At 42.9% G+C, this 115,343-nt stretch carries 101 protein-coding genes (2 of these 101 cut by a window edge); 52 read left to right on the top strand and 49 right to left on the bottom strand.

Going from position 1 to position 115,343, the window contains the following annotated elements; all coding sequences use genetic code 11:
- Positions 1-1,010, bottom strand: partial view of a single-stranded-DNA-specific exonuclease RecJ gene (recJ, locus tag J2W55_RS10915; protein ID WP_310095536.1) — the 5' portion only. It extends 694 nt beyond the left edge of the window; only the first 1,010 of its 1,704 coding nucleotides appear in the window; the start codon lies at positions 1,008-1,010; its stop codon lies beyond the left edge, outside the window.
- 145 nt (positions 1,011-1,155) lie between these two features.
- On the opposite strand from recJ, the gene J2W55_RS10910 reads away from it, so the two are divergent.
- Complete coding sequence (locus J2W55_RS10910; protein WP_310095535.1) at positions 1,156-1,926, top strand: MBL fold metallo-hydrolase; 771 nt, start codon at positions 1,156-1,158, stop codon at positions 1,924-1,926.
- Here the strand turns inward: J2W55_RS10910 and J2W55_RS10905 are convergent.
- Both J2W55_RS10905 and gcvP read right to left on the bottom strand, forming a co-directional pair.
- On the bottom strand, positions 1,920-2,339 hold the full coding sequence (locus J2W55_RS10905; RefSeq protein WP_310095533.1) for a response regulator: 420 nt from the start codon (positions 2,337-2,339) through the stop codon (positions 1,920-1,922). The genes J2W55_RS10910 and J2W55_RS10905 overlap by 7 nt on opposite strands.
- A 440-nt stretch (positions 2,340-2,779) precedes the next feature.
- Complete coding sequence (gcvP, locus tag J2W55_RS10900) at positions 2,780-5,671, bottom strand: aminomethyl-transferring glycine dehydrogenase (protein WP_310095531.1); 2,892 nt, start codon at positions 5,669-5,671, stop codon at positions 2,780-2,782.
- 128 nt (positions 5,672-5,799) lie between these two features.
- Here gcvP and J2W55_RS10895 point away from each other — a divergent pair, with 128 nt between their 5' ends.
- Together J2W55_RS10895 and J2W55_RS10890 are read left to right on the top strand one after the other, a co-directional pair.
- Positions 5,800-9,204 carry a T9SS type B sorting domain-containing protein gene (locus tag J2W55_RS10895; protein WP_310095529.1) on the top strand — a complete coding sequence of 1,135 codons (3,405 nt, stop codon included), beginning with the start codon at positions 5,800-5,802 and terminating at the stop codon, positions 9,202-9,204.
- Between the two features lie 42 nt (positions 9,205-9,246).
- On the top strand, positions 9,247-9,630 hold the full coding sequence (locus tag J2W55_RS10890; protein WP_310095527.1) for a VOC family protein: 384 nt from the start codon (positions 9,247-9,249) through the stop codon (positions 9,628-9,630).
- A gap of 44 nt (positions 9,631-9,674) precedes the next feature.
- Here the strand turns inward: J2W55_RS10890 and J2W55_RS10885 are convergent, their stop codons facing one another.
- Entirely contained in the window at positions 9,675-10,097 is a 423-nt protein-coding gene (locus J2W55_RS10885; RefSeq protein WP_310095525.1) for a VOC family protein, read from the bottom strand.
- A gap of 125 nt (positions 10,098-10,222) precedes the next feature.
- Here J2W55_RS10885 and bshA point away from each other — a divergent pair, with 125 nt between their 5' ends.
- Positions 10,223-11,386 carry an N-acetyl-alpha-D-glucosaminyl L-malate synthase BshA gene (bshA, locus tag J2W55_RS10880; RefSeq protein WP_310095523.1) on the top strand — a complete coding sequence of 388 codons (1,164 nt, stop codon included), beginning with the start codon at positions 10,223-10,225 and terminating at the stop codon, positions 11,384-11,386.
- A 188-nt stretch (positions 11,387-11,574) separates the two neighbouring features.
- Positions 11,575-11,769, top strand: coding sequence for a hypothetical protein (locus tag J2W55_RS10875; RefSeq protein WP_310095521.1), 195 nt, complete (start codon positions 11,575-11,577; stop codon positions 11,767-11,769).
- A 115-nt stretch (positions 11,770-11,884) separates the two neighbouring features.
- Here J2W55_RS10875 and J2W55_RS10870 read toward each other — a convergent pair whose 3' ends face one another.
- Positions 11,885-14,524, bottom strand: coding sequence for an OstA-like protein (locus J2W55_RS10870; protein WP_310095519.1), 2,640 nt, complete (start codon positions 14,522-14,524; stop codon positions 11,885-11,887).
- Positions 14,525-14,575: 51 nt separating this feature from the next.
- On the opposite strand from J2W55_RS10870, the gene tilS reads away from it, so the two are divergent.
- The 5 genes from tilS (at position 14,576) to J2W55_RS10845 (ending at position 18,890) form a co-directional block, all read left to right on the top strand.
- Complete coding sequence (tilS, locus tag J2W55_RS10865; protein WP_310095517.1) at positions 14,576-15,913, top strand: tRNA lysidine(34) synthetase TilS; 1,338 nt, start codon at positions 14,576-14,578, stop codon at positions 15,911-15,913.
- Positions 15,910-16,392: a hypothetical protein gene (locus tag J2W55_RS10860; RefSeq protein ID WP_310095514.1), complete on the top strand. Its 483-nt coding sequence runs from the start codon at positions 15,910-15,912 to the stop codon at positions 16,390-16,392. Before tilS ends, J2W55_RS10860 begins: the two co-directional genes overlap by 4 nt.
- 153 nt (positions 16,393-16,545) lie before the next feature.
- Entirely contained in the window at positions 16,546-17,508 is a 963-nt protein-coding gene (locus J2W55_RS10855) for a hypothetical protein (protein ID WP_310095513.1), read from the top strand.
- Between the two features lie 56 nt (positions 17,509-17,564).
- A complete protein-coding gene (locus J2W55_RS10850; protein WP_310095510.1) occupies positions 17,565-17,891 on the top strand; it encodes a nucleotide pyrophosphohydrolase in 327 nt (108 codons plus the stop codon).
- A gap of 120 nt (positions 17,892-18,011) precedes the next feature.
- Positions 18,012-18,890: a DUF4349 domain-containing protein gene (locus J2W55_RS10845; protein ID WP_310095507.1), complete on the top strand. Its 879-nt coding sequence runs from the start codon at positions 18,012-18,014 to the stop codon at positions 18,888-18,890.
- A 102-nt stretch (positions 18,891-18,992) separates the two neighbouring features.
- Here J2W55_RS10845 and J2W55_RS10840 read toward each other — a convergent pair whose 3' ends face one another.
- The 18 genes from J2W55_RS10840 to J2W55_RS10755 all read right to left on the bottom strand — a co-directional run bounded on the left by J2W55_RS10840 (position 18,993) and on the right by J2W55_RS10755 (position 38,482).
- On the bottom strand, positions 18,993-19,745 hold the full coding sequence (locus J2W55_RS10840; RefSeq protein WP_310095505.1) for a 2-phosphosulfolactate phosphatase: 753 nt from the start codon (positions 19,743-19,745) through the stop codon (positions 18,993-18,995).
- 43 nt (positions 19,746-19,788) lie between these two features.
- A complete protein-coding gene (gcvT, locus tag J2W55_RS10835; RefSeq protein WP_310095502.1) occupies positions 19,789-20,871 on the bottom strand; it encodes a glycine cleavage system aminomethyltransferase GcvT in 1,083 nt (360 codons plus the stop codon).
- A 74-nt stretch (positions 20,872-20,945) separates the two neighbouring features.
- On the bottom strand, positions 20,946-22,145 hold the full coding sequence (locus J2W55_RS10830) for a glycosyltransferase family 4 protein (RefSeq protein WP_310095500.1): 1,200 nt from the start codon (positions 22,143-22,145) through the stop codon (positions 20,946-20,948).
- A gap of 56 nt (positions 22,146-22,201) precedes the next feature.
- Positions 22,202-22,798: a ribonuclease HII gene (gene rnhB, locus J2W55_RS10825; protein ID WP_310095497.1), complete on the bottom strand. Its 597-nt coding sequence runs from the start codon at positions 22,796-22,798 to the stop codon at positions 22,202-22,204.
- Between the two features lie 75 nt (positions 22,799-22,873).
- Complete coding sequence (locus tag J2W55_RS10820; protein WP_310095496.1) at positions 22,874-24,112, bottom strand: PP2C family protein-serine/threonine phosphatase; 1,239 nt, start codon at positions 24,110-24,112, stop codon at positions 22,874-22,876.
- Positions 24,113-24,150: 38 nt separating this feature from the next.
- Positions 24,151-25,350, bottom strand: coding sequence for an ABC transporter permease (locus tag J2W55_RS10815; protein ID WP_310095494.1), 1,200 nt, complete (start codon positions 25,348-25,350; stop codon positions 24,151-24,153).
- Positions 25,351-25,431: 81 nt separating this feature from the next.
- Entirely contained in the window at positions 25,432-26,565 is a 1,134-nt protein-coding gene (locus J2W55_RS10810; protein WP_310095491.1) for a glycosyltransferase family 2 protein, read from the bottom strand.
- Positions 26,549-27,523, bottom strand: coding sequence for a lysylphosphatidylglycerol synthase domain-containing protein (locus J2W55_RS10805; protein WP_310095489.1), 975 nt, complete (start codon positions 27,521-27,523; stop codon positions 26,549-26,551). Before J2W55_RS10805 ends, J2W55_RS10810 begins: the two co-directional genes overlap by 17 nt.
- Positions 27,524-27,605: 82 nt before the next feature.
- The gene (locus tag J2W55_RS10800) at positions 27,606-28,451 is read right to left on the bottom strand and encodes a dienelactone hydrolase family protein (protein WP_310095487.1); all 846 of its coding nucleotides are present in this window, start codon (positions 28,449-28,451) and stop codon (positions 27,606-27,608) included.
- 78 nt (positions 28,452-28,529) lie between these two features.
- On the bottom strand, positions 28,530-30,680 hold the full coding sequence (locus J2W55_RS10795) for a xanthine dehydrogenase family protein molybdopterin-binding subunit (protein WP_310095485.1): 2,151 nt from the start codon (positions 30,678-30,680) through the stop codon (positions 28,530-28,532).
- 6 nt (positions 30,681-30,686) lie between these two features.
- The gene (locus J2W55_RS10790) at positions 30,687-31,667 is read right to left on the bottom strand and encodes an FAD binding domain-containing protein (RefSeq protein ID WP_310095484.1); all 981 of its coding nucleotides are present in this window, start codon (positions 31,665-31,667) and stop codon (positions 30,687-30,689) included.
- Positions 31,664-32,308 carry a (2Fe-2S)-binding protein gene (locus J2W55_RS10785; RefSeq protein WP_310095482.1) on the bottom strand — a complete coding sequence of 215 codons (645 nt, stop codon included), beginning with the start codon at positions 32,306-32,308 and terminating at the stop codon, positions 31,664-31,666. The genes J2W55_RS10790 and J2W55_RS10785 overlap by 4 nt, the downstream gene beginning before the upstream one ends.
- Positions 32,309-32,626: 318 nt before the next feature.
- Positions 32,627-33,001 (bottom strand): RNA-binding regulator, encoded by a 375-nt coding sequence (rbp, locus tag J2W55_RS10780; RefSeq protein WP_310095477.1) that lies wholly within the window; start codon positions 32,999-33,001, stop codon positions 32,627-32,629.
- A 211-nt stretch (positions 33,002-33,212) separates the two neighbouring features.
- Positions 33,213-33,665: a 3-oxoacyl-ACP synthase gene (locus J2W55_RS10775; RefSeq protein WP_310095473.1), complete on the bottom strand. Its 453-nt coding sequence runs from the start codon at positions 33,663-33,665 to the stop codon at positions 33,213-33,215.
- A 427-nt stretch (positions 33,666-34,092) separates the two neighbouring features.
- Positions 34,093-34,719 (bottom strand): gluconate 2-dehydrogenase subunit 3 family protein, encoded by a 627-nt coding sequence (locus J2W55_RS10770; protein ID WP_310095471.1) that lies wholly within the window; start codon positions 34,717-34,719, stop codon positions 34,093-34,095.
- A gap of 25 nt (positions 34,720-34,744) precedes the next feature.
- A complete protein-coding gene (locus J2W55_RS10765) occupies positions 34,745-36,478 on the bottom strand; it encodes a GMC oxidoreductase (RefSeq protein ID WP_310095469.1) in 1,734 nt (577 codons plus the stop codon).
- Positions 36,479-36,603: 125 nt separating this feature from the next.
- A complete protein-coding gene (locus tag J2W55_RS10760; RefSeq protein ID WP_310095468.1) occupies positions 36,604-37,275 on the bottom strand; it encodes a 3-keto-disaccharide hydrolase in 672 nt (223 codons plus the stop codon).
- A gap of 160 nt (positions 37,276-37,435) precedes the next feature.
- A complete protein-coding gene (locus J2W55_RS10755) occupies positions 37,436-38,482 on the bottom strand; it encodes a hypothetical protein (RefSeq protein ID WP_310095465.1) in 1,047 nt (348 codons plus the stop codon).
- A 263-nt stretch (positions 38,483-38,745) separates the two neighbouring features.
- On the opposite strand from J2W55_RS10755, the gene J2W55_RS10750 reads away from it, so the two are divergent.
- The 4 genes from J2W55_RS10750 to J2W55_RS10735 all read left to right on the top strand — a co-directional run bounded on the left by J2W55_RS10750 (position 38,746) and on the right by J2W55_RS10735 (position 42,333).
- Positions 38,746-39,822, top strand: coding sequence for a serine hydrolase domain-containing protein (locus J2W55_RS10750; protein ID WP_310095463.1), 1,077 nt, complete (start codon positions 38,746-38,748; stop codon positions 39,820-39,822).
- Positions 39,823-39,930: 108 nt separating this feature from the next.
- Positions 39,931-40,359, top strand: a complete 429-nt coding sequence (locus tag J2W55_RS10745; protein ID WP_310095459.1) for a CBS domain-containing protein — start codon at positions 39,931-39,933, stop codon at positions 40,357-40,359.
- A 253-nt stretch (positions 40,360-40,612) separates the two neighbouring features.
- Positions 40,613-40,825, top strand: coding sequence for a hypothetical protein (locus tag J2W55_RS10740; RefSeq protein ID WP_310095456.1), 213 nt, complete (start codon positions 40,613-40,615; stop codon positions 40,823-40,825).
- A gap of 104 nt (positions 40,826-40,929) precedes the next feature.
- Positions 40,930-42,333, top strand: coding sequence for a tetratricopeptide repeat protein (locus tag J2W55_RS10735; protein WP_310095452.1), 1,404 nt, complete (start codon positions 40,930-40,932; stop codon positions 42,331-42,333).
- Positions 42,334-42,351: 18 nt separating this feature from the next.
- Here the strand turns inward: J2W55_RS10735 and J2W55_RS10730 are convergent, their stop codons facing one another.
- Positions 42,352-42,855, bottom strand: a complete 504-nt coding sequence (locus J2W55_RS10730) for a DinB family protein (RefSeq protein WP_310095449.1) — start codon at positions 42,853-42,855, stop codon at positions 42,352-42,354.
- A 186-nt stretch (positions 42,856-43,041) separates the two neighbouring features.
- On the opposite strand from J2W55_RS10730, the gene J2W55_RS10725 reads away from it, so the two are divergent.
- Positions 43,042-44,604 (top strand): M20/M25/M40 family metallo-hydrolase, encoded by a 1,563-nt coding sequence (locus J2W55_RS10725; RefSeq protein WP_310095446.1) that lies wholly within the window; start codon positions 43,042-43,044, stop codon positions 44,602-44,604.
- Between the two features lie 72 nt (positions 44,605-44,676).
- On the opposite strand, the gene J2W55_RS10720 is transcribed toward J2W55_RS10725, so the two are convergent.
- Entirely contained in the window at positions 44,677-45,666 is a 990-nt protein-coding gene (locus tag J2W55_RS10720) for a hypothetical protein (protein WP_310095443.1), read from the bottom strand.
- Between the two features lie 115 nt (positions 45,667-45,781).
- Between J2W55_RS10720 and J2W55_RS10715 the strand changes: the two genes are divergently transcribed.
- From J2W55_RS10715 to J2W55_RS10660, 12 genes are all read left to right on the top strand, one after another.
- The gene (locus J2W55_RS10715; RefSeq protein ID WP_310095440.1) at positions 45,782-46,186 is read left to right on the top strand and encodes a hypothetical protein; all 405 of its coding nucleotides are present in this window, start codon (positions 45,782-45,784) and stop codon (positions 46,184-46,186) included.
- 109 nt (positions 46,187-46,295) lie between these two features.
- On the top strand, positions 46,296-46,775 hold the full coding sequence (locus J2W55_RS10710) for a hypothetical protein (RefSeq protein WP_310095438.1): 480 nt from the start codon (positions 46,296-46,298) through the stop codon (positions 46,773-46,775).
- 275 nt (positions 46,776-47,050) lie between these two features.
- Complete coding sequence (locus J2W55_RS10705; RefSeq protein WP_310095435.1) at positions 47,051-47,626, top strand: TerD family protein; 576 nt, start codon at positions 47,051-47,053, stop codon at positions 47,624-47,626.
- A gap of 112 nt (positions 47,627-47,738) precedes the next feature.
- Positions 47,739-48,404: a TerD family protein gene (locus J2W55_RS10700; RefSeq protein WP_310095432.1), complete on the top strand. Its 666-nt coding sequence runs from the start codon at positions 47,739-47,741 to the stop codon at positions 48,402-48,404.
- Between the two features lie 198 nt (positions 48,405-48,602).
- Positions 48,603-49,295 (top strand): HAD family hydrolase, encoded by a 693-nt coding sequence (locus J2W55_RS10695; RefSeq protein WP_310095429.1) that lies wholly within the window; start codon positions 48,603-48,605, stop codon positions 49,293-49,295.
- Entirely contained in the window at positions 49,295-50,140 is an 846-nt protein-coding gene (locus J2W55_RS10690; RefSeq protein ID WP_310095426.1) for a phosphoribosyltransferase family protein, read from the top strand. Before J2W55_RS10695 ends, J2W55_RS10690 begins: the two co-directional genes overlap by 1 nt.
- Complete coding sequence (locus J2W55_RS10685) at positions 50,130-50,684, top strand: TerD family protein (protein WP_310095424.1); 555 nt, start codon at positions 50,130-50,132, stop codon at positions 50,682-50,684. The genes J2W55_RS10690 and J2W55_RS10685 overlap by 11 nt, the downstream gene beginning before the upstream one ends.
- Positions 50,685-50,690: 6 nt before the next feature.
- Complete coding sequence (locus tag J2W55_RS10680) at positions 50,691-51,305, top strand: TerD family protein (RefSeq protein WP_310095422.1); 615 nt, start codon at positions 50,691-50,693, stop codon at positions 51,303-51,305.
- Between the two features lie 102 nt (positions 51,306-51,407).
- Entirely contained in the window at positions 51,408-52,550 is a 1,143-nt protein-coding gene (locus J2W55_RS10675; RefSeq protein WP_310095420.1) for a toxic anion resistance protein, read from the top strand.
- 202 nt (positions 52,551-52,752) lie between these two features.
- Positions 52,753-53,673 (top strand): hypothetical protein, encoded by a 921-nt coding sequence (locus J2W55_RS10670; RefSeq protein ID WP_310095418.1) that lies wholly within the window; start codon positions 52,753-52,755, stop codon positions 53,671-53,673.
- A gap of 33 nt (positions 53,674-53,706) precedes the next feature.
- A complete protein-coding gene (locus J2W55_RS10665) occupies positions 53,707-54,528 on the top strand; it encodes a MeeY/MeeF family manganese export membrane protein (RefSeq protein WP_310095417.1) in 822 nt (273 codons plus the stop codon).
- A 44-nt stretch (positions 54,529-54,572) separates the two neighbouring features.
- Positions 54,573-55,046, top strand: coding sequence for a phosphatidylglycerophosphatase A family protein (locus J2W55_RS10660; RefSeq protein ID WP_310095414.1), 474 nt, complete (start codon positions 54,573-54,575; stop codon positions 55,044-55,046).
- Positions 55,047-55,245: 199 nt separating this feature from the next.
- Here the strand turns inward: J2W55_RS10660 and J2W55_RS10655 are convergent, their stop codons facing one another.
- From J2W55_RS10655 to J2W55_RS10640, 4 genes are all read right to left on the bottom strand, one after another.
- Positions 55,246-56,001, bottom strand: coding sequence for a 3-keto-disaccharide hydrolase (locus tag J2W55_RS10655; RefSeq protein WP_310095411.1), 756 nt, complete (start codon positions 55,999-56,001; stop codon positions 55,246-55,248).
- A gap of 9 nt (positions 56,002-56,010) precedes the next feature.
- Positions 56,011-57,732: a GMC oxidoreductase gene (locus tag J2W55_RS10650; protein ID WP_310095408.1), complete on the bottom strand. Its 1,722-nt coding sequence runs from the start codon at positions 57,730-57,732 to the stop codon at positions 56,011-56,013.
- 75 nt (positions 57,733-57,807) lie between these two features.
- Entirely contained in the window at positions 57,808-58,548 is a 741-nt protein-coding gene (locus J2W55_RS10645) for a 6-phosphogluconolactonase (protein WP_310095404.1), read from the bottom strand.
- Between the two features lie 6 nt (positions 58,549-58,554).
- Entirely contained in the window at positions 58,555-59,640 is a 1,086-nt protein-coding gene (locus J2W55_RS10640) for a Gfo/Idh/MocA family protein (protein ID WP_310095401.1), read from the bottom strand.
- A 360-nt stretch (positions 59,641-60,000) separates the two neighbouring features.
- Between J2W55_RS10640 and J2W55_RS10635 the strand changes: the two genes are divergently transcribed.
- Together J2W55_RS10635 and J2W55_RS10630 are read left to right on the top strand one after the other, a co-directional pair.
- Entirely contained in the window at positions 60,001-62,385 is a 2,385-nt protein-coding gene (locus J2W55_RS10635; protein ID WP_310095399.1) for a glycoside hydrolase family 3 C-terminal domain-containing protein, read from the top strand.
- 113 nt (positions 62,386-62,498) lie between these two features.
- The gene (locus J2W55_RS10630; RefSeq protein ID WP_310095397.1) at positions 62,499-64,829 is read left to right on the top strand and encodes a glycoside hydrolase family 3 protein; all 2,331 of its coding nucleotides are present in this window, start codon (positions 62,499-62,501) and stop codon (positions 64,827-64,829) included.
- Between the two features lie 228 nt (positions 64,830-65,057).
- Here J2W55_RS10630 and J2W55_RS10625 read toward each other — a convergent pair whose 3' ends face one another.
- Both J2W55_RS10625 and J2W55_RS10620 read right to left on the bottom strand, forming a co-directional pair.
- A complete protein-coding gene (locus J2W55_RS10625) occupies positions 65,058-65,360 on the bottom strand; it encodes a winged helix-turn-helix domain-containing protein (protein ID WP_310095396.1) in 303 nt (100 codons plus the stop codon).
- Positions 65,357-65,974, bottom strand: a complete 618-nt coding sequence (locus J2W55_RS10620) for a hypothetical protein (RefSeq protein ID WP_310095394.1) — start codon at positions 65,972-65,974, stop codon at positions 65,357-65,359. The genes J2W55_RS10625 and J2W55_RS10620 overlap by 4 nt, the downstream gene beginning before the upstream one ends.
- A gap of 438 nt (positions 65,975-66,412) precedes the next feature.
- Between J2W55_RS10620 and J2W55_RS10615 the strand changes: the two genes are divergently transcribed.
- Complete coding sequence (locus tag J2W55_RS10615) at positions 66,413-67,237, top strand: DCC1-like thiol-disulfide oxidoreductase family protein (protein ID WP_310095392.1); 825 nt, start codon at positions 66,413-66,415, stop codon at positions 67,235-67,237.
- Entirely contained in the window at positions 67,237-68,166 is a 930-nt protein-coding gene (locus tag J2W55_RS10610) for a TIGR01777 family oxidoreductase (protein WP_310095390.1), read from the top strand. Before J2W55_RS10615 ends, J2W55_RS10610 begins: the two co-directional genes overlap by 1 nt.
- Before the next feature lie 384 nt (positions 68,167-68,550).
- Here the strand turns inward: J2W55_RS10610 and J2W55_RS10605 are convergent, their stop codons facing one another.
- Together J2W55_RS10605 and J2W55_RS10600 are read right to left on the bottom strand one after the other, a co-directional pair.
- Complete coding sequence (locus tag J2W55_RS10605) at positions 68,551-69,792, bottom strand: DUF3999 family protein (RefSeq protein ID WP_310095388.1); 1,242 nt, start codon at positions 69,790-69,792, stop codon at positions 68,551-68,553.
- Positions 69,764-72,157 carry a DUF2339 domain-containing protein gene (locus tag J2W55_RS10600; RefSeq protein ID WP_310095385.1) on the bottom strand — a complete coding sequence of 798 codons (2,394 nt, stop codon included), beginning with the start codon at positions 72,155-72,157 and terminating at the stop codon, positions 69,764-69,766. Before J2W55_RS10600 ends, J2W55_RS10605 begins: the two co-directional genes overlap by 29 nt.
- 228 nt (positions 72,158-72,385) lie before the next feature.
- On the opposite strand from J2W55_RS10600, the gene J2W55_RS10595 reads away from it, so the two are divergent.
- From J2W55_RS10595 to pgl, 9 genes are all read left to right on the top strand, one after another.
- Entirely contained in the window at positions 72,386-74,770 is a 2,385-nt protein-coding gene (locus J2W55_RS10595; protein ID WP_310095382.1) for an alpha-L-rhamnosidase-related protein, read from the top strand.
- A gap of 343 nt (positions 74,771-75,113) precedes the next feature.
- Complete coding sequence (locus J2W55_RS10590) at positions 75,114-75,872, top strand: ROK family protein (RefSeq protein WP_310095379.1); 759 nt, start codon at positions 75,114-75,116, stop codon at positions 75,870-75,872.
- Between the two features lie 47 nt (positions 75,873-75,919).
- Positions 75,920-77,923: a transketolase gene (gene tkt / locus J2W55_RS10585; RefSeq protein WP_310095376.1), complete on the top strand. Its 2,004-nt coding sequence runs from the start codon at positions 75,920-75,922 to the stop codon at positions 77,921-77,923.
- Between the two features lie 101 nt (positions 77,924-78,024).
- Positions 78,025-78,732: a ribose 5-phosphate isomerase A gene (gene rpiA, locus J2W55_RS10580; RefSeq protein WP_310095374.1), complete on the top strand. Its 708-nt coding sequence runs from the start codon at positions 78,025-78,027 to the stop codon at positions 78,730-78,732.
- 177 nt (positions 78,733-78,909) lie between these two features.
- Positions 78,910-80,007 (top strand): transaldolase, encoded by a 1,098-nt coding sequence (tal, locus tag J2W55_RS10575; protein ID WP_310095371.1) that lies wholly within the window; start codon positions 78,910-78,912, stop codon positions 80,005-80,007.
- Between the two features lie 9 nt (positions 80,008-80,016).
- A complete protein-coding gene (locus tag J2W55_RS10570; RefSeq protein WP_310095369.1) occupies positions 80,017-80,643 on the top strand; it encodes an HAD family hydrolase in 627 nt (208 codons plus the stop codon).
- Positions 80,644-80,780: 137 nt separating this feature from the next.
- Positions 80,781-82,208, top strand: a complete 1,428-nt coding sequence (gene gnd / locus J2W55_RS10565; protein WP_310095366.1) for an NADP-dependent phosphogluconate dehydrogenase — start codon at positions 80,781-80,783, stop codon at positions 82,206-82,208.
- A 145-nt stretch (positions 82,209-82,353) separates the two neighbouring features.
- Complete coding sequence (gene zwf / locus J2W55_RS10560) at positions 82,354-83,871, top strand: glucose-6-phosphate dehydrogenase (protein ID WP_310095363.1); 1,518 nt, start codon at positions 82,354-82,356, stop codon at positions 83,869-83,871.
- A 77-nt stretch (positions 83,872-83,948) separates the two neighbouring features.
- On the top strand, positions 83,949-84,680 hold the full coding sequence (pgl, locus tag J2W55_RS10555) for a 6-phosphogluconolactonase (protein WP_310095361.1): 732 nt from the start codon (positions 83,949-83,951) through the stop codon (positions 84,678-84,680).
- Positions 84,681-85,051: 371 nt separating this feature from the next.
- Here pgl and J2W55_RS10550 read toward each other — a convergent pair whose 3' ends face one another.
- The 3 genes from J2W55_RS10550 to J2W55_RS10540 form a co-directional block, all read right to left on the bottom strand.
- Positions 85,052-85,954 carry a LysR substrate-binding domain-containing protein gene (locus J2W55_RS10550; RefSeq protein WP_310095359.1) on the bottom strand — a complete coding sequence of 301 codons (903 nt, stop codon included), beginning with the start codon at positions 85,952-85,954 and terminating at the stop codon, positions 85,052-85,054.
- A gap of 9 nt (positions 85,955-85,963) precedes the next feature.
- Positions 85,964-86,749 (bottom strand): hypothetical protein, encoded by a 786-nt coding sequence (locus J2W55_RS10545; protein ID WP_310095356.1) that lies wholly within the window; start codon positions 86,747-86,749, stop codon positions 85,964-85,966.
- Between the two features lie 158 nt (positions 86,750-86,907).
- A complete protein-coding gene (locus J2W55_RS10540) occupies positions 86,908-87,915 on the bottom strand; it encodes an aspartate-semialdehyde dehydrogenase (RefSeq protein WP_310095352.1) in 1,008 nt (335 codons plus the stop codon).
- A 624-nt stretch (positions 87,916-88,539) separates the two neighbouring features.
- Between J2W55_RS10540 and J2W55_RS10535 the strand changes: the two genes are divergently transcribed.
- Together J2W55_RS10535 and J2W55_RS10530 are read left to right on the top strand one after the other, a co-directional pair.
- Entirely contained in the window at positions 88,540-89,763 is a 1,224-nt protein-coding gene (locus tag J2W55_RS10535) for a DEAD/DEAH box helicase (RefSeq protein ID WP_310095349.1), read from the top strand.
- Position 89,764: 1 nt separating this feature from the next.
- Complete coding sequence (locus J2W55_RS10530; protein WP_310095347.1) at positions 89,765-90,766, top strand: glycoside hydrolase family 43 protein; 1,002 nt, start codon at positions 89,765-89,767, stop codon at positions 90,764-90,766.
- Positions 90,767-90,891: 125 nt separating this feature from the next.
- Here the strand turns inward: J2W55_RS10530 and cysM are convergent, their stop codons facing one another.
- Both cysM and epsC read right to left on the bottom strand, forming a co-directional pair.
- The gene (gene cysM / locus J2W55_RS10525; protein WP_310095345.1) at positions 90,892-91,764 is read right to left on the bottom strand and encodes a cysteine synthase CysM; all 873 of its coding nucleotides are present in this window, start codon (positions 91,762-91,764) and stop codon (positions 90,892-90,894) included.
- A 27-nt stretch (positions 91,765-91,791) separates the two neighbouring features.
- Complete coding sequence (gene epsC, locus J2W55_RS10520; protein ID WP_310095343.1) at positions 91,792-92,622, bottom strand: serine O-acetyltransferase EpsC; 831 nt, start codon at positions 92,620-92,622, stop codon at positions 91,792-91,794.
- Between the two features lie 169 nt (positions 92,623-92,791).
- Here epsC and J2W55_RS10515 point away from each other — a divergent pair, with 169 nt between their 5' ends.
- From J2W55_RS10515 to J2W55_RS10500, 4 genes are all read left to right on the top strand, one after another.
- On the top strand, positions 92,792-93,586 hold the full coding sequence (locus tag J2W55_RS10515; RefSeq protein WP_310095341.1) for an NIPSNAP family protein: 795 nt from the start codon (positions 92,792-92,794) through the stop codon (positions 93,584-93,586).
- A gap of 85 nt (positions 93,587-93,671) precedes the next feature.
- The gene (locus tag J2W55_RS10510) at positions 93,672-94,556 is read left to right on the top strand and encodes a sugar phosphate isomerase/epimerase family protein (protein WP_310095338.1); all 885 of its coding nucleotides are present in this window, start codon (positions 93,672-93,674) and stop codon (positions 94,554-94,556) included.
- 106 nt (positions 94,557-94,662) lie between these two features.
- Positions 94,663-94,830, top strand: a complete 168-nt coding sequence (locus J2W55_RS10505) for a hypothetical protein (RefSeq protein WP_310095337.1) — start codon at positions 94,663-94,665, stop codon at positions 94,828-94,830.
- A 62-nt stretch (positions 94,831-94,892) separates the two neighbouring features.
- Complete coding sequence (locus tag J2W55_RS10500; protein ID WP_310095335.1) at positions 94,893-96,011, top strand: alpha/beta hydrolase fold domain-containing protein; 1,119 nt, start codon at positions 94,893-94,895, stop codon at positions 96,009-96,011.
- A gap of 2 nt (positions 96,012-96,013) precedes the next feature.
- Here the strand turns inward: J2W55_RS10500 and J2W55_RS10495 are convergent, their stop codons facing one another.
- The 4 genes from J2W55_RS10495 to J2W55_RS10480 form a co-directional block, all read right to left on the bottom strand.
- The gene (locus tag J2W55_RS10495) at positions 96,014-97,372 is read right to left on the bottom strand and encodes a S41 family peptidase (protein ID WP_310095332.1); all 1,359 of its coding nucleotides are present in this window, start codon (positions 97,370-97,372) and stop codon (positions 96,014-96,016) included.
- Positions 97,373-97,599: 227 nt separating this feature from the next.
- The gene (locus J2W55_RS10490) at positions 97,600-98,394 is read right to left on the bottom strand and encodes a molybdopterin-dependent oxidoreductase (RefSeq protein ID WP_310095330.1); all 795 of its coding nucleotides are present in this window, start codon (positions 98,392-98,394) and stop codon (positions 97,600-97,602) included.
- Positions 98,375-99,082 carry a cytochrome b/b6 domain-containing protein gene (locus tag J2W55_RS10485; protein ID WP_310095329.1) on the bottom strand — a complete coding sequence of 236 codons (708 nt, stop codon included), beginning with the start codon at positions 99,080-99,082 and terminating at the stop codon, positions 98,375-98,377. The genes J2W55_RS10490 and J2W55_RS10485 overlap by 20 nt, the downstream gene beginning before the upstream one ends.
- Before the next feature lie 12 nt (positions 99,083-99,094).
- Positions 99,095-99,895, bottom strand: coding sequence for a DUF1223 domain-containing protein (locus tag J2W55_RS10480; RefSeq protein ID WP_310095326.1), 801 nt, complete (start codon positions 99,893-99,895; stop codon positions 99,095-99,097).
- 241 nt (positions 99,896-100,136) lie between these two features.
- On the opposite strand from J2W55_RS10480, the gene J2W55_RS10475 reads away from it, so the two are divergent.
- The 4 genes from J2W55_RS10475 to J2W55_RS10460 all read left to right on the top strand — a co-directional run bounded on the left by J2W55_RS10475 (position 100,137) and on the right by J2W55_RS10460 (position 101,935).
- A complete protein-coding gene (locus J2W55_RS10475) occupies positions 100,137-100,706 on the top strand; it encodes a sigma-70 family RNA polymerase sigma factor (RefSeq protein WP_310095323.1) in 570 nt (189 codons plus the stop codon).
- Between the two features lie 11 nt (positions 100,707-100,717).
- Positions 100,718-100,996 (top strand): hypothetical protein, encoded by a 279-nt coding sequence (locus J2W55_RS10470; protein ID WP_310095320.1) that lies wholly within the window; start codon positions 100,718-100,720, stop codon positions 100,994-100,996.
- 80 nt (positions 100,997-101,076) lie between these two features.
- A complete protein-coding gene (locus J2W55_RS10465; RefSeq protein WP_310095318.1) occupies positions 101,077-101,289 on the top strand; it encodes a hypothetical protein in 213 nt (70 codons plus the stop codon).
- Positions 101,290-101,356: 67 nt separating this feature from the next.
- Complete coding sequence (locus J2W55_RS10460) at positions 101,357-101,935, top strand: peroxiredoxin-like family protein (RefSeq protein ID WP_310095316.1); 579 nt, start codon at positions 101,357-101,359, stop codon at positions 101,933-101,935.
- A 71-nt stretch (positions 101,936-102,006) separates the two neighbouring features.
- Here J2W55_RS10460 and J2W55_RS10455 read toward each other — a convergent pair whose 3' ends face one another.
- The 5 genes from J2W55_RS10455 to J2W55_RS10435 form a co-directional block, all read right to left on the bottom strand.
- On the bottom strand, positions 102,007-102,624 hold the full coding sequence (locus tag J2W55_RS10455; RefSeq protein ID WP_310095314.1) for an ATP-binding cassette domain-containing protein: 618 nt from the start codon (positions 102,622-102,624) through the stop codon (positions 102,007-102,009).
- Positions 102,621-103,292: a molybdate ABC transporter permease subunit gene (gene modB, locus J2W55_RS10450; protein ID WP_310095311.1), complete on the bottom strand. Its 672-nt coding sequence runs from the start codon at positions 103,290-103,292 to the stop codon at positions 102,621-102,623. The genes J2W55_RS10455 and modB overlap by 4 nt, the downstream gene beginning before the upstream one ends.
- Positions 103,293-103,314: 22 nt before the next feature.
- The gene (gene modA, locus J2W55_RS10445; RefSeq protein WP_310095308.1) at positions 103,315-104,067 is read right to left on the bottom strand and encodes a molybdate ABC transporter substrate-binding protein; all 753 of its coding nucleotides are present in this window, start codon (positions 104,065-104,067) and stop codon (positions 103,315-103,317) included.
- Positions 104,068-104,409: 342 nt separating this feature from the next.
- A complete protein-coding gene (locus J2W55_RS10440) occupies positions 104,410-105,930 on the bottom strand; it encodes a serine hydrolase (RefSeq protein ID WP_310095306.1) in 1,521 nt (506 codons plus the stop codon).
- 105 nt (positions 105,931-106,035) lie between these two features.
- On the bottom strand, positions 106,036-108,147 hold the full coding sequence (locus J2W55_RS10435; protein ID WP_310095304.1) for a glycoside hydrolase family 97 protein: 2,112 nt from the start codon (positions 108,145-108,147) through the stop codon (positions 106,036-106,038).
- 347 nt (positions 108,148-108,494) lie between these two features.
- Between J2W55_RS10435 and J2W55_RS10430 the strand changes: the two genes are divergently transcribed.
- The gene (locus J2W55_RS10430; RefSeq protein ID WP_310095302.1) at positions 108,495-110,198 is read left to right on the top strand and encodes a GH39 family glycosyl hydrolase; all 1,704 of its coding nucleotides are present in this window, start codon (positions 108,495-108,497) and stop codon (positions 110,196-110,198) included.
- A gap of 110 nt (positions 110,199-110,308) precedes the next feature.
- Here the strand turns inward: J2W55_RS10430 and J2W55_RS10425 are convergent, their stop codons facing one another.
- Complete coding sequence (locus J2W55_RS10425) at positions 110,309-112,606, bottom strand: GH92 family glycosyl hydrolase (protein WP_310095300.1); 2,298 nt, start codon at positions 112,604-112,606, stop codon at positions 110,309-110,311.
- Between the two features lie 595 nt (positions 112,607-113,201).
- On the opposite strand from J2W55_RS10425, the gene J2W55_RS10420 reads away from it, so the two are divergent.
- Positions 113,202-114,293 carry a hypothetical protein gene (locus tag J2W55_RS10420; RefSeq protein WP_310095296.1) on the top strand — a complete coding sequence of 364 codons (1,092 nt, stop codon included), beginning with the start codon at positions 113,202-113,204 and terminating at the stop codon, positions 114,291-114,293.
- 63 nt (positions 114,294-114,356) lie between these two features.
- On the opposite strand, the gene J2W55_RS10415 is transcribed toward J2W55_RS10420, so the two are convergent.
- Positions 114,357-115,343, bottom strand: partial view of an FAD-dependent monooxygenase gene (locus J2W55_RS10415; protein WP_310095293.1) — the 3' portion only. The gene runs 576 nt beyond the window's last position; the window shows 987 of its 1,563 coding nt (coding positions 577-1,563); its start codon lies beyond the right edge, outside the window; the stop codon is at positions 114,357-114,359.

Raw genomic sequence — 115,343 nt, 5'->3', positions numbered from 1 at the left:
CTTAAAGCCTCGCCGGTAATATCCAGGTCATGGCCCTTGCGCTCTGTATTGCGGGTATTGATCATCAGGCCTTTTTCTTTGGCAATATGCTCATCGCATGCAATGAGCAATTCAACTGCATGTTTGGCGTCATCAATACGGCCGGCCGCATTAATGCGTGGCCCCAGCAAAAATACCACGTCAGATATAGTGTAAGGGCCTGATCGCCCGGCTACCTCCATCAAAGTTTTCACACCGATGCAAGGACTCTCGTTTATTTTTTGCAAACCGAAGTAGGCCAATACCCGGTTTTCGCCGGTTATATGTACAATATCGCATGATATGCTGATGGCTACCAGGTCAAGAAAACGGGCAACGGCCTCAAAAGGGATCTCATATTTTTCTGAATAAGCCTGTATCAGCTTAAAGCCAATGCCACAACCCGAAAGTTCTTTATAGGGATACTCGCAATCATTACGCTTTGGGTCAAGCACAGCTACAGCGGCAGGCAGCTCAGCACCTGGCAAGTGGTGGTCGCAAATGATAAAATCAACTCCCCTGGTATTGGCGTATTCAATTTTATCAACCGATTTAATGCCGCAGTCAAGCGCTATAATTAGGGTAAAGTCATTTTCGGCCGCATAATCAATGCCCTGGGTTGATATACCATAGCCTTCTTTATAACGGTCGGGTATGTAATATTCCAGTTTTTGATAACGTTCGCTAAAAAAACCATATACAGTAGCTACGGCAGTTGTACCATCTACATCATAGTCGCCATATATCAGTATTTTTTCGCCGGCTGCCATTGCATCTTCAATGCGTTCAATAGCTTTCTCCATGTCCTTCATCAAGAAGGGATCATGCAGGTGCCGTTGGTCGGGCCTAAAAAAGTAACGTGCTTCCTCAAAGGTGCGTATCCCCCTGTGAACCAGCAGTGTACTTAAAACAGTATCAATATTAAGGTCGGCAGCTAATTTTCTGACCACGTCATCGTCAGCATTATCCTTTACCGCCCAACGTTTATTCATATCTTTGTAGCTTAAAAACAGTAAATATAGTTATAGTTAGTATCAAGTAGCGAGTATCAAGTATCAAGATTTTTGAAGACTTTATAAAAAAGACGATCGTCTTGCCGCCTGATACCCGCTACTTGATACTAAAATTTAATATTCTATGGAAATTTTCGCGTTAGGTGAGGGCTCATATTCGGTTGATGCAACCAAGAAATTTATTCCCTTTGACCCTCAAACCGATAGTGTAAAAGACCGTCCGGGTTCGTTATTCATTCATGTTAACCCTTTCCTGATTAAAACAGATAATGACTTGATTGTACTGGACACAGGACTTGGTTTTAAAGACACGCGCGATGAATTGCTGTTACATCAAAACATACGCAATGCCGGTTTTGACCCCGATGAGGTATCCCTGGTATTGATGTCGCACCTGCATTATGATCATTCAGGTGGCCTGGTAGTGGAGCGCAACGGGAAACTGGAGCCCAGTTTTCCGCAGGCAAGGCATGTGATACAACGCCAGGAATGGGAAACCGGGCTTGCGGGCCGGTCATCATCATATCACAAAGAGATATTTGAGGCGCTACGCAGTGCCGACATAACCTTTGTTGAAGGCAGCGGCCAACTGCAGCGGGGTATCAGTTATGAACTCTCGGGAGGCCATTGTCCTTATCACCAGGTATTCCGGATAGATATGGAAGGGGAAAAAGTGTTTTTTGGAGGCGATGAACTGCCTGAACCGGAACAACTGATCAGAAAATTTATAGCTAAATATGATATGGACGGGCGTAAGGCAATGCAGTTACGTGAAGAATATGGAAAACAGGCAGCATCAGAAGGATGGCTTTGCCTGTTTTATCACTCAAAATCATTTGCAATAGGTAAGGTTTTACGTGACGGCGATCATTTTAAGGTTGAACCGGCTCAATAATGGCTTTCGACCTCAAAAAGTTCTTTTATTTTTTCGACATTAAGCGGCTTTGATATAAAATCTTTCACCAGCGGGTATGATTTGGCCCTGTTAATATCATTACTGAATACAGATGACGAAATGATATATATTTTGCTTTTACCCGACGGATCAATATTAAGGCGCTTAAACTCATCCAAAAACTCCCACCCGTTCATGATAGGCATATTGATGTCAAGCAGAATATAATCAGGCATCTTACTTGGATCTTTCTGCTGTATATCAGCCAATTGGTCGATGGCAAATTTTCCGTTTAAACAGGCCATAATCTCCGTATTGAGCAAAGCCTTCTTGATTAGCTTAATCGAAATGAAGTTATTGATCTCATCATCGTCAATCAATAATACACTAACAGGCTTGATATTAATTGTCATAACGCATTTTCAAATAGATATACTTGTTAAAATAGATTATACTTATACGCTTTAAGAAATTAAAAAGTTATGTTCCTATAAACTGCGGATATAAGTATCATTTCGATTGCGTGGATTAATAACTAAAAAGTAAATTATTTATTTTAGTACTTGTTATCTTTTAGATAAATAATAACAATAAAGCATACCAAACCTTACTCTTTCGTAAAAACATTACTTAATAGTTCAAAACGACTAAAGGCACAAAACAAATATTATTGACAATAATATAATTGTCGGCAATATTGTATACCTGTTTCCCCAATCCAAACGCTGGGGATTTTTTAAAAAAAACAATGAATAAATGATCGGCAAATGACCAAATGAATCAAAATGATCAAAGGCATACGGATTTCAGTTGGCTTACAATTGCCTATCTGAAATCCGCATGTCTTGAATCTTTACTCTATTACACTTTCCTCAAAAGCGTAATCTTCCAGCGGTGGGCATGAGCAGATCAATGTCCGGTCGCCGTAAGTGTCATTAACGCGCCCTACTGATGGCCAAAATTTATAAGCTGACACATAAGGAAGCGGGAACGCCGCTTTTTGGCGGGTATATGGGTGCTCCCAATCGTTGCCTGTAATTACGGCCACAGTATGCGGGGCATTTTTTAAAGGATTATCTGTTTTGTCTGATATACCGTCAGCCACGTCTGCAATTTCATGTCGTATGGCTATCATGGCGTCACAAAAACGGTCAAGCTCGTGCTTAGGTTCTGATTCGGTTGGCTCCACCATAACGGTACCCGCAACCGGGAATGATACGGTTGGCGCATGAAAGCCGTAGTCCATCAGGCGTTTGGCAATGTCGGTAACTTCAATACCAAAGGCTTTAAAGGAGCGGCAATCCAATATCATCTCGTGCGCGCAACGGCCATTAGCACCGGCGTAAAGTACCGGAAAATGATCCTGCAGACGCGCCTTAATATAATTTGCATTCAATATGGCATAACGGGTTGCATCGGTTAAGCCATCGGCACCCATCATAGCTATATAAGCATGTGATATGATCAGGATTGAAGCTGAGCCCCATGGCGCCGCCGATACCGCATGGATTGATTTGCCCCTGTCAATGTCAACAACAGCATGGCCGGGTAAGTAAGGAACAAGGTGTTTGGCTACACCAATAGGCCCCATGCCCGGACCGCCGCCGCCATGCGGAATACAAAAGGTTTTATGTAAATTAAGGTGACAAACGTCGGCACCAATATTGGCCGGACTGGTTAGGCCCACCTGCGCGTTCATATTAGCGCCGTCCATATATACCTGGCCGCCATTCTGGTGTATAATTTCGCATATCTCGATGATCGATTCCTCAAATACCCCGTGGGTAGATGGATAAGTAACCATGAGGCATGAAAGTTCATCTTTATATTGCTCGGCTTTGGCTTTCATATCGGCAACATCAATGTTGCCATTATCATCACATTTCACCACTACTATCTTCATACCGGCCATAGCTGCTGAAGCGGGGTTGGTACCATGCGCTGATGACGGGATCAACACGATATTACGGTGATGGTCGCCCCTGTCATTATGATAGGCGCGGATAACCATTAAACCGGCATATTCGCCCTGAGCGCCTGCGTTTGGCTGTAAACTCATGGCCGCAAACCCGGTTATCTCGCTAAGCCAGTTATTAAGCTCGTCAAAAAGCTGCATGTAACCGCCAACCTGATCGGCAGGGGCAAAAGGGTGTATCTTACTGAACTCGGCCCAGGTAACAGGTACCATTTCGGTAGTAGCGTTCAGTTTCATGGTACATGACCCCAAAGCGATCATGGAATGGCAAAGCGAAAGGTCTTTGGTCTCTAACGATTTGATATAACGCAGCATTTCATGTTCTGAATGGTGCGAGTTGAACAGACCATGTGTTAAATAAGCCGATGTACGTTGCAGCTGGGCTGGTATAACGGTTTGCAAATTTGACTTTAACTCATCAAAATTCACATCGTTGACGGTTTTGCCTTTTACTTTAGCAAAAAATTTAACCAGCGTTTTAATATCTTCAGGCGAGGTGGTTTCGTCAACAGCAATGGTAATTACTGAACCGTCATAGTTTAGGTTCATTTCATTGTTTAACGCTTCTGAATGGATAGGACCGGCCAATGCGCGAACATCAAACTTTAGCGTATCAAAAAACGACTCGTTCAGTTGTTCGTAACCTAATTCATTAAGAGAATTAGCTAATAAAACCGCTAAACCATGTATCCTCTCGGCAATTGATTTTATTCCCTGCGGACCATGATATACGGCGTACATGCCTGCCATAATGGCCAGCAACGCCTGCGCTGTACAAATATTTGAAGTCGCTTTATCACGGCGGATATGCTGTTCGCGGGTTTGCAGGGCCATACGCAGGGCGTAATTACCTGCGCTATCAACGGTAACACCAATAATGCGGCCCGGGATAGAGCGCTTATATTCGTCTTTGGTGGCAAAGAAAGCGGCATGCGGCCCGCCAAAGCCCATAGGCACACCAAAACGCTGGGTAGAACCAACCACAATGTCGGCACCCCACTCACCCGGAGGCGTTAGCAGCACCAGGCTCATAATATCGGCAACAACAGTTAATTTAATGCCTTTTTCATGTGCTTTGGCCGCATAATCAGTATAATTATATACGGCGCCGTTACCGGCGGGGTACTGTACTATAGCACCAAACATGTTGTCGGTCAATTCGGCCGTGCGATGGTCGCCTATTTGCAATTCAATACCGTACGGTTCTGAACGCGTTTTTAAAATATCAATAGTTTGCGAGAACAACTCTTCAGATACGAAGAAAACATTAGCGTTTTGATTTTTACGCAAACTGTATTGCATGAACATCGCTTCGGCAGCTGCCGTGCCTTCGTCCAGTAACGAAGCATTGGCAATTTCCATACCGGTTAAATCAATTACCATGGTTTGGAAGTTGAGCAGCGCCTGTAAACGGCCCTGTGCAATTTCGGCCTGATACGGGGTATATTGTGTATACCAGCCGGGATTTTCCAGGATATTACGTTGTATCACTCCCGGAACGATCACATCATAGTAACCCTTGCCAATAAATGATTTGAAAACCTTATTTTTTGAAGCGGTTTGCTTTAAAGTGTTCAGATAATCAAATTCGCTTTTTGCGGCTGGAAGGTTGAGCGGGTTTTTTAGCCTGATCCTGTCAGGTACCGTTTGGGTTATTAATTCATCAAGTGAATTTACACCAATGGTTTTTAACATTTTGGCCGTATCGGCTTCATTTGGAGCAATATGTCTCGACTGAAACTTCTCCTGGTAGTCTGCGTTCAACTTCATGAATCAAGTGTCCCTCTAAATTTAGCGCAAAGGTACACTTTTGCTACATGAGTAACAATTACCTAATATGATATTGACAAAGTGTTTACAGATAAAAAATGTATTTTGGCAATGGAATTACCTGAACCATGTTTCGCAAGCTTATACTTATCTTTTTTTTGTTCCTTTTTTGCGGCTCACGAGCCTTTGCCGATACGTTTGTAGTAACCAGTAATGCAGACTCGGGCCCTGGCACTTTGCGGGAGGCTTTAACCTTAGCGGCGGCTAATGGTAGCGCGGTGAAGGATTATATCAATTTTAATTTGCCGGATTTAAGTGTGGCAGGAAGGACGATAATTATATCAAGTCAGCTTCCAAATGTGTCATCAAATTTAGTGATTGACGGAAGCACTCAACCGGGCACCAAGTTTGGGATGAGCGATGCCAAAATTTGTATAAAAGCAAACCGCGTCGCATTTATTCAACTGATTAACCCTAATGTTTCAGCCTTGTATATCTCTCAAAAGAACAATGTAGAGGTGTATGGGCTGGAAACATCAGAGTTTTATTATTTAAACTACGCTGGTTCTGGAATATCGGCCGGCATTAGCATAATTGATTCGCAGAATATTCGAATCGGAGCTCCCGGAAAAGGCAATTGGATACATGATTGTGATCATTTTATTTTCGGCCCCTCTTCCGATTCACCTTCAAATTCTAATAACGCTGACATCCGCATTCAATCTAATTACTTTGGCTTCGAACCCGTTCCATTATCATATGTTCCACAAGGTATAAGTTTAAACGCAAAAAATGTGACTTTTGGGGGGACTACCTTGATTGAAGGTAATCACATAGCAACTGCAACACAACTTTCGGGCTCAAATTTTAAAATATCGAATAATTATATTGGGATTGATGGTAATGGCGATAATAGTAAATATTATCTGCCTGTAATTGAATTTTCAGAAGCTGATAATGTCGAAGTAAGCTACAATACGTCCCAAATATTAAGAATTTCGTTAAATCATGTAACTAACTTTAAAATTCTTGCAAATAAGGACATAGCTTTTACCTACCCCCAATCAGCAGGATATTCAATTAATATGGTAAACTGTTCCGACGGCATAATCGGCTCTGAAGATGAAACCTTGGAAAACGTTTTTTTCACTAACACAGGATCATACAACATGGATTTTTATGGTTCAACAATTGCAAATGAATCATCAAACAATATTCAAATATTAAAAAACAAAATTATTTGCAGCGGAAGAGTTTATTCAGTTTATTTTGAATCTAACAATATTGTTATACCTAAAATACAAGTTTTGGTAAACAATAGCGCTGAGTATTCGGGCACAGCATCGCCTAATTCAAACATCTACATTTACTATGATGATTCAGATTGTCCGGTATGTAGTCCTTTAAAGTTTTTTACAAAAATCACAGCCGATATTAACGGCCAGTGGAAAATAACAGGAAATTTCAATAACAAGAGATTCGTTTCAAATGCCCTTCTTTTAAAAAACTCATCTGAATTTACACAACCATCTTTTTCATATTTTGATGATTACTTTAACATCACTCAACCCACATGTAGCTTAAATAATGGATCTATTGAGATCATTAATACAAAATACAAGCATATCCTTAGGTTTGAGTGGTATAATTCGAATAATGAAAAGATTGGCGAAGGCCCACTACTTAAAAATGCAGGCCCGGGCAGATATTATGCTATCGGATTTAACGGAGAATGTTTTGCAAAAACTGTTGATGTTTTTTTATATAATATTCAACCATCAATCGTTGATACATACGTAAACCACAAAAATCCTTCCTGCGGTATTGGAGGTTCAATAACAGGATTAATAGCCATTACCGGATCACAAAATACCGCCACCTATGCATGGAGGAATCAAAACAATACCCTTATGGGAAATAAAGTGGATATTTCTGGATTACCCGCGGGCAAGTACATATTAACAATGACAGACGATGTTATTCATTGTTCAACTACCTATGGCCCAGTTATCCTTACCAACACCTCTGGCTCCAACATTGATGAATCAACAAAAGCAATTCAATCAACTCCATGTGGCCAGTTAATCGGCTCTATTACTAATATAACAGTTACCGGAACCAATCTTAAATACAGCTGGAAAAATGAGCAGGGCCAGGAAGTTGCCACCACCAAAGACCTTATAGGTAAGCCTGCAGGCAAATACACTTTGCAGGTCACCGATGACACTCCATGTGGCCCCGTTTACAGTAGTCAAATTGAAATCCCTGAAACCAACGGCATCACCCTTAATATACCATCAAACCCTAAAACAGATGCCAGCTGTAATAAAGCAAACGGCTCCATTACCGGCATTATCGCTCCTGGTGCTACCAAATTTGAATGGCGTGATGCTAACAACAATTTAGTGGGCAATAATCCTGACCTTAAAAATGTACCTGCCGGCGCTTATCGGCTCACCGCCTCCAATGATTTTGGATGCAGTAAAACCAGCCAGGTTTATCAGATCCTGGAATTGCCGGGCACCACCTATTCAACTTATACAATTACACGCAAAAACACCTGTTTTGGTGAAACAAACGGTTCTATTTCGGTTACTGCTGATGCCAAGGTAAAATCATTAAGATGGGTCAACGGCCTGAATCAAACTATTTCCGGCAATCAGCAGATTAGCGACCTGGCAGCGGGTACTTATAAACTTTATTTTACCGATCAAAATGATTGCGAAAGTTTATACAACAGCTATACCATTAATGAAATCCCCCAACTACAAATTATACCCAATACCGAACAAAAAACCGACGATGAATGTGATCTTAAAACCGGCAGTATTAAAAACATACAGATCACCGGAGGGTTACAGCCGTATGTTTACGAATGGTATAATGCCAATAATGAGCAGGTATCAACAGGTGTTTCGCCCACTGGTTTAAGCGCTGGCAACTATAAATTGATAGTAAATGATGCCAGTGGTTGCGCAGAAGCAATTGCCAGCTATAGCATAACAGCTCATAGCGGTATCATTGCTGCACCTTCTGCTAATGATGTGCAATTATGCACTTCCGGCAATGCCTTACTTACGGTTAATAGCGCTGTTGCTGGCTATACTTACCGTTTGTACGAATCGGTTAATAGTATTACGCCGCTCGCCCAACAAGCTAACGGGCGGTTTACAATAAACGCTAAAACCAGCACGGCTTTTTATATAAGCCAGGTATCAGGCGGCTGCGAAAGCAGCCGGACGAAAGTACAGGTAACTATCAGTCTTTCGGCTATTCACATTGCCAATGCTTTTACGCCTAATGGGGATGGTATTAATGACTACTGGAAAATTGAAGGCATTGAAAACTATCCCAACGCGCAGATACAGATATTTAACCGCTACGGACAAAAATTATTTGAATCAAAAGGATATCCAGTGCCTTTTAACGGTACCTCTAAGGGCAACTTGCTGGCAAATGGTGCTTATTATTACATCATCAACCTTAATAAAAATTGCAGCCTGCTCTCAGGTTATTTATCCATTATCAGGTAAAGTAACCTTGCGCAAGTATTACTAATTTTGAATAAAAAAGCCATGGAAAAAGCAAGTAACATTCCCGAAAATTATCAGCGCATTATGCCCTACCTGATCATTAATGATGGAGAAAAATTTATAAAGTTTATGCAAAATGTATTTGATGCCAGGGAGCAGTACAAACAAATGCGCGATGAGAAAACGATTATGCATGCCGAAATAAACATTAAAGGCAGCACCATCATGTTTGCCGATTGTACAGACACTTATCATCAGCAAAACTCTGGTATGTTCATTTATGTAGATAGCTGCGACGAAACCTATAAAAAAGCTATTGACAATGGTGCCCAAAGTATTATGCCACCGGCCGACCAGTCTTATGGGCGCAGCGCGGGAGTTAAAGATCCGTTTGGCAACACCTGGTGGATAACCAACCCGATATAATACCTCATGAAATAGCACCGCTGCAGGTCAACAAAAGGATACTTTTAAAGTATCTGGTTAAATTCAAGCCGTTCGCCATCTGGGCCAGTAATGTTAAAGTATTTACAGCCGTTTTTCCAGAATTGCAGAAAAACAGGCGCTTCTTCTATTACATTAAACCCTGCCTGTTTAATTATTTTAAACGTTTCGTCAATATCGCTTACATCAAAAGCAACATGGTCAATATGACCGTTACTTCGGTTCCTGATTTCGGTTAGCCCGGCTTCAGGCAATTGATATAGCTCCATGATCATGTTGCCACGCTGCATCATGACACAAGTACCCGTTGATCCGCCATCTTTAAACGGCGCCTCCATTACATTGCTAAAACCCAGTCTGCTGTAAAATTCTTTCGACACCCCGACATCTGTTACCGGTATGCCAATATGCTGTATGCTATTGATTACTAAATTAATAGGCGTTGCCATAGGTATGTATCTATTAGTATAAATGATTTAACTAAGTTAGGTAACTTAGTTAAATCATTTTACACAACCTTAACACATTTGCCATAAATTGCTGTTAAACTTGCATCGAAAAATCAATTACATTAATGAAAATCGGAATTGTTTGTTATCCTACCTTTGGTGGAAGCGGAGTTGTAGCCACAGAACTTGGTAAAGCTCTTGCCGACCGTGGTCACCAGGTTCACTTTGTTACTTATAATCAGCCTGCCCGGTTAGATCTGTTTTCTGAAAACTTGTTTTACCATGAGGTATCAGTATCAAACTACCCGCTTTTTGATTTTCCGCCCTATGAACTGGCCCTGGCCAGCAGGCTGGTTGATGTTGTGCGTTTTGAAAAACTGGATGTATTGCATGTTCATTATGCTATTCCCCACGCATCGGCAGCTTTTATGGCCAAGCAAATATTGATGACCTATGGTATTTACATTCCTGTGGTTACTACCCTGCATGGTACCGATATTACCCTGGTAGGTAAAGACCGCACCTTTAACCCCGTAGTTACCTTTTCCATCAATCAGTCTGACGGGGTTACCGCGGTGTCTGAAAACCTAAGGCATGATACTTATGAGTTTTTCGAGATTGAGAATGATATTAAGGTGATACCGAATTTTATTGATCTTAACCGTTTCAGCCTTAAAGCAAAAGACCATTTTAAAAAAGCTATAGCCCCATCGGGCGAAAAAATATTGATACATACCTCTAATTTCCGTAAGGTAAAACGTACCGAGGATGTGATCAAGATATTTGCCAAAGTGGTAAAAAAAATCCCTTCAAAATTGCTGATGGTGGGCGATGGGCCCGAACGCTCCGCTTGCGAACAATTATGCCGCGACCTGAAGGTTACAGACAATGTTCGTTTTTTGGGCAAGCAGGATGCTATTGAAGAGATACTTTCAGTAGCCGACCTGTTTTTGATGCCATCACAATCAGAAAGTTTTGGTTTAGCCGCTTTGGAGGCCATGGCTTGTAAAGTACCGGTGATCAGTACCAACGCTGGCGGCCTTCCCGAATTAAATGTGGATGGGCTTACCGGTTTCCTGAAAGATGTTGGCGATGTTGATGGAATGGGCGAAAAAGCCATTTATATACTAAAGGATGAGGCCAGGCTTGCCACCTTTAAGGAGAATGCACTTGCCCGTGCTAAAGAATTTGACCTGTCGGCCATTTTGCCTTTGTATGAAAACTATTACCTGGAAGTAATTGATAAATGCAAAGATAAATGTAAGGAGGTGTGTAAAAAACCGCTTTAAACAAAAGCTCTTTCATAAACAATTATGTATAAATAAGTTACTCATTGCATAGCTTGTGCAATAACTAAGTTCAATATCCCTGCTGATGTAATATAGCCGATACAAATGAAAATTTATTTTCTAAAGGTTAAAATTTATCGCAAATGTTAATTAACTTAGAATTCTATTTCACCTTTAAAAAATAACTTATGGCAAAGCACACAACCCTAAAGCGTGGTCAAATACTTAAGTACATTGGTAAAAGATGGAAAAATTTGAACATTAGTAATAACCCCTTCGTGAAATTTTTAGGTTATGATGGTAGTGGCTTTGCAGATGTTTGGGTGGAATATCAAGGGCGTTTATTATTTATCTCCATTAAAGAAGTGGAACTCGCTATTTAAAGCCTCCGTTTTTTAAATCCCGTTTGGTCAGGTTTTGTTACTAAACTTGCACAGAATTGCTATGGCTTATAAAAAAGGTTGCCTTTTTATACCATAATAACATGTGCACGCTTATTTAACTCCCCGGTTTTTTAGCCGGGCTTTTCACAGTATCCTTAACCGCTTTGGGCTGAGGCATCGGTCCTCCTGCCTTGCTGACGGTGTCTTTAGCAGTGTTTGTTGGGTGCAATGTGCCTGTGCGTGTTTTATTCAAACTATCTTTAGTAGTATTAATTCCAGGCGCTTTAATAACTCCTGCTTTGCCAATGGTATCTTTTGTGGCTTTAACTGGCCGCCCCAATTTGGTTGAATCAGTTTTGGTTTGGGTTGAATCCTGATCGAGTTTCAACGGCCTGCCTAAACTATCTGTTTTAGCCTTATTTACGGTATCGGCTTTAGTTTTAGGCGGGTGTTTTAGAGCCGGTGGTTTTTTATGCCGTGATGGAATGATCGACTCTTTAGAAACCGGCCTGTCTTTTGGCTTCCATATAAACCCTTTTAATAGTTTATCGTCTTCGGTAGTTTTATGGATGGGTATGTACCTGTTTTCAGGCTTGGTCAAAAACAGCACGTCATTTACCTCGTTGTTTTTGAATGAAGCACGGATACGACTACTGAGCGATCGCTGCATGCCATTTACCTTTCCGCTATCGCGCTTAAAGAAAATGCTTTCGGCATTCACGGCAATATACATCTTATCGAGCTTGTCATTTTTAAAGAACCCGCGCATTTTTCGGCCCGAAGCCTGGTTAAAATGCAGGGAGTCCCCCTTTTCAATATTCACAATAAAGGCCGATGGGAACAATTCCATGTTATCCAGCTTTTTATTGCGCATCTGCAGATAAACCGTATCGCCGGATAGCTGCGAGCCCTGCGTCCAGAACATTGGTTTTACATAACAGCGTATGGTAGAATCGCTGTTACTGTAAAAAATTGAATCGGCCTTACCCTGCAAATCCGATTTGAATATTTTAGCATGATGATGGGCAATTAATATCCTTATCCGGGCAGTATCACTAACGTTAAATTCGCGGGTAGCAAAAACCGGGTCCTTTTTCATGTCTATCCTTCGCAGGCTATCCTGTTTCGCTCTTCTTAAAGCGGTTGCCTGATCTTTTTTTATCTGTGTGGAATCAACTTTAGGCTTTCCAAAAAAATCGCGGTGTAAATAGCTGCTATCCTTAGGTATCTTCAACGACACGGTGGGCATACCCTTAAGCTTGGTATTTAAAACAGCCAGTTTCATGCCGAGTTCTGAGGTATCTCTAAAATGCAGCATCCGCTGTTTTTCCTGATATATCTTCAGGTTTTTATAGGTCATGATCTGCGTTTCAAGCGTATCGGCGGTCATGAATATAGAATCGCGCTTAATTTTTTCCGCCTTTTTTGCCGTATCCGTCAACAGCGGTGGCTTGTCTCCTTTTTTGGGCTGCAGATCCTTAACTACCTTTGTCACGTTTGCAATTTTTCCGGCATCAACGGACTTAATATTTTTATTCTGTGAGGTGAGCGCCTTAACAACAGAATCCGCTTTTACTGAGTCGGCTTTACTTATTCTTTTTGTGGGCTTCAGATCCTCAGCCATTTTTGCCAGGTTCGTGATCTTTTTTACATCACCCGCGTTTATAGCTTTACCCTGCACGGCCAATGCCTTAACCGCCGAATCGGCTTTTGCCGAATCAACCTTGCCAACTATTCCTTTAGGCTTAAGGTCCTGCACCATTTTTGCCATATTGGTGATTTCCGCAGTATTTGGCGGAGCTTTAAGTTTTTTGCCGGCCACCGGGAGAGGTGCTTTAGAAACTGCCGAATCTGTTTGGGTGGTATCCTTTTGTTCGGTTATCATTACCATATAAGCATATTGGGTAACCACTGTGCGCTCATCGGCTTTATAATAAGTACCCAAATCGCCTTTGAGCGTTATTTTTTGTTCATTATCATTAAATGTGATGTTTTTAACCGCACGGCCATAACCTTTTAACCGGTCGTAAAATAAGCTATCGCCTTTTAATGTTTTGGTTCCCTGTTTGTACAAATTGTGTTTACCAAAAAAGGCCTGCTCGGTTACGGTATTATATAACCCGTTTTCGGTATACAGGGTATCTTTATCCTTTTTGCCATAAATGTTGGTAGGCCCGTAAAAATAAGCTATACGGGTACCGGTATTATATCGCAGGGTATCGTTTTTAATAATGGCATCAACGGTAGTAAGCACCACATCATAGCGAAAATAGGAATCGCGTGAGTAAGCAAAATAGTAACCGTTTTTACTGGTGAGCACATTATCCTTATTGACCAGTTTACCACCACCGGTATAGGTGCCTATGCGTGTAGAAGTATTGTAAGTAAGATAATCAGTTGTTAGTGTGGCATCGCGGTCAACCATTTTTACATTATTGGTTAATACAGCCAGCTTGGTATTACCGTTATAGTTCAATTTGTCCGAAAAGATGTTCAGTGTATCACCCTGGTTGATATTTACATTCCCAAAGGCATCAAAGGCATTATCCTGCGGATAAAAATAAGCACTATCTGACCGCAGCGTGGAGAAATCCTGTTTAAATGTGCCCTTGTAAACCTTAATTGCATCGCGACCGTTAATTTTAGTACCCGTACTGCGTTCTGATTGAATTAAGTTTACAATTGATTTCTTTTTTTGGCCCATAACAGTGCCCACGATCATCAATAATAAAATGCTTAAAACGTATTTCCTCACGTCGGCAAAATTAGTTTTTTGTTGGGGTTATTAAATTAATAATTTTGGTGAATGCTACCACTTAAGCAATTTGTTGATTTTATTGAACAAAATACATTGTTTACTCCTCAAAGCAAAATTTTAGCTGCGGTAAGCGGTGGCATGGATTCTGTTTTAATGACCCACTTATTAAAAGCTGCTGGCTATAACTTTGGCATTGCCCATTGTAATTTTCAGTTACGCGGTACCGAAGCCCTGCGCGACCAGGAGTTTTGTAATAATCTGGCCAATCAGCTTCGTGTACCCTTCCATACCGTCAATTTTGATACCCTGAATTATGCGGCCGATAAAAAAGTATCAATCCAGATGGCCGCGCGCGAACTGCGTTATCAATGGTTTGATGCTGTTTGCCAGCAATCAGATTACCAGGTTATTGCGCTTGCACATCACCAAAACGATACAATTGAAACAATATTGTTAAACCTTACCCGTGGTACCGGCATAGCCGGCATGCATGGCATTTTGCCCAGAAATGGCAGGTTGGTGCGCCCGCTGCTGTTTTTAAAGCGCGATGAAATAACAACCACTATTGCCGATAACAACCTGGCCTATGTAGAAGATAGCTCAAACGCGTCGGCAAAATATGCACGCAATAAGATACGGCTTGAGGTTGTACCTAAACTAAAGGAGTTAAACCCCAGTCTGGAAAAAACATTCGACAATAATCTCAAACACTTCCGCGACCTGGAAGTGTTGCTTGAAAACCAGATAGCTTATTTAAAGGAAGCTATAATTGTACAGGGGCCCGATGGTACTTATTTATTACTTGACGAGGTAAAAAAATTAAATCCTCTCCACTTGTTACTTTTTAAGTTGTTGCAGGAATACGGTTTTAATGAAACTACCGTTGATGATCTGATATCGGTTTTACATAAGCATTCCGGACGTATTTTTGAATCAGCGGAGTTTTTGCTGATACTTGACCGCGACAGGCTGATACTTAAAAAAAGAATAGACGAGGGGCCGGAACCTGTAATGATAGGGGAAACAGACCATGAGGTAAACTTTGGGGGGTATAATCTAAATATATTGCATGACGACAGTCCGCTGATAATTAGAGATAACCCCATGGCGGTGTCTATTGATTCGGCTTTGTTGATATTTCCGCTAACATTAAGGGCGTGGCAGGAAGGTGATCATTTTTTTCCGTTGGGCATGAAAGGGCGAAAAAAGATAAGTGATTTTTTTATCGGTCAAAAAATTGCGCTGCATCAAAAAAATGAAGTTCCTTTGCTCATAAATGGCAACGGCGATGTGTTATGGGTTGGCGGTTACCGGCCGGATGAAAGGTATAAAGTAAGCAATAACACTAAAAAAGTTACTATCTTCGAATTGTTTAAATTAAGATGAGCGATAAACCGATCTTTGTAGAAAAACAGTACCTCGGCAGGGAATTTATACCTATTACCATACGCCTTGTTCTGGCTATGTTTTGCTTCGCAGCCTACTTTTTTACTGATGAACGTGAACGTAATGGTGACCTCCTGGTAGTGGTGGGCTTCGCCATTATCATCATATCCATTATCATGGGTTTTTTACTCCATTTTGGCACCAGGGTACAAAACAAAAGCATATTGCTTAATGGTTTATGGACCGCCCGCCTGGTAAAAATTGACCTGAACAGCATTGTGAAGGTTGAAAAAGGATCATACAGCCGTTACCTGTTCAACAACCCGGTGTACAATTTGCATACTAAGGGTACCATCAGGTTTTATGCTGCCGGTAATGATGCCATACATCTTACAGACAGGGATGGCCTGCTTTATATTATTGGCTCGCAACACGCCAACGAGTTTTTAAGGGCTATACAGGAAGAAATGAAAAAGTAAATGGCAGCAGGTATACCATGCCTGTATTGTTGCTCTCCCACCTACGTTGTTTTCAGCAGTTATTTATAAAATTTAAGCATATTCAAACATTGTAAGGCCAAATTTATTATATCAGTTTGCTGAATTACATATCTTTAGGCCATTATGCTTTCTATGAATAATCAAATTAAACGCTTCGCGTTGGTATTGCTGACCATGATTTCGATAATAAATGCGGGATGTAATAATGCAAACTCAAATAATCGCGGCAAAAAAGAGCTCATATCTTTTAAACCCGTACAGGGCATTAAATATATTGAGGTAAAGCGGCTCCAAAAAAATGGCCTTGCATTTAATGAATATGGTTACCAATTACAGCCCGAATGGCAAATAAGTTTCACTAAAGATGATTCGGCACGTATCTACAGCCCCATAAAAAAGCAATTCATAAATTTTCCGCTTAGCCGTGGGTACGACTCAGTTTTTAATACAGCAAGAACGTGGCTTAGGATGAGAAAAATGAATAAGGATAGCATGATACTTGAAATACTTAAAGCGCAAAATGATTCCATCGACATTTCGGGCGCCAAGGTATTTATGACATTTTACGCTGAAAATTATATAAAGAACGTTTTGCATTCTGATACCGCTACGCTAAAGCGCCCCAGCCGTAGGGATACCCTTTATGTAAAAGGTTTGGTAGCCAAAGCAAATAGCGATATTAATAAAGCTTTTGCGGCCCGCGAGGTAGTTACCTTAACCAGCAAAAGCCCCCGGGTAAAAGTAACTAAACGCAGAACGGAAGGTACTTTGCTGAATAATTTTGATACCTCTGACGATTATCTGAGCCCTACATTTGATATCACCATCGATAAAGCTTACCAGGACTTTTATTACTCGTTTTCAATTTGTGTGGATGCCCAGGGACAAATGCATTATGGCAAACCATTGATCGGGTTTAGCGAACAAGGTTATGAGGAAACTTATATCCGTCTTTCGCGGGCACTTATGGATAGTTATCTCAAATATTACTTACAGATCACCCCTGGGAAAACACTCAACATACCCCACGCAAGTGTTATATCTGTTCATGTGGAGGGCAAAACAGCCCCGGCTAAGACGGATAAAAATAAATAAACGTACCAACCGCAAAGCTTTAAATAATTAAGCGTGCAATTAATTCTAAAAAAATTATGGAAATCAGGGAAGCGCAGCATCTTGTAGATAAGTGGATAAAAACCATGGGTATCAGGTATTTTAATGAGCTTACCAATACGGCTATTTTGATGGAGGAGGTGGGCGAGGTGGCCCGCATTATGGCGAGACAGTATGGCGAGCAATCATTTAAAAAATCAGATACCGAGGTAGACCTGGCTGATGAAATGGCGGATGTGCTTTTTGTATTGATATGCCTGGCTAACCAAACCGGAATTGACCTTACGGATGCGCTGGAGAAAAATATGGAAAAGAAAAGCATCCGTGATGCCGACCGGCACAAGAATAATGAGAAACTGAAATAGTCTTTTGTAAAATATAATTTTAAATAAATCGAATAAACAAAATATAATTTTATTTTTAATGAATTTTACATAATTTAATAAGGCCAATTTCGTTTAGATATAAAATTAATTAGCCTTATTATGAAAATTTATCTTATCTCCATTACATTACTCCTGGCCTTTCCGGGATGCACACATAAAGCTGAGGAAAAGTCTAAAACTGTTGATCTCGCCGTATTTACGCCACCTGTTTTAAAAGCAGACAGAGAAACGACAACGGAAAATTTTGCAATAGCCAAGCCAGCTGGTAATGCAGACATTAAGATTACAGATGACGCCATTCATGACACATCAAAAAAGATCATAAAAAACGGCACCATACAATTTGAAACCAGTAACATTAACAGCACACGGAAAGTGATACTGCAAGCAGTTAAAAAATATGGCGGTTATGTAGATGAGGACAATCAATCAACCAACAGCGGCGCAAACCGTAAAGAGTATAATTTAAAAATAAGCATCCCGGCAAAGTATTTTGATCTCCTGGTTGATTCCGTTTCTGGCGTTGCCGGTAAGATCGATTCAAAAAACATTTCCATAACCGATGTTACAACCCGTTACATCGATATGAAAACCCGGCTGGACAACAAAAAACTATTGGAGAACCGATATCTCGAACTCTTAAAAAAGGGTTCAAAAATATCAGACCTGCTGGAAATTGAGAACAAGCTCACCGAAATCCGCAGTGATATTGAATCAACCCAGGGACAGTTAAATTACCTCAATAAACAGGTTGCCTACAGCTTTTTGGATATAACTTTTTATACTCAACATGTTGAAAAAGCCGACAAAGGCATGGATACTGGCGATAAGTTTAAAACCGCCGTTGTTGGTGGCTGGGTCTTTTTACAGAACCTATTTTTCGGTATAATCAGCTTATGGCCAATCACCCTGATAATCATAATTATTTATTTAATGATAAAAAAATGGAGAAAAAAGCAAGTGAGAACTGTAGCGTGATCTTTATGCTATTATATATATCTCCTTGCTTGCTGAAGTCGCCATGCTGCGTTGACAATAATACATTTATTGTTTATTCATCAACACTTATTTGAACCTTACCTAAACCAACCTCACCAACCGCTCTCCCTGCAACACGGGGATTGCGGTTGTAATATCAACCTGCAGGCAAAACTCAATATCTTTTTCTATACCCAGTTTTTTAAGGCGCTCGCCGTGTGATGTTTTTTTAAGATACTGGTTGATATCACCTTTCCCCACCTGAAAAAGATCATTAGCTGCCATCGCAGCATCGTCAGGTACATAGCCTTCACCCTTTAAATGCTCAATAACGGCGCCGGCAAACAGGGTGTCTTCCAGGTTAAAATTATTTTTCCAGCCGGCACAAACCAACAATATATTTTCATGCTGTGTTTTTAGCCAGATACTTAAAGCTGTAAGATTTAAAAAAGATCCGATAACAATTTTTTTTGCGCTGCGCGATAAATGCAAAGCATGTGTGCCGTTGGTGGTAGTAAGCACTACGGTTTTGCCCGCCACTTTTTGGGCAGTGTATGAAAATGGAGAATTGCCAAAGTCAAAGCCATCCACTACTTTCCCGTCGCGTTCTGCTGCCAGAAGGTAATCCAGCCCTTTCTCTCTATACGCGGAACATTCCTCAACTTGTGATACCGGGATAATAGCCTCAGCACCGTTTTCAATACCATAGCAGATAGATGATGTTGCCCTAAAAATATCAATAACCACTACAATGTACTCTTCTACATTAAAAAGCGGTAACAGCGCCGGGGTAAGGCAAACGTGCGCCGCCCGGCCCCCTGAGGGAGGTGTTTGAATATCGATATTATTTGACATAGTTAAATATTTGTAGTGTTCGCCCTCAGTGGGGCAGGACAGCCTAAGCTTTATAAAAAGGAGGTTTTACCACTTTTGCCTTAACTTTATTGTCCCGGATACTGATGTATATTTCCGACCCTTCTTTCGCAAATTCAGTGTCTACATAACCCATGCCTATGGCTTTTTGTAATGATGGCGATTGTGTTCCTGAAGTTACCTTGCCTATATTGTTTCCGTTGGCATCAACAATGAGGTAATCATGACGTGGAATGCCGCGGTCTATCATTTCAAAGCCCACCAGCTTGCGGCTTATCCCGGCTTGTTTTTGCTGTTGTAAAGCTGCCGAGTTGGTAAACTCCTTATTGAATTTGGTTACCCAGCCCAAACCTGCTTCTAACGGGGAGGTGGCGTCATCAATATCATTACCGTACAGGCAAAAACCCATTTCAAGGCGTAAAGTATCCCGGGCGCCTAAACCAATTGGTTTAATACCCAATGGTTCGCCGGCCTTAAAAATGGCGTCCCAAATATGCTCGGCATATTGATTTTCAAAATATATTTCAAAACCTCCGGCCCCGGTATAACCGGTTGCCGATACCAGCACATTTTCTATACCGGCAAAGTTTCCTTTTTTAAAGGTGTAATATTCCATTGACACCAGGTCAATATCAGTAAGGCTTTGCAGGGCTTCGGCTGCTTTCGGGCCTTGTATGGCCAGCAGCGAGGTACGGTTTGATATGTTTTTCATATCAACGCCCATGGTATTATATTTTGATATCCAGTTCCAGTCCTTATCAATGTTTGAGGCGTTAACCACCAGCATATAGGTTTTCTCATCAATGCGGTAAACCAGCAGATCGTCAACTATGCCTCCATCCTCATTTGGCAGGCAGGAGTACTGTACTTTACCATCATATAATTTTGAAGCGTCATTACTGGTAACGCGCTGAATAAGGTCAAGCGCATGATCTCCTTTTAAAATAAACTCGCCCATGTGGCTTACATCAAATACTCCAACTCCCTTGCGTACAGTTTCGTGTTCTGCATTGATGCCAGTATATTGTACAGGCATATTGTAGCCCGCAAAAGGTACCATTTTGGCACCCAGTTTAGTGTGTATATCCGTTAAAGCCGTGTTTTTCATTCGTCAACATCTGTTGGCGCAAAAGTAAATATTCTGGCGGTAATTTTGAGTGTTTCGTAATTATAGCTCACCTACTAAATTAGCTTGCTATAAAAGTTGGCCAAATCTCGGGTCACAATATTTATATCGTGCTGTTGTTCAATTAATTTGCGTGCATTATTACCTATGGCGCGGCAATGCTCCTCATCAGTAATGCAGCGTTCAATGGCTTCATAAAACTCTTCCTGATCATTAGCAATAATAATATTGGTGCCGTTTTCAAAATTTATGCCCTCGGCTCCAATTGATGTTGATATGATGCATTTCTGCATAGCCATCCCCTCTACTATTTTTACGCGCATCCCGCCTCCCGATAAAAGCGGCACTATCATAATGGCCTTACTATTCACAAATTCAAAGGCATCATCAACTTCGCCCTGTATAAATATCTTGCCCATCACTTCATAATCGTCAAACCGGTCAGGAATGTTGTGACCGGCTACGTAAAACTTTACGCGGAGGTCGCCATCGGTCAGGTCTTTATGAAAATTATCAATAAACCACTCAATGCCTTCGCGGTTGGGCAGCCAATCCAACGAACCCAGAAAAAACAAGCTCGGAAACTCTGTTTTGCTAAAATCGGGTTTATATAGTGTAAGGTCTATCCCAACCGGGAATATTTCCACAGGGATATTGGTTCCGTATGATAGTATTGTGCTTTTATCTTCGCTTGTAAAAACAGCTATGGCATCAACTTTATTAAGCTGCTGCAATTCATAATCTTTTACCCGCCTGGCCAGCATGCGCAGATACCATTTTTTGAACAGGTCACTTTTTTGTTGGGCTATCCTTTCCCATACCTGGTGCTCAATATTGTGCGACCGGTAAACCAGCTTAGCGTTAGAGTGCTTTCGTATAGCTGTTAAGTAAGGGGTAACAAATAACCCCTCAAACTGAATAATGTCATAAGCAGTTTGCCGTAATTCACGTATCAGCAGCTTTTCAAACTCGGCATCGTAATACCTGTCAATGTCATTTGATTTTTTGTTGAACAGGTTAACCAGCCCGTCAAACATGGATACGCTGATATCAATATTATATGAGGTATAATTTATTTTGGCAAGCAGTTCGTCAGTAGGTTCCTGCTCGCGGCCATTATATTTTTTTGCGTTAAGCGCCGCCAATGATACTTCATGCCCGAGCGTAACCAATCCTTTTATGGTGTTACAAACCACAATGGCATACCCTCCATTTTGTGGAAATGGCACCCGGTGTGTTAAAATAAGAATTTTCAATTGGCAAACTGGTTTAAAGCAAAAATACCAACCAGAAAGCCGTAATCAAAGTATCTTTAAAAAATACTTAGCTGGGGATCGCTTACCCTGAAAGTAAGGCGATGGTAAGGTGTGTAACCGATCTTTAAAATTGTTTCGCGATGTTTAATGGTAGGATAGCCCTTATTGCTATGCCAGTCATACTCAGGATGTTCCGTTGCAATTTGCAACATGTAATCATCGCGGTAGGTTTTGGCCAGGATAGAGGCCGCTGCTATGCTAAAATATTTACCATCGCCCTGAATGATACACTCATGGGGTATATTGGGGTATTTTTTAAAGCGATTACCGTCAATTATCAAAAACTGAGGAGCTAAAGTTAGCTTTTCAATGGCCCGATGCATAGCCAGGAACGACGCGTTTAATATATTGATCTCATCTATTTCCAGGTTATCAACAGACGCTACTGCGTAGGCAATGGCCTTTTGCTCTATCTCCGTACGTAAGCTGTACCGTACCTCTTCAGGCAGTTGTTTGGAATCATTAAGCAGGTGGTGGTCAAAATCGGGGGGAAGTATTACCGCGGCAGCAAAAACAGGCCCGGCAAGGCATCCGCGCCCGGCTTCGTCACATCCCGCTTCAATAAATTCATGCTGGTACCTGGCTGCTAACATGCTGGCAAATATAAGAAATGCAGTCAGTATCAAGTTTACAAAAAATGAAACCGTCTTGATATCTGATACTCTATTTTAAAATATCCTCAAAGTAAGCAAGGTGATATCATCAATAGGCTTGCTTTTAAATACATGGTTCAAATGCTCTAAAAGCGCGTCGTTTAAACCATCGGGCGATAAGTGTCCGTGTGCTTTTACAAAATCAAGCAACTTATCTTCGTTCCAAACCCTGGTGCTTGGCGATTCAAAATCCATAAGGCCATCGGTGTAGTTGAATATGAGGCTTCCCGGTTCCATATCAATTTCACCCTCGTTTAAAAATGGCAGGTCTTCAAAAACCCCTATCATCGTGGTACCTAATTTAAGGGGCGCGGCTTCGCCTTCAAAATATAAGATGGGGGGGTTATGGCCGGCATTAATGTAATTGAGTTTTCGTTTTTTTTCATTATAGCGGGCTAAAAACAAGGTTATAAATTTTTCGCCTTTAGTATTGCTGAGCACTATTTTATTTAAACGATCGATAATATTGGTAAGGTCGTCCTCTACCGCGGCCCAGGCATGCAGGCTGGCCTGGAAATTGGCCATGAGCAAAGCGGCAGACACACCCTTGCCCGATACATCGGCAATACACCATAAAAACTCATGGTCATTAAGCCTTATAAAGTCAAAATAATCGCCCCCTATATTTTGATGTGGCAGGTATTTAGCCCCGATCTCCACACTATCATCTTTATGCATCCTTAGCGGGATCAGCATATTTTGTACTTCAACGGCCAGCTCCATTTCGCGCTGAAAACGTTCCGACTGCAGGCGTTCACGAAACAGCTTCTTGTTCTCCAACGCCACAATGATCACATTCATGAGCGTTTGTATAAAGTTCAGATCGTTGTTAAGCATATCGCCCGATGTATTAAAATCACCGATCAGCGCGTAAGCTAAAGCTTTGCTTTTATGATATATGGGAATAAAATAGTTATACTTTTGAAGTATCGGATCCTGATGGCCGGCTATGGCAACGGGCGATTTGATCTTGCTCAATTTGTTGCACGCCCGGCTCAATAAAACACCCGATTCAAAATCGCCGCCGTATTTGGAGATGCAAATAAATTTGTTTTCCTTTTCAATTAAAAACCGGAGCTTGCCCACCTGAAGATAACTCTGCAGGATCACCTCGAGCATTTGTATAAGTATAGGGGTAGCTGTGTTTTTATTAATAGCCCGGGTGATCTCCAACAATGAGTTTAACTCCGATTGTCTTTTGAGCAACAGGCTGATTAATTCATCTTCGCCAGAACTATCGTCTATAAATTGCATTTGTTGGTTAGTAGTCAGACTAAAGTAAAAAAATATTATTAAATACGTGTACTTTGTGATTTAATATCGAAGGCATCGCGTAGGCCTACGGTAACCAGATTAAATGCGTATACCAGTAACATAATGGCCAACCCGGGTATAATAGCAAGATAAGCCGAGTTCATTACAATATAACCATAGTGTTCTTTGATCATGCCGCCCCATGTAGGCATTGGGGGTTGCGCGCCAAACCCTAAAAAGCTGAGCCCGGCTTCGAGCAGTATAGCCGACGCGAAGTTTGACGAGGCCAGCACCAAAATAGGTCCGCTTATGTTGGGCAAGATGTGCCTGGTAATAATTCGCGTATTGTTAAACCCCAGCGCCCGGGAGGCTTCAATATATTCTACCTGTTTAAGCCCCATTACCTGCCCGCGTACCAGGCGCGCTACTTCAACCCACATTGATAAGCCTACCGCAATAAAAATTTGCCATAAGCCCTTACCCAGGGCAAATGATATAGCAATAACCAATAATAAGGCTGGTAATGACCATAATATGTTCATTAACCAGCTTAAACAATTATCTATCCAACCGCCAAAATATCCGGCTATGGCACCAATGCTTACTCCAAGCAGCATACTGATCATTACCGACATTAAGCCAACAGCCAGTGATATGCGGGTGCCCAGCAGCATCCTGCTCAACATATCGCGCCCGTAAATGTCAGTCCCCAGCCAAAAAGTCCTGGAAATTATTTGTTCGGCTGCAATCTTATCGGTGAACCGTTTATATATTTCTTTGCTTTTATTGATGGAGATTCCGGGATTTAATAAGATTTTACCGTAATGGTACCTGGGTTTAACACCATTCACCACCTCAAAAATATTAAATGCCTTTTTTTCAGGTTTGTCCTCGTCGCCGATATATTCGGTCACATAAACAGAGTCGTTTACAAAATGATAACCGGTTATAGGGATGTCGCGGTAAAAGGAAGGCTGTCCAAAAAACATCCGTGTAAAAAAGCCAACGGTATCAACAGGTTCACTTTTCCTTATCCGCAGCATCATAAATGAAGCACCGGGCTTTTTAATGCTCAACTGTATGGTCATGTTATTGGCATGCGGCGACTTGTCGGGCATCACCAAATAGCCCAATATGGCAACAAGCAGGGTAAGGATGATAAAAACAAGCCCGGCTATAGCAATTTTATTGCGCTTGAATGCCTGCCAGGTTCGTTTTGATGGGGTGAGTTCTGCCAAAAGTTAATAGTTCTTTTTGGCTAAATATCGTTTAAATAGGCACAATTTACAAGGAGTAAATTAATCTTTACAAAAGGCTTGTTATTTTACCACCCTGCCCTTCCACAAATATTTGTGATTATTGCCAATAAGGCCAATTACTACAAAATATATAATGTGTACCGGTATCAGTAAAATGAGCAGGCTTACCAGGTAGGTACGTTTAAAAAAGGCGGTTATGGGCAATAAATAAATTATTTCAAATAAATACTTTAATAAAAACTGCACCAAAAAAAGTTTTAAAAAATAGAGGTCATAAAAACCCAGTCCGGCATTAACCAGTAATGAAACGTTAAACAACCAAATACAAATGCCAAAGGCTACTACCTTTTTATCCTTATACTTGGTAGACTTTGATGCCCAGCGCCTTCTTTGCTGCATAAATTCCTGCAGGGTATGTTTAGCGTGGGTATAAACCACGGCATCGCTTTGTTTCAAAAAGCCAATTTTGCCCGGGTACCGCTCGGCTACCTTTTGTAGTAACAACTCATCATCGCCCGATGCAAGGTCATCAATGCCTTTAAAACCGCCAACCTTATAAAACACCTCTTTACTATAAGCAAAGTTTGCCCCGTTACAGGTTGATGCCCGACCGTTACCAATAAATGCGGCCCCAATACCTATAAGGTAACCAAACTCCAGCGTTTGCATCAATTCAAACAATGACCGTTCTTCAAAATAAGTTACCGGCGATGATACCATGACCAGGTCATGGGTTTCGTAATAAGTCACGATGGATGATAACCATGCCGGCCCCATGCGACAATCGGCATCAGTAGCTACCATCAAATCGCCCGACGACAGATTGATCGCTTCGGCGATGGCCTTTTTTTTGTAAGAATTCAGCGGCTCTGCCTCGTTCAGCTTTAGCAATTTTACACCACGGTGAGCATAACTGCTGATGATGGCTGCGGTATTATCTGTAGAGTGGTCATCAACAATAATTACTTCCAGCAAATGTTTGGGGTAATCCTGAGCCAAAACATCTTCAATGGTTAAACTGATCCTTTCTTCTTCATTACGTGCTGCTATAAGCACGGTAACCCTGGTATGAAAGGGAGCTTTGGCCGCGGCCTTGTTTACTTTTATATTGGCCCACCCGCGTATCAGATAAATTAGCAGAACCAGGTAAACACCTGTTAAAAACAGCGAAACGAAACTATGCAGTGCGATCAAAGAATTTCAGTTTAAAAACGAATAAAGACCCTAAAATAGCAGGAATAATTAAATTTATAAGCCATATGGACGATACCCCGGCTATAATAGCTATTTTTTGATCCGTTACATAAGCGAATAAATGTGATGCGGTAAAGCTGCGTACCCCCACATCAAGCAGGTCAAGCGAGGGTACCGCTGATGTTATAAAGAAATACACAAACAGCATCATTACCATTGGAAAGTATGCAAACTGTGGTATAAGCATATGAAATACAATGCAATACTGAATGGTAAATGTGATGTAGCGCGCCATGCTAAAACCAAGTATAGTTAGCAATTCGTTGGTTTTATAGCGGCCCATGATCTCAAAAAATTTATGATATTTTTTCAGGAACCCAATACGGTCGAGCAAATTAACTATCCATTTAATGTGGAAGAAAAATATTAACAATACCGCTAAGGTTAAAGCCGATAACAAAATAACACCGCAAAATAACCAGGCATTCATGGGGATGAAATAATAGATAAACCAGATGATGGCGATCAGCCCTAATAAATTGGTCATGATGATTTGCCCAAAAGCTCCCACAGCCATGGCAAAAACCCCGTGTATACGTTTACGGTTTGGTAAAAACATTACCCGGCCGCCATACTCGCCAACCCGGTTTGGTGTTGAAATAGCCCAGGTAAGCCCGCAAAAAACCGCCTCTATTGATTCCCACAGCGTAATGTTAACAAGCGTTTTGGTAAGGTACCGCCATTTAAACGCTTCAAGCACCCAGTTAACTACCATTAACGCAACCACAATACCCATGGTTATTATTACCTGGGTACTGTTTATTTGGGAGGTTAAAGCTTCAAACTGTTTAAGATCGGTGTTTTTTTTATAGAACTGGTGATATATATACCAGGCGGCCATTATAAGCACGGCAGCCTTGAGCGAAACAGAAATTATTTTTTTGGTAGAAGTAGTCAAAGTAAATTTTATGCAATGTTACAAAAAAACCGGGCAAGGATTAAACTGCCCGGTATAACATAACATTAATATGTTTTGTTTATTATTTTAAACGTGCTCTAAAAAAAGCAATGGTATTGGCATAGGCATCCTTAGTAGCATTACTGTCATAAATAGGATTGCTTGGATTGGCAAATCCGTGATCTGCATCATACTGATGCAGATATACCTTTTTGCCGGCTTTTTTCATATCATCGGCAAATTTGGCAACAACCTTAGGGTTTATCCATTGGTCCTTATTGGCAAAATTGCCCAAAACGTCGGTATTTAGGGTTTTTAAGCGGTCAATATTTTGCTCAGGCATACCATAATACATTACACAGGCAACAGCCTGTTTGCCTGCCAGCAAACTGGTTTGCAGGCTCCAGCCGCCACCAAAACACCAGCCAATAGTTGCTATATGCGCTTTGGGACCTGCGTAGGCAATTGCACCGTTGATGATAGCTTTGGCCCTGTCATCATTTACAGCCTGCATAAGTTTACCAGCGTCCTCACGGGTGGCAGCAATTTTACCATCATACAGGTCAAGTGCAATTACGTTTACATTGCCCAGGTCGTTATATATTTTTTCCGATTCGCGTTTTATATAATCATTAAGGCCCCACCACTCATGAATAACCAATATGTAGTTATTAGTGGCTTTCTTGGCCTTCAGCATATAAGCCGTTGCGCCCTTTCCGTCGGCGGTTTTATAGGTGATGGCTGTACCTACCGCGCTTTGAAAACGAACAGGAAGTGGATTTTTATGAGCCATTTTGAATTTTGAACTGGATGCCAGCATGGCAAATTGCCTTGTTGCCGAGGGTTTACTGCAGCAAACCACTCTTTTTTGAGCAAACGCGAAGGCGCCAAGCCAAATAAATAAAGTGAGTAAAATAATTTTTTTCATGGGTTGAGTTTTATATAGTTAATAGTAAAATACGTTTGTAAACTAATTGAGGTTGCGGCTGGCAGGTACACGTTTGCTTTAAGCCATCACCTTATCTGGCGTAAGGGGCAGTTCTCTTACCCGTTTACCGCTGGCATTATAAACCGCGTTTGCAACCGCGGCAGCCATGCCTATTAAAGCTATTTCGGCCATGCCTTTTGCGCCCATAGGGTTGATTATAGGATCGGGCTTATTTACAAACAGGGCATCTATTTGCGGGATATCAGCATTTACCGGTACATGATAATCTGCAAAGTTGTTATTTACATAACGGCCATACCGATGGTCGATCACGGCCTCTTCCATCAGAGCCATGCCTATGCCGCCAATTGCACCACCTACAACCTGGCTGCGGGCTGTTTTAGGACTTATTATGCGGCCCGAATCGGCAACAGACGCTACTTTATCTATTTTAACAACACCCGTTGCGGTATTTACCAGCACCTTTACAAAATGTACTGACCATGAATTCATGGCATACTTGTCGCGCCCGGTGCCGCCATCTGCCTTGGTAGTTACCTCAAGCGATGGCAGGTTGTGTTGTTTTAGTACCTGTGCGTAATCGAGTTTATCAGTACCGCCGTTGCCAATCAGTTTCTGAAATTTTTCTTTCAGGTCGATACAAGCATAATGCACCGCCGAACCCACACTGGCTGTTGTTGCAGACCCGCCCTGTGTAGGGGCCTGCGGCAAAGAGGATTCGCCTATTTCAAAACGGACCTTATCGGCCGGGATCCCCATTTGTTCGGCCGCTATCATCACCATGGCTGTACCCGTACCGGGGCCAATGTCACTCGCTGCGGTTTGCAATACCAGCGATCCGTCGGCCATCATCGTGGCTTTAACAGTGGCTCCGTCCCTGTAAGCGCCAAACATACCGCCGCCTACGCCATAACCTACAAACCAGCCGTCTTTTTTAACAGAACCGGGTTGTTGTTTGCGTTCGCTCCAGCCAATATGACTGGCTCCCAATTGATATGCTTCGTTTAAAAATTTGCTCGAGTAAGGTTTACCACTCTCCGGGTCGGTTTCGGCATAATTACGCAGGCGCAACTCTATCGGATCTATCTTTAAAGCATAGGATAATTCGTCCAGTGCAGATTCCAGCGCAAATGCCCCGGTAGCTTCGCCCGGGCCGCGCATCCAGGTTGGCGTACCAATGTTTAAAGATACCAGGTTATATTTGGTATATATATTAGGGCAGGCATACAAACCCTGACTTACCCTAACCGTACCTTCGGTAAAATTTTCATATTCAGAAGTTTGCCCGGTGGCTTCGTGACTTATCCCCGTTAGTTTACCATCGGCAGTTGCTCCCAGGCCAACCTTTTGCCAGGTATATGGGCGATGACCCACAGAAGTAAACATATCGGCCCGGCTCAGTACTAACTTCACCGGCTTCTTAACCATTTTAGCGCCAATAACAGCCGCAATCTCATGCGGCCATACACGCAGAGCGCTACCAAAAGCGCCACCAACAAATTTTGAATTTACCTGTATGTTTTCAGCGGGTATTTTAAACAGTTTGGCTATCTCTTCGCGGGTATCCATAACACCCTGTGTTTTGTCCCAAACGGTTAGTTTATCGTCAGCATCCCATTTTGCAATTATAGAATGCAGCTCCATAGGGTTATGCGTATCAGTAGGCACTATATATTCCTGCTCAACCTTAAAAGGGGCAGACTGCCAGGCATCAGCAGTACCGCGCTTATAAACGCCCTCGCCACGCGGGGCAAAGCCTTTATTCATATTGTCGGGCAAACTGGTCACGTGTTTACCAACATCATAACGCACCTTAACTAATGAAGCCGCAAACAGGGCGCATTCAAAAGTATCAGCAATTACCAGGGCTATGGGCTGCCCGTTATATAGTACCTTATCGGTATTTAATACTTTAAGAGGTCCTTTAGGGGATGCAGGCTTGCCCGGCGCTGGTTGAAATCCCGGTACCTTTGGCGCATTTAAATGGGTAACCACAGCCAGTACACCCGGCGCGGCTTCGGCAGCTTTGGTATCTATTGCTTTGATAGTGCCTTTGGTGATGGTGCTGCCAACCAGAACACCATAAGTTAAGCCCTCAACTGAATACTCTGCCGAATATTTAGCGGCTCCGGTAACTTTTAACCGTCCGTCTACCCTGTTCAAACCATCTGACGAAGATGGCATATTTGCGTTGATATCTTTTTCCATTGGATGTTAAACTAAACCCGCGGCATGTTTTAACGCCTCGGTAATGCTGGCCGGAGCCAATTTTAATTTAAATGAATTATATCCATAGCCTTTAGCTCCCTGCATGGCCAGTTGTGCCGCCTGCTGAAAGTTATTTTCAGATACCTGTTTGCCGATGAGTGACTTTTCGGCTTCAAACAAGCGCCAGGGTTTATGCGCTACCCCGCCCATGGCCAGTCGTGCCTGCCTGATGGTGCCGTTTTCAATATCTAAAGCCGCTGCCACTGAAACCAGCGCAAACGCGTACGACTGCCTGTCGCGTATCTTTAAATAATAGCTGTTTTTTGCAAAATGATTATCCGGTATCTCAACTGCTACAATAAGTTCGCCGGGGCCAAGGCGGTTATCTGTTTCCGGATGATCGCCCGGCAAACGGTGAAATTCGGTAAATGGTAAACGGCGCTCGCCTTTTTTACCGGCAATAACCACTACTGCATCCAGTGCCGCCAAACCAACGCACATATCGCTTGGATGCACGGCTATACATTGCGTACTGGCGCCAAATATCGCGTGCATACGGTTAATACCCTCGTACGCGCCGCAGCCCGAACCCGGAACACGTTTATTGCAGGGCATGGTGGTATCATAAAAATAAGTACACCTTGTGCGCTGCATCATATTGCCGCCCACGGTGGCCATGTTACGCAGCTGCGGCGACGCGCCCGCTTTAAGCGCCATGGCCAAAAGCGGTTGTTTTTCAGCAACCAGCTTGTCTTCTGATACCACACTATTAAGTGCCAATGCCCCTATATGTAATCCTTTAGGCGTGGCAGTTATGCTTTTAAGCGGCAACTGGTTAATATCAACCAGCTTATCAGGCGCGGTCACACCGCGTTTCATCAAATCGACAAGGTTGGTGCCGCCTGCTATTATTTTTGTACCGGGTTTGTTTATAACTGCCAGTACGGCCAGCTGGGTTAAGGGCCTAACGTATTGAAACTGTTTCATACTGCCTGCCCCCCATCTTTTACTTCCTGTATGGCGTTAACTATATTGGGGTAAGCACCGCAACGGCAAATATTACCGCTCATGTATTCGCGAATCTCGGCCTCTGAACCTGCATGGCCCTCGCGTATGCAAGCCACTGCCGACATGATCTGCCCAGGCGTGCAATATCCGCATTGAAAACCGTCGTGCTTTATAAATGCTTCCTGCATGGGGTGTAGCTGGTCGCCGTGGGCCAGGCCCTCAATGGTGGTTATTTTTTTACCATTCATCATAACACCTAATGTAAGGCATGAATTTATGCGATGCCCGTTTACATGTACGGTACAAGCGCCGCACTGGCCATGATCGCAACCTTTTTTGGTACCCGTTAAGTTGAGCTGTTCGCGTAAAATATCCAACAGGGTAGAACGCGGCTCAACAGAAAGGCTCAGCTGTTTGCCGTTCACCTCCATTTTTAATGGCACTTTTTCAAAAACTACAGCTATTTTTTCGTCCATGTGCATCGCAGCTGCCTTAACAGCTGTGCCGGGAGCAAGGGCCACAGCCGTTAGCAATGATGATTGTTTGAGGAAAATCCTTCGCGAACTGTCTGTTGAATCGAGCTCGCTTTCGGGCCCGATACAGCTTTTTTCATTTTCCATAAATAGTTTGGCTTATTTATGATGTTAAGTTAGACATTTTTATTAAAAAGGCCCAGGATCAAAAAATGTTTTACAAAAACAAAAGGTTTAACAAACCCCAAAAAAAGGAAGGAAATTACAAATGGCTTAAAGCCAAAAGAGGGAAAGTTTGGGAAGAAATATACTTACCGGGGGATTATAATATAACCGCTTTTTTTGGTAAAGCAATACACTGCGGGTAAAACACCCGCCACTGATAATGCCTTGAAAAGCCGATAATTAGGAATATTATTTAAAACAAACACCGGGTAAGGTACCCGGTGTTTGTTTTGTTATAATTTACCAGCGACCGCCGCCGCCTCTGTTATTATCTTTTGAATAGCCGCCACCGCCACGGTTACCGCCGCCATAGCCACCACCGCCACCGCGGTTGCCGCCATAACCACCGCCACCGCTTCTGCGGTCATTTGGTTTTTTCTCTTCAGCCTGGCTTACTGCTATTGACCGGCCTTTAACTTCCGAGCCGTTTAAAGCAGTAATTGCTGTTTGAGCAGCTTCATCATCGGGCATTTCAACAAATCCGAAACCCTTGCTTCTTCCGGATTCTCTGTCAATAATAATTTTTACGGTACTTACTTCACCGTACGCTTCAAAAAGCTCTTTTAAATCGGCTTCCTCTAATTGAAAAGGAAGGCTTCCTGCGAATATGTTCATTAATCTTTAATTTATAATAGCAAGGTTGTTTACTTGCATCGTTTTGTTAACATCAAATATAGTAATAGATATTTGATGATTACTGCAAGATTTTGTGAATGAATGTTTTTATTTTTATTTTTTAGTTAAATTAACTTTTATTTAAAACAAAATAACACGATTTACTGTTGAAGCACGCTTGTTTCCATCAGTAATTGACATGAAAATTAATTCAGCTTACTGATTCAATAACATATAATTTACCGTTGAGCGTGAAACTTTCGCCGGTTATTTTGCCCATCAGCAGCAGACCAATGGGCGAAGCTGGCGATACCGCGAAATAAGTTTCACCATTAGCTGATATGCTACCCGCGCTTATTGCCAGGTAAAAATTGCCATTATTGGTCTTGATCACGCTGCCGGTTTCGGCTTTATGGGCTATGCCGGCAGTACTGATCCTGTTAAGGGCTACCATCAGTTTATTAGCTTCATTCAGTTGAGCCAGATTACGGTTGGTTTCCTGCTGCATCATGGCGCGGCCGGTTTCATATTTATCGCCGGCGCTGCTCTTGGTGTCCTCGTTCGATGCCTTTTGTGCTTCTTTGATTCCCAATTCGGCGGCATCCATGCTTTTACGCACATAACTTACACACTGCTCATATAATTCTTTTTTCAGATCGCTCATTTACCAGTATTAAATTCGGAGATAAAATTGCCTGCGCCACTTTATTTTCCCAGCAGCAATATTATAGAAAAGTGAGGTTTAATATACAATTGTGGCCTAAAAAATAAAAGCCCCCTTGCACTCGCTGCTTGGGGGCTTTAAACCTAAACCTTATCACTATTTGCAGGTGTGAACCTACAAAGTAGATAAACGTATCAAATGGGCAAAATTGTATCTTATAAGCACATTTATTGACAAAATAATGATAATTCGAGCAGATGTGTATTGTAAAACATTCAATTACAGTAATTTAAAATTTTCGTAAAAGTAAATTTATTTTTGCCATACAATGCCCTTATTCAGCAATTGCTACCTGGCGGACAAAAAAAAACGCGCCTGCCGATGAAAACCTGCAAACGCGTTTTTAAAAAATACATGGTAATATTAATTATACATTTTCCATGCCATAATGCTTCAATATGTCTGCCGGCACCCCGGTCCATTTAGTGGGCTGATTACCTGCATAGCCAATATCCTTAACGCCCATTTCGCTGGTAAAAAAGCCCGATGCGGTTAAATCGCGCATACGGTTAAAAAAGGCTACGCCCTGTGCCATTTCGGGCTTGGCTTTGTTGGGGTAAGCTATCAGGTCAACTAACTCTATTTGCTGTGCATGACTGCTATCGGTAAAAGTTTTACCAAAGCGGTTAAGGCATTGCAAGTCGAGCCAGCGCAGGCCACCACGCAAAGGCGTTTGGTGCTGTGGCATATCTTTTACAATAAACTCAATAAAATCAGGCACTTTGGCATCCGTCGCGCTGCCCGATTTTTCATCTTTAGGGATAATGATATCTACCAGTACGGTTATGGTTGCCATTTCGGCTTCAGTAAAAAACTTGTCGGCGTTCAGTTTTTTATCGCGCTCAACTTCAAAAGGCTGCCGGCCCGCGGCAGCTTCGGTTGCGGGGGCGGCTTTTTCTGGTGTTTTCTTAGTATCGGTTTTACAAGCTTCCAGTAATAATCCTGCTGAAAGTGTGCCGAATCCTATAGCTTTGAGGGAGTCACGTCTGTTCATAATAAAATTGTTATCGGGGCTTGTTTTAAACGTTTAATTTTTTTCTTTCCTGTAAAATATACTCGGCGGTACGCATTGACATGGCCAGGATGGTCCAGGTAGCGTTTTTATCGCCCTGCTGTACAAACGGCGCCGCATCAACCACAAACAGGTTTTTACAATCATGCGCCTGGCACCATTTATTTAAAGCCGACTTTTTAGGATCGTCGCCCATGCGTATGGTACCTACCTCATGAATGATCTTTCCGGGGGCCTCTAAGCCATAGTTGGTTTCGGGGCCTTGCGGCGGACCATAAATGGCGCCCATGTTATGCATAATTTCCTGGAAGGTTTCCTGCATGTGTTTGGCTTGTTTTATCTCATCATCGGCCCATTTATAATGGAAACGCAATACCGGTATCCCATATTTATCAACAACGTTAGGGTCAATTTCACAGTAATTATCATAACGGGCTATTGCGGTACCCCTGCCGGCCATGCCAAACTGTGTACCGTAAAAACGGCGGTAGTCGTCCTTTAGCGATGCTCCATAGCCGCCAGCTTCTTTCTTTTTACCATCGCGGCCGGGTACCATTCCATTCATGTTTTGTATACCGCTGCCAAACCCGTATGATGGCATATGCAAGCCGCCACCATATTCAATATGGTAACCACGCGGAAAATCGAGCTTTTTATTATCAAGCCACCAGGGCGAATAAATATGCACACTGCCTACACCGTCTTCGTTATAACGCTTACGGTCCATCAGTTGCGGCAGGAAACCGCCCGCGCTTGACCCGGTTGAGTCATGCAGATAGCGCCCAACTACACCGCTGCTGTTGGCCAACCCGGCGGGATGTGCCGCTGATTTTGAATTAAGCAGGATCCTCGCCGACTCGCCCGCACTGGCGCCCAGTATTACCGTTTTGGCATTTACCTGGTACTCCTGCATGTCCTCTTTATTAACGTATGATACACCTGTAGCCATACCTTCTTTATTGGTGATCACCTCCCTAACCATAGCGTTGGTGATTACCTTTAAGTTACCGGTTTTTACAGCAGGTATAACCAGGCATGAAGATGCCGAAAAATCGCCGTAAACTTTACAGCTGCGGCCGCATTGCCCGCAAAAGAAACAGGCGCCGCGGTCTTTGTTATTTGGCAGAGCCTCAGTTAAAACCGAACCACGCCCAGTTATGGTGGTTACACCGGCTTTTATAGCGCCCTGTTTTATATATAGTTCATTAAGCCTTGGTTTTGGCGGGGGCAAAAATATCCCGTCAGGTTCGTTTTCCAGGCCTTCAACAGTACCATAAACACCTATCATCCGGTCAACCTTGTCATAATAAGGTTTTACCTCTTCATAGGTAATTGGCCAGCTGTCGGTAAGCCCATCTTTTGGTTTAAAATCATGCGGGCCCATACGCAGCGAAATACGCCCCCAGTGATTGGTACGTCCACCCAGCATACGTGAGCGGAACCATGCAAATTCCGTATTATCTTTAGTGGTATAGGGTTCGCCTTCCAGCTCCCAACCGCCGTAAGCGGCGTCAAAGTCGCCAAAGGGCCTGGTAGTTCCTGCACCACGGCGCGGTGATTCCCATGGCCATTTAAGTTGCTGTGAATCTTTAGCCGGGTCAAAATATGCACCCGCCTCAAGCATTAACACTTTAATACCGGCGTTAGCCAGTACATAACCTGCCATACCGCCCCCGGCACCAGAACCAACAACTATTACATCGTAAGTTTCTGCTGATTTTTTAATTTGTAAATCGCTCATATGATATCAGATATCCTTCTATAAAGAATAAGAAACGCGCGCTCACGCGCTTCTGTATTAAATTGGTTTTTACGGTATAAATATATTGAACGCGACACGTTAAATACATCAAGATTAAAAAAATATTATAATTCTTTAATTGATATATTACGGAATGCTACCTCATGGTTATGATCCTGTAGAGCAATATGGCCCTTTGGATATTTTGCAAAATCTGTCCAGGTTTTAAACTTGCTGTTGTTAAGCATTTCTTTCCACTCGTCGCTGCCCATTTGTGTTTCAACTATTTTGGTACCGTTTAGCCAAAAGGTAAGATGGCCATCTTTTTTACGCAGTACTACGGAGTTCCACTCACCGGCGGGTTTAGCTACATCTTTGGAGGGAGCTTTCATATCATACAATGAGCCGGCAAGGTGATTTGCCTTTTTGTTGTCGCTCGCATCTTTATTGTCAAGCACCTGCATTTCGATACCGGTAGCATAGGTTTCGTTAAACTTAGGGTCTTCATGAACACCGAAAATAATACCGCTGTTACCGGTTGGAGATATTTTCCAATCAATTTTCAGTTCATAGTTTTCGTATTCGCCATCAGTAACCAGGTCGCCCTGGCCCTGGGCGTTAGGATCAAGCTGCAATGCGCCGTCAACAACTTTCCATGCGCCAGAGCCGCTTTTTAAATAGGTGTGCCAGCCTGTAGTAGTTTTACCATCAAATAACGGCTTATAGCCTTTGGATTGTGCTGATACCGCAAAATGCAGAGCAGGGATAGCCATAAGGCTCAAAAAGATCTTTTTCATTATAAATGTTTTAGATTTTAGTTAAGATATATCCATTAGGTTGGGTTAAATATATCCGCTTTTTTTTAATGCTAAAACGATTATATGAAAAATAAATTACAAACAGCTGTGAATGGCTATGTAAAAATGTGGTTATACAAAAATCAGGCTCATTTTGGGTTTAATGTTTGCCAAAATTAAAAGACAGATCTGAGGCTACGCCTATAGTAATATAACCATAACTGTCCTCAAAAAACTGGTTATAATCATCCTGCCCGCGATAGCCTCCGCCAACCATCAGGGCCGCGCTTTGCATAAACGGGAACTGGTAATAATATTTAAGGCTTACATTAAGGCGCTTTTTAAAATCAACCGCCGAGTAATTATCGTACTTATCGGCAATGTAGGCAAAATCAAACCGGATACGCTGCCAGTTTTTATAGGTCTTTTTACCTTTCTCCAAAGGGTCATCATAAGCTTTGGCCAGGTTATACATGCGGCTGCCGTTTATCCTGATAAAACCATAATGGTCTTTTAACCCTTCTGACACACCCAGACCAAATAAACCTGCATGTACTTCAAGCGCCAGGTTGTCGTACCGGTTAATAATCAGCCCATCCTTATCTGTGCGTTTGCCCGTATAATAAGTTAAGGTGTAAAAATTGGTGGTAAACTTTCCACTGTCGCGGTTAAAGCTACCATCGGCGTTTAACGACGGCCCCCTTACACCATTAGAATGGTGCGAATAACCAAACGAAAAGAACTTTGGCTTATAGGTATCCTCATTAACCCTGAAAAATACGGTCGCTCCGGGCATAAAACTTGGCGATTTTACGGGCGCTCCCCTTGATGCCAGTAAACGTAATTTAACACGCGGTGTAAACACTGCGAAAAAACGAGATTTAGGCGTACTGAACAATACAAAATTAGGCGCCAGATCTGCCGTTAGCTGGGTCTTTATTTTAGTAAAATAATCGTTGCCACCTTCAGATACGCGCAGGTTTTGCTTATAAATGTCATCAAAAACGTTATTAATGTTTCGTTTTTTATACAGGATGGAGTCGGCCAGGGTGTCAGCTGCAATTACATGCTGGCGTTTTAAAGTAACGGCACCGGCTATTGATCTGCCGGGCAAAACAAAGCAGCAAAATATACTTAAGGCGGGTATAAGTTTTATATAACGGGCGGTATTTCTTAAAACCGCATGGAAGGATAAAAAAGTATTCAATTTGATGCGGATTATTTTGACCGGTATTAAGTGAATTAAATCAAACTGCATTAACAGAATCATGTTAAAATACTGTTAACAACTGCGCGGCAATATTAGATATTATTCTCTTTTTAAGCGGCATATTCCGTGTCAAGCAAACGTAAAAGCTATGGGCCCCGTTACGGGGTACGCCAATTGGGTTTCTCTGTACCACTACGCGACGTTTAAAACAAAAACCGGATGTAACGAACGCGCGATGTAAGGCGTCTTCTTAATTAACCATGAGAATAACACAAATCAGATATTATCTGGCCGGGGCCATATTTGGCTTGCTACTGTCAACTTTTGTTAATGTTGGCTACGGGCAAACAGTTGGGCGGCTTCCTATTCCGGCCAATTGCCTTGACAGTATCCCCTCGTGGATGAGTAAGAGTAAAATACCGGTCCTGGCCGCCAGCGTAATTGAAGGCGGAAAAATAAAGGAATTAAAGATCTTCGGTAAGCTTGATAACGGGCGGTCTGCTCCACTCAACACCTTCTTCAATGTCGCGTCGCTAACCAAACCGGTTACCGCACTCACCGTTTTAAAACTTGCAGATGCAGGCGACTGGGATCTGAACGAACCTTTGGACCGCTACTGGATAGATCCTGATATCCGGACCGATCCGCGATATAAAAAAATAACCACCCGCATTGTGCTGAGCCACCAAACAGGTTTCCCTAACTGGCGCTCGCAAAATCCGGCCAAAAAGCTGGCTTTCCTTTTTGACCCCGGCACACGGTACGGCTACTCGGGCGAAGGCTTTGAGTACCTGCGCCACGCCCTCGAAAACAAATTCCACCGGACCCTGCAGCAACTCGCAGATTCGGTACTTTTTAAACCGTTGGGCATGAGCCATACACGATATGGCTGGAACGATAAACTTGACACCGCCCTTTTTGCCGAACCGCATGACAAGAATGGAGAGCTAATTAAAATGACAAAAAACACAAGCATCGTATCAGCAGACTGGTTAGTTACCACCATAGGCGATTATTCGAAATTCGCGTTGGCTGTTTTGAACCAAAAAGCGCTATCTACCCGCTTATTCACAGAAATGGTTACTCCGCAGGTGAAAATGCAGGGCAACGCTGGCCCCAAAGAAAGCATGGGATTGGGCTGGGAAGTGATCACACCGCTGGAGAACGGAGAATACCTGCTGATGCATACTGGTTCGGACGATGGCGTAAAGACGCTTGTCTTATTGCTTCCGCTGTCAGGGCGCGGCATGATCCTGTTCACCAACGGAAATAACGGCTTCGATGTTATCAAGCAAACCATCAAAACAGCATTTCACCTGAAGGAACTCACACCTTAAAACTCAAGACAATTTCTCGCCATTATTTATAGTTGGGTATAGTTGGTTTTTCAATTCTGTTTTGTTATATTTGATTATAGCCAAAACTTCCAATTTAACCTGTGTATCATGATAAAAGTTTCAAACATTCTTGCGCGCAAGGGTGGCGGTGTGGTCACAATTGATGCCTGTACATCTGTATTAGACGCCTTAAGATTAATGGCCGATAAAAATATCGGCTCGGTGGTTGTTCTGGAAGATTCAGAATACGTTGGTCTGCTCACCGAAAGAGACTACGCCCGCAAAGTGATCCTTAAAGGCAAATCATCTCATGAAACGCCGGTAAGGGAAATCATGAGTACCGGCCTGCCGCGCATAATTCCCGAAAACACAATTGAAACCTGTATGCACATCATGAGCGAAAGCAATATTCGCTATCTGCCAGTATTTATTAATGATGATCTGTGCGGTATCATATCCATTAATGACCTGGTTACCGAAACAATACTTGCGCAGCTGGAAACCATTGAACAATTAAAAAGCTACATTACTTCGTAAGCCCTGCGCCATTGCATAAGGGGGGCTTGAATGCCGGGCAGCTTCATGCATAGTGGTTGCCTAAATCACTATAATGGAAAGATTGTGTGCGGTATTTGCCTTAATTGTGTGCAATTGTGCGCTTAAATTGCACAATTTTAAAAGAATCCATAAATTATTGCCTATCAGTTATATATATGTGTATATTTAGGTGACGGAACCTAAGCCCTGGTATATTTGATTGATTAAATTTAATTGATTTAAACATAAGGCAATGAAGAAGGACACATCTATGAATGCGTTTGATAAAAACACCTCGATGGGAGTGTTTGATAAAAACACCTCCATGGGAGCATTCGACAAAAACACCTCTATGGGCAGATTTGCAGCCAATGAAGTAAACGCCATGCAGCAAAACTTAGGTCTTTCAGGAGACTCTACCGATCCGTCAACATCTAATGAAGCAAGCCAGTCGGAGGATAGCTAAATACATTATCACTCAAAAGCATTAAATTTCTTTTTGTAAGAAATTTTTTCTCGCCTTTTTAACATGTAGGTAATGGAAGATAATAAAATTTATCTGTAGATCATATGCAAAACCACATGATAAAAGGAATGGCTTGTGTATGCCTTTTAATAAGTGTGGCAGCGCTTGCCTATGCACAAAAAAACAAAACAGACAGTTTAAGATTACTGGTGGCGAAGCACCAAAATGATACGGCAGGAGTTGAATTGTTAAGAAAGTTAAGTCTTCAAGTACAAGCCAGCAGACCAGACAGCGCGCTTATATATGCCCAGCAGGGTATGGATCTGGCCCGGAAATTTTCTTTCAAAAAAGGCGAAGCAGATTGTATGAACCGGCTTGGTGTGGTTTTATGGAAGAACGGGAAATATGACCGCGCTTTATTATTCTTAATTAATTCATTAAAACTTAGGGAAGAAATTAATGACCGGCTCGGTATCCTGAAAAGCTTAAGCGATATTGGTATTGTTTACTCAGATCAGCAGGATAATGTTAAGGCCCTGTCTTACCATTTTAAAGCAAAAGCCGTTGCAGAAGAATTACATGAAAAACGGCGCCTGGGCATCATCCTGTCAAACATCGGGAATTGTTATATTAAGCTTAACAAGGTAGACTCGGCCTTAAGCTACGAAATGCAGGCCTATGCCATTCAGCAAAACGTTAAGGATATGGCTACGCTGCCCAACACTTTATCAATTCTTGGAGATATTAATTACAAAATGGGGCACAGTGCGTTGGCCCTTGATTATTACAGGATAAGTGTAGGTTATGCCATAAAAAATAATGATCAAAGCAGTTTGGCTGATAACTATAACAGCATGGCCCAGCTGTACAAACAAACAGGAGCGGCAGATTCGAGCATTTATTATGCAACCCGGGCCATGAACGCGGCGAAGGAAGCCATGTACCCTGAGGGTATATATCATGCAAGCAACCTGCTTACTGATATGTACCGTGGTAAAAGCGAGCATTTGGAACTACTTTATTTAAAAACAGCCCTGGCGGCAAAAGACAGCATGTTTAATGCCGAAAAAATTAAACAGATACAAACGCTGAGTTTTAATGAGGCAGCCCGCCAGGAAGAGATAGCAGAAGAAAAACACAGGGAGGAAGAAAAACGAATTGTTGACCTGCAACTTATCGCTATAGCCATATTTATACCTTTTTTTTTCCTGGTAGTTTTGCTTTTAAGCAGAAGCCGGACTCACCGAAAAGTGGTGGAATTTATGAGTGTGCTGTCATTGTTGCTGGTATTTGAATTTATTACCCTGTTCATTCACCCTTTTGTGCAGCGCATCAGTAATCATTTGCCTGTACTTGAGCTGATCATATTGGTTGGACTTGCGTCCGTATTAGTACCCTTTCATCACCGGCTTACCCATTGGATGCGCGAGAGGCTGGCCCATGCTGCACCGGCACACCATACCAAAACGCGAAAAACACAACCTAAAATTCAAAATAAAAACACTTAGGCAGCGCGGGTTAATACGTTATTTTAAATTTTCCTTAATGTTATTTAATTGCCGTATATGTCTTTGCGTGTGAAAAAGCATAAAATACGCCCATTCCAAACGGGTTAGGGTCCCGAATTGGGGTAAATCAAAATCCGGGTAAATCAAGGTCAGGTCCTGGCTTTTTGAGAGTTCTATCATTGGGCTAAAGCAGTTCTCCAGTGAACTTATAACCGTATTTTTTTGATGCGGGCCACCCGAGGGTTCTATAAAAGCAGGGGCGATCATTTTGATATTAAAGTTCAAAAAGAGGTCGCGCAGCTGTTCGATCTTTTCAGCAGGGTCGCGTTCTGAAACGGTGCCCGGCGCGTTTAAAATCGGGGCTCCGCCCGATGAAAATCTGATAATATGCTCGGCCACCTGGCCGGCAGTCCAGCTACCCACAAATGGTACAAGATTAAATTGCTCCTGTGTAAATCCCCAAATGGTTTGTTGTAACTCCTGCTTAACGTTGTTTAGTGCCGTGCTGATGTCAGTTGTCATAGTTAATGATCATAGCGGTTTATAATGGCAAAGATATACAGGATGGTGTTTTATCAACCGCATTATTAATCTGTCAAAAGAAGGATACCCGTAACAACTTTCCCTCGGGGCATTCCTGAAAACATTACTTGTAATTATACCGACAATCGTTTAGCTTTAATGTTTGTTGCATTAACCCGAACTATTATGAAATACCTCAACCTGAAGTTATTATTTGCAGCGTGCATGTTAAGCAGTAAAAGCTTGTTGGCACAGCAGGAACTTGTTGATACCGCTGTGTTCAACAAGATCAGGAACGCGGAGATGAAAACCTCACAAATTCCTAATATCGCGCATTATATTACCGACGTATCCGGACCAAGGCTTACCAATTCGCCCGGGTTTAAAAGAGCGGCCGATTGGGCTGTTGCAACCATGAAAAAATGGGGGCTTGCCAATGCCGCCCTGGAGCCATGGGGACAGTTTGGTAAAAACTGGGAGATACAGGACTTTAGCATCATGATGAAAGTGCCCTACGCACAACCAATTATGGCCTATCCTGATCCATGGACCGCCAACACCAATGGATTGCAACAGGGGCAGATTACCTTACTTACGCCCACGCAGGCGAGGGATACCACCTACATAAGCCAGCACCTGGATGATTTTAAAGGAAAATTTATTTTAATAACAGGGGCCCCAATAAATACTGCCGATAATTTTAAGCCATCGGCAACACGCCTTACTGATGCCGAGCTGGCTGACATGAAAGACACTTACATGGTTACGCATGACCAGATAGTGCAATATGCGGGTGTATATAAAACCCTGAACAAGATCAATGTACTTTTTAAAAAATCAGGAGCCATTGCCATCATTAGCGCCGGCAGTAAAAATATTGACGGGACTGTTTTTGTGCAGTCGCTTGCCGGATATAAACTAACCAATCCGGAAAGCTTGCCTACTGTAAGCATGGCGCTGGAAGATGGCCAAAAAATTAAAAGACTGATACAATCCGGTCATCCGGTTGAGATAGCGTTGAATATCAATGGCAAACTTTCAACTGCCGATACAAAAGGTTATAATGTTGTTGCCGAAATACCAGGAACCGACCCTAAATTAAAATCACAGTTGGTAATGCTTGGCGGCCACCTTGATTCATGGTCGGCAGCAACCGGTGCAACCGATAATGGTGCCGGCTGCATTGTAATGCTGGAAGTTGTACGACTACTTGATTCATTGAATTTAAAACCTAAACGCACTATACGCATTGCTTTATGGAGCGGCGAAGAGCAGGGGGTTTTAGGTTCCTATAACTATGCGAAGAACCATTTTATGGATGCCGAAAAATATACCCTAAAGCCGGAGCAAGCAAAGGTATCAGCTTATTTTAACCTCGATAATGGATCGGGTAAGATCAGAGGGATATTTACGCAAAACAACGAAGCCATGAAACCCATATTTGAACAATGGTTCACACCGTTCCATGATCTGGGTGCCGCTACGGTTACTACAAAAAACACTGGTTCAACAGACCATCTGGCGTTTGACTGGGCAGGTATCCCGGGCTTTCAGTTTATACAGGATCCGTTAGATTATGAGACAAGGACACACCATAGCAACATGGATAGCTATGACCATCTGCAAATTGACGACTTGAAACAAGCGGCTATTATTGTAGCCTCATTTGTATATCAAACAAGTGTAAGACCTGCTCCGCTGCCCAGAAAACCACTGGTTAAGGAGCCATTTGCATTTGATGGATTATAAACATCCAATGCCTTAGGATTATTAAAGCTCCTGTAGATAAACCTGCAGGAGCTTTTTGTTATTTATAATGAATTATTTCAGCCTGGTGCTCATGTCAACATGTTCAACAGTTTTTATGCCGCTGGGTAATTCGTTAAACGCGGAGTATAATACATATTTTTTATCCTTATCAATGCCCGGTAAGGTTTGTCCTATTACCTTTTTAATGTTCTCGTTTTCACGCCTGATAGCGGAGGTATCCTTTAACTTTATGGACGACAGGTAGTAGATCATCGGGAAATCACCGTCGGGGGTTGTTTGGTTAAATATCCTGAAGATGCGTGGTTGAGTGTTGACCTGTTTAATAGTTACCGGAAACTTGTACTGCTCACCTGATTTCTTCAACAGCATATTATAAAAGCTGGTAAACTCATCTTCATGATCATATTTCCAAATGCCACTTGGGCGGGTACAACTGAAAGCTGATGCCGAAATATTTAAGGCATCTATCAAATAGTTTTTATTATAGCTTTCTTTAGCTTGCTGATAAAGTTCAGGCGCTGTTTTGCCATTTATGGTATATTGGTTCAACTCCAGCTGGGTAAGTTTCCAGCCATAATCATACTTGCAATAAATGGCGGTTATCATGTATTTGTTCGTAATATTCCGCGGAATAAAAAACGCCATATACATTTCGTGGGTAGCACCAAGGTAGGTTAACGTGTAGCTGTTAATGCCGGTGGTCCCCGTTTTTATCGTGTCAATATCTCTGTAACGGTTCACTGCGTAATATTCATCAAGCAGGTTGTAATCGGCGGTCTTTACCCGGTTACTAACCAGTTCTATCAAGCGGCTTTTATAGTTGTTTTCAATAAAGTCTTTCGACATGATGTTCTCCAGCTGTTTTTCATTATTAACTTTCAGTAGTTTAAACAGCTCGTCGTTAAGTTTGTGGAATTTTTCTCGGTTGCTTTTATCAATGTTTTCATTTTTCCAGCTGCCGGGTACAGTAGGTTCGCAGCTTTGTAAAAAAATGACCAATAAAAAAGCAGGCAGCTTTGTTAACAAAGGGTTTCGTTTCATTATAGTGGTAAAGTAATCAGGTGGTGCTATAATAGTCATTTGAAAGCACATTGCGAAAGAATATTGTAGCGTTTTATAATTATAAACCGTAATTCTTTTTATCAAACCTTAAATTATGAAAAAACTATTACTGATAACCTTACTGGCCGCGTTTATCGGCTGTAAAAAAGATGCAGCAAATAAGGCTGGTTTAAAGGGAAGCTGGGAATATCGTGGTACCGCCTGTTACTGTTTGGCTGCAACTGATACCAATGCAAAAAAACCAGGTAATGGCAATATTATAATTTTTGCGGATAATACCTACAAACGGTTTGCGAAAGATACACTGAAAAAAAGCGGCACTTACGTTGTTGTTAAAGATACCCTGGGCCCACAACCGGTGAACCGGATAATTTATGACAATGATACCGCTTCCGACAAAATATTTTTCAGGATGGATCAAAATAAACTAACGTTTTTTGGGCAAACGCCACTCGCCGCAGATGGCCCGGAGTATTATTATGAGCGCATTAAATCTTAAAAAGTTTCTTTTTTTCACACTTTTTTCACATTTTCTTAACTTTAAGTAAAGTTTATTTTGTTTAGGGGTCGGGATGTCTATCTTTAGGTACATGGCAAACCTATAAAGCATGTCAAAAGAAGAGCGGACAACCCTTTTAAAACTTCTTTCCTCATTTCCTGACGAAGTTCAGGACAAAGCGCTGTGGCTGCGCGACTTTGTGTGGGGTCAATATCCGCAGGCTAATGAGCTAATATTTGATAATCCTGACAACATTATTTTGGGATGGTCGCCTACGGAAAAGGTGGGCCATGCATCCTGTGCCATCTCGATAGATAAAGCAAATAGCAACATATATTTTGGGTTTTATGACGGAGCCACGCTTGCCGATCCCGAAAAATTGTTGACAGGTAATGGTAAGCGGTACAGGTATTTCCAAATTGGGAATACAGATGATTTTCCTAAAGCATATATTACCCAGCTTTTAAATGACGCGTGGGTCAATTCGTTGAGAAAAGTTAGCAATTACAAACAGATTGTAAATGGCAAAACCCTGGTTAAATCTATTCTTGCCTTTGGCGCAATGCTGGAAACAATGATGCAACTTTAATTATTTTTCCTCTTCTCCACCACGGTCAGTCAGTGTTTTATTACTTTCTTTATCCTTGTGAACACACGGTAGCCTGAAAGGAAGGTTTTAACAACAATCAAAGTCTCCCTTATCGCGGGAGATCAGCGCGGTTTTTCTCTTCATTTTTATTTCATATATAGCAATCAAAAAACATATATCTTAGTTTAATATTTCGGGCTTTAACTGAGCCAAAATACACATGTGTTTCCGTAACATTATAGCGGTTTACATGTCTTTATATAAACATTTGTACTATGGCAATTAATCTTCAAAAAGGACAAAAAATAGATATTGGACTGTCAAAAATGACAGTTGGTTTGGGTTGGAACCCAAACGAAGGCACAGGTTATGATTTTGACCTGGACGTATCGGCAATTATGATAGATGCCAACCGTTTTGTACCCGAAGACGAGTTCTTCGTTTTTTATAACAATGTTGATTCCCCTGATTCTGCTGTTCACCACACCGGCGATGATCCTTCGGGCGGCAACAGTGATGGAGGCGATGATGAATCCATCAATATCGATCTTACCAAAGTTGACCCTAAAATACAGGAAATATTATTTGTGGTAACCATACACGAGGCGCAGCCCCGCAGGCAAAACTTTGGCCAGGTGCGCGATTCCTATATCCGCATTATTGATGAGCTTACAGGCAGCGAGGTTTGCAAATATGAACTTGGCGAAGATTTCTCTATTGAAACCGCTATTGAGTTTGGCAGGTTGTACCGCCGTAACGGCGCCTGGAAGTTTGAGGCATCGGGTGTTGGTTATAAGGAAGACCTTGCCTTCTTTTTAAGTAAATATTTTAAAGGTCAGATCATTAAATAAAACCGGAAAGCCCGCCCAAATCCTCTCCCAAAGAACGTTGTAAGGAAAATGCTTTTTTTAAGCTATCTGCTTTGGAAAGGATTTAGGTGAGCCCGGATTAAACAATATAACAATGGCAATAAATTTAGTAAAAGGTCAAACTATTGACCTGCGGAAAAATGATAAAGGCGAAAGTTTTGACCTGTCGTCAGTAACCATCGGTTTAGGCTGGGATGTAAAACAGAGCGGCGGTGGTTTTTTAGGTAAACTATTTGGCGGCGGCGAAGAGGCCGAATATGACCTGGATGCCATAGCCTTCCTGCTCGACAAAAACGGTCGTGTGGCCGACAGGGGGCGCACCTTTCAAAAACCTAACGGCAATAAGGTAAACTTATATGAGGGCGACGTGATCTACTTTAATTCTATGAAGCATCCGTCGGGCCATATATGGCTTACCGGCGATAACCGCACCGGTGCGGGTGAGGGTGATGACGAACAGATTATCGTAAAACTCGATTCGCTCGACTCCAGGTTCGATCGCATACTGTTTATCGTAACCATTTACCAGGGGCGCAAAAACAACCAGCATTTTGGCATGGTCCAAAACGCGTTCATCCGCGCGATAGACAATCATGGTAAAGAAATAGCAAAGTTCAGCCTCTCTGGCGATTCAACCTATAATGGCATGTGTTCCATGACATTTGCAGAGGTCTACCGGAAAGATGATACCTGGAAGTTCCGTGCCATTGGCGAGCCCCATAATACCGATAATTTTTTAGAGCTGCTTAAACAGTATTAATTATGCCGGGTTCGGGTTGCGTGTTGCGCGGTTCGGGGTTCGTGACGCATTGTTGCCATGGAAACATAAGTATACCGTTTAAGCCCCGAACCGCGCAACCCGAACCTGGCAACACGAACAGCACAACACGAACCAGGCAACACGAACCCCGAACCGCCCAACACGAACCCCTAACCCCAACCGCATAACCCGCACCACATGTTCCAACACTATTCTTTTGATCTTTGGCTTACACTGATAAAATCAAACCCGGGTTTTAAAACGGAACGTACCCGGGTATTTCACCGCGATTTTAACCCGGCGGGTAAAAGCATCGATGAGGTAGCAAAAGCTTTCAGGATGGTTGACCTTATGTGTAACGCGGTTAATGAGAGTACCGGGAAAAATATCGACTCGGACGAAATGCACCTGATGGTGATCAGCCTGATAAATGATAACCAACTGAACCTGAATGAAATTGACACCAAAAAGTTGTATGCCGATATGGAGGCGCTTGTATTTAACTACCTGCCAGTAGTGTACGCGCCTGTAACAATTAAGGTGTTGGATCATCTAAAACAAAAAGGCGGTAGTACGTTTAGTTTATTAAGCAATACCGGCTTTATTAAAGGAGTAACATTAAAAAAGATACTAGCGGAATTAAAGATGGATCAATACTTTGATTTTCAGCTGTACTCAGACGAGGTGGGAATGTCAAAACCAAACCCTGCTTTGTTTAGCCTGATGCTCCGGAATATTAAACAGATCAATAAAGAAAAAGAGATAACTTTAAACAACATCATTCACATAGGCGACAACCCTAAGGCTGATATTGAAGGCGCAACCGCAGCAGGCATAAAAAGTTTGCTTATCAATTCAAACAACAAATCCATTTTAAGCTTAATAAGTTAATGAACACTACCTATTCATTACATCATATACAGCATGCACAGGAATTTGGGTTTAACCCTGATGATTACAGCCGCTTTAAGTTTGGCGACGATGCTGTTGCAAAGGATTTTGGCACCCAACTGGCAGATGGGTTTATTGACAGGCATTTGGCCCTGGAGCCGGTTGAAAGGCAAATTGTAGTGATATCAAGCCCGTACTCGTTTATACCAACTGCTACCTTTGCCATGAAAACCTGGTTTGTTGCCCGGCTTAACCGCTGGCTGGCCCGGCACGGATACCCCGTAGTGCAGGAAACCAAGGTGCACCGCACCATAACCTATAAAGAAGATTATGGCGAACTGGATGCCGAGCAAAGGATGACCCTCATCGGTAACGATTCTTTTCATATTGATAAGGATTTTTTGCAGGGAAAAGTACTGGTGTTTTTGGATGATATAAAAATTACAGGCAGCCATGAGCGCATGATCATGAAAATGGTTAATGCTTATGGCCTTACCAATGATATATTTATGCTGTACTTTGCCGAGCTTGTTAATAAAAATATTCACCCCAATATTGAAAATCATTTGAATTACCACCAGGTAAAATCAATTTTTGATTTGGACGGTATTATTAAAAGCCGCAATTTTTGTATCAATACCCGCATAGTAAAGTATATTTTAAATTACGATTTTGATAGTTTTTGTATTTTTATTCAAGATCAATCAATTGATTTTATAAACTTGCTTTATGATATGGCCCTGGGTAATGGTTACCATAGTATTGAGGCTTATGTACGCAACCTGAACTTTATAAAAGAGAACCTATTTTTAAACAATCATAAATTAATTCAGCATGGCAATTAACTTGCAAAAAGGCCAACGGGAAAGCATTAATGCTCCCAAATTTACTATAGGTCTGGGATGGGATACCAACAGCTCATCAACAGGCAGCGCATTTGACCTGGACGCTTCTGTTTTTATACTGGGCGATAATAAAAAATTAATAGCCGACGAGTATTTCGTATTTTATAATAACCTGAAATCGCCCGATGGGGCTGTTGAGCATACAGGCGATAACCTTACCGGCGCCGGCGATGGTGACGACGAACAAATAAAGGTTGACCTGTCTCTTGCCGATTCAAAAGCATCAGAAATATGTATTGTGGTAACTATACATGAGGCCGAAGCCCGTAAACAAAACTTTGGCCAGGTGCGCAATTCATTCATCAGGATATTTGACTCGAGTACCGGCGCTGATATTTTAAAGTATGAACTGGAAGAAGATTTTTCTATTGAAACAGCGGTGGAATTTGGCCGTATCTATAAAAAAGACAATAACTGGAAGTTTGAAGCCGTAGGCGTGGGTATGAAAGGCGGTTTGCAGGATTATTTAACCAAATACCAATAAAACAGTATGGCTATCAATCTTCAAAAAGGACAGCGCATAAGTCTTGAAAAAAGCAACGGCAATAAGCTGCAAAATATTTGCGTGGGCATAAACTGGGGCGCCATTGAAAAAAAAGGCATGTTTGGTTTTGGCACCACAAAAGAAGCGGTTGACTTGGATGCCAGCTGCGCGTTATATGATGCTAATAAGCAACTGGTTGATGTGGTTTACTTTGGTCACCTGAAATCAAAAGATGGCGCGGTAAAGCATAGCGGCGACGATTTAACCGGTGATATGGCCGGTAACGACGGTTTGGACAATGAGGTGATAACGGTTGATTTTGCCGGCCTTAGCAGTACCGTAAACTATGTGGCATTTGTGCTCAACAGCTTCCGCGGGCAGGATTTTGGCACTATCCCGTTTGCATCCATTCGCATTTATGAAGGTACGCCAACACGGGTAAATGAAATATTTGCCACTTATGATATTGCAAACAGCCGCGATTTTGCCGGCCACGTATCCATGGTGATGGGTGTATTTTATAAAAAGAATGATGAATGGAAATTTAACGCCATAGGCGAGCCAACGCGCGACAGAAAATTAGAGGAAACTGTTAAAACAGTTACTCAAAACTATTTATAAAGAGTGGTGAATGATGAGTTGTGAGTAGCGTTAATTAACCCCTTCTGCTCACTGCTTACAACCCACTGCTTACAACTCAACACTTTAAAACTCAATAAAGTCATGGAAGGCACACCAAATAACAACGAACTGAATATAACACCGGTAAGTTTGGATATTAATCAAACACCAACCAATGCCAACACGCCGGTTAAGGTGGATAAGGAAGGTAATGTTGATCTTGCTAATATATCAGCCGATGAGGTGAAGAAGTATAGCGAGGTTGCAAAAACTCTTGACCCTAAGGATGTTAATTCAATCCTTAACTATGGTACCGATGTTCAAAACTCTATGGAAAAGTATAGTAATACTTTCCTTACATCCGTACGTACGTATAACTCCGGCGAGGTTGGTTCCCTTATCAATGAACTGCTCACCGAGCTTAACTATATTGATGTGGATGAGTTGAACCAAAATGCGTTCACCTCCTTTATATCGCATATCCCCTTTATGAAAAAGCTGGTTTTTGATGCCAAAAAGCTGTTTCAAAAGTATGATACGGTGATCAACAACATTGATAAAATTACCAACAAGATAAAGGCAGGCAGGGTTAATTCACTTAAAGATAACAGCTCGCTGCAAACCATGTTCGATAGCAATGTAGGCTACATCCACCAGATGGAAGAGCTTATTATATCGGGCCAGTTAAAGTATAATGAACTGAGCGAGCAGCTTGCCCAAATGGATGCTAATCCTTCAGCTTATAACGATTATGAAATTGCCGATATGCGCGATTTTGTGAACCGTTTGGATAAGCGCCTGGCCGATTTAAAAGTGGTACGTTTTATTATGCTGCAGTCGCTGGCGCAAATACGCGTGGTGCAGAGCAACAATACCACCATTGCCGAAAAGGCACAGTCTATCGTATCAACCACCATCCCGGTTTGGAAAAACCAGCTTACTATAGCCGTTGCCCTCAACAGGCAAAAGGAAAACGTGGAGATGCAGAAAAAGATCTCGGACACTACCAATACCATACTGCAAAAAAATGCCGAACTGTTAAAGCAAAACAGTATTGATGTGGCCCGCGAAAATGAGAAAACCGTGGTGTCATTAGATACGCTGAAGAAAACAACCGCGTCGCTTATTGAAACCCTAACCGAGGTAAAACGCATTCATGATGAAGGTACTGCCAACAGGAAAACGCTTAACACCGAGCTGCAGAACCTGGAAGTGGAACTGAAAAAGAATGTGACCAACGGGTAAGCGTAATTTGTAGTCCTGAGCGGAGCGAAGGATCTATTCAACGTTAAGTAGTTCTTGAACAGAGCCTTCATTCCTCACAGGCGCAGGCCTGAAGGGCAGATTCCTTTATCATCCATATTTTCTTAAATTTGCATCTTATAAAATTTGAGGTCGCTTGTTGATGGATGAAAGCCGGTTAAATATTTTAAATCAGTCAAACCGAATGCTCAGTAAGCTGCAATTGCTTTCTGTTTTTTTTGGCGATGATGTGATCTTCAAAATATATCTGCGCAGCCAGGTAATTCACAAGCTTTTTGAAACCAATCCCGAGCTTGATATTAACAAGCTCGATCTGTTTCACCTGCAGTTTACCCAAAGCCTTATTGATCTGCTCCGCAAAATAAAAAAGAACAACGAGACTAATGTGAGCCTGATATTTGATGAAATACAGATCAACAGGGAAATGATGGATAGACTGAACGACCCGTTTTATACCGAGGCCAATTTTAATCTCGAAAAACAACGGCAGGCATTAAAAATCAACCTTTCACTGCGTAAGCTGTTCCAGGTGCTGTCTGATGATTTGACAGATAATCCGCTTTCAAAAAATATCAATGCCTTTAGCTCCAGGTTTGCAGCCGATTTTTTTCATACCATTACGCCCGAACTGCTGGAAGAGATTACCGACTATAAAGACAATGATGTATATACCGACGAGTATGCTACCATTCAGCGAAAGCTGATGGGGGTATTGTGTAAATATGATTTTAAAACGGAATTTTATTGCGGGTTAAAATCAGGTACACAAGTTGTGGAAGTATATAAATTTACAGATGTCGACAGGTATTTTATTTATGCCCCATCAGACAGTCTGTTTGTGTTTTTAGATGTAACGAAAATTGCCAACATTGATTTTTCAACCAACCTGTCAAAAAAAGAAAGACTGATACACGAACTGAAAGATAAGAACGACCGGCTTGAAGGTAACGCCGCTGCTATGAAATCATTTATGCCGCCCGGGATTAAAAACCTGCTGGCAGACAATTATAAAAAAATATCAGACATAAGCTTTCTTGACAACATCAGCAATATAGATGTGCAGGCCAATGTTTTAAAAAGCATGTTGAATACCGATTTAATTTAGTTTATTTAACCCGAAAATAATTCTACCTGTAATATGGATTTTTTGCACACAATTCTGGGCCCCGATATTAAAGCCGGCTTGCTTGTTATCTTAAATTTAATTGTCATTGAAAGCCTGCTTTCAGTTGATAATGCCGCGGTACTGGCTACCATGGTGCTTGACCTGCCCAAACACCAGCGTAAAAAAGCGCTCCGTTATGGTATCATCGGCGCTTATGTATTGCGGGGGGTATGTTTATTTTTAGCGGCCTGGCTGGTTAAAATATGGTGGTTAAAACCAATAGGCGGTTTATACCTGCTCTACCTTAGCTTTGATTACTTTAAGGGCAAAATTCAGGCGGCAAACGGCAGCGGCGATGACGATTCAGTTGATAAAAATAAAAACTGGCTTTACCGCTCAACAGTGGGCATGTTTGGCACATTTTGGGCCACCGTTGCTTTGGTTGAACTGATGGACCTTGCCTTCTCCATTGATAATGTTTTTGCAGCAGTAGCTTTTACTGATCATGTGGTACTGATATATATCGGCGTATTTATAGGCATCCTGGCCATGCGTTTTGTTGCCCAAACCTTTGTGCGGCTGATGGAGAAATTTACCTTTTTAGAAACCGTAGCCTTTATAGTGATCGGCGTTTTGGGCATTAAATTATCTGCGTCATTGTACGTTCATTTTAATGAGGGTTCGGCATTCTCTAAATTTATGGAAAGCGAAAAAGCGGATATTTTTACATCAATATTTACAGTAGGTATATTTATTGTTCCGGTATTAAGCTCGTTGTTATTTAACTTTCCCAAAAGACAGAATATTGAGCCGGAGGTAACTAAAGAGACCGAAAATGTGTTAAATAAAGAGTAATTTAACAGTTTTTGAACATATTACTACCGGTTTTTGTTAAATAAATGATCAGAATATACAAGATAATCGCCTCTATATTTGGTATAGGATTTTTAAAGGGCGGGGGTACGTACGCGGCTATTGTAACCTGCGGTTTTATATGGCTATTGTGGCAAAACACCGTTTTACAAAATCCGTGGTACCTGTTTACAATTACCATTATTATAACCCTGCTGGGGGTATATGTAAGCAATAAAGTTGAACCAGACTGGGGCGAAGACAGTTCACGCGTGGTAATTGATGAAGTTGCCGGTATGTTGATAGCCATGTTGTTTATACCTCCCAATATTTACTTTTTATTGGCCGGGTTAATACTGTTTCGTTTTTTTGATATTGTTAAACCCCTGGGTATCCGTAAAATGGAAGCCATGCCCAGCGGTACCGGTGTAATGATGGATGACGTACTTGCAGGCGTTTACTCCAATATTTTATTACAGGTTGGATATTTAGTGTGGGAAGTTTGGAAGATAAAAAACTAAGAACCATATAAACCTGCTTTCAACCAAGCAGTGAGGACAGCATGATCCCTTTCTTGGGAAATCTAATGGAAAAAAGGGGGCCATACTAAAAAGCAGGTCATTTCGAACATAAAGAGAAATCTTGTACGCCTTTACAGCCTAACCTACACAGCGTAGAAGATCTCTCTCTCACCTCTCTCTTTCTCTTCCCGCTCAGCTATTATAAAAGCTTCTTGATCTGTATATTTCTGAACCAAACATCGGCGCCATGGTCCTGCAGGGCTATTCTGCCTGTTTTAAACGTGCCAAAGGCCGGCCATTCCTTAAACTTACTGCCAGCCACCAGCTTTTTCCAGTTATCGTCCCATAGAGTGGTTGATAGTACATGCTCGTTATTGATAATAATGTCCAGTTTGCCTTTATCAGCAACTATTTCTACCTGGTTCCACTCGCCTGCTGGTTTCACTACCTTCTTTGATATCGACATCAGATCATAAAGATCGCCTGCCTGGTGTTTGATCAGCTTGCCGTCCTCATTCTCTTTATTATCTGCAATCTGGCATTCCGGCCCTGTGTACCAGGCATATTGGTACTTTGCGGCATCTTCCTTTACATAAAACATAATACCGCTGTTACCGGCACGTGATATCTTCCATTCAGTTTTAAAATCAAAGTTTTCATATTCCTCGTCGCTCACAATATCGCCCCCGTTTTTAGTTTGCCAGTCGCCCTTTTGCGACGCGTCCAGGTGCAGCACACCATCCTCAGCCTTCCATGCACTGCCCGCCGTGTTCTTTCCGTAAGTATGCCAGCCCTTGGTAGATTTGCCATCAAACAACGACACAAAACCATTACTATCTGCACGAGCCGCGGGTTTCGCCGCAGCTGAGTCACTGGAGGTGTTTTCTTTCCTGGAAGATGAATTACAACCGCAGATAGCTATCGCGGTAAGTATTGCTAAAAATATCCTGTTCATTTTGATAGTTTATAAATTCCCTTTTTTGATCTCACTTACGGCATAAGTAGCTGCCCTTGCTGTTAATGCCATATATAATATTGATGGACTTTGATTCCCGGTGCTGGTCATGCAGGCGCCATCAGTAACAAATACATTTTTGCAAAGGTGCAGCTGATTCCACTTATTGAGCAAAGATGTTTTGGGATCTTTCCCCATGCGTACTCCGCCCATTTCATGGATATCCAGTCCCGGGGCTTGCTTATTTTCATGTTTTTCAACGTTTTTGCAACCTGCCTTTTCCAGCATTTCGGCACTTTGAGTTAAAAAATCCTTTATCATTAGTTGATCGTTGTCGTCATATTCTACCGAGGTGACCAATAGCGGTATTCCCCACTGGTCTTTCTGGTCTTTGCTCAAACGCACATGATTGGTTTCCTTAGGTATGGTCTCGCCCTGCAGGTACATGTATACCTTCCATCCGCCCGGCTCGGTGAGTGAGTCTTTATAAGCTCCTCCAATTTCACCGCTTTCGGTCGCTGCTGATTGCTGACCGCGGTATGCACCCATAAAAGTGGTAAAACCTCCCTTGTAGTCAGTGTCCTGTTTTTGCAGGTTTCGATAGTTGGCCAGTATCAATTCGGTAGGGTTTCGCCCGAAATAATATTTATCAAGAAAACCATCCATTGCCCCGGTTACCGAGGCCCGGTAATTTTGAAACGCCACATACTTGCCCAGTAAACCATTATCATTACCCAGGCCATTTGGAAAACGCGCTGAGGTTGAATTCAGCAGGATCAAATTGGTGTTGAGGGCTGAAGCATTCATGAAAATGATCTTTGCCTTGTATTCTATAACTTCTTTGGTGTTGGTATCAATTACTTTAACCCCGCTTGCTTTACCCAGTTTTTCATCATAAATAACAGAATGCACCACCGAAAACGGCCTTATAGTCAAATTTCCGGTTCTTTTGGCCCAGGGCAGGGTAGAACTTACAGAGCTGAAATAACCACCAAACGGACAACCGCGCATGCAAAGGTTGCGTGCCTGGCATTTGCCCCGGCCCTGATCTAAATGAACTTGGTTAGGCCTGGTAATATGGGCCCAGCGCGCATGCACCAGATGACGATCAGGGTAATTTTCGCTTATTTTTTTGCTGATGACATCCTGCACGCAATTCATCTCGAACGGCGGCAGAAATTCGCCGTCGGGCATAGCCTCAATACCATCTTTATTGCCGCAAACCCCAATAAATTTTTCAACGTGCGAATACCAGGGGGCTACGTCATCATAGCCAATGGGCCAGGCAATACCATAACCAAAACGTTCGGGGTTTATAAATTCATAATTGCTCCAGCGCTGGCAGGCCCTGCCCCAGGTGAGTGATTTGCCACCAACCTGGTACCCGCGTATCCAATCAAATGGTTTTTCCTGTATATAAGGGTGATCCTTATCCCTAATGAAAAAATGAGCGTTGTCTTCACCAAAGCCGGCCGCTTTGCTAATCAACGGGTTCTCATCCAAAAAAGCTTTGGTCATGGCACCACGATGTTTAAACTGCCAGGGATCCATGGTCGCGGTGGGATAATCTTTGTTATGTTCTACATTACGGCCACGCTCCAAAACCAGGGTTTTTAAGCCTTGCTCGCAAAGTTCTTTAGCGGCCCAGCCACCACTGATGCCCGAGCCTATAACAATAGCATCATAGCTTAAATTATCTGTAGGTGCCGCACTTTTTGAATCGTTTGACATGTCGCGATATATTTATATGTAAAAACTATCGAGTTATATATTTATATAGATTTTATCTATAACGATAATTTATGACTAACATTCCTGGTCGCTAAACAGTTTTGCTGCCGCGTCTTCATCTAAAAATACCTGTGCATTTGGCAGGGTTTGAAATATAGAAGCCGGTACACTGCTGCTTACAGGCCCGTTCAATGCCTGGGCTATAATGTCAGCTTTTTTTTCACCGCTTGCCATTAATACCGGAGTTTTTGCTTCGGCAAGGTGGCCAAGGCCAAGGGTAATCCCTTTACTGAGATGAGGTTGCTGCTTGAAATATTTTTGAGCCACATCAACCGTAACCGGATCCAATGCCGAGTGATTAGCATAAGCTTTGAAAATAGCACCCGGTTCATTAAGACCAATATGGCCGTTCATGCCTATGCCTACTATCATGATATCCAGGCCGCCAAGCCTGCTGATATAATCATTCATTTTTTGGCATTCCCTATCCAGGTCGGGGGCTGTGGCGTCAAAAAAGCGTATTTGTGTTGGCGATAGGTCAACCTGTGAAAAGAAATGTTCATTTAAATAATAACTGCAGCTGCCAGCATTGTTTTTGTCCAGGCCCACCCACTCGTCAAGCGCCACAAAATGGGCATGGTTAAAATCAACCTTGCCATCCTCTGCCAATTTTACCAGGATCCTGAGCATAGCCGTTGGCGACTCGCCCGAAGGGAAGCATATCAGCGAATCGGGTTTACGCTGTACCTGTTGTACCACAAGGTTAGCCACCGCTTGTGACATATGCTCGTAACTCTTATACCGGTTTATCTGCATATTACTTTATTTATAGTTTAACCATAGATCAATGGGTTTCGCAACCTTAGCTGTGAATGGCAACGCTATTTTTTTTCCCGCGCCCGCCGAGGCATAAGCCGCGTAAATGATCTCCAATACAGCCCGGCCATCCTCGCCGGTTACTAAAGGCGTTTTACCGTTCCGTACACAATCAATAAAATGTTTAAGCTCATGAGGGTACCCCTGGTTAAATGCTTCCTCAAAAATGGTGAAGCTCCAGCCCTGGGTAGTATCGGCTTTTTCCATGGCGTAACCATACCCTTCGCGGCTATAGGTTACAGCGGCATTGCCCATAAAAAGGTCGGCGTAAATAACACCGCCGGTACCATATATTTCACAACGGTCATCCATGCCGCCGTGTTTGGCCCAGCTGTTTTCGGCTACGGCGGTCACTCCGTTTTCAAACTCTACTATGATAACCGAATTGTCCTCGCCTTTTGTGCGGCCCTTATGAAACACGGTGTTCATGGTGGCGTAAACATTGCTCACCGCTGCATTATCAAGCATCCACCTGAACCAGCCCAGAGCATGGCATCCCATGTCCATGATAACACCGCCGCCGGCCAAATCAATATCATAAAACCAATCGGTATGCGGGCCCGAATGTTTTTCGCCTTGTTTAAGCATAAATATATCGCCAACCGCACCGTCTTTTACAAGTTGCCTGGCGCGTTCATATTTTGGGGCGAAGCAAAGTTCCTCCGCATACATCAACTTCACGTTATTGGCTTTGCAAACGGCTATCATTTCATCGGCCTCTTCCAGCGTTATGGCCAGTGGCTTTTCAATAATGATGTGTTTGCCCGCATTAGCCGCTTTAATGGTAGCCCCGGCATGCAGGTAATTGGGCAAACAGATGTCAACCACCTCACATCCAGATTGCGCAATCAGCTTATCAATGTCGTCAAACCATTGAGGTATCTGGTATTTTTCGGCAAAAGCTTTTGCTTTTTCAGGATTGCGGGCATAAACGGCAACTACTTCGGCCTCAGGTATAAAGCGATGGTACGATTCTACATGGATATCAGTAATAAAACCCGCGCCAAGTATGGCCACTTTAGTTCTGTTCATATAAATACAATTTACTTTAATGCGGTTAAAGGCACTTATGCTTGTTTTAACCGAATAAACAATTAATGCTGTACAGCTGGGGCAACATTTTTAGGTTCAAAGAGTATTCAGAAATACTACTCAAGATTAACGATTTAAATGATAAATAAAAAAACTTATTCAAGTTTTAAAAAAGGATTTAGCATAAGCAAAGAGCCGGTATTTGAATTTTAGCCCGGTTATCCCCATTGATATTCAGCGCGTAATGTTTGTTTTTTTAAAAGATAATATATACTATTGTGTAATATTGACACAATGATTGTTTTGTGATCGATAAACCTTGATAACCAATAAGTAAGCGTAACCTTTTAAAATTTAAACATGAGAATAAGCTCCAAACTAAAAGTTGCTTTTGTACTGATGTGTGCTGCCGGAAGTTTTAAATTAACCGCACAGGCACAAACCAAACAACAGGCACCGCAATTGCGTGCAAACAATGTGAAGCAGATCATAGCTGCGATGACATTAGAAGAAAAATCAAAACTTGTAGTAGGCATGGGCTTTAAGATGCCCGGCATGCCGCCGCCTGTAAAAGGGAAAAAACCCGAAGCTATTGACATTGGCGGGTTTAAACTGCCCCCATCTGACCCGGATGCATATAACATCCCCGAAAAAGTTCCCGGCGCAGCGGGCCGTACCCATAGCATTGCCCGTTTGGGCATCCCTTCAATGACAGTATCTGACGGCCCTGCCGGGTTAAGAATAGAGCCCATCAGAAATAATGATAAATCAAAAACATACTATGCTACGGCATTCCCGGTGGCTACGTTACTGGCCTCAACCTGGGACACCGAGCTGGTAAACCGCGTAGGAGTAGCTTTTGGCAATGAAGTGCGTGAGTACGGTGTGGACATATTGCTTGCGCCAGGTTTAAACATACACCGCAATCCGCTGGGTGGCCGTAATTTTGAATATTACTCAGAAGATCCGCTTGTTGCCGGGAATATGACCGCTGCTATTGTTCGCGGGGTGCAATCAAACGGGGTGGGTACATCTATAAAACACTATGCAGCCAATAACCAGGAAACCAACCGTAATAGCATCAATACCATTGTGAGCGAAAGGGCCATGCGGGAGCTGTATCTGCGTGGATTTGAGATCGCTGTAAAAAAATCACAACCGTGGACAGTGATGTCATCATACAATAAACTCAACGGTACGTTCACCTCGCAAAGGCGAGATCTGCTGACTACCATACTGAAAAAGGAATGGGGCTTTAAAGGATTTGTAATGACCGATTGGTTTGGCGGGGTTGATCCTGTAGCGCAAATGAAGGCCGGTAACGACCTGATCATGCCAGGCAGTCCAAGCCAGTCTGAAGCAATTGTTGCAGCCGTAAAAAACGGGACGCTAAGTATTGTTCAGTTGAATGCCAATGTGGAGCGTATTTTAAATATCGTCATCAAATCGCCATCATTCACCAAATACAAATACTCTGATAAACCCGATCTGACTGCCCACGCTAAGGTTGCCCGCGAAGCTGCCGCGCAGGGCATGGTATTGCTTAAAAATGATGACCATGCTTTACCGCTTGCCTCGGCTAAAAGGGTAGCCGTGTTTGGCAATACTTCTTATGATATTATAGCAGGCGGCACCGGTAGTGGCGATGTAAATAAAGCGTACACCATTTCGCTTATGCAGGGCCTGGAAAACGCGGGGTATAAATTACAGGAAAAACTATCAAAAAACTATGCCGCTTACCTGGCTGATATGAAGCTAAAACAACCTAAGCCAAAAAACTTTTTTGACCACCCTGCGCCGATCCCTGAAATGGATATAAACGGTATAGTGGCTGACGAAGCGAACGGTGCGGATGCTGCCCTGATCACCATAGGCAGAAATGCAGGTGAAGGAGCAGACCGGAAACTGGAAAACGATTATTATTTGTCAGATGCGGAAAAAGGCTTGATCAAAAGCATTGCCGATGCCTTTCATGCAAAAGGTAAAAAGGTAATAGTGGTATTAAATATAGGCGGCGTAATTGAGGTAGCCAGCTGGCGCGATGAGGTTGATGGTATCCTGCTGGCCTGGCAGCCGGGCCTTGAAGCAGGCAATGCTATTGCCGATGTATTGAGCGGTAAAGTAAACCCTTCGGGTAAGCTGGCCACCACTTTCCCCGTAGATTATAAGGACGTGCCATCGGCTAACAACTTCCCCGGCACACCTGCCGATAAACCCGAACAAGTGATTTATGAAGAAGGCATTTATGTCGGTTATCGCTATTATGACGCGGCTAAAATTAAACCGGCTTATGAGTTTGGTTATGGCTTATCATATACCAGTTTTAAATTAAGCAACCTCAAATTAAGTTCAACAAACTTTGCAGGCAGTATCACAGCTACGGTAACGGTTAAAAACACAGGGGATATTGCCGGGAAAGAAGTGGTTCAACTTTACCTCTCTGCCCCTAAAAAGGACATGGACAAACCCGAAGATGAATTAAAAGCTTTTGGTAAAACCCATTTGCTTACCCCGGGACAATCGCAAACGCTAAGTTTTGTGATAAAGCCTGCCGACCTGGCATCGTTTTATACCAACAGGCAAGCCTGGATAGCAGATGCGGGTAAGTACGAAGTGAAAGCAGGTTCATCGTCAAGGATGATAGCAGAAACAGCTTCATTTAACCTGGCCAAAGATATTACCGTTGAAAAGGTAAACAAAGCCCTTGTGCCACTGCAGGCTATCAATGAATTAAAACTGAAATAGATTTTTCAGGACCAGGATGTAAAATAGAGAGATAAAATAATCTGATGCCTTTGCAACATCAATCATGTTGTAAAGGCATCTTAAACTATACATAATCAACCCGTATAAACTTTATGGCAAATCAACTTAAACTTATAGCGTTGTTATCCCTGCTGCCTGCTGCAGCGGCGGTGGCCCAAACCAAATGGACCGAAAAAAAGGTGGACGATATTGTTTTTGTGACTAACACCGGCGGGCAAAACCTGGGTTATTCTACCGCCTCTGGTGTGAAGATCTTAACCATTGATGGCCTGGCTTTTAAAGACCTGAACAAAAATGGCAAACTTGATAAATATGAGGACTGGCGCCTGCCGGTTGATGTAAGGGCAAAGGACCTGGCATCAAAAATGAGCGTGGAGCAAATTGCGGGATTAATGTTGTATAGCAGGCACCAGCCTATTCCGGCTGCTCCCGCCGGACCGTTTGCCGGCACTTATAACGGCAAGGTATTTGCCGAAAGCGGGGCGAAACCTTACGATCTTTCTGACCAGCAAAAACAATTTTTGGAGAAGGATAATGTACGGCATGTACTCATCACATCGGTACAAAGCCCGGAAATCGCGGCGCAATGGAACAACAACGCCCAGGCTTTTGTGGAAGGATTAGGCCTGGGTATCCCCAACAATAACAGTTCGGATCCCCGGCACGGTACCGTTGCTACGGCCGAATACAATGCCGGAGCGGGCGGCGCTATTTCTATGTGGCCGGGTTCGCTTGGCCTTGCCGCTACGTTTGACCCCACGGTGGTTGAAGGTTTTGGCCATATAGCCGCTTTGGAATATCGTGCTTTAGGTATTGCCACCGCACTATCGCCGCAGGTTGATATAGCTACCGAGCCGCGCTGGGCGCGCGTAAGCGGTACTTTTGGCGAAGACCCGCAATTGTCTGCCGATATGGCCCGCGCGTATATTGATGGTTTTCAGACCTCGACCGGCGATAAAGAAATTACCGGCGGCTGGGGATATGGCAGCGTGAATGCCATGGTGAAACACTGGCCGGGCGGCGGCGCCGGCGAGGGCGGCCGCGACGCGCATTACGGTTATGGCAAGTATGCGGTTTATCCGGGAAATAACTTTAAACAACACTTAATTCCGTTTACCGAGGGCGCCTTCAAATTAAGCGGTAAAACTGGCATGGCGGCGTCGGTAATGCCTTATTATACCATATCCTTTAACCAGGACAGTAAAAATAAAGAGAATGTGGCTAACAACTATAACTCCTATATCATTAATGATCTGCTGCGGAAAAAATATAAGTATGATGGTGTTGTATGTACCGACTGGCTGGTAACCGGCGATGAAACCGCCGTTGATCAATTCTTGTCGGGCAAATCATGGGGTGTGGAAGGCCTTTCTGTTGCTCAAAGACATTATAAAGTTTTAATGGCCGGGGTTGACCAGTTTGGAGGTAACAATGAAGTTGCACCCGTGACGGCAGCATACCAGATCGGTGTTAAAGAGCATGGCGAAGTTTTTATGCGGGCCCGGTTTGAGCAATCGGCGGTGCGGTTGCTGCGCAATATTTTCAGAACCGGTTTATTTGAAAATCCATACCTGGATGCAGAAGCATCAAAAAGCATTGCAGGGAATCCTGAATTTATGAAAGCGGGTTACCAGGCACAGCTCAAATCAATTGTTATGCTCAAAAACAAGCATAATGTTCTGCCGCTTATTAAAAACAAAACGGTGTATGTTCCCAAACAATTTACGCCTGCCGGAAGGAATTTTTTAGGGATGGAAACACCCGAAAAACTGGAATATCCGGTTAATATGGAAACGGTAAAGAAATATTTTAAAGTAACCGAAAATCCGGACGAAGCCGATTATGCCCTGGTATTTATCAGGAGCCCTAACAGCGGTGGCGGGTACAACAGCCAGGATGCAAAAAACGGCGGGACGGGATATGTACCTATCAGCCTGCAATATGGCGAGTATACCGCAAATGATGCAAGGGCTATAAGTATAGCAGGCGGCGATCCGCTGGAAAAATTTACCAATCGTACATACAAAGGCAAATCGGCAACAGCTATTAATGTAAGCGACCTGGGTATGGTTACGAATACTTACGCCAAAATGAAGGGTAAACCGGTGATTGTTTCGGTTAATATGGCCAACCCTATGGTGTTTTCGGAATTTGAAAAGGATGCCGATGCCATTGTGGTCGACTTTGGCGTGCAGGGACAGGCAATCCTTGACCTGTTAACAGGCAACAGCGAACCATCGGCATTATTACCTCTGCAAATGCCTACAAACATGAAAACCGTGGAAGAACAGTTTGAAGATGTACCTCACGATATGAAATGTTATGTTGACGAACAGGGCAATACTTACGATTTTGGTTTCGGCCTTAACTGGAAAGGTGTCATCAATGATGCCAGAACAGTTAAGTATAAAAAAGCATTATAGTAGTTATAAACCTTGGGTAACATAATCCAAAAAGTAATTGTCCAAAACGGGACCAGCTTTATATCAGATTAAATATAAGCCAGAGTCTGCGCTCATTCCCACGACAGAGCTCGGGATGACGCTTTACCTCTTCTGCTTTTTAATGCCTTTGCAGTTATTATGATTGCAAAGGCTTTTCTTATTTAATTGGAGCGTTCACATCGTCACGGAAGGCAGGTGTTAAATCTTCTATTTCTTTTGCTGTTTAATCAGATCTTCCAGCGCTTGCAGGTGTTTCTTAAAAGCGGCCCGGCCTTTTTCTGTTACCGAATATCGCGTATTTGGTTTGCGGCCAATAAAGCTTTTTTGCACCTGCATATACTCTTCTTTTTCAAGGGCTTTGAGATGTGACGCCAGGTTGCCATCAGTAAGTTCCAGTAACTCTTTAAGCGAGTTAAAGTCGTAGCTTTCATTGGCTACCAGTACGCTCATGATCTGCAGGCGTATACGGTTTTCAAATGCTTTATCAAACTGATCTAACGAAATTTTCACGAATCGTATTTAAAGTACATAATGGTGCCGTAAATAATGTGCAGCAAGCCAAAGCCAATAGCCCAGAAAATTAATCCGTAGCCGGGCACAAACGCAGCAAGCAAACCTAATAAAATCTGTATTATCCCCAAACTCTTTACAGCCGAATAGGTGTAATGACTGCCCGAAACCAAAGCCATTCCATAAAATATAAGCGTGGTCGCCGCAACAATACTATAATGACCGTGGTATATGAGTATGAAGGTGAATAATCCGCCGCTTACCAGCGGGATAGCCATATTAACAAGTAATCTTTTACTGCCAGTACCCCAAAATTGCTGGCCGTTTTTCTTTGCTTTTTTAAAGGAAAGCCAAATTGCGGTGCCTATGGAAAGAATAAGAACGGCTAAAGCGACTATCAGTAGCTGAGTTATGGATACAACATTTTTGCCTTCATAACTTGAGTTATGGAGCATGTTATAACCTATACCTGCGCCAATAAGTGCGTAAATACCGGCCAATACACCCGACAGGCCGCTAAGTGAAATAAACTTTGCCGAACGCTCCATCAGATCGCGAATAGAGCTGATCTCGGCGTGAATGTCTTTTTCTTTCATTAAAAGTACTTTGTTCACCAAAGTTATTAAGATAATTGAAAAATACAAGCAACGGGACGGATAATAGTTATGCCGCGTTTAGACTCACCCTGTCATCGCTTCACTCGACATCCCTCTCTCCGCCTGTGGCGCAAAGAGGGAATTTATAAATCAGGTAAAAGATAGTTGGATAAAAGAACAAAGAAAAAACTACTCTTCCTCAACCCTCTTTATGGCGAAGCCAAAGAGAGGGTCGGCCAGCGCAGCGTAGCCGGGGTGAGTCGTCTGCTCCATTCAACCCCGAAAGAAAAAAAGTAAACTTCTTTTATAAACACATTCCTTAACAGGCATCATACCTATCAAAGCATATTCGAACTACAAACTTCCTGTATAAATTATATTTTCAATATTTATTGAAAATCCAAAATAAATAGTAATTTTGTATTACAGAATTACGATAACACTAATTAATGCAACATGAAAACGCTAAAAGATCACTTGGTGCTGTTTGACTCAGAATGCCCCATGTGCAGTGCATACACCAACGCTTTTGTTAAAACCGGCATGTTGGAGGCAAATGGCCGCTCTGCTTACCAGCATGTTTCTGAAAACGTCTGCCCGGTTTATGACCATCAAAGAGCCGTTAATGAAATTGCCCTGATAAACCTGAAAAGTGGCGAGGTAACTTATGGCATAAACAGTCTGTTCAAAATAATAGGAAATGCCTGGCCTGTTTTCGGTTCCCTGTTTACGTTTAAGCCATTTATCTGGCTTATGAGCAAGGCTTATGCTTTTATATCATACAACAGGCGGGTTATTATTCCGCCAACAAAGGGCGAAGCGAATTTTGCCTACCAGCCAACATTTAAAATGCATTACCGGATAGCCTATTTGCTGTTCACCTGGTTTTTTACCGGCTTTATACTCACTGCTTACGCGCATTTGCTTACCCCGGTGATACCGCTTGGCAGCGCCTGGCGTGAATATATGATATGCGGTGGTCAGGTCATTTTTCAGGGACTGGTGATCTGTGCTTTTGAACGTAAAGAAACATGGGCCTACCTGGGTAATATGATGACCATTTCTTTCGCCGGCAGTTTGCTGCTTTTAATTCCGCTTACAATAAACCATTGGTTCAAATTAGGGTCTGATGTTTACGCTTTGTGTTTTATGGGTGTTGCCGGGTTAATGTTACTGGAGCACATCCGCAGAACAAAATTGCTTAACCTTGGCTGGACACCTACCATTACCTGGGTTATATATCGTATTATTTTACTGGCATTGATCTTAAACCTAAACTAATGAAACCGTATAAAAAAATTGTACTTGCCGGGGGCAATGGCTACCTGGGCACAGTGCTGGCAAAATATTATAAAGACAAAGCCGACGAGGTTATTATCCTGGCCCGTAAACAAGCCCGCGCCATTGATAATATAAGAACTGTTGTTTGGAATGGGAAAAGCGAAAATGGCTGGACCGTACAACTAACAGGCGCCGATATGCTGATAAACCTTTGCGGTAAAAACGTAAACTGCCGCTATACGGAAAAGAATAAAGCCGAAATTATTACCTCACGGGTTTTACCAACCGAATTACTTGGCCATGTGATCCATAAAATGCCTGATCCGCCAAAGCTTTGGATCAATGTAACATCGGCCACTATTTACCGCCATGCCGAAGATCATCCGCAGGATGAGGAAAACGGCGAAATTGGTTACGGCTTTTCTATCGACGTATGTAATATGTGGGAAGACGTTTTTTGGAAGAGCGAAACACCCCGTACCCGTAAAATAGCTTTACGAATGGGTATAGCGCTTGGCCGAGGCGATGGTGTTTTTCCGAGGCTGCTTAACCTGGCAAGGCTGGGCATGGGGGGTAAACAAGGAACCGGCGAACAGTACGTGGCCTGGGTACATGAACAGGACGTTGCGCGCAGCACCCAATGGCTGCTTGATCATCCAGGCCTGGAAGGCGTATTTAACTGTACTGCACCTGTCGCCGTAAAAAATACCGATATGATGCATACCATACGCAAAGCTTATGGTATGCCGCTTGGCTTGCCAACACCGGAATGGCTGCTTGATATTGGAGCCCGCCTTATTGGCACCGAGCCCGAACTGATTTTGAAAAGCCGTTGGGTAAAACCTAAACGTTTATTGGATTCAGGATTCAAATTCCAGTATGAACAAGCCGAACATGCGGTACATGATATTTTAAGTATAAAGGCATAAAAGATGATGTTTGTAGTTGTAAACTACAGGCATGGGCGTTCGAAGTCGGAGACTTCGAACAGCGCCACTTTATTGGCAGCGGAGCATCATGATGTTGGCGGAAGACAATAACACGGACTTCTATATGACGCTGTCCGAAGTCAGAGACTTCGGACTATATGCCTGTGGTCTTCAGAATACCTGAAGCATTAAAGAATTATCCTTTTCGGTTTTTTAGGTACGCGCTGTCCGAAGTCTCTGACTTCGGACCAATACGCCTGTAATCTTCAGACTACCTAAAGCATTGAGAACTATCCTTTCAGTATTTTCCAAACGACGCTGCGGCGCTGTCCGAAGTCTCTGACTTCGGACTAATATGCCTGTAGTCTTCAGACTACCCAAAGTTTAAGAATTGTTCTTTCCCGATTTTTTACTCACCTCTTTGGCCATTTTCAGTGTAAGGAAAAGCAACAGTCCCAATGACACCACAATAGCTATCCAAATAAATAAAGTATAATTATGCCCGCCTTTTGCTTGCCTGGTTTGATAAGCCGTGTTTTTTTGAACAGCCTCATGGCTTATCTGCGGGATATCGTCATGAATGCTGTCAGCAAAAAATTTAAGATCATATTCAGGTGCTTGTACCGATGCATCGCCTGCAAGCAGTTTGTAGGTTTGCTCACCATCCAGATAACTGATCAATGATTCGTCGGATTGATAAGCTTCAATGCCCTTAATAGTTAAAGGCAAATTATCACCATTGCTTATTTGTAACAACAACTCGCTGGCTTTGGCAGCAATAAGCACATCAAATGGCTTTGCGGAATTCAATTCTGCCTCGCCAAGCAGCTGCTTGTCGCCCCCGATGATCTGGTAAACCATTACATCGCGCTTAAAATATTTGGGAGCGGTGATGTTTATATGCAGCTTATTTACCTGAAAATTATCGGTTAATTTTATAGTGATATAGGTGGTTTTATTACTATCAGCCCGCGTTATCTGCACCGGCGAAATCCGAACATACGCCAGCGAAGCGGCATATTCCGTATATACCCCGGCCTGTAAAAACTTTATTGGCGCTTTATTTTTATCATTTACCAAAATTTTAAAATATCGGTAATTGCTGGTGGGGAAGGCTAATGACTGCATATAGGTGCCTTCGCTGTTTACCACCGCTTCCTGCAGGGGAACATCCTCCTGTATGGCAAACCATTGTTTCAGGTCATCGCTCCCAACTAAATTTACCTTGCGTTGTACAGCAGTGTTCTGCAGTTTTATCCACAGCCGGTTCAAAGCCAGTCCGGTTGTGTTTTCAACAATGTAAGTGGTACCGGTGTCGGTGCTTAAACGTGCATCAACCTGGTTAAAAATAACAAAGCTTTTCTGGTCTTTTTGCGGCAGACTACCAGCTTGTATATAGGGAATAAAATTCCCTTTAGCATCTGTTATTCTGATGTCAGATAAGTCGGTTTTTGCCTTTGCCACCAAAGCGGGTTTGAGGCTGATGCGATAAAAGCCGGTACTGCTAATTTTGGGCAGGGCTGCCTGGTATTTAAAATTTTTTTGAGCCCATGCCGGTAACGCCAGCCAGCAGCATAATAATGTGAGGCATAATATTTTATTGATCCTTAGATTTTGCTTCATCATCAACAATAATTTTTTTAACCTTTTGGTACATGAACGATATAATGAGCAATAAAATACCCAGACAAAAGAACGCCGCTATTTTTCCGGCTACCGGTATGTTATTGATATCGAATAAAAATAATTTGAGCAGCGTTAATGAAAACAGACTTAACGAAACTATCCGCATCACTTTTAATTTATGGCGCATACCCAGCCACATCAGCGCAAAGGATAACAATCCCCACAATATAGGCAAACCCGTTTTAACATAAACCGTTTCAATCCTATTGACCGAGTGGACTTTGCCATAAAACAACAGGTTGCTCAATAAGCTCACTTCCAGGCTTAAAAACAGCACAATGGCAGCGCTTATTAGCCAGGTAAACATCGTTTTCATCCCTGCATCCAGCGTGTGCTGGCAAAGGCGAATGATACGATAAAATAGAAGGCCGATAAAAATTGCACCTATCCAGTGTGCCATGAAATGGCCGGTTGAAAGCTTTTGCTGTTCAAGCATCACTCTTTGTAAATCAAAAAACGTAGGCGTTAACGCCAGGTAAACGGTAACGCAGGTCATTAGTATACCCAGCCTTGTTTTTTTATTAAATTTCAACGCCGTTATTTTTAACGAAACCAGGTAATAGCCATAAATAAATACCGGCGTGTAAAGCATAATGTACAATATGTTTAATGCGGTACCTGCATAGTGATTTAAAAACTGGTGATTGATCTCCAGTAGTCCGCTTAAAAATAAAAGAGCCAGAGCCGCGATACTGAAAACGCGCTTGTTGGCAGTTAAACCATACAAAGCAGGAGTTTTATCCCGGCTGGCCAAAACAGCTAACAGGTATGAGCTTATAGCGGCAACCAGTGTGGTAATAAAACCTTTGTTGGCTATAATAGTGAGGTTAACGCTATGGAAAGCGTATATCTGGTACCAGTCCATAAACAAACTGAGCAGCATAGCTATCCACAATATTAATGAGGTAAGCTTCATTAACCCGATGGATGACCGTTGATATAGCCAGTATAACAATACCGTTTCCGACGCCCAGAAAATAGTGATACTATGGCCATGCAGTTGTATTGGCGCAGCCAGCGAAATAAACGTAAGCGTGATGCCGATAAGTAAGTACAATATATTGGTATCAACCTTTCGGTTACGAAACAGTATGTATGATAGCACTAGGTTTACAACAGCAAGCCCCACACAGAACAAACCCCTGAACTGCTCCTCCTTCATCACCGTAAGCAGGTACAGGCCCGCGGCAAAATATAGCGCGGTATTACTGAGTAATATGGTAAAATCAGAAGCGATGAATTTCTTGTTCTCCTTAACGTTGTGTGCCACATTTATAACAAAGTACAGCACATAAAAAATGCTCGCATAAATAAAGCCTGTATGGTAGGCTGGCGGTGTGAGGGTATATAAAACCGAAGCGAATACGATGACCGTAAAACCAAAGCTCACGATATTAAGCACGCGCCAGGATTTGAAATAGGCAATAATAAGCAGACCGGTGTTCAATATCAGCAGGTAGATAAAAAAAGCATTGTAATCGGCATGACCGGTACTTACCATGAACGGACTGGCAAACCCGCCTACCAGGGCTACTACCGCAAGCTCCTGCTTGTCATATAACAATGAAAGCAGCACCGCGAAAATGGTGATCACGATAAGGATAATAAATGATGTGATTTGGCCAAACAAGTGAAACTGATGAAAGGCCAGCGTAATAGTAAAGTAAAACACCGCCAAGCCGCCGCCTACCAGCACTGAGCTAAAAGCCTTGTAACTGTTACGCAGCCGATGGGCAACACCTATTAAAATGCCACCGCATGCTATACCTATGCCCACACGGCCAATTGGCCCTACCCAATCATTATCAATGGCAAATTTTACAAAATAACCTATAGCCAAAACCAGTATGGCTATACCGATCTTATTGATCAGGTTTTCGCCGATAAATTTTTCTATATCCGGATGGCGCTCAAAAAAGGAGGGCTGCGGCTCCTTTGGTTTTGGCGGATGAAAATCGGTGGTTTTTACAGGCCGCCTGATGGCCGAAAGGTTATCAGAAATAACTTCCCGTTGTTTTTCAACGTGAACCGGCTCGGGTTGCGGCTTTACTTCAACAGGTGCCGGCGGTATATTCACCGGCCCGGCGGGTTGTTGCGCAGGAGCAGGCTCACCGCTAACAGGCGGGGTTGCCTGCGGCTTTTGAGTAGCATCCTCATTTGGCTTTGATACCCGTAAATGGTCAATTACCCGCTTTAGCTCCAGTATTTTTAACTCCAGATCGGTAATTTTATGATTAATACTGGTTTTGTTGTTAATGATCAAAACAACAATAATCACCAGCATAAAGACGGTAAAAACATCCATAGCTTTACGGTTTAGCAAAATCTAAAGATAGAGGATTTATGAAATAATAGGTAATATCCATACGTGGTGTTGTTTGTGTTGACCTATTACATGTAAAATGTCCAGGTCCTTGGCTTCATTCTTTATACCTTTTATATATACAAGCTAAATCAAATTTTTTACCTTAGCTACGATTGCAAATCAACAGTATAAACCTGTGCTGAAAACTATATTATACAAAAACCTGTAATGAAGATATTTTTTAAGTTTATCCTGGTGCTAACCTGGTTGTCAATCGTAAAAACAGGTAGTTCCCAAACTATTTCTCCCTCCCTCCTAAAAGGCCATTGGAAAGCCTTTTGGATCACCGTGCCGGATGAACCCACAAAAGATTACGGGGTTTATCATTTCAGGAAAAATATTCAGCTCAATGCAAAACCCGATTCATTCATAGTACATGTATCGGCCGATAACCGGTATAAACTATATGTAAACCGAACCCTGGTATCATTGGGGCCTGCCCGCGGCGATACTTATTACTGGAATTATGAAACGGTTGATCTGGCGCCCTATCTTAAGGCGGGAAATAACAGCATTGCAGCCCTGGTTTGGAACGAAGGCGATTACCGGCCCGAAGCGCAGATCTCTATCCGTACCGCGTTCATTATGCAGGGGAATACCGCCAGTGAGGAAGCTGTTAATACCGGTAAAACCTGGAAATGTATCCGCGATAAAGCATACCACCCGCTTACAGGCATAGGTTACCACCCCTATTATGTGGCCGGGCCGGGAGAGGTGGTTGATATGAACGCTTATATCAAAGGTTGGAATACAGTTGGTTTTGACGATAGTGCCTGGAAAAATGCCATCAGGGTTGATGCGGGCAATCCTAAAGGTACAGTAAACGCCTTCGACTGGATGCTGGTTCCTTCGTCGCTGCCGCAAATGGAGCTCAAATATCAGCGTATAACAGCGCTTCGTAAAGCGGAGGGTGCAACCGTACCCAAATCTTTTCCGGCAATAAAAACGGCTGTAACAATACCAGCCAATACAACAACTACCCTGCTGCTTGATCAATCCTTTTTAACCAACGCCTTTGTAACCCTGAACTTTAGCAATGGCAAAAACGCAACTATAAAGCTTACCTATGCCGAAGCGCCGTTTACCAGCTTAACCGGTCCGGAAGGTACGGTGAAAGGAAACCGTAACACGGTGGAAGGCAAAATAATTGTCGGCCGGCGGGACAGCATCATTTCAGATGGTTCAAGTGATCAATCATTTACCACCCTGGCCTGGCGTACCTACCGGTACATACAATTGCAGGTGAAAACCGGCGGCGAACCTTTAATTATCGATGATATTTACGGAACATTTACCGGCTATCCTTTTCAGCTGAATGCCAGGCTGGAAACCGCCAATCCTGAAATTCAAAAAATATTGGATATAGGCTGGCGCACAGCCCGGTTGTGTGCAGGTGAAACCTATACCGACTGCCCTTATTATGAGCAGCTGCAATATGTTGGGGATACAAGGATACAGGCACTGGTATCATACTATAACAGCGGCGACGACCGGCTGGCGCGCAATGCCATCAACCAGATGGATCATTCGCGTGTGGCCGAAGGGTTGACCCTGAGCCGCCACCCATCCTTTTCTCCCCAGATCATCTCTACCTTTTCTTTATGGTACATTGGTATGCTGCATGACTACTGGATGTACCGGCCTGACAGTACTTTTGTAAAGGATAAGCTGGAAGGAACAAGAGGGATACTATCATTTTTTAGCAAGTACCAACAGACCGACGGTTCATTAAAAGATACGCCGTACTGGACTTTTGTTGACTGGGTAAATGATAAGGGATGGGACTTTGGCGCGGCTCCGAAAGGAACCGGCGGCTACTCGGCGGTATTGGATATGCAGCTGATGTGGGCCTATACACAGGCTGCGGAAATGGAAGCCAAAATGGGAATGCCGGCTTTTGCCGCATTGTACCGGGAAAAAGCGGCGCAGCTTAAAGCCACCATTCAAAAAAAATACTGGGACGCAGGCAGGCAATTGTATTCCGACACCGAAGATAAACAGCTGTTTTCGCAGCATACCAATACACTGGCAATTTTAACAGACATGCTTGATGGCCCCGGTGCGACTAACCTATGCAAAAAACTGCTTACAGATACCACCCTTACTAAATGTACCATCTATTTTAAATATTACCTGCACCAGGCTTTAACAAAAGGTGGCTTTGGTAATGATTACCTGCAATGGCTTGACATATGGCGAAAAAACATTGACATGGGCCTAACTACCTGGGCCGAAATATCTGACCTGGAACATAACCGGTCTGATTGCCATGCCTGGGGTGCAAGTCCTAATATTGAATTTTACCGTACTTTGCTGGGGATTGACAGTGATGCGCCCGGGTTTAATAAAATAAAAATAGAACCACATTTGGGTAATATGAAAAATGTGAGCGGCCAAATGCCGCACCCTAATGGCAAACTATCGGTTAAATACAGGTTCGAAAAAGGCAAGTGGCATGTTTGGATTGCGCTTCCCGCCGGCACATCTGGCGTTTTTATTTGGAAAGGCAAGAATTATATGATAAAAACAGGTGAAAATGAATTCAATATTTAAAAAATTAGCAAAAATTCATGATTTATGCAATGTTTTTCAATAAAATGTATAAGGATAGCAGTATTTTTATCATATTTGGATAAAAATAGGATGTTTTTTAGTTTTAATGGGAAAAAGTAACACTACTTTTATCATGGTAATGCCAAAGGCTTATTGTATTAATTACACATTTATAACAAACAGATATTATTAAAATGTGATATTTACGTGTCAGAAAAATGATGTGAACCAATTTACATTGCATGCGGCATCTACAATTAGTTAAATTTTTATGATGAACACTATGAGCACACCCGCAAAAATGCTCAGGAAAGCTCATCTCAATTGAAAACAAACCATATTAATGAAAAACACACCTTCGCAGCTAAAAATCCTCTCTATAGATATTGGGGGCTCTCATATCAAGGCTACCGTTTTAAATAGCAAAGGCGAGCTAAAAATGGATTATGACAAAATTCCAACCCCGGCGCCGTCAAATCCCGAAAACTTGATAAAAGCTATTAAAACGCTGGTTAAGGATTTTCCCGCATATGATAAAATATCAGTAGGTTTTCCTGGATATGTGAAAAATGGTGTGATACAAACCGCGCCTAATTTAAATACTAAATTATGGGCCGGTACCGACTTGAGCAAAAAACTGGCCGAAGCGTTGGGTAAACCCACGCAGGTGGTTAATGATGCCGATATGCAGGGCCTTGGCGTAGTTAGCGGCAAAGGCCTGGAAATGGTTATTACACTGGGTACCGGTTTTGGCACAGCCCTATTAATGGATGGCCATTTATTGCCGCACCTTGAATTGGCCCACCATCCCTTTAAAGATGGCGATACCACCTATGATAAATACATAGGCGAAAAAGCACTGGAAAAATATGGTAAAGAACGATGGAACAAGCGGATACAAAAAGTTTTTAAAGTTTTAAAAACCGTATTCAATTACGATACTTTATACATTGGAGGCGGTAATTCTGATCTGCTTACTTTTAAGCTGGATAAGAACATGAAAATTGTTACCAATGCCGACGGCATAAAAGGAGGCTCCAGGTTATGGCTTAGCGAAGATGAAAGCAAAACCAAAAGATCATTAGCCACACCTGCCAAATAATTCATATAACACCAACTAAAATAAAATCATACAACACCCACACAACAATGGAAAGTACAAAAGACATTGAAAAATTAGCAATAGATACCGTAAGGATATTATCGGCAGACGCAGTACAAAAAGCAAATTCTGGTCACCCCGGAACGGCAATGGCGCTTGCACCTATGGGCCACGTTTTGTGGTCAAAGTTTTTAAACTATAATCCCCAGAACCCTGATTGGGCAAATCGCGACAGGTTTATCCTTTCGGCAGGGCATGCCTGTATTTTACAGTACAGCTTTCTGTATTTAACAGGTTATGACCTTAGTTTAGACGATATTAAACAATTCCGCCAGTTAAACAGCAAAACTGCCGGCCATCCTGAATATGGTTTAGCTCCGGGTGTTGATGTTACTACCGGTCCGTTGGGCCAGGGTTTTGCAAACGGGGTAGGTTTCGCCATAGCACAAAAACATTTGGCGGCACGTTATAACAAACCCGGTTTTGATCTTTTTAATTATAACATTTACGCCATTACCAGTGATGGAGATATGATGGAAGGTGTTACTTCTGAAGCGGCTTCGCTGGCAGGTCATTTACAATTAGGTAATTTAATTTACCTGTATGATGATAACCACATATCAATTGAAGGCAGCACCGACATTGCCTTTAATGAAGATGTGAGCGCGCGTTTCAGGTCATACGGCTGGCAGGTACAGGAAATTGCCGATGTTAACGATACCCACGCGTTGGAACTGGCCTTAATAAACGCCAAAGCCGAAACTCAAAAACCATCACTGATCCGCGTTCGTTCGCTTATAGCTTATGGTAGCCCTAATAAATCAGGTACTGCCGGTTCACACGGCTCACCGCTTGGAGCTGACGAAATTAAGCTGGTTAAAAAATTCTTTGGTTTCGATCCTGAAAAATCATTCGAAGTGCCTGCCGAGGTATTGAAATACTATAATGAAAAAGGCGCAAGAGGTATAGGTTACGAAGAAAAATGGAATAAACTATTTGCCGACTACAAAGCTAAATATCCTGAGCTGGCTGCTGAGTACGAACTGGCTGCCAAAGGCGGATTACCTGAGGGCTGGGCCGACAAACTGCCGAGCTTTAAAGGATCTGATCCTAAAATGGCTACCCGCCAGGCATCTGGTAAAGTATTAAATGCTATAGCAGCAAGCCTGCCAAACTTAATTGGTGGCGCGGCCGACCTTTCGCCATCAACAGAAACCAACCTGAAAGAGTTTGACTCATTCACCTCCGAAAACAGGAACGGTCGTAACTTCCACTTTGGTATCCGCGAGCATGCCATGGGTTCGGCTTTAAATGGTATGGCTTTAACTAAAGGTGTTATTCCTTTTGGCGCAACTTTCTTAATGTTCTCTGAATATATGCGTCCGCCAATCCGTTTGGCCGCCATCATGAAAATAAACCCAATTTTCGTTTACACTCATGATAGTATTGGCTTAGGCGAGGATGGTACTACCCACCAGCCTGTTGAGCAGTTGGCTTCACTGCGTTCTATTCCAAATATAACGGTTATACGCCCGGCCGATGCTAATGAAACCGCCCACGCGTGGCGCGTTGCTATTGAGCACAAAGGCGGTCCGGTTGTTTTGGTGTTTACCCGTCAGGGGCTGCCAATACTTGACCAGGACAAATACGGTAAAGCATCTGATCTTGAAAAAGGCGCTTACATTGTTTCAGAAGGCAGCAAAGGTCCAGACCTGATCCTGATGGCTACCGGCTCTGAGGTTTCATTGATTATGCAGGCACAAGAAAAACTGGAAGCCGAAGGTATCTCAACCCGTGTGGTAAGTATGCCATCATGGGAATTGTTTGAAAAACAGGATGCTGCTTATAAAGAAAAAGTATTGCCAAAAGCAAACCGCAAACGTTTGGCTGTTGAAATGGCATCGCCAATGGGCTGGCATAAATATACTACCGACGAAGGCGACATGCTGGGCATGACCACCTTTGGCGAATCGGCTCCGGCAGATGACCTGTACAAGCACTTTGGTTTTACAGTTGATAACGTAGTTAATAAAGCAAAAGCGCTGTTATAGGATAGATTTGAGATGTTAGATATGAGATTTGGGACTTTCTTTTTCACCATCGGAAGTCTTAATCTCATATCTCAAATCTCCTGTCTCACATCTGAAAAAAAATGGATTGGCAAAGCAGTTTAATAAAAAACCTGGAATGGTCTGACAAGATCATCAACATAAGCGGCAAACAAAAAGTTGCTGACGAAATTGCCGCAAAGGTAAAAGATGGCGACATTATAGGCGTTGGTTCAGGATCTACATCGTACCTGGCCTTAATTGCTATTGCCACCAGGATAAAAGAGGAAAAGCTAAACGTTAAGGCTATACCAACTTCGCTGGAGTTATCAATGTTTTGCAGCAAGCTGGGTGTACCTTTAACTACTCTATATGAAAACAAACCCGACTGGCTGTTTGATGGCGCCGATGAGGTAGATCCCAATAACAGCTTGATCAAAGGCAGGGGTGGCGCTATGTTCAAAGAAAAATTGCTCATCAGTTCAAGTGTGGTGAACTATATTATAGTTGACGACTCAAAGATGGTAAGCAAGCTGGGCACCAACTTTCCGGTACCTATTGAAGTGTTTCCGCAGGCATTGCTTTATGTAGAAAAAGAATTGAAACAACTGGGCGCTACCAGCATTGTTTTAAGGCCGGCAAAGGGTAAAGACGGCTCCATAATTTCTGAGAACGGCAACCTGATTCTTGACTGCAAATTTGATGAAATTGGCAATAACCTTGAAAAAGATATAAAATCAATTACCGGGGTTATTGAGAACGGACTGTTTATAGGCTATAACCTGCAAATTTTAATGGCATCAAACAATTAAGCGTACAATTAGCATGTAAATGATACTAAGGTTACCATATTTACATTATAAATTAGGAACTTTACCAAATACAAATACCAACGATAAAATATTGAGTTACACGGCGGTTACACTGATGCCGGTTCAAAAATACAGTGAATTAAATCAATAATTTTTAACACTTAAACAGACTATAATATGGCAACTAATAATGTAAAGCAAATACATGATTTCGGACAAAGCATCTGGCTTGATTTTATTGACCGTGCGATCATGGCTTCAGGAAAACTAAAACAATTAATTGACGAAGACGGCGTAAGAGGCGTAACATCAAACCCGGCTATCTTTGAAAAAGCTATAACCAGCAGCGCTGATTATGATAACGATATTGTTGAACTATCAAAAAACACTGACGATAACGAGCAGTTGTTTTTTGGCCTGGCAATAAAAGATATTCAACAGGCGGCAGACCTTTTTAAAGGTGTATATGATGAATCGAAAGGTGTAGACGGGTATGTGAGCCTTGAGGTTTCTCCGTTTTTAGCATTAGATACCGATGGTACTGCAAAACAAGCGGCCGAACTTTGGCAAAAAGTTGATCGTAAGAACGTAATGATCAAAATTCCTGGCACAAAACCAGGTTTGGCGGCCATCAGGCAGTCAATTGCAAAAGGCATCAACATTAACGTAACCCTGCTTTTTGGTTTAGAGCGTTATGAGGAAGTTACTGAAGCCTACATTGCAGGCCTTGAAGATCACCTGGCAGCAGGTCATTCAATTGGTCATATTTCATCAGTAGCAAGTTTCTTTTTGAGCCGTATTGACGTAATTGTTGATCCTTTGCTGGAAGAAAAAGGCCACAAAGAACTGGTAGGCGAAGTAGCCATCGCGTCGGCCAAAAAAGCTTATGAAATTTACAAACGCGTATTCAGCGGCGAAAGATGGGAAAAACTGGCCGCCAAAGGCGCGCAGCCACAACGCTTGTTATGGGCAAGTACCGGCAGCAAAAACCCTGCATTTAAAGATACCAAATATGTTGAGGCATTAATTGGCCCTGATACTGTTGACACCGTTCCGTTAGAAACTATCGACGCTTTCCGCGATCACGGTATAGCTGCAAACACTTTAGAAGGTGGTTTAGAGCAGGCAACACAAACACTGGCTAAATTGAAAGAACTGGGCATTGACCTTGATGCTATTACCCAACAGTTAGAGGATGAGGGCATTGAAAAGTTCAATAAACCTTTTGAAAAGCTGTTAAACGCTATTGAAGACCAAAAAAGCAAAGTAAGTTAATTTGCTTTTATGGAAGCCGCAAGCCTTAAAATACTTTTTTTTGACGTTGGAGGCATTTTGCTTACCAACGGCTGGGGTCATGAATCCCGGAAAGAAGCATCAAAAAAATTCGGTCTTGATTACAACGAGGTAAATGAGCTGCACAATTTCATATTCAACGTATATGAAATTGGCAGCATCAGCCTTGATGAGTACCTGGATACGGTAATATTTAACCATCCGCGCGATTTTGTACGCGAGGACTTTAAGGAGTTTATATACTCCCAGTCTGTTGAGTTGCCCAATATGCTGGCCTGGCTCAAGGAGTGGAAAAAAGACTGTGGTTTCCGCATCATCTCAGTAAACAACGAGGGTAAGGAACTGAACGACTACCGGGTTAAAAAGTTTAAGCTGCATGAGTGTTTTGATGCCTTTGTATCATCGTGCGAGGTAAAAATGCGCAAGCCCGATCCTGGCATATGGCAATTGGCCATGGGTATAGCCCAGGCATCGCCGCAACAATGTGTGTATTTTGACGACAGGATCATGTTTGTAAACACAGCTCAAAAACTGGGTATACGTTCATTTCAGCATGTTGATTTTGAAACCACCAAGCAAATATTAGAGGATCTGAAAAAAGAAAATGGAGTTCGTTAGTTCACCTTTTGCCTCACCATGCCCTCAGGAGAGGGTTTAAAAGGAGGAAAATTAATGTCCTCTTTTTTGGAGAAGATTCAGGTGAGGCTAAGTAACTAATTCGAGCAATTGAACCAATGAACTATTAAAACAATAAAATGAGTGCAACAACAAATAAATATGCCTTTGGTATGATTGGCCTGGGCGTTATGGGCCGCAGCCTGTTACTAAACATGGCCGATCATGGTTTTGCAGTAGCCGGGCATGATAAAGATGCTGCCAAAGTAGCATCGTTAAATGATGAAGCCGGCGACCGTGCCGCTAAAGGTTTTGGCGACGTAAAGGAATTTATACAAAACCTTACTACCCCAAGGGCTATTATGATGCTTGTTCCGGCAGGTAAAATTGTAGATAGCGTTATTGAAGAGCTTACACCTTTGCTGGAAAAAGGCGATATATTGATTGATGGCGGCAACTCGCACTTTACCGATACCAACCGCCGTGTGGAAGAACTGGAAGCCCAGGGGCTGCATTTCTTTGGCATGGGTGTTTCTGGTGGCGAAGAAGGCGCGCGCCGCGGCCCAAGCATGATGCCGGGTGGCGATAAGCAAGCTTACAACGTAATGAAGCCGATATTTGAAGCCATAGCCGCTAAAGTTGATGGCGTGCCTTGCGTTACCTATATTGGCCCGGGCGCATCAGGCCATTTTGTTAAAATGGTGCACAACGGTATTGAGTATGGCATTATGCAGCTCATCGCGGAAACCTACGAGATCCTGAAAAAAGGCTTAAAGTTAAGCAATGACGAAATTGGTGCTATTTTTGCCGAATGGAACGAAGGCAGGCTGCAATCATTCCTGCTGGATATTACCAAAGATATTTTTAAATATAAAGCCCCTGGTACCGACCATCTGTTGCTGGACGATATTAAGGACGAAGCCCGTGCCAAAGGTACCGGTAAATGGACATCGCAGGTGGCCATGGACCTGCAGGCGCCTATCCCTACGGTAGATACTTCGGTAGCCATGCGCGATCTGTCAAAATACAAATCGCTGCGTGAAAAAGCCGCCGCTCTTTATGCAAAGGACGAGATTGTGCTTGATGCCGATAAAGCCGAACTGGTAGCTGCTTTGGAACAGGCGTTTTATTTTACCATGATCATCAGCTACGCGCAGGGCATGCATTTATTATCAAACGCTTCGGCCGAGTATAAATATGACCTGCACCTGGGCGAAATTGCCAAGATATGGCGTGGCGGCTGTATCATCCGCTCAAAATTCCTGAACGATATTTTTAAAGCATACGAAAAAAACGCCGGGTTAGAGCACCTGCTGCTTGATGCCAATGTACAGGCGTTGGTTCAGGAAACAGTACCAGGCATCAGAAAAGTATTGTCAAAAACCATGGCAGCCGGTATTGCCGCTCCTGGTTATGCGGCGTCGTTAAGCTATTTTGATGCTTTCCGCAGCGCGAGGATGCCATCAAACCTTATCCAGGCACAACGTGATTATTTTGGTGCGCACACCTACGAACTGATTGGTAAAGAAGGCGTTTTCCATACACAATGGGCGCCAGGCGAGGAATAAAATTAACAAGAAGAGTAAAGATATAAAACCGAAGAGCAAGGATTAAGGAACAGGAGTTAAAGAAATATTATGGGCTTATATCCCCCTTATTATTATTCCTTGCTCTTTAAATCTTTACTCAATAACAGCTTATTATAAATATAGCATGAGCACACAAACTAAATCAGATCCTACCATATTCATCATTTTTGGTGGCACGGGCGATTTAAATTCCCGGAAAATTGCACCAGCCCTTTATAATCTTTTTTTAGATGGCTGGATGCCTAAACAATTTTCAATTATCGGTACTGGTCGCACCAAGCTTACAGATGAGCAGTTCAGGGATAATCTGCACCGCGATATTGACCAGTTTTCGCGCAGCGGTAAAACCGACGAGAAAAAATGGGCCGAATTTCAAAAGAACATTTATTACCAGGTATCAGATGCCAATGACTTTGAAACTTACAAAGAGTTTGGCAAACGGATAGAAAAGCATAATACCGAATGGAAAGCTAAATCAAACGTACTGTTTTACCTTGCGGTAGCGCCTAATTTCTTCCCGATAATAGCTTCCAATATATCAAAAGCCAAACTGGCCGATGATAAAAAACGGGTAAGGATAATTATTGAGAAACCATTTGGGCACGATCTGGAAACAGCGAAAGAGCTGAATCAATTGCTGTCGAACATTTTTGATGAGTGCCAGATATACCGTATTGACCACTATCTGGGTAAAGAAACGGTTCAGAACATTATGGCATTCCGCTTTGCCAACTCCATTATGGAGCCGTTGTGGAACCGTAATTATATTGAACACGTACAGATATCAGTTACAGAGCAATTGGGCGTTGAAGACCGTGGCGATTATTATGATGGCTCAGGTGCCATGAGGGATATGATCCAGAACCACCTGTTGCAATTGCTTTGCCACATAGCCATGGAACCACCGGTTAGCTTTAATGCCGATGAGGTGCGCGACCGTAAGGTTGACGTGTTAAAGGCGATGCGCAAATTTACTCCCGAGGACGTGCGTAACTCGGCCGTTAGAGGTCAGTATGGCAGCGGATGGATGAAAGGCCAGGAGGTTCCCGGATACCGTGACGAACAGAAAGTTGCTCCCGAGTCAAATACCGAAACTTTTGCCGCCATTAAGTTTTTTGTTGATAACTGGCGCTGGCAGGGTGTACCGTTCTATTTACGTACCGGTAAAAGAATGCACCAGTCGTCATCGGTTATTACTATTCAGTTTAAGGATGTTCCGCATTTGATATTCCCTACCGAAGCGGCCGAAAGCTGGCAGCAAAACCGGCTGATCATCAGTATTCAGCCCGAAATGAGCATCCGCTTACAGGTGCAGGCCAAACGCCCGGGAATTGACATGGTATTAAATGCTGTTGACATGGTGTTTGATTATAAGGGCACTTATACTAACCAGGCGCCTGAGGCTTATGAAACCCTGATCCTGGATACCATGATGGGCGATCAAACTTTGTTTATGCGTGGCGACCAGGTAGAGGCCGCATGGGAATTGGTAATGCCTATCCTGAATACCTGGCAAACTAAAAAAAGCTTGAATTTCCCTAACTATTCTGCCGACTCATGGGGACCTGAATCTGCCGAGGCCTTAATTGCCCGCGACGGATTTAACTGGTTCACATTGCCGGTAAATGGTAAAAAGCATTAATATAGGTTTAGGTTTTAGTAGTGAGTTATAAGCAACGCTCACTACTCACCATTCACCAACCCAAGTAATAAGGACAGATGAAATTGAATATATTTAATACTGCCGATGAGGTGCTTACCGCATTGGCAGATCATTTTATTAAAGTTGGTAGCGAATCGATAGCTGCCAGGGGCAAATTTACGGTGGCTTTGTCGGGTGGCAGCTCGCCAAAAAAGTTGTATGAGCTGCTGGCTTCAACCTCCTATGCTGACCAGCTGGACTGGGAAAAGGTATATTTCTTTTTCGGCGATGAGCGCAATGTGCCCCAGGATCATAAAGACAGCAATTACCTGATGGCAAAAAAAGCCCTGTTTGATCCGTTGATGATAAGCCCGGTGAATGTTTTTGCGGTTGATACTACGTTTGAGCCCGCTGAAGCTGCTGCAAAGTATTGGGAAATGATCTCGGCCTTTTTTGATGAAGATGAGCTGAGCTTTGACCTTGTGCTACTTGGTTTAGGCGATAACTCACACACCGCGTCGTTGTTTCCGCATACACCGGTATTGCATGATACCACGCCCGGCGTTAAAGAAGTATGGCTGGAAGACCAGCAGGTATGGCGCATTACATTGAACGCCCCGTTAATTAATGAGGCGCGCTATATAGCTTTCCTGGTGTATGGCGAGGGCAAAGCCATAGCAGTACATCACATACTGGAAGATGCCGAGGACATTGAAGAGTACCCGGCGCAACTGATAGATTCTATAGCAGGGGAAACAGCCTGGTTTTTAGATGAAGCCGCCGCCGCTGACCTTGAAGACCGCGAATAACAGCCACAAAAGCTACTTTAAAAAGCCGCCGCATGTTTATCATGCAGCGGCTTTTTTGTTAATCGACTCACCCTGTCATCGCTCCGCTCGACATCCCTCTCTCCGCCTTCGGCGCAAAGAGGGAATTCACAAATAGATAAAAGATAATTGGACAATGGATCAAAGAAAAACCACCTCCTTAACCCTCTTTATGGCGAAGCCAAAGAGAGGGTCGGCCAGCGCAGCGTAGCCGGGGTGAGTCGTCTACTCCATATTTGCCGAAGCGCGGCCCGAGATGCAGAAGATCCCCTGCTCCTCAGGGTGACAAGGCCTTTGCATCAATTTTCCCCTTCAAAACTTGAAGGGTTCTAAAACTTAACAGATTGGCGAGCTTACTTACCCCCAATATGTTCCAGCGCGAAATTGATGAAATTGCTGGTGAGGCCATAATCTTCAGTTCCTTTACGGCGGATAAAAAAGAAATCGCGGGTGATCTTTAGCCCTTCAACCGGTACCTCTATCAGGTCGCCTTCGGCCAGTTGGCGAATGATGGAAGGGCGGGGCATAAAGCCCAGGCACTGGTCGGCCAATAAAAAGTTTTTAAGTGCCTCAGTACCGCCTAAACGGATCTTTACAGACAGATCGGCCGGCTTAATATGAAGTGCCGATAGTGACTTTAGTACTGCGTTTAATGTTCCGGAACCGCGTTCGCGCACAGCCAATGGCGTTTTTACCAGTTGCTTTAATGTTAATGATTTGCCCGCCAGCGGACTTTTAACCGAGCATACCGGTATCACCTCGTCGCTCATAAAAGCCCGGTATGACACGGTAGTAAGTTTATTGTCTACTTCAATAATGCCGATGTCAACCTCATGGTTAAGCAGGGCATTCAGGATATATTCTGAATTGCGGTTCACCAGTTGTACGTCAACGTTGGCATATTCACGCTGAAAACCGGAAAGTATGGATGGTAAAATGTATAAGGCAATGGTAGTACTTGCCCCCAGCCGCAAATGCCCAGCCGCTTGCGACAGATTACTGTGCACCGAGAGATCGTATTCAATTTTCCGTTCAATTTCGGTAGCTTGCTGCAGATATTCGTTTAGCTTATTGCCCGCTTCTGTAAGCAGTATGCTATTCCCCTTGCGCTCAAACAGCGGCACTTTATACTGATCCTCAAGCGCCTTAATATGTTTACTGATAGCCGGTTGAGTAACAAACAACACCTGCGCAGCCTTACTAAAGCTAAGGTTGGCGGCAACCTCCATGAAAACACGGTGAGCAAAGGATATCATTCGGCTAAGTTAACTTTTTAACTTTTCAAAAAAGCGGCCCGTAAATTTATAGGTAATAAATTTGCGGGTCATTTTATGATTAAAATCAACAAGGGGCGTGCGAATGACCTGGGCCGATTTGTCAAAGTATATAGTTGGGTACGATTTCCAGTCGGCTATTGAACTTGCATCAAAATCATAATGCAATTGACTATATACGCCGCTTGGAGTTTTTATAAGCGGCGGATTACCGACGAGCTTACCTTTATCAATAGTAAATATTTTTAAACCCTGCCCTGCCTTGGCTGTGGAGTAAATGCAATTATATGGGGCCAGGTAATATGTTTTATTGTTGCTTGTAAATGTATATATCTTTGAGTACCAGAGTGACAGGTTTCCCTTTTTGCCAACGGTATCCATTTTTAACAACGAAGCGGTTTGTCCGTTGCTTTTGTATTGCAGTACATTATATATATCAAACCCAGGATTACCCAACTGGGTGTTCCAGGAATAGGTACGGAACAAGCCATCGGCAGAAGTTGCTATAACCAACCGCTCTTTAATCAGCGAAATAAAGCTTTGATTGATGGTTGCAGGATATTTAGAGGTATAATACTTTAGTTTAAACGCAAATATTTTGTTTTGCTTTCGCAGGGAGTCAATAGCTTTCCATTCCTTTTTATGAGCCCCATAATAATTTACTTTTTTGAGTATCCGGAGCAGATCGTTCTCAATTGACTGCGGGCTGTTTTGCGCAAACAAGTGAGCTGAGGTTAAACAGCAACAGAAAACAACTATCAGCTTAATGGTTTTCATGGGGAACAAGTTACTAAAAAAAAGCAAGTGTCGCGGATATATATGGTATCTTCAACGAGAAAAAAATATTTCATCCTGTTTAATTATGAATGGCTATTCTCACAAAAAAGCCCTGTAACTTGTGCTACAGGGCTCGGTGAAATAATTTTTCTGCTCGTTTATGCCTCAACCGGCTGACCAATTAAATGTGCAGCAGCCAGATATTCTGCAATCTGCACCGCATTGGTAGCGGCACCTTTACGCAGGTTGTCTGATACTATCCAGCAGTTTAATGTATTAGGCTGGGTTTCGTCGCGGCGGATGCGGCCAACAAACACCTCGTCTTTGTCATGCGCGTCAAGCGGCATAGGGTATTTCAGATTGGCAGGATCGTCAACTACAACAATACCGGGCGATTTTGCCAAAAGCTCACGTACTTCGGCCAGGTCAAAATCATTCAGGAATTCTATGTTAACCGATTCTGAGTGACCGCCCATAACCGGGATCCTTACGGTTGTAGCAGTAACCTGTATGCTATCATCGCCCATGATCTTTTTAGTTTCCAGGATCATTTTCATCTCCTCTTTGGTATAGCCGTTGTCGGTAAACACATCTATTTGAGGAATAACATTCAGATCGATAGTATAAGGATAAACCTTTGGGCCATCAATACCTTTACGCTCATTAAATAGCTGGTCAACAGCCTTAACGCCGGTACCGGTTACCGATTGGTAGGTTGATACAACTACCCTTTTTATTTTATATTTATCATGAAGCGGTTTTAAAGCAACTACCATTTGTATGGTGGAGCAATTAGGGTTGGCTATGATTTTATCATCGGCCGTAAGCACCCCGGCATTAACTTCGGGCACAACCAGTTTTTTGGTTGGATCCATACGCCATGCCGATGAATTATCAATAACGGTTGTGCCAGCGGCCGCAAATAAAGGGGCCTGCTGTAATGAAGTGCCGCCGCCAGCCGAGAAAATAGCTACGTCAGGCTTCATCTTAATCGCATCCTCAACAGAAACTACCTTAAACTGCTTACCCTTAAAAGTAATTTCTTTACCAATACTTTTTTCTGAAGCTACGGGAATTAATTCTGTAACGGGGAAGTTGCGTTCTTCAAGAACCTGCAACATTTTGGTGCCTACTAATCCTGTAGCACCTACTACTGCGACTTTCATTGTGTTAATTTGTTATATAATAAAACTTTAAACTCCAAATATGCACATTTTTTTTGAGTTTCAGGGACTTAATCTATTGAGTTAGTAGTTTATTGGAAGTAAGAGATTCAACTCAGTCCATAAAGATCTTACTCAAGTCGGCTTTTTTGGAATGGCGGGCAGACTCACCCCGGCTACGCTACGCTGGCCGACCCTCTCTATGGCTTCGCCATAAAGAGGGTTGAGGAGATGTTTTTTTCTTGCTCCTTTCGAATGTTTTTTATCTGATTTATAAATTCCCTCTTTGCGCCGAAGGCGTAGAGAGGGATGTCGAGCGAAGCGATGACAGGGTGAGTCTAAACGTGCGCAAACTCACCCCGGCTACGCTGCGCTGGCCGACCCTCTCTTTGGCTTCGCCATAAAGAGGGTTGATGAGATGTTTTTTTCTTACCCCTTCATCCAACTATCTTTTACCTGATTTATAAATTCCCTCTTTGCGCCGCAGGCGGAGAGAGGGATGTCGAGCATAGCGATGACGGGTGAGTCTAAATGCGCTCAGCCCCACCTCCCTTTTGCCTCTTTCGTTTGTAAATTCTATTAAAACAACAATTTTTTATACCTTGCATAACACACCAATAAATTATAGTGACGTTTCAGGATTTTAATTTCAACGAACAATTATTTGAAGGCATACAAAGTATGGGGTTTACTACCCCTACGCCTATACAGGAAATGGCCATTCCGGTTATTTTAAACGGACAGGACCTTATTGCCTGCGCCCAAACCGGCACCGGTAAAACCGGGGCTTATTTACTGCCGGTTTTAAATCACATCAGCGCTACCAATAAACACCATACCAGCGCGCTTATTTTAGCGCCAACTCGCGAACTGGCCCAGCAAATTGACCAGCAGGTTGAGGGATTGGCCTATTTTACCGGCATCAGCTCAATAGCGGTGTTTGGCGGCGGCGATGGCATGGCTTATGAGCAGCAGCGCCGGGGCATTCAAAACAATGTAAATATTATAATTGCCACTCCCGGACGGTTAATAGCCCACCTTACATCGGGCGTTTTAAAGCTTAACCACTTAACGCACCTGATATTGGATGAGGCCGACCGTATGCTCGACATGGGTTTTTCTGACGATATCATGAAGATCATCAGCTACCTGCCCAAAACCAGGCAAACGCTTTTATTTTCGGCAACCATGCCCGGGCGCATTCGCTCGCTGGCCAAATCGGTACTAAAAGATCCGCAGCAGATCAATATCGCCATATCACAGCCAGCTGTAGGTATCGATCAGCAGATCTACCGTTTGCATGATCAACAAAAAACACCCTTGCTGCAGCTTATTCTGCGCGATTCGGCCTATACAAGTACCATTATTTTCGCATCAAGGAAAGAGATCGTAAAATCATTGTATAAAGAACTTAAGGGCATAAAGATAGATGCCATGGCTTTCCACTCAGACCTGGAACAAAAGGAACGGGAAGAGATATTGCTGAAATTTAAGAACAAACAGCTGCCGGTTATTATTGGAACCGACGCCCTGTCGCGGGGTATTGATGTGGAAGGGATTGACCTGGTTATCAATTACGATGTTCCCGGCGATCCGGAGGATTACATACACCGCATCGGTCGCACCGCACGCGCTGCTACCACCGGAACTGCCATTACCTTTGTTAATCATCGGGATGAGCGCAAACTAAAAAATATTGAGCAACTGATAGAGCGGCCCATCCGTTTGGTAGGCCTGCCCGATGAACTGGCATCTATACAGCCAACCGCTACGCATCATGACCAGTCTGATGCTAAAAAGAAACCCAACAGGCGCTTCAACAAAAAAAGACCCAAAAAGAATATTCAGTAAAATGAAAAAGAGCATATCCCAAAAGCTGCTTTTAAAGATCATACTTGGCGCAGCGCTGGCTGTGCCATCCGTTACTGCACTGGCACAGGATAAAAAAACATCAGGAAACCCGGTTGTTGAGGGCTGGTATGCCGATCCGGAAGCCAAAATATTTGATCATCAGTATTGGCTGTATCCTACTTACTCTGCCAAATACAATGAACAGGTATTTATGGATGCTTTTTCATCGCCCGATCTCGTGCACTGGACCAAACACAGTCACGTTGTTGATACCAGCGGTGTTAAATGGGTGCGAAGGGCCTTGTGGGCTCCGGCCGTTACCGAAAAAGATGGAAAGTATTACTTGTTTTTCGGCGCAAATGACATCCAGAACAATAGCGAAAAAGGTGGCATTGGCGTAGCCGTGAGCGATAAACCCGAGGGCCCGTTCAAAGACCATCTTGGCAAACCCCTTATAGACCAGATCATTAATAAAGCCCAGCCTATTGACCAGTTTGTTTTTAAGGACGATAACGGTCAGTATTATATGATATACGGCGGCTGGGGGCAGTGCAACATTGTTAAGCTAAAGAATGACTTTACAGGCGTTATTCCGTTTGAGGATGGCATTACCTATAAAAAAATAACCCCCGAAGGCTATGTTGAAGGCCCGGTGATGTTTAAGCGCAATGGCAAATATTATTTTATGTGGAGCGAAGGCGGTTGGACCGGCCCTGATTACCGTGTTGCTTACGCCATTGGCAATACGCCGTTTGGGCCGTTTAAACGCATAGGTACTATCCTGAAACAGGATGCAACCATTGCCACCGGGGCCGGCCACCACTCTGTAATTAATGTACCGGGCACCGATGAATGGTATATCGTTTACCACCGCCGTCCCTTAACAGAAACAGATGCCAATCACCGCGTTATGTGTATCGACAAAATGTACTTTGATGCCGATGGCAATATCAAACCCGTTAAGATAACCAACGAAGGAGTAACGTCAAGAATGTTGAAATAGAAAAATACCAAATATTTAAACCGCGCGATAAAATTAAATTTTCGCGCGTTTTTTGTTTAAAAAATCCTCAATTTGAGTTATAAACGAGTGATTTTTGATTAAAAAAGTGTTAAAAACGATGTTATTTAACCAAATAATTCGCTGCTCAGATAGCGGTCGCCACGATCGCAGCAAACAAAAACGATAACGCCCTCCTTAAGTTCCTGTGCCAGTTTAACCGCCGCCGACATAGCGCCGCCGCTGCTCATCCCGGCAAAAATACCTTCCACTTTGGCCAGTTTACGGGCCATTTGAATGGCATCTTCCTCGGTTATATCCATTACCCGGTCAACCCGGGTTGCATCAAATATTTTGGGGAGGTAAGCCTCGGGCCAGCGGCGTATACCCGGTATAGACGATCCTTCAGTGGGCTGGCAACCAACAATTTGTATATTTTTATTCTTATCCTTAAAGTACCTCGAACAGCCCATAATAGTGCCTGTAGTGCCCATTGCACTCACAAAATGGGTTATTTTGCCATCGGTGTCGTGCCATATTTCAGGGCCGGTAGTTTTTACGTGGGCCATATAATTATCCGGGTTGGCAAACTGGTTCAGCAGGAAATACTCGTCTGTTGCGCCCTTTTCTTCGGCATAATCGCGGCATAGTTCAATACCTTCGAGCAAGGTGACCTTAGCACCAAAAGCCTCCATGGTAAGGGTTCGTTCACGGGTAGAGTTAGATGGCATTACCAGCTCAATCTCCAGGTCAAACAAACGGGCTATCATGGCCAGGGCAATGCCGGTATTGCCGCTGGTAGCTTCAATTAATTTAACTCCCGGTTTTATTTCGCCACGTTCAATAGCGCTGCGTATCATATTAAGGGCGGCCCGGTCTTTCACGCTGCCGCCTGGATTGTTGCCCTCAAGCTTGGCGTATATCGTCACATTAGGGTTGGGATTTAACTTCTTTATTTCAACCAAAGGTGTGTTGCCTATAATATCAATAATGCCTGCCATAATATATTTTTTTGTGGATGTATAAGTTTATTTTTTATCACCAAATATACGCCTGGTGAGGCTTTTTAATATGCGATGATTGGGCGTATGGTAAACCCGTGAATTTGGCGGAAGGCTCTTGGTAAGCCAAACGTTGCCACCTATAATGCTGTTATGACCAATAATGGTTTCGCCGCCTAATATGGTAGCACCCGAATAAATGACCACATTATCCTCAACCGTCGGGTGCCGCTTGGTATTGGCCATGCTTTTATCAACGCTTAAAGCGCCTAAAGTAACGCCCTGGTACAATTTTACATGTGAGCCGATGGTGCAGCTTTCGCCTATTACTATACCGGTACCGTGATCAATATAAAAATACTCGCCAATTTTGGCAGCCGGGTGTATGTCGATACCCGTTTTGGAATGAGCATATTCGGTCAGTATCCTCGGGATCAGCGGAACATCATCCATATATAAGCTATGGGCCAGTCGATAAAGGGATATGGCATAAAAGCCAGGATACGTACGTACAACCTCAAATTCGCTTCGCGCGGCCGGGTCCCCATTAAATATAGCCTGAATATCTGTGTTCAATATCTGGTAAAGCCGGGGTAGATCTTCAAAAAACCTGGCCGCCCGCTTTCTGTTATCACAATCGTTACATGCTTTGGTGACTTCCATAATATGGTATAGCTCATTCTCCAGCAATGTAAACTCCGCTTTCAGGGCGTCAACATCCGCAAACGTTTTTCCGGTTTGTTCCGGGTACAGCATGTGGATAACCTGCAGCGCCCACTTAGTGATCTCTTTGTTAGACGGCACAGCCTCAAGCTTTTGCTGCTTGTTAAAAATTTGCTCGTAAAATTCCTGACCCATGTTTTATTTTTGGTTGTTAAGGATAACAACTTCTCTCAAGTGCAAGTTTATGGAAAAGAATGTGTTTTGTATGTAAAAAGCGCTACTAAATTGATAGGCAACCTAAGCTGTGTATTCAATAATCCTTTTACCTTTACCTTGTTATCTTTATTTATAACTAACCACCACCATGAAACGACGTTCATTTGTAAAAGCCTCCGTTATAACAGGAGCTGCAGCAAGCATATTACCACAAATTGGCATGGCAACATCAGCAAAAGAAAAAGCAGGTACAGAATTTTATGAACTGCGGGTTTATACACTAAAGAACGAAACCCAGCAGAAATTGGTAGAAGATTACTTTCAAAATGCGGCCATACCGGCGCTTAACAGGCTGGGCAGCAAAAACATTGGCGTGTTTACAGAGCTTAAGCCCGATGGGCAAACCAAAATTTACGCGCTGATACCTTTTAACAGCCTCGCCGATTTTTTAAACGTACAGGAAAAGCTCGATAAAGATATTGACTATAAGGAAAAAGGAGCACCGTATTTAACCGCGCCGGCAACAGAACCAGCTTACGAACGCATTGAAAGCTCGTTTTTAAAAGCCTTTGCACACATGCCCAAAATGCAGGTACCCAAGCAGGATCCGCGCATTTTTGAGCTGCGCCGGTATGAGCATGCCAGCGAAAGTGCCGGTAAAAAGAAACTGGAAATGTTTAACGATGCCGGAGAGATTGATATTTTTAAACGACTTGGCTTTAATCCGGTGTTTTTTGGTGAAACGCTGATTGGCGACCACCGGCCCAACCTGATCTATATGATCACTTTTGATGACCTTGATGCCAAAGCCGCGCATTGGAAAGCCTTTGGCAGCGACCCGGAATGGAAAAAGACAAGCAGCATACCTGATTATGCCGACGCCAAACTGGTATCACATATTACATCAACATTGTTACAGCCAATTGGTGCATCGCAAGTGTAATTAAACCATTCTATTTATAATAAGTCTTTTGAATTTAGTGTTCATAATACACTATATTTACATTAACCAATTTAAAAGTAAATCAATGACAACCAGACGCTCATTTCTTAAAACTTCGGCATTGCTTTCGGCCGGACTTTTAGCAGCCCCAAACTTATTTGCATACGATAAAAAATACATCGGTCTGCAATTATATACGGTTCGTGATGCCATGGGTAAAGATCCTGCAGCGGCTTTGGCTAAAGTTGCGCAAATAGGCTACACCTCGGTTGAAGGTGCTACTTATACCGGCACGGAATTATTTTACGGAATGGACCCTAAAACATTTAAGGCCCAGTTAAAACAAAATGGCCTGATTATGCCAAGTGCGCATTACCGCCTGGGCGAGGAGCTGGTTAACGGCGCATCGCAAAAGGGAACAATCCTGAACGATTGGGAAAAAGCGGTAGCCGACGCGGCAGAGGTTGGCATTAAATATATGGTTTGTGCTTACCTATCGCAGCCGGAACGCGGATCTCTTGATCATTATAAAAAAATTGCCGACGATTTTAATAAGGCAGGAGAAACCTGTAAAAAGGCCGGTATACAGCTTTGCTACCATAACCACGATTTTGAATTTATACAGGAAGACGGTAAATATCCATACGAAACCATACTGCAAAATACTGATAAGAACCTGGTAAAGTTTGAAATGGACCTTTACTGGATAACCAAAGCCAACCAGGACCCTATCGCTTTGTTTAATGAAAATCCGGGCCGGTTCCCGCTATGGCACGTCAAGGACCTGGATAAAACCCCCGAAAGAAAATTCACGGAGGTTGGCAATGGTATAATCGACTTTAAAAAGATATTTGCTCAATCAAAAAAAGCGGGGCTGCAATATTTCTTTGTGGAACAGGATATATGCCCCGGTGATCCGTTTGACAGTATTACCCAAAGCATTACTTATATTAAAAAGAACCTGGTATAAAAACCTTGTTACAATATCAGATTAAATACAAACCATCGTTTTTTAATTAAAGCGATGGTTTTTTATTTGATCATAGTATATCGCTTCCTGCCTGATTATTATAAGTATGGAAATTGATATCAATATGATAAAATGCCTGCTCGTTATTTTAACTGCATCATTTGTGTTTGCATGTGTGGCAGAGGCACAACCGGGCAAACAGCTAACCATTGCCCATGTCAAACTTGCACCATTACCAACTGATCAAAACTACCAGGAGCTGGCTTCCAGTTGATCATGACATTATAAAAGTGGCAATTAAGGCAGTAATCAACATTTATTTTATAAAATTGCCTCATGATCCGCCTTATACTCACCATAATATTACTGCTGATATCCTTATTGGCTATTTTTAAGGCTCCTGAATATTATTTATGGATGCTGGCTATTTTGGTTACAGAGTATCCATGGATATTTATGATGCTTACAGCTGTAGTACTTTTAACAGGTTTTTATGGTGGTAAATACCAGCTCACGGGCACCATTGCAGGCATTGTCGCTTTTGTATTATTTACTTCGCCATTGGTAAGGGCCGGTATAGTGGCAAACACGCTGAAGCAAGATTTTACAGCATCAATGGGCACTGATACTGCCCACTATCAACAACCTTTTAGTTTCTGGAAGCAATTTAAGAATGTAAAAAAGGCGGCGCCAAAGCAATTAACCTATATTTCAAATTCGGCCTACAATTTAACGCTTGACTATTATGGCTCACAAATTACAGGCAGCAGGCCGTGTGTAATAGTAGTACATGGTGGTTCATGGAGCAAAGGCGACAATAAGCAACTGCCGGAATTAAACAGCGCTCTCGCGACAGCTGGCTATAATGTGGCGGCAATAAATTACCGTTTAGCGCCCGCTTATCAAAATCCGGCCCCGGTTGAAGACGTTAAAGCAGCGATCAATTATCTGCACCGGAATGCTATAGCGTTACATATAGACACGGATAACTTTGTCTTGCTGGGCCGGTCTGCAGGGGCACAAATAGCTTTACTGGCCGCTTACACCCTGAATGAGCCTGGCATAAAAGCAGTTATTGATTATTACGGGCCAGCCGATATGGTTTGGGGTTATTCGGCGCCGGCGAGCCCGCTTGTTATGGATTCGCGCAAAGTGATGAGCGATTATGTAGGCGGCACCTATCAGCAAATACCACAAAAGTACGCCGAAAGTTCGCCGCTTGAGTTTGTAAACAGCCAATCCGTTCCCACACTCATTATTCATGGTGATAACGATGTATTGGTTTCGCCCGAACACAGCAGGCGGCTAAATATAAAACTGCAGCAAAAAGACGTTAAACATTTTCTGCTTAAACTGCCTTGGGCAACTCATGGTTTTGATTACAATTTGAACGGACCAGGCGGTCAACTGGCTACGTATACCGTGCTAAGATTTTTAAATACCGTAACGCGGTAAACTTATCTTATCAAACTTAATACCTTTTTCAAATCCGGATCGGTTCCATTTACCACATCCTCCGGGGTATATATAACGGTATAATCGGGCATTATACCATGACCAAATACCGGGTGCTTATCAACAGATACAAAGCGCAGCCATGGAAATTCAACAACAATATGCGTGTTGGGCAATGTTAAGCGCTGCATAGTGCCCCCGCTGCAGCCTTCGGAGCCACCGGCGGTTTCACGGCCTATAAATTTCACGTTTTTACATTGAGCTTTAATTGCAGTTGACGTATGTGCCCCAGCCGAAAATGTAGCGCCATCAATTAAAACAAACAGGTTGCCGTTAAAGTGCGCCTTTTTATCAAGAGCCGTAGTGGCAAGCAAGTTTCCGAAAGCCGGTTTGAAATCAATGTGATAATAGGCGCCTTCCTTTGGGCCGCCCGGTTTAAAGCTCTGGTTAAAGCTTTCTGTACGCACGATATCAAAATATTTTCTGAAATGATTAATAGCAGGGTTGGGTATTCTTGATTTTACATCGTCAACCATTTGAAAAGGCGCATCAGCCAGATAAGTTAACAATTTTGCTGCAACCCTGATGTCGCCCCCGGTATTGTGCCGCAAATCAATGATCAGATTTTTTATTCCTTTTTCATGTATCTGTTTAAAGGCCTCTTCAAAAATAGTAGTATCATTATATTGATAGCTATGTACCTCAAACCAGGCCGTTGGCGAGTTTTTTAAAAACCGTAAAGGTAAATAATCTGTATTTTTAGCTTCGGTCCAGTTGGCATATTTACCGGCTTGTTCTTCCGAAACAACCGAAGAAGTGGCTGCTAAGCTATCTGTATTAATAGTTTTTAACGCGCCCTGCTTAGTACGCAGCGAAATATGGTATGGCGGCATCCAATGATAATATTTGTTACAGGCATCTTCAAAGCCATCATATTCGCTTAAAAATAACTCTTTAAAGGTTTTATTATAGCCATCGCCGGCATATAGGGAGCTCCCATGGTTAATAATGGCTGCCACAGGAACATTGTTCATACCCAGTATTTCATCACCGGTGTTAAGCCCTTTTATCTTATGTGTGGTAATCCAGGCCTGGTGGCCGCGAACCAATACCTCAAAAGGTAAAACCGGGGCTTTAGCGCCTTTATATCCCGCGGAATGCTTAAGTTGGGTATGGCCGCAACCAAGTTTAGCTAATAAAGGATATACCTGGCTAATAAAATCTGTTTCGGATAATGGCTCATTGATGGATGCTGCTACCTGATCATACGTGCTTTGCAGACTGTCGGCGGGAGTATAGATACCATAAGCCGGGTGCATCTCTTTGATGGCCGACCAAAGTACAAAGAGATCTGCCCGCATACTTTTCACAGGCAGCTTTTGCACGGTCGCGCTAATATCTCCCGGCTTTTTTTTGCCCTTCTGTTGATCACATCCTAAAAATATAAATGCTATAAATAAACAAAGAACCGTTTTAATAAATGTTTTAGGGATTATGTTCATTGTAGTTAAACCCCATATTGGGCTGATTTAAAGATAATAAAAAATAATATTTACTATTTATAAATCATGCTAAACATAGTGGCCTATTATAAGCCTGAGTAATAATCATAACCTTGTTCGGCCCAGTAATCGCGGGGGCGGCTATCGCTAAAGCTGATACTGCCTATCCGCTTCAGGTTCTTTATGCCATATTTAACAGGTATAATAAGTCTTAACGGGGCACCATGTTTAGGTGGTAAGGGTTTTTCATTTACCTCATAAGCCAGTAGGGTTTGGGGGTGCATGGCGCTGGGCATATCAATACCCACATAATATTCTTTATCCGGGGTTTCCATACCAACATATCCCAGGCTGGTTTGGTCATCAAGCTTATAATGGCTTATAAAATCGCTGAACTTTACACCCCCCCAGTGCGATATCTGATCCCAACCTTCAACACATTTAAAATCATATATGATATCAGTTTTAGGCAGCGCTTTTATTTCATCAAGAGTAATTTTCAACACTTCTCCCGATTGCTTTTTCACCTGTAAGCTCCAGGCAGCAACATCTATTTTCCCTTCAGAGCCAATATCGCTGTTATGGCGTACATTTTTTGCAGCCATTTCTTTAGGATAGGTTTTCACCAGGTTGTTATTGCTGAAAAATTTGCGAAATGCCAGTTCTGTTTTATTTAATGCCCGCCTTAGTGGCTTACGTGCGCCTGCGGTTACACTTGCGGTCTCCTCAGGTGAGTTGTAAAGCCACTTCCAGCCACCGTAGGCCGCACCTGAAAGCACAATAAAGCTGCCAAATGAAATAAAGTTGCGCCTCGTGATCTGCTGATCAACGGTAAGTGGTTTTTTTGGCGCTTTATCTTTTTTACCGAATGGTTTTTTCATCGTTTGGTGTAGTAGGTTCAATAATAGTTTTGGGTTCTTCATTCACAACCTCAAACCCCGAAATAACAGATCTGAAATTATTCCATCCAGCCAATATTACCTGTACAATGTGTATCACAAAGAAAAACACATAGCCAATAGTTAAGGCAAAATGAAAAATGCGGGCCAGATGGTACCCGCCGCAAAGCCAGGTTAAATAATAAAACTGCACGGGTTTATAAATGGCCAGTCCGGTTATTAACGAGCCAAAGCCCATCACAATAATGGCGGTATAAGCAATACGCTGTGCGGCGTTGTATTTATTTTGAGGCGGAGCCATTTTGCGGATATGGAGGTCATGCAGCAACACCAGCCAGGCCTCTTTAAATGATTTTTTTTGAGGCACAAGCTCGCGCCACTCCCCGGATATCATGGTATACAATAAATATAAAAATCCGTTGATGGCAAAAAACCACATAAATAAGAAATGAAAAGCCATTCCCTCGGCCAGGCGGTGGGGGATATGCAGCTTATCATAAAACCACTGGGGGAAAAACATAAAATAAGTATGCCCGAACAGTGTTATCTTATATTCATCATTGGCCCAATAGATAAGCATCCCGCTCCATATCATAATGGTTAGTATTGGAAAGTTTATCCAGTGGGTCCAGCGCATCGCTAAAGAATGTTTTTCTTTGATGACTTTCATATTCGCTTTATATTATTTGCCAGCGTTAACAGTTGTATTTATGTCCGACTTTGCAGCTGCCAAAATTTGGCCGTTGGCTTTATTTTGTACAAAACCAATTACTTCCCAGCCATTGGTATTAAATCCGCCGGGCGCATTAATTACAGCAGTACCCGTTTCGGTTGTATTTAAGGGTTGGCTTTGAAGCACACGGACAATTTGCACATGCGACAAAGTTTTACCGCCGTTTTCGCCGGCGCCAATTTTTGACTGCGCCGCTTTTTGTACCAGGGCCAATAATAAGGTTTTATTTTGAGTACCTGCTGTGTGATATTGCACGGTAACTTTTCCCTGACCATTTTGGGCATTAAGCGTTAACGTTGCGGCGGGGGTTGCCCGTAAACCCGCAGTAATGGCGTTCCTTAAATTTCCCTCTTCTGACCCTATAAACTCCTTTTGGCCATTTACCACAATTTGCGGTGTATAAACAGATTTAAGCCTCAACCACCCAGCGTACTCATGTTGCCTTTTGGAATATTCGGTGCTGCTAAAAACATCTTTCCAGCCCAGGCGGTTCCAATAGTCAACGTGAAAAGCTAATATGTAAACCTGCTTATCCTTATCTTCTTTTTGTACCCTGGCCACCAATTCATCAGCTGGAGGGCAGCTTGAACAACCTTCAGACGTAAAAAGCTCAACCACGGCAAAGCCTTTTCCCGGTGTTTTCACCTCCTCCTTACTTGCAATGGCCTCATCTTTATTAGTAAAAGCCGCTGATGCTATTACCACCATTACAAAGCCGGTAATAGCGACAAATATTTTAATCGGTTTCATATTTTGTTGTTTGATATACGTTTTTTTCGCTTAGTCGGGTTGCCGATAATAACCTTACAATAAAATTTTATTTTTCTTTTTGTGACGATGGAATTCCTTTACCTTCTTAAATTATTTATAATCAATATGGTATATGTAAATTTAGTTAATAAATGCGCTATATATTATAACGAAAAAAAGTATAGGTTTTTTGTAAGAATTTAAGCGCATTACCGACTAACTGTTATACATAAATTTACTTATGGTAATTGAAAATTTATTGAACCCCCACCGCTGGGTTGAGGCCCATGCCGATTATTTATATGCTTATAGCCTGGCACGTATTAATAACGAAGAGCAGGCAAAAGATCTGGTGCAGGAAACCTTTTTAGCAGCCCTGCAAAACGCCGGCAGGTTTGAAGGGAAAAGTTCTGAGCGTACCTGGCTTACAGCCATTCTGAAAAACAAGATCATTGATGTGTACCGAAAAAAATCATCGGGACTGAAGGCGGTGGATGAAAAGGAAGCGGAGGACGAACAGCATGATTATTTTGACGCGGATAACGGGCATTGGAATGATGCTCATAAACCACTGCCGTTTGGCATTGAAGATCATGACCCGTTGACGAATAAGGAGTTTAATAACATATTGCAAAAATGCCTGCGAAAATTACCATCGCTCTGGATGTCAGTTTTTGTTATGAAATATATGGATGATGCGGACGCTGGTGTTATTTGCAGCGAGCTCAGGGTGAGCCAGTCAAACTTTTGGGTTATTGTTCACCGGGCTAAACTTAGCTTAAGGGCTTGTCTTCAAAAAAACTGGATTTAAAGAAATTAAGTATGAGTCACTTAAAAAAAATTATATATAACTGCAAGCAGGCTACTTTACTGATCGAAAAAAGGCAGATACAACATTTGACCTTTCGCGAAACAATAGAGTTGAGGATACATTTGGCCGGTTGCTCCATGTGCAAACTTTATAATAAACAGAGCCAAATAATTAATACCATGGTAAAGCAGCTTTTTTATAACGCTATGCAACCAGGCAATATCACCCTTGATGATGATTTTAAAAAAGATCTTCAAAACCGTATTGAAGAAGAGTTAAATAAAAATTGAAATACTTTGTAAGGTTTACGCTCAGCTACCCGACTAAGACTGAAATAATTAATAAAGAATCAAAAACTAAAAATCAAAGTATGAAATCAATTATTTCAGTATTCGCCGCAAGTTTGGTGGCCGTTTGTTTAACTGTGAATGTACAGGCCAAATCATTAACCCCATTAAAGGTATCAACCGTTGCGATGAGCGATACCGGCAAAATGTCAAAAATGGAAAAGAAGAAGATGAGCAAGATGTCAAAGAAAATGGATAAAAAGAAAATGGCTAAAGACACTGCGAGTAAAATGTGAGTTGTTTTTGTTTTTATAAGGGGAGCAAAAGCTCCCCTTAATTAAATGTTCAATAATTTATAAGCACATGAAAAAATATTTATTAATAGTAGTAATCGCCCTGGCCTGCCTGCCAGTGTTTGCTCAAACCGGCCTCACTAAAGGAGATTCAGCACCTATATTCAACGCAAAAGATAATGTCGGAAAAATCATTGATCTGAAAGCGTTGCTTAAATCACATAAATCAGTAGTACTGTTTTTTTACCGGGGCGAATGGTGCCCTTATTGTAACAAGCATATACAGCAACTACAAGACTCATTGCAACTATTAAGTAACAAGGGTGCATATGTAATTGCCGTTACTCCCGAAACGAATGAGGGCATTAACAAAACCATTCAAAAAACACATGCCTCGTTTTCTATAATCCAGGATAAGGGTTATCAGATTATGAAAGATTACAAAGTTAATTACGTATTGGATGATGCCACCGTGGCCAAATATAAAACCTATGGCCTGGATTTGAACAAAAGCAACGGCAATACAGATCATATACTGCCTGTTCCGGCAACTTATATAATTAACCAGATGGGTAAAATAACATTCGTCCATTTTAATAAGGATTATACTAAACGGGCTACCGTGAATGACATGCTGCAGGTGCTCTAATATGGAATGGAGCAGAGCGTGCGTAGTTGAATAAATTTAACATACAGCGCTTTCGCATCAGGTATTACATGTTATTCAAAGCTCAAAACCTCATCTGTCAGGCCATCCAGCTCATGCGGGTAATGGCTTACTATAAAAGTAGTTGTATCCAGCTCCTTAAAAAGCGCTTGCAATTCTGCAATCAGTTCAGTTTTCATTTTATAATCAAGCGCCGAAAAAGGTTCATCCATCAAAAGCAATTTAGGCTTAGTAGCCAGCGCCCGCAATATGGCCAGGCGCTGCTGCTGGCCTCCTGAAAGATATTCAGGTTTACATTGCTCCAGCGCATCCAGCTTACCCAATAGCAACAACCGTTTTATCCATAACTCATCATCCGTGGCATATTCCAGATGTTGCCTAACCGTCATGTTAGGGAATAAAGCATATTGTTGAAAAACAAAACCTGTATTTCTTTTTTGGGCCGGTAAATTAATTTTTGCATCGGCATTAAACCAGGTAACACTGTCAACTACAATAGAACCCTTTTCTGGCATTAATAAACCCGCAACAACTTTTAGAAAAGTAGTTTTCCCAACTCCCGACGGACCATATATTTTGGTAATGCTGCCGCTTTCAAATTGCCTGTTAACCTGCAATAGCTGTTGCCCGTGGTAGGCATTTAATTTTTTCTCAATAGCTATAGTGATCATCCTAATGGGCTTTTTGCCTGGTATTTATTAAATACAAAAACAGCTATTACCAACACAAAGGTAATTGCAAATAAAATGAGCGAATAGTTGTTGGCCATGTCATAATCCTGCCGTTCAACAGAATCGTACACGGCTATGGATGCCACCCTGGTTACTCCTGGTATATTACCGCCTATCATCAGCACTACACCAAATTCGCCTAAAGTATGTGCAAAAGTAAGTACGGCGGCTGTTAAAAGTGAGGGTTTAATATTTGGCAGCAGTACGTACCTGAAAGTTTGCCACTCTGTTTTGCCCAGTGTATACGAAGCCTCGGCCAGTGCAGATGGCAATTGCTGCAGGGCTGATTTAACCGGGCCAACCATAAAAGGCATACTATAAATAACCGATGCCAGTACCAGTCCGGGAAATGAAAATACAAATTGAATATCAAACTCCTGTTGCAGCCATTTACCTATGCCGTGCTGCGGGCTAAAAGCCAGCAATAAATAAAATCCCAGCACGGAGGGGGGCAATACCAATGGCATGGTAATTATGGCTTCGACCACTATCTTAAAAAACGACCTCCCTCTGAAGAGCCACCATGCAAATGGCAATCCTATCACCAATAAAAGCAAGGTGGTAATGCCTGCTAATTTTAAGGTAAGCCAAATTGGTGAAACATCCATAGGTAACTAATTTATACTATAATTATTGCATGCGGTAGCCATAATTGATGAATATCTTCTTAGCAGCAGCACTCAATATATACCTGTAAAATTTTTCAGCAGCAGGGTTATCGGCAGCATGTTTTAGCAGTACCATCCCCTGCAATATAGGCTGATACTGCCTGTGGTCAACTATCTGATAGTATAATGCTGATTTATTGCCGGCTTCCTTTACAAGCGCTTGCGTAGTAAAGCCAACATCAACCACACCGGTTGTGATATAGGTATTTACCTGGGATATGCTTTCGCCATAAACAATTTTTGATTGAATATCATCTAAGATACCTTTCCCCTGCAGCAGCTCTGTAGCTGCTTTGCCATAAGGAGCGATGGCCGGGTTGGCAATAGCAATTTTTTTTACCCGCGGACTCATTAACACCCGTTCCCAATTATTAAAGCCTATATTTTGCGAACTGCAAATGATAAGGCTACCCGCGGCATATGCTACAGGCTTTTTAACTGCAAACCCTTTTGTAAACAGCGTTTCTGGAAAACTCATATCTGCCGACAAGAACACATCAAAAGGAGCGCCATTACTAATCTGCGCTACCAATTTTCCCGACGAAGCGACGATGGGTTCAATCACCAGGCCTGTTCGTTGTTTAAAATCCTTTTGCAGAACTTCTATCACCGATTGCAGGTTGGCCGCTGCCGCCACTCTTATATTTTGTGCAAATAAAGTATGGTGCAATAAAATGGAAATAAGCGTGAAAAATACAAGCAGCTTTTTATTCATGTATCAACTGATTAAAACCGGCTGTGGGTTAAATAACAAAATACTAATATACAATGGTTATATAGTTTTAAGGAGCTTGCTATTCAAGAAAACCATAAATTAAGCATCATATAGCTTTTTTGCCTGTTTAAATAACTGTCTTACTTACTTTTAATAGGATTATAAAAAGAAAAATATTATAATTGTACCCGGCCTGACGCTAACCAAAAAGACCTCCTTTCGTGCCTGTAGTATTTTAACTATGGGTACGGAAGATCCCTTACAGCTTTGAACCTGTTTAAACTTTACTGAAATCCTTGATGCTAAACCATGGTGCTCCTTTGTGCCGGGTTGGATCGGGTATTAATCCTGCTTCGTAAAAAGATAAGGATCATACTCCAGACCGTCATTTACCTTGATCTCGGTGGATATTACTTTTTTACTGTCGGTTTTAAACTTTAAGGGAAAAATACCATAAGCCGCGTTGTTGTAGGTTAATAACCATTCGTCATTGTCCATGTACTGTAAGGTAGCGGTAAGGTCTTTGTGTTCGCTGAATTTAATAAGCAAGTCCTTTTTATTTATTGAAATTTCAATGGGGCCGTAAAGTGTATTTTGGTATTGCCCGGAATAAGCGGTAAGTGGCAGCGCAGGTAATTTTCTTTTTACCCGTGCCTGCATATCAACAGTTTTTTTGACGGTTTCCCCCTGGTCTTTATTAAATGCTTTTAAAACGGCCTTACTGCGGTCAATATATGGAACACCCAGGTAGGCATCTAAGATCTGGTAACGCAACGCCTCAAAAAACGATTGATTGTCGTTGTTTGTTAAAATGGTAATAGCCAGCTTGGCTTCGGGCACAAAGCAGGTATTGGTAACGAAACCATCTGCACCGCCAGTATGCCAAAAAATCAGTTTGCCATTATAATCGGCCTCAAAAACGCCCAGGCCATATCCTCTGAAATGGATTGGATAAACAGCCGACGGCCTGCTGCTTACAATAGTGTTTTGATCGCGGGTTTTTTGGAGGGCCTTCCACGGTACAATTTGTTTTCCTTCAAACCTGCCGCTATCAAGCTGCATAGTAAGCCACTTGGCAACATCCTTTACACAGCTTACTATACTACCGGCAGGTGCCAGGTTATCTATCTGATCATAAGGCAACTCGGTCAGCTTACCTGTAAAGGCACTGGTATATGGCTTTGAAACATCTTTCCTTTCGGCCATGCCTGTGGTTAGCGGATAAGTGTTGGTCATGCCCAATGGGGTAAGCAAACTGTCCTGAATATAAGTTTCCCAGGGCTTGCCGGTAACCTGCTGTATTACCTGCCCCGCAGTTAAGAAACAGCTATTGCAATAGCCATAACTCAGGCGAAACTCCATCGATGGCTTTAATAACTTCATCCTGTTCATGATTTCCTGGCGAGATAACAGGGTATTCCAAAAAGTAAAATCGCCCTGAAATGTTTTGGTACCTAAGTGATGTCCAAGCAGGTCTTTTATAGTCAACAACGCGGTAGTATTGGCATCATATACCGAATAGTCGGGGAAATATTTGGTGATCTTGTCATCAAGCGACAACTTTTTATCCACATCCAACTGGGCAAGCGCGGTGCCTGTAAAAAGCTTACTGTTGCTGGCAATCATGAACAGCGTATTTTCATCAACAGGTTCTTTCGTTTTGATATCTTTTACGCCGTAACCTCTCATTACAACAGTTTTACCATCTTTCACTATAGCAATGGCAAGGCCGGGTAAGTTCCAGTCTTTTAAACCTTGCTGAATATAGGTGTCAAGATTATCCTTAATAAAAGATGGTTGCTGCGCAAAAGCAAACGTAACTGCAAAAAAGTTAAATAAAATAAATAGTACCGGTTTTTTCATCTGATTTTAAAAATGAAAGATAAGAAAATACCCTATATGAAAAAAACCCGCTATAAATAGCAGGTTTCCCCTTAAATATATATCAACCACTTATCTCACAGCGCATTATTTTATTTGTTTGATACTGACAGCAGCGCCTCCCCCCGGGGCAATCTGTTGTTTCAGTACTGTTTTAGATGTTACTTTCACTTTACGGATGGCATAGCTTTGCGGATTTTTATCATAGCTGGCATTTTTACCATCGGCATAAATAACGGCTTCGTAGGTTTTACCTTTAGGCAAATATTCAAAAGTGATAACAGCCGTGCGTGGGTTTTCATCTGCTATACTGCCAATATACCATTCCTCTTTATTTTTGGCTTTACGGGCAATAGTGATATAATCGCCGGGTTCGGCTTCAAGGATGTGGGTTTCGTCCCAATCAACAGCAACATCTTTTATAAATTGAAAAGCGTCCATATGCTTGTTATACGTTTCCGGCAAATCGGCAGCCATTTGCAGCGGACTGTACATGGTAACATACAGGGCCAGCTGATGAACCAGCGTAGTATGCACAAATGATTTATTTTCAGGATTATAAGCGCTTACCTGTGTTTGGAATATACCTGGTGTGTAGTCCATAGGCCCACCCATCAGCCTTGTAAAAGGCAAAATAGTAGTATGATCAGGGTTGTTCCCGCCAAAAGCCTCATATTCAGTTCCACGGGCCGATTCGTTGCCGATAAGATTAGGATAAGTTCGGCTTAAACCTGTAGGCCTGATGGCCTCATGAGCGTTGACCATAATTTTATATTCGGCTGCCTTGGTAATGGCATACAGGTAATGGTTTACCAGCCACTGCCCGTAATGATGCTCTCCCCGGGGAATGATCTGCCCTACATAGCCGCTTTTTACCGCGTTATAGCCGTTTTCTACCATAAATTTGTACGCAGTATCCAGGTGGCGCTCATAGTTACGTACCGACCCGGATGTTTCATGGTGCATAATAATTTTTACACCTTTTTCGGCAGCGTAACGGTGCAGTTCTTTTACATCAAAATCAGGATAAGGGGTTACAAAGTCAAATACATAATCCTTGGTTTTGCCAAACCAATCTTCCCAGCCCTGGTTCCAGCCTTCAACCAACACAGCATCAAAGCCATTCTTAGCGGCAAAATCAATGTATTCTTTAACATGCTGGGTGGTTGCCCCATGTTTACCATTAGGGGTGGTTTTAGCATAATCAGTTACACCCAGCTGAACATTTTCCAGATCAGTATAAGCCCAGGTGCTTTTGCCTGTTATCATTTCCCACCATACGCCCACATATTTAACCGGCTTTATCCATGACACATCCTTGTATTTTGTTGGCTCATTCAGGTTTAATATTAATTTCGAGGCCAGTATATCCGCAGCTTTGTCACTTACAATAACCGTACGCCAGGGCGATTGGGTTGGAGCTTGCATATAACCTTTGTCGCCAATGGCATCTGGCGTTAAAAATGATTCTAACACAAAATTCTTATCATCCAGGTTTAATGACATGCATGAATAATCAATCAGCGCGGCTTCATGTATGTTTATGTACAAGCCGTCTTTACTCTTCATCATCAGTGGTGTTTGCACACCGGTTGGCGAAAATGTAGTTTGGGATACGTTGGGCGTAACCGCGGCCTTCATTTTACCCCGTATTTCTGAAAGGTTAGATGTTACGGTTTCATATTCCTGTGTATCAAAATCGCCGGGCAGCCAAAATGCTTTATGATCGCCTGTTAACGCGAATTGCGTATGCTCTTCCTTAATAATAAAATAATTTAAGTTTTTTTGAGACGGAAACTCATATCTAAAACCTAATCCATCATTAAATACACGGAAGCGGATGCGGATATACCTGTCCTGAACAGCTTTTTGGGTTAAAGTTACCAACAATTCATTATAATGGTTCCTGATGGTTTTCTGTTCGCCCCAAACCGGGCTCCATGACTCATCAAATGTATTTTGTTCTGTTTTTGTGATAGTAAAGCCGTCCAAAAAAGAGGGAACATCTTTTGTTTCCAGGCCAAGCTTGCTTGATTTTATTACCTGTTTCCCCTTGTAACTGAGCTGATAAGCAGGTACGCCATTTGCCTCAAGTTCAAATTTTAACGTGAGATTTTTATCGGGCGATGAAATTTCCTGTGCTTTTACAAAAAGCATACTATGGAGCATTAGTACTACAACTAATAACGGTTTTCGCATAATTTATTTTTGGATTAGTAATAGGTTTAGCCTATTGGTTAGTAACAAATTTTAATATCCTTTAACCAGTATCCTATTTATTTATATAAAATATAAAATATTTTTTTCACAACATACTTAAAATCAGAATATTAGTTATTTTTTCCATCCTTTTTACGATCGTTTATTTTAACGGATTATATTGAAAAAAATAACTCCATTGGCGGTGGTCTTCAAATTACGAGTCTTTTATTTGTTACAGAATAAGTGAGCAATCTGTGTATTCTTAATTTTATATTTACCTGAAAATATAAACCATTCTTAGCGTAAAAAGCGGCTAATATTTGCACCGAAACATCAAAAACGAAATGAAAAACAAGTTAAAGTATGCTATTTTAACATTATTTGCTGCGTTTATATGCTATCATAGCAGCATTGCTCAGCAACGTGATCAGCAGGCGGTCACTATCGCTGTTGACCTTAATAAAAAAACCGGAACCATGTATCCGTTCTGGGCCTGGTTCGGGCATGATGAGCCAAACTATACTTACATGAAGGATGGCAAAAAATTACTCGCGGAATTAGCTGCATTAAGCCCGACACCTGTTCATATGCGCGTTCATAACCTGCTGACTACCGGCGACGGAACACCCGCGTTAAAGTGGGGTTCAACCAATGCCTATACCGAAGACGCGAATGGCAAGCCTGTTTACAACTGGCGAATTATTGACAGCATATTTGATACGTATATTAAACTGGGCATGAAGCCTTATGCCCAGATCGGGTTTATGCCCGAAGCTTTATCCTCGCATCCACAACCATATAGGCACCACTGGCAACCTGGCAAAAACTATAATGACATTTATACCGGCTGGGCGTATCCGCCTAATGATTATGGAAAATGGGAGGAGCTTGTTTATCAATGGGTAAAACATACGGTAAACCGGTATGGGAAAAAGGAGGTGGAAAGCTGGTACTGGGAGGTATGGAACGAACCAAATATTGATTACTGGAAAGGCACCATGCCCGAGTTTTTTAAGATGTACGACTTTGCGGCACGTGGCGTAAAAAGGGCATTACCCACGGCTAAAATTGGCGGCCCCGAAGTAGCGGGCGGCTCCAGCCAAAGCGGGATGAAGTTTTTGAGGGCTTTTATTGAACACTGTATAAGCGGCACCAATTACGCAACGGGTAAAACAGGTTCGCCATTGGATGTAATTTCATTTCATGCCAAGGGGCAGCCAACCATAGCAGACCAACACGTAAGAATGAACATGGCGCCGCAACTGCGCGATATTGCCGAAGGTTTTAAAATTGTTGCTTCTTATCCTCAAACCAAAAACCTGCCGATCGTTATCGGCGAGTCAGACCCGGAAGGCTGCGCGGCCTGCGGCATGGCTACCAATCCGTCAAACGCGTACCGGAATGGCACCATGTATTCAAGTTACACCGCCGCTTCTTTTGCCAGAAAGTACCGGCTGGTAGATTCTTTACAGGTTAATTTTTTAGGCGCTGTTTCCTGGTCTTTTGAGTTTGAGAACCAGCCCTGGTTTTTTGGATTCAGGGACCTGGCTACAAACGGGGTAGATAAGCCGGTGCTAAACGTGTTCAGGATGTTTGGTATGATGACGGGGGACAGGGTGCAAGTGCAAAGCGACCGCATGTATGGCGTAAAAGCGGTTATCGACTCCGGTATACGGGGCGCTAAAACAGATATTGGCGGCCTGGCCTCAAAAGACAAACGGTCGTCAGCTGTTATGGTATGGAACTATCATGACGACGATTTGCTGGCTGACGCCCAACCAGTTTCAATAACTGTTAATGGTTTGCCGGCCGGCAAGGTAACGCTTACGCATTTCCGGATAGATCAGGAACACAGCAATTCCTATGAAGCCTGGAAAAAGATGGGCTCACCGCAAAATCCATCAGATGCCCAGGTTAAAGAACTGGAACAGGCGGGGCAATTGCAAACCATGGGGAAACCAGAGCAGTTGAAAGTTACAGCCGGCCAGTTACAGTTAAAAATAACATTACCCCGGCAGGGTGTTTCTTTGCTTAAAATGAGCTGGTAAAATAATAAATGCAGTAAGGTAATGACCTATCCCCTGGGGGTGACCGCAAGGGTTATCCCGGGACTTCTCATATCCGGTATCTGCCTGGTAACGAGAACGCTTTTTGGGGGTTAGTTCACATTTTGAGGGATCCCTTTTGGCTGCATACCCGGCCTGGCGCCCCATTGTTTATCGGGTTGTTCCTGTAAATAAATATCCAGGCGCCCGCCTTTAACAATGGTATCATACGTGATATAGTTGTTATTGAAAACCTGCCGGTTCCATTTAACGGCGTGGATATACTGTGCTGTCTTGCTGGTTTTATGGGTCACTACCTCTACTATTTTACCGTTGCCCAGGCGAACAGTTATTTTGTCAAAAATGGGCGATGATAACAGGTATTGCCCCGATACCGGGTTTAGGGGATATAAACCCATTGCCCCGAACATATACCAGGCCGACATTTGCCCGGCATCATCATTGCCGCTTAAGCCGCCCGGACCATCACCATATTCGGTTGCCAGTATGTGGCGCACTTCGCGCTGCGTTTTCCAGGGCGATGCGGTAAAATTATACATAAAAGGGATCTGATGGCCGGGTTCGTTTCCGTGCCAGTATTCGTTTTTCGCAAAAATACTATCCAGGGCATTTTCCAGGCCGCCTGCTCCGCCCATCAGCCGGGACAGCCCAGGCACATCCTGCGGCACATAAAAAGTATATTGCCGGGGCGTGCCCTCGGTAATGTAATAGGCTTTATTGTCCGGCGCGTAAGGGCTTACCCAGGTTCCGTCGGCATGGCGCCCCCGCACCATTCCAGTACCTTTATCAAACACATTGCTGTAATAGCCTGCTCTTTTTATCAATTGCTTATAGTCGGCCGCTTTGCCCAGCTTTTTGGCCATCATGGCTACCGCGTAGTCATCATAGGCATACTCCAGCGTGCGGCTCACTTGTTCCTTTTTATGAAATGCGTCGGGTACGCTATCTTCTACGGGTATATAATGGTATTTTAAATAACTGTTTAGTGCCCGCCGGCCTTTACCCTCCATATAATCGTCTTTGCTGGCTGGCGTATCAAAGGCGTTTTGCCTTATCAGGCGATAAGCTTCACCTGCATTAAACCTGCCAATGCCCTTTAAATAAGCCGATGCGATAACTGAACTGCAATGATCACCCACCATTTCAGAAGTGTAGTTGTTCCAGCAGGGAAATATAGGCAACCAGCCCCCTTGCTGCCCTTTCAGGATCAGCGAATTGGCAACGTCGCTCACTAATGATGGCCTTAGTAATTCAAATAAAGGCAAATGAGCGCGATAGATATCCCACAAAGAAAAATCATCATAATAATTGCCGTCTTGCAGCTTCCCTATTTTGTTAACCGATGCAAATTCAGGGTATGAGCCATCCACATCATTATACAGGCGGGGTTGCTGCATGGCGTGGTAAAAGGAGGTATAAAATATCCGCTTATCTTTTTCTACAGCGGTTTGTAAACTGATCTGTGACAGGGACCTTTCCCACACAGCCTTATTTTTAGCCGCGGTGCCTTCAAAATCCCAGTTCGGAATCTCGGCCTGTAGGTTCTTCCGGGCTCCCGCTAAACTGCTAAATGATGTACCTATCCGCACTTCTATGCTTTCGCCCGCTTTGAGCTTAAAACCCGCGTAAGCGCCAACGCTTTTTTGGTTATTGATAACGGTTTCGCTAAATATTTTGCCATTGGCAAATGTGCCGGCGGTGTTTATTGTTTTGTTGATGCTGATCACAAAATAGCCTTTAAAACCGGCTTCCTTTCCCCATCCCTGGTAAATACGGTGCACCGGGTTGTAGCCCTCAATTTCGCCCGAGGCAGCATCTATTTTAACGAAACCCTGGTTGTAATTGCTGTTGGGCGTAATAAGCAGGTAAACGCTGTCGGCTTTAAGCGCGGTAAACTTCATGATGGCGCAGCGCGCTGTAGCTGTTACCGCAGCCTGCAAATGATAAGCGTTTAAATTGATGCTGTACTGATATGGAGATGATTGCTCATCGGTATGCTTAAAGCTCACGGCATAATCTGTAGCCGCGGTTTTTAAATGCCCGCTTACCGGCATTATGGTTAAACTCCCATAATCCTGGGTACAGGAGCCGCTTAACCAGTGCGAGCCGCGGATGCCGCTAAAGTGATCATCGCTGTAGCGATAGGGAGGGATGCACTTATCTTCAGTAGTTTGGGTTTGCGGTGTCCACTGCGTCATGGCAAAGGGGGTGGTAACCGCCGGTATCGTGTTGGCAAACAATTCGCTTCCGGCGCCATGTTTAAGCGCGGCGGGCGTGGTGGCAACGCCGCTGCCAGCCATAGGCTGTACGTACTGAACCAAGCTTTGAGCTTTAGCCCCACTGCAACTGATCAGTAAAGCAAATGCAAACACCCATTTATCAATCCTCATAAGCATAATGTGATATCAAGGCATCGCGTACGCGCGACCCGAATGACGATAGCTCATCAAACATAGTAAACTTCAGGTAACCCGCCGTATTTTCTGTTAATTTTTGGCAGCGAATCCGTTAAAGAGGCTAAGCGGTAATGGGGATCGCCGGGTTTATGATATGCCTAAAGAGGAACCTCTAAAACCAACAGCATAACCACATGGGAGAAGGCCCTCTCAAATTATACTTTACCGGCAACAACTACCCATTGTTATACATTTGGTACACAATATTTTAACAAAATTACCCGACCTCACAATCCTTTTACCAAAAAGCCGTTAACTTAAGGCCCGCGAAACTGAAACTAAATTTAGCGAGGTAAAGCACAGGTTGTTTTTGCAAGCTGAGATAGGCGTGCCTGAACAATAGTGCAGGGCTTTTAACCGCCGATGTTCCCGGTTTAAACCGGTTAAGCGGATGAATTAACTATAGTGGGAACCAATTAATAGATTCAAAGAAACTTCGATTCCTGGCCTTTCCTGTGCTTGGTACTATATTTTGATACGAATTAATATGCCATTTTTGGATGAGGGCAACCGCGGCCATACTAAATATATGAAAATAAAAAAACTCCTTTTACAAAAGCAACTGATAGCTTGCCTGCTAATTATAGCAACCTTAATCTCTTGTAAAAAAGAAAAAAATTTGGGCCCCGGGAATGGCAGCCCGCTAACAATTGGCCTGTATGAATACTTTAGCGGCGCAAACAAAAGGATATTTCTTCCCGTTACGCAGATCGGGACCAAACCGGTATCCTATTATGAGATATTTGACACCGGATCGTCGGGTATGACGATAGATGCATCAGGTATTCTGCCTGCTTCAATGATCACCACATCGGGCATACAGGTAACCGGCGACTCGGTGGTTGTAAACGGAATTACAGTGACATCAAAAACCGGTGTAGTAAGTTTTGGCGATGCAACAGGCACTACTAAAGAATATGGCAATCTGGCTTATGCCAGTATTAAAATAGGTAACACAGCCGGAAGTTATACTTTTAAACGGGTGCCTATTTTTTTATACTATAAAATAGTTAATAGCGATGGCAAACAACTATCTGCCCATTCGGCCGATGTTTTTGGCGTGGGGCCGGGCGAAAGCCACGCCAACAGCGAAATTACAAGTCCGCTAAGATATTTTGATACCGGCACCAACCTTACAAGCGGCTTTAAGCTGGCCACGCTTAATGCCTCAAGCTTTAGCAGCACCGGTACCTATGTTGCCGGATTGCTCACTATAGGGTTAACCGACTCAGACCTTTCATCGTCTGGTTTTATTATGCACACGCTAACCAGGTATTCAATCGGCGGCTATTCGCCAAATATACCCGGAACCATCTCTTACAGCGGAAAAACAATTTCGGCGCAATTCCTTTTCGATACTGGAACGCCGTCTGTTACCATTATTGAAGATAAGCTGGCTACAACCGCGCTGGGCAAGCTGCCTGCAAATACACAGGTTACCATAACTACCAATAAGGGTTTTACCTATACATACACTACATCAAATACAGGTAACCTTACCGAAATACAAAACCCCAACAATACAGCTGATTACCGGACGATCCTCAGCATTGACTTTTTTTTCAAAAACGAATACCTCACGGATTACAGCAATCACCAGATTGGGTTAAAGAACAATTAAATTTCAGGAAGCTATTTACATAGCTCTTTACGCGTCGTGGCCGCGTTATTTGGCCTCCAGTTTTTATTGCTCGATCTCTGAATTACGAACAAACCAGCGAGCGGCAGCCTTTTGAAGTTCGCTGCAATCTGGCAGGCCCGCAGAGGCCCAGGCTACAATCCCATCGGGGCGTATCAGTATGGCGCTTACCGCTAACCGGTCTTTTACGTTGCCTGCAATATACCTGATCTGGTCGCTGTATTCGCTGGCCAAAGTTTTAAGGGAAGCATTCCCATCAAAATCAAGCAGTATCCCCCGGCCGTCGTGCATTAACCCGCCAATTGTTGTACCATCTTCAAACTCAAAGTTGGGAACACTGCGGCCCGCCAAAGGGTGATTGCCATCAAGATTGTAGTGTGTGAAAATGCCCCATACCCTCCCCGCAATATAGGTGGCGCCATCACGCGTATTCATCAGGTCGCGCACAATTGCATTGAGCGCGCGGGCCTGTGGGCTTGGCATCATGATTGCAACCTGGGCTCGTGACCAATCCAAAACCTGTGCACCAATTGGATGCCGTTCGGTATAATAACTATCCAGCAAACCTTCCGGCGCTTTCTTTTGGATAGTCGCGGCGAGTTTCCAGCCCAGGTTCATGGCATCGCCCAGTCCAAGGTTAAGTCCCTGGCCTCCCAACGGCGAATGAATGTGCGCGGCATCGCCGGCTAAAAGTACCCGTCCGTTGCGGTAGGTTGTGGCTTGCCGCGCCCGGTCGGTCCAGGTGGTTGCTATATGCAGGGCACTGATAGTAACGTTGGTGTTGGAAACCCTGCGCAGCACCTCCTGAACGTGTTCAAGCGTTACCGGCTTTTCTGAATTATGAAATGCCCCGTTGTCAAAATCCTGTATCATCACATAACCCGGCTGCGATTGCAGGTACATGCCAGTTGGCGTTACGTTGCGGCCCGGGTTTAGCTTTTCGGGATCGGCAATATCAACCCGGGTGGAGTAGCCTGTAAATTCCGGTTCTGTACCGGCGAATTCAAAACCGCCCGTTTTGCGAACAACACT

The sequence above is a fragment of the Mucilaginibacter pocheonensis genome (assembly GCF_031456535.1).
GTDB lineage: Bacteria > Bacteroidota > Bacteroidia > Sphingobacteriales > Sphingobacteriaceae > Mucilaginibacter > Mucilaginibacter pocheonensis.
This window is presented reverse-complemented; position numbering and strand designations above follow the sequence as displayed.

Coding starts and splice junctions, on each gene's coding strand:
- tkt (WP_310095376.1), top strand. CDS start 75,920: ATGGAAAGTACAAAAGACATTGAAAAATTAGCAATAGATACCGTAAGG.
- J2W55_RS10530 (WP_310095347.1), top strand. CDS start 89,765: ATGAAAAAGAGCATATCCCAAAAGCTGCTTTTAAAGATCATACTTGGC.
- J2W55_RS10730 (WP_310095449.1), bottom strand. CDS start 42,855: ATGACAACTGACATCAGCACGGCACTAAACAACGTTAAGCAGGAGTTA.
- epsC (WP_310095343.1), bottom strand. CDS start 92,622: ATGGGTCAGGAATTTTACGAGCAAATTTTTAACAAGCAGCAAAAGCTT.
- J2W55_RS10550 (WP_310095359.1), bottom strand. CDS start 85,954: ATGATATCCTTTGCTCACCGTGTTTTCATGGAGGTTGCCGCCAACCTT.
- J2W55_RS10670 (WP_310095418.1), top strand. CDS start 52,753: ATGCTCAGTAAGCTGCAATTGCTTTCTGTTTTTTTTGGCGATGATGTG.
- J2W55_RS10510 (WP_310095338.1), top strand. CDS start 93,672: ATGACAACCAGACGCTCATTTCTTAAAACTTCGGCATTGCTTTCGGCC.
- J2W55_RS10465 (WP_310095318.1), top strand. CDS start 101,077: ATGAAATCAATTATTTCAGTATTCGCCGCAAGTTTGGTGGCCGTTTGT.
- J2W55_RS10910 (WP_310095535.1), top strand. CDS start 1,156: ATGGAAATTTTCGCGTTAGGTGAGGGCTCATATTCGGTTGATGCAACC.
- J2W55_RS10515 (WP_310095341.1), top strand. CDS start 92,792: ATGAAACGACGTTCATTTGTAAAAGCCTCCGTTATAACAGGAGCTGCA.
- J2W55_RS10725 (WP_310095446.1), top strand. CDS start 43,042: ATGAAATACCTCAACCTGAAGTTATTATTTGCAGCGTGCATGTTAAGC.
- J2W55_RS10630 (WP_310095397.1), top strand. CDS start 62,499: ATGGCAAATCAACTTAAACTTATAGCGTTGTTATCCCTGCTGCCTGCT.
- rpiA (WP_310095374.1), top strand. CDS start 78,025: ATGGATTGGCAAAGCAGTTTAATAAAAAACCTGGAATGGTCTGACAAG.
- J2W55_RS10595 (WP_310095382.1), top strand. CDS start 72,386: ATGAAGATATTTTTTAAGTTTATCCTGGTGCTAACCTGGTTGTCAATC.
- J2W55_RS10675 (WP_310095420.1), top strand. CDS start 51,408: ATGGAAGGCACACCAAATAACAACGAACTGAATATAACACCGGTAAGT.
- rnhB (WP_310095497.1), bottom strand. CDS start 22,798: ATGTTAGCAGCCAGGTACCAGCATGAATTTATTGAAGCGGGATGTGAC.
- J2W55_RS10490 (WP_310095330.1), bottom strand. CDS start 98,394: ATGAAAAAACCATTCGGTAAAAAAGATAAAGCGCCAAAAAAACCACTT.
- J2W55_RS10680 (WP_310095422.1), top strand. CDS start 50,691: ATGGCTATCAATCTTCAAAAAGGACAGCGCATAAGTCTTGAAAAAAGC.
- J2W55_RS10690 (WP_310095426.1), top strand. CDS start 49,295: ATGAACACTACCTATTCATTACATCATATACAGCATGCACAGGAATTT.
- pgl (WP_310095361.1), top strand. CDS start 83,949: ATGAAATTGAATATATTTAATACTGCCGATGAGGTGCTTACCGCATTG.
- J2W55_RS10590 (WP_310095379.1), top strand. CDS start 75,114: ATGAAAAACACACCTTCGCAGCTAAAAATCCTCTCTATAGATATTGGG.
- J2W55_RS10425 (WP_310095300.1), bottom strand. CDS start 112,606: ATGAGGATTGATAAATGGGTGTTTGCATTTGCTTTACTGATCAGTTGC.
- J2W55_RS10860 (WP_310095514.1), top strand. CDS start 15,910: ATGAGCGATAAACCGATCTTTGTAGAAAAACAGTACCTCGGCAGGGAA.
- J2W55_RS10850 (WP_310095510.1), top strand. CDS start 17,565: ATGGAAATCAGGGAAGCGCAGCATCTTGTAGATAAGTGGATAAAAACC.
- J2W55_RS10455 (WP_310095314.1), bottom strand. CDS start 102,624: ATGATCACTATAGCTATTGAGAAAAAATTAAATGCCTACCACGGGCAA.
- J2W55_RS10905 (WP_310095533.1), bottom strand. CDS start 2,339: ATGACAATTAATATCAAGCCTGTTAGTGTATTATTGATTGACGATGAT.
- gnd (WP_310095366.1), top strand. CDS start 80,781: ATGAGTGCAACAACAAATAAATATGCCTTTGGTATGATTGGCCTGGGC.
- gcvP (WP_310095531.1), bottom strand. CDS start 5,671: ATGAAGTTGAACGCAGACTACCAGGAGAAGTTTCAGTCGAGACATATT.
- J2W55_RS10875 (WP_310095521.1), top strand. CDS start 11,575: ATGGCAAAGCACACAACCCTAAAGCGTGGTCAAATACTTAAGTACATT.
- J2W55_RS10655 (WP_310095411.1), bottom strand. CDS start 56,001: ATGAACAGGATATTTTTAGCAATACTTACCGCGATAGCTATCTGCGGT.
- J2W55_RS10720 (WP_310095443.1), bottom strand. CDS start 45,666: ATGAAACGAAACCCTTTGTTAACAAAGCTGCCTGCTTTTTTATTGGTC.
- bshA (WP_310095523.1), top strand. CDS start 10,223: ATGAAAATCGGAATTGTTTGTTATCCTACCTTTGGTGGAAGCGGAGTT.
- J2W55_RS10545 (WP_310095356.1), bottom strand. CDS start 86,749: ATGAAAACCATTAAGCTGATAGTTGTTTTCTGTTGCTGTTTAACCTCA.
- zwf (WP_310095363.1), top strand. CDS start 82,354: ATGAGCACACAAACTAAATCAGATCCTACCATATTCATCATTTTTGGT.
- J2W55_RS10640 (WP_310095401.1), bottom strand. CDS start 59,640: ATGAACAGAACTAAAGTGGCCATACTTGGCGCGGGTTTTATTACTGAT.
- J2W55_RS10460 (WP_310095316.1), top strand. CDS start 101,357: ATGAAAAAATATTTATTAATAGTAGTAATCGCCCTGGCCTGCCTGCCA.
- J2W55_RS10890 (WP_310095527.1), top strand. CDS start 9,247: ATGGAAAAAGCAAGTAACATTCCCGAAAATTATCAGCGCATTATGCCC.
- J2W55_RS10570 (WP_310095369.1), top strand. CDS start 80,017: ATGGAAGCCGCAAGCCTTAAAATACTTTTTTTTGACGTTGGAGGCATT.
- J2W55_RS10430 (WP_310095302.1), top strand. CDS start 108,495: ATGAAAAACAAGTTAAAGTATGCTATTTTAACATTATTTGCTGCGTTT.
- J2W55_RS10470 (WP_310095320.1), top strand. CDS start 100,718: ATGAGTCACTTAAAAAAAATTATATATAACTGCAAGCAGGCTACTTTA.
- J2W55_RS10785 (WP_310095482.1), bottom strand. CDS start 32,308: ATGGAAAATGAAAAAAGCTGTATCGGGCCCGAAAGCGAGCTCGATTCA.
- tilS (WP_310095517.1), top strand. CDS start 14,576: ATGCTACCACTTAAGCAATTTGTTGATTTTATTGAACAAAATACATTG.
- J2W55_RS10635 (WP_310095399.1), top strand. CDS start 60,001: ATGAGAATAAGCTCCAAACTAAAAGTTGCTTTTGTACTGATGTGTGCT.
- J2W55_RS10775 (WP_310095473.1), bottom strand. CDS start 33,665: ATGAGCGATCTGAAAAAAGAATTATATGAGCAGTGTGTAAGTTATGTG.
- J2W55_RS10790 (WP_310095484.1), bottom strand. CDS start 31,667: ATGAAACAGTTTCAATACGTTAGGCCCTTAACCCAGCTGGCCGTACTG.
- J2W55_RS10760 (WP_310095468.1), bottom strand. CDS start 37,275: ATGAAAAAGATCTTTTTGAGCCTTATGGCTATCCCTGCTCTGCATTTT.
- cysM (WP_310095345.1), bottom strand. CDS start 91,764: ATGGCAGGCATTATTGATATTATAGGCAACACACCTTTGGTTGAAATA.
- J2W55_RS10420 (WP_310095296.1), top strand. CDS start 113,202: ATGAAAATAAAAAAACTCCTTTTACAAAAGCAACTGATAGCTTGCCTG.
- J2W55_RS10500 (WP_310095335.1), top strand. CDS start 94,893: ATGATCCGCCTTATACTCACCATAATATTACTGCTGATATCCTTATTG.
- J2W55_RS10895 (WP_310095529.1), top strand. CDS start 5,800: ATGTTTCGCAAGCTTATACTTATCTTTTTTTTGTTCCTTTTTTGCGGC.
- J2W55_RS10435 (WP_310095304.1), bottom strand. CDS start 108,147: ATGCGAAAACCGTTATTAGTTGTAGTACTAATGCTCCATAGTATGCTT.
- J2W55_RS10740 (WP_310095456.1), top strand. CDS start 40,613: ATGAAGAAGGACACATCTATGAATGCGTTTGATAAAAACACCTCGATG.
- J2W55_RS10440 (WP_310095306.1), bottom strand. CDS start 105,930: ATGAAAAAACCGGTACTATTTATTTTATTTAACTTTTTTGCAGTTACG.
- J2W55_RS10505 (WP_310095337.1), top strand. CDS start 94,663: ATGGAAATTGATATCAATATGATAAAATGCCTGCTCGTTATTTTAACT.
- J2W55_RS10735 (WP_310095452.1), top strand. CDS start 40,930: ATGCAAAACCACATGATAAAAGGAATGGCTTGTGTATGCCTTTTAATA.
- J2W55_RS10600 (WP_310095385.1), bottom strand. CDS start 72,157: ATGGATGTTTTTACCGTCTTTATGCTGGTGATTATTGTTGTTTTGATC.
- tal (WP_310095371.1), top strand. CDS start 78,910: ATGGCAACTAATAATGTAAAGCAAATACATGATTTCGGACAAAGCATC.
- J2W55_RS10855 (WP_310095513.1), top strand. CDS start 16,546: ATGAATAATCAAATTAAACGCTTCGCGTTGGTATTGCTGACCATGATT.
- J2W55_RS10750 (WP_310095463.1), top strand. CDS start 38,746: ATGAGAATAACACAAATCAGATATTATCTGGCCGGGGCCATATTTGGC.
- J2W55_RS10540 (WP_310095352.1), bottom strand. CDS start 87,915: ATGAAAGTCGCAGTAGTAGGTGCTACAGGATTAGTAGGCACCAAAATG.
- J2W55_RS10610 (WP_310095390.1), top strand. CDS start 67,237: ATGAAACCGTATAAAAAAATTGTACTTGCCGGGGGCAATGGCTACCTG.
- J2W55_RS10795 (WP_310095485.1), bottom strand. CDS start 30,680: ATGGAAAAAGATATCAACGCAAATATGCCATCTTCGTCAGATGGTTTG.
- J2W55_RS10695 (WP_310095429.1), top strand. CDS start 48,603: ATGTTCCAACACTATTCTTTTGATCTTTGGCTTACACTGATAAAATCA.
- gcvT (WP_310095502.1), bottom strand. CDS start 20,871: ATGAAAAACACGGCTTTAACGGATATACACACTAAACTGGGTGCCAAA.
- J2W55_RS10710 (WP_310095438.1), top strand. CDS start 46,296: ATGTCAAAAGAAGAGCGGACAACCCTTTTAAAACTTCTTTCCTCATTT.
- J2W55_RS10800 (WP_310095487.1), bottom strand. CDS start 28,451: ATGAAAAAAATTATTTTACTCACTTTATTTATTTGGCTTGGCGCCTTC.
- modA (WP_310095308.1), bottom strand. CDS start 104,067: ATGAATAAAAAGCTGCTTGTATTTTTCACGCTTATTTCCATTTTATTG.
- J2W55_RS10700 (WP_310095432.1), top strand. CDS start 47,739: ATGGCAATAAATTTAGTAAAAGGTCAAACTATTGACCTGCGGAAAAAT.
- J2W55_RS10765 (WP_310095469.1), bottom strand. CDS start 36,478: ATGAGCGATTTACAAATTAAAAAATCAGCAGAAACTTACGATGTAATA.
- rbp (WP_310095477.1), bottom strand. CDS start 33,001: ATGAACATATTCGCAGGAAGCCTTCCTTTTCAATTAGAGGAAGCCGAT.
- J2W55_RS10745 (WP_310095459.1), top strand. CDS start 39,931: ATGATAAAAGTTTCAAACATTCTTGCGCGCAAGGGTGGCGGTGTGGTC.
- J2W55_RS10605 (WP_310095388.1), bottom strand. CDS start 69,792: ATGATGAAGCAAAATCTAAGGATCAATAAAATATTATGCCTCACATTA.
- modB (WP_310095311.1), bottom strand. CDS start 103,292: ATGGATGTTTCACCAATTTGGCTTACCTTAAAATTAGCAGGCATTACC.
- J2W55_RS10645 (WP_310095404.1), bottom strand. CDS start 58,548: ATGCAGATAAACCGGTATAAGAGTTACGAGCATATGTCACAAGCGGTG.
- J2W55_RS10475 (WP_310095323.1), top strand. CDS start 100,137: ATGGTAATTGAAAATTTATTGAACCCCCACCGCTGGGTTGAGGCCCAT.
- J2W55_RS10660 (WP_310095414.1), top strand. CDS start 54,573: ATGATCAGAATATACAAGATAATCGCCTCTATATTTGGTATAGGATTT.
- J2W55_RS10685 (WP_310095424.1), top strand. CDS start 50,130: ATGGCAATTAACTTGCAAAAAGGCCAACGGGAAAGCATTAATGCTCCC.
- J2W55_RS10495 (WP_310095332.1), bottom strand. CDS start 97,372: ATGCGGGCAGATCTCTTTGTACTTTGGTCGGCCATCAAAGAGATGCAC.
- J2W55_RS10485 (WP_310095329.1), bottom strand. CDS start 99,082: ATGAAAGTCATCAAAGAAAAACATTCTTTAGCGATGCGCTGGACCCAC.
- J2W55_RS10845 (WP_310095507.1), top strand. CDS start 18,012: ATGAAAATTTATCTTATCTCCATTACATTACTCCTGGCCTTTCCGGGA.
- J2W55_RS10705 (WP_310095435.1), top strand. CDS start 47,051: ATGGCAATTAATCTTCAAAAAGGACAAAAAATAGATATTGGACTGTCA.
- J2W55_RS10770 (WP_310095471.1), bottom strand. CDS start 34,719: ATGAACAGACGTGACTCCCTCAAAGCTATAGGATTCGGCACACTTTCA.
- J2W55_RS10665 (WP_310095417.1), top strand. CDS start 53,707: ATGGATTTTTTGCACACAATTCTGGGCCCCGATATTAAAGCCGGCTTG.
- J2W55_RS10885 (WP_310095525.1), bottom strand. CDS start 10,097: ATGGCAACGCCTATTAATTTAGTAATCAATAGCATACAGCATATTGGC.
- J2W55_RS10840 (WP_310095505.1), bottom strand. CDS start 19,745: ATGTCAAATAATATCGATATTCAAACACCTCCCTCAGGGGGCCGGGCG.
- J2W55_RS10615 (WP_310095392.1), top strand. CDS start 66,413: ATGAAAACGCTAAAAGATCACTTGGTGCTGTTTGACTCAGAATGCCCC.
- J2W55_RS10820 (WP_310095496.1), bottom strand. CDS start 24,112: ATGCAATTTATAGACGATAGTTCTGGCGAAGATGAATTAATCAGCCTG.
- J2W55_RS10715 (WP_310095440.1), top strand. CDS start 45,782: ATGAAAAAACTATTACTGATAACCTTACTGGCCGCGTTTATCGGCTGT.
- J2W55_RS10480 (WP_310095326.1), bottom strand. CDS start 99,895: ATGAAACCGATTAAAATATTTGTCGCTATTACCGGCTTTGTAATGGTG.
- J2W55_RS10650 (WP_310095408.1), bottom strand. CDS start 57,732: ATGTCAAACGATTCAAAAAGTGCGGCACCTACAGATAATTTAAGCTAT.